The organism is Lutibacter citreus, from assembly GCF_003260195.1.
Classification (GTDB): domain Bacteria; phylum Bacteroidota; class Bacteroidia; order Flavobacteriales; family Flavobacteriaceae; genus Lutibacter; species Lutibacter citreus.
In genome coordinates, this window is the sequence record NZ_QEIH01000003.1 from 1 (window position 1) to 115,343 (window position 115,343).

General features: G+C 29.3%; 75 protein-coding genes (1 of these 75 running past the window's edge). 51 read left to right on the forward strand and 24 right to left on the reverse strand.

Annotated elements, in window-relative coordinates:
- Window positions 1-284: 284 nt before the first annotated feature.
- From DAD81_RS06240 to DAD81_RS06395, 32 genes are all read left to right on the forward strand, one after another.
- Complete coding sequence (locus DAD81_RS06240; protein ID WP_111707396.1) at window positions 285-1,181, forward strand: hypothetical protein; 897 nt, start codon at window positions 285-287, stop codon at window positions 1,179-1,181.
- Window positions 1,182-1,445: 264 nt separating this feature from the next.
- Window positions 1,446-2,144 (forward strand): hypothetical protein, encoded by a 699-nt coding sequence (locus DAD81_RS06245; protein WP_111707397.1) that lies wholly within the window; start codon window positions 1,446-1,448, stop codon window positions 2,142-2,144.
- Between the two features lie 236 nt (window positions 2,145-2,380).
- Window positions 2,381-3,490 carry a TlpA disulfide reductase family protein gene (locus DAD81_RS06250; RefSeq protein WP_111707398.1) on the forward strand — a complete coding sequence of 370 codons (1,110 nt, stop codon included), beginning with the start codon at window positions 2,381-2,383 and terminating at the stop codon, window positions 3,488-3,490.
- Between the two features lie 175 nt (window positions 3,491-3,665).
- Window positions 3,666-4,370: a DUF3667 domain-containing protein gene (locus tag DAD81_RS06255; RefSeq protein ID WP_245949185.1), complete on the forward strand. Its 705-nt coding sequence runs from the start codon at window positions 3,666-3,668 to the stop codon at window positions 4,368-4,370.
- A gap of 176 nt (window positions 4,371-4,546) precedes the next feature.
- Entirely contained in the window at window positions 4,547-5,950 is a 1,404-nt protein-coding gene (locus DAD81_RS06260; RefSeq protein ID WP_111707399.1) for a pyridoxal phosphate-dependent decarboxylase family protein, read from the forward strand.
- Between the two features lie 372 nt (window positions 5,951-6,322).
- Window positions 6,323-7,207, forward strand: a complete 885-nt coding sequence (locus DAD81_RS06265) for a helix-turn-helix domain-containing protein (RefSeq protein ID WP_111707400.1) — start codon at window positions 6,323-6,325, stop codon at window positions 7,205-7,207.
- A gap of 85 nt (window positions 7,208-7,292) precedes the next feature.
- Complete coding sequence (locus DAD81_RS06270) at window positions 7,293-8,504, forward strand: MFS transporter (RefSeq protein WP_111707401.1); 1,212 nt, start codon at window positions 7,293-7,295, stop codon at window positions 8,502-8,504.
- A gap of 72 nt (window positions 8,505-8,576) precedes the next feature.
- Window positions 8,577-9,245, forward strand: a complete 669-nt coding sequence (locus tag DAD81_RS06275) for a peroxiredoxin-like family protein (RefSeq protein ID WP_111707402.1) — start codon at window positions 8,577-8,579, stop codon at window positions 9,243-9,245.
- A gap of 449 nt (window positions 9,246-9,694) precedes the next feature.
- Window positions 9,695-10,999 carry a cytidylate kinase family protein gene (locus tag DAD81_RS06280; RefSeq protein ID WP_218939678.1) on the forward strand — a complete coding sequence of 435 codons (1,305 nt, stop codon included), beginning with the start codon at window positions 9,695-9,697 and terminating at the stop codon, window positions 10,997-10,999.
- Between the two features lie 345 nt (window positions 11,000-11,344).
- On the forward strand, window positions 11,345-12,319 hold the full coding sequence (locus DAD81_RS06285; protein ID WP_111707403.1) for a bile acid:sodium symporter family protein: 975 nt from the start codon (window positions 11,345-11,347) through the stop codon (window positions 12,317-12,319).
- Window positions 12,320-12,446: 127 nt separating this feature from the next.
- Window positions 12,447-13,853, forward strand: coding sequence for an FAD-dependent oxidoreductase (locus DAD81_RS06290; RefSeq protein ID WP_111707404.1), 1,407 nt, complete (start codon window positions 12,447-12,449; stop codon window positions 13,851-13,853).
- A gap of 245 nt (window positions 13,854-14,098) precedes the next feature.
- Window positions 14,099-14,530 carry a hypothetical protein gene (locus tag DAD81_RS06295; RefSeq protein WP_111707405.1) on the forward strand — a complete coding sequence of 144 codons (432 nt, stop codon included), beginning with the start codon at window positions 14,099-14,101 and terminating at the stop codon, window positions 14,528-14,530.
- Window positions 14,531-14,632: 102 nt separating this feature from the next.
- Window positions 14,633-15,559, forward strand: a complete 927-nt coding sequence (locus DAD81_RS06300) for a 5'-nucleotidase (RefSeq protein WP_245949186.1) — start codon at window positions 14,633-14,635, stop codon at window positions 15,557-15,559.
- A 142-nt stretch (window positions 15,560-15,701) separates the two neighbouring features.
- Window positions 15,702-16,292: a DUF3267 domain-containing protein gene (locus DAD81_RS06305; protein ID WP_111707407.1), complete on the forward strand. Its 591-nt coding sequence runs from the start codon at window positions 15,702-15,704 to the stop codon at window positions 16,290-16,292.
- A 91-nt stretch (window positions 16,293-16,383) separates the two neighbouring features.
- Window positions 16,384-17,028 (forward strand): hypothetical protein, encoded by a 645-nt coding sequence (locus tag DAD81_RS06310; RefSeq protein ID WP_111707408.1) that lies wholly within the window; start codon window positions 16,384-16,386, stop codon window positions 17,026-17,028.
- 363 nt (window positions 17,029-17,391) lie between these two features.
- A complete protein-coding gene (gene glgX / locus DAD81_RS06315) occupies window positions 17,392-19,470 on the forward strand; it encodes a glycogen debranching protein GlgX (RefSeq protein WP_111707409.1) in 2,079 nt (692 codons plus the stop codon).
- Window positions 19,471-19,642: 172 nt separating this feature from the next.
- Window positions 19,643-20,857, forward strand: coding sequence for a retropepsin-like aspartic protease (locus tag DAD81_RS06320; protein WP_111707410.1), 1,215 nt, complete (start codon window positions 19,643-19,645; stop codon window positions 20,855-20,857).
- 7 nt (window positions 20,858-20,864) lie between these two features.
- Complete coding sequence (locus DAD81_RS06325) at window positions 20,865-21,326, forward strand: VOC family protein (protein WP_111707411.1); 462 nt, start codon at window positions 20,865-20,867, stop codon at window positions 21,324-21,326.
- Between the two features lie 467 nt (window positions 21,327-21,793).
- Entirely contained in the window at window positions 21,794-24,685 is a 2,892-nt protein-coding gene (locus tag DAD81_RS06330) for a PAS domain-containing hybrid sensor histidine kinase/response regulator (RefSeq protein WP_111707412.1), read from the forward strand.
- Between the two features lie 418 nt (window positions 24,686-25,103).
- On the forward strand, window positions 25,104-25,706 hold the full coding sequence (locus DAD81_RS06335) for an RNA polymerase sigma factor (protein ID WP_111707413.1): 603 nt from the start codon (window positions 25,104-25,106) through the stop codon (window positions 25,704-25,706).
- Window positions 25,707-25,814: 108 nt separating this feature from the next.
- Complete coding sequence (locus DAD81_RS06340; RefSeq protein ID WP_111707414.1) at window positions 25,815-26,903, forward strand: FecR family protein; 1,089 nt, start codon at window positions 25,815-25,817, stop codon at window positions 26,901-26,903.
- 122 nt (window positions 26,904-27,025) lie between these two features.
- Window positions 27,026-30,478 carry a TonB-dependent receptor gene (locus DAD81_RS06345; protein ID WP_111707415.1) on the forward strand — a complete coding sequence of 1,151 codons (3,453 nt, stop codon included), beginning with the start codon at window positions 27,026-27,028 and terminating at the stop codon, window positions 30,476-30,478.
- Window positions 30,479-30,498: 20 nt separating this feature from the next.
- Window positions 30,499-32,037, forward strand: coding sequence for a RagB/SusD family nutrient uptake outer membrane protein (locus DAD81_RS06350; protein ID WP_111707416.1), 1,539 nt, complete (start codon window positions 30,499-30,501; stop codon window positions 32,035-32,037).
- Window positions 32,038-32,853: 816 nt separating this feature from the next.
- The gene (locus tag DAD81_RS06355) at window positions 32,854-36,228 is read left to right on the forward strand and encodes a TonB-dependent receptor (protein ID WP_111707417.1); all 3,375 of its coding nucleotides are present in this window, start codon (window positions 32,854-32,856) and stop codon (window positions 36,226-36,228) included.
- 10 nt (window positions 36,229-36,238) lie between these two features.
- The gene (locus DAD81_RS06360; protein ID WP_111707418.1) at window positions 36,239-37,723 is read left to right on the forward strand and encodes a RagB/SusD family nutrient uptake outer membrane protein; all 1,485 of its coding nucleotides are present in this window, start codon (window positions 36,239-36,241) and stop codon (window positions 37,721-37,723) included.
- Window positions 37,724-38,191: 468 nt separating this feature from the next.
- Window positions 38,192-38,734, forward strand: coding sequence for a heme NO-binding domain-containing protein (locus DAD81_RS06365; protein ID WP_111707419.1), 543 nt, complete (start codon window positions 38,192-38,194; stop codon window positions 38,732-38,734).
- A gap of 1 nt (window position 38,735) precedes the next feature.
- The gene (locus DAD81_RS06370) at window positions 38,736-40,331 is read left to right on the forward strand and encodes a sensor histidine kinase (RefSeq protein WP_179950031.1); all 1,596 of its coding nucleotides are present in this window, start codon (window positions 38,736-38,738) and stop codon (window positions 40,329-40,331) included.
- Window positions 40,332-40,553: 222 nt separating this feature from the next.
- Window positions 40,554-40,967, forward strand: a complete 414-nt coding sequence (locus DAD81_RS06375) for a response regulator (protein WP_111707421.1) — start codon at window positions 40,554-40,556, stop codon at window positions 40,965-40,967.
- A 202-nt stretch (window positions 40,968-41,169) separates the two neighbouring features.
- Window positions 41,170-42,300, forward strand: coding sequence for an FIST signal transduction protein (locus DAD81_RS06380; protein ID WP_111707422.1), 1,131 nt, complete (start codon window positions 41,170-41,172; stop codon window positions 42,298-42,300).
- Window positions 42,300-43,340, forward strand: coding sequence for a sensor histidine kinase (locus DAD81_RS06385; protein WP_111707423.1), 1,041 nt, complete (start codon window positions 42,300-42,302; stop codon window positions 43,338-43,340). Before DAD81_RS06380 ends, DAD81_RS06385 begins: the two co-directional genes overlap by 1 nt.
- Entirely contained in the window at window positions 43,340-43,660 is a 321-nt protein-coding gene (locus tag DAD81_RS06390) for an Hpt domain-containing protein (protein ID WP_111707424.1), read from the forward strand. The genes DAD81_RS06385 and DAD81_RS06390 overlap by 1 nt, the downstream gene beginning before the upstream one ends.
- Window positions 43,661-43,670: 10 nt before the next feature.
- On the forward strand, window positions 43,671-44,375 hold the full coding sequence (locus tag DAD81_RS06395; protein WP_111707922.1) for a LytR/AlgR family response regulator transcription factor: 705 nt from the start codon (window positions 43,671-43,673) through the stop codon (window positions 44,373-44,375).
- Here DAD81_RS06395 and DAD81_RS06400 read toward each other — a convergent pair.
- Entirely contained in the window at window positions 44,362-46,413 is a 2,052-nt protein-coding gene (locus tag DAD81_RS06400) for a tetratricopeptide repeat protein (RefSeq protein ID WP_157961088.1), read from the reverse strand. The two genes, DAD81_RS06395 and DAD81_RS06400, sit on opposite strands and share 14 nt — an antisense overlap.
- Window positions 46,414-46,562: 149 nt before the next feature.
- On the opposite strand from DAD81_RS06400, the gene DAD81_RS06405 reads away from it, so the two are divergent.
- The 3 genes from DAD81_RS06405 to DAD81_RS06415 all read left to right on the forward strand — a co-directional run bounded on the left by DAD81_RS06405 (window position 46,563) and on the right by DAD81_RS06415 (window position 49,407).
- Complete coding sequence (locus DAD81_RS06405) at window positions 46,563-46,847, forward strand: STAS domain-containing protein (protein ID WP_157961089.1); 285 nt, start codon at window positions 46,563-46,565, stop codon at window positions 46,845-46,847.
- A 5-nt stretch (window positions 46,848-46,852) separates the two neighbouring features.
- Complete coding sequence (locus DAD81_RS06410) at window positions 46,853-48,118, forward strand: oligosaccharide flippase family protein (RefSeq protein ID WP_111707427.1); 1,266 nt, start codon at window positions 46,853-46,855, stop codon at window positions 48,116-48,118.
- 80 nt (window positions 48,119-48,198) lie between these two features.
- Window positions 48,199-49,407, forward strand: a complete 1,209-nt coding sequence (locus DAD81_RS06415; protein WP_111707428.1) for a glycosyltransferase — start codon at window positions 48,199-48,201, stop codon at window positions 49,405-49,407.
- On the opposite strand, the gene DAD81_RS06420 is transcribed toward DAD81_RS06415, so the two are convergent.
- The 3 genes from DAD81_RS06420 to DAD81_RS06430 are packed head-to-tail and all read right to left on the reverse strand — an operon-like array spanning window position 49,390 to window position 55,251.
- Entirely contained in the window at window positions 49,390-50,943 is a 1,554-nt protein-coding gene (locus tag DAD81_RS06420) for a glycoside hydrolase family 2 TIM barrel-domain containing protein (RefSeq protein WP_111707429.1), read from the reverse strand. The genes DAD81_RS06415 and DAD81_RS06420 overlap by 18 nt on opposite strands.
- Window positions 50,924-52,159: a hypothetical protein gene (locus tag DAD81_RS06425; protein WP_111707430.1), complete on the reverse strand. Its 1,236-nt coding sequence runs from the start codon at window positions 52,157-52,159 to the stop codon at window positions 50,924-50,926. The genes DAD81_RS06420 and DAD81_RS06425 overlap by 20 nt, the downstream gene beginning before the upstream one ends.
- Window positions 52,159-55,251: a hypothetical protein gene (locus tag DAD81_RS06430; RefSeq protein ID WP_111707431.1), complete on the reverse strand. Its 3,093-nt coding sequence runs from the start codon at window positions 55,249-55,251 to the stop codon at window positions 52,159-52,161. Before DAD81_RS06430 ends, DAD81_RS06425 begins: the two co-directional genes overlap by 1 nt.
- A gap of 170 nt (window positions 55,252-55,421) precedes the next feature.
- On the opposite strand from DAD81_RS06430, the gene DAD81_RS06435 reads away from it, so the two are divergent.
- The 4 genes from DAD81_RS06435 (at window position 55,422) to DAD81_RS06450 (ending at window position 58,791) form a co-directional block, all read left to right on the forward strand.
- Window positions 55,422-56,558: a response regulator gene (locus tag DAD81_RS06435; protein ID WP_111707432.1), complete on the forward strand. Its 1,137-nt coding sequence runs from the start codon at window positions 55,422-55,424 to the stop codon at window positions 56,556-56,558.
- Window positions 56,559-56,863: 305 nt separating this feature from the next.
- The gene (locus DAD81_RS06440) at window positions 56,864-57,349 is read left to right on the forward strand and encodes a CAP domain-containing protein (RefSeq protein ID WP_157961090.1); all 486 of its coding nucleotides are present in this window, start codon (window positions 56,864-56,866) and stop codon (window positions 57,347-57,349) included.
- A gap of 19 nt (window positions 57,350-57,368) precedes the next feature.
- On the forward strand, window positions 57,369-57,716 hold the full coding sequence (locus DAD81_RS06445) for a glycosyltransferase (protein WP_111707434.1): 348 nt from the start codon (window positions 57,369-57,371) through the stop codon (window positions 57,714-57,716).
- A 76-nt stretch (window positions 57,717-57,792) separates the two neighbouring features.
- Window positions 57,793-58,791 carry a mannose-1-phosphate guanylyltransferase gene (locus tag DAD81_RS06450; protein WP_111707435.1) on the forward strand — a complete coding sequence of 333 codons (999 nt, stop codon included), beginning with the start codon at window positions 57,793-57,795 and terminating at the stop codon, window positions 58,789-58,791.
- A gap of 191 nt (window positions 58,792-58,982) precedes the next feature.
- Here DAD81_RS06450 and DAD81_RS06455 read toward each other — a convergent pair whose 3' ends face one another.
- The 3 genes from DAD81_RS06455 to DAD81_RS06465 form a co-directional block, all read right to left on the reverse strand.
- Complete coding sequence (locus tag DAD81_RS06455; protein ID WP_111707436.1) at window positions 58,983-59,996, reverse strand: type IX secretion system membrane protein PorP/SprF; 1,014 nt, start codon at window positions 59,994-59,996, stop codon at window positions 58,983-58,985.
- 39 nt (window positions 59,997-60,035) lie between these two features.
- On the reverse strand, window positions 60,036-87,047 hold the full coding sequence (locus DAD81_RS06460) for a PKD-like domain-containing protein (protein WP_111707437.1): 27,012 nt from the start codon (window positions 87,045-87,047) through the stop codon (window positions 60,036-60,038).
- 304 nt (window positions 87,048-87,351) lie between these two features.
- Complete coding sequence (locus tag DAD81_RS06465; RefSeq protein ID WP_111707438.1) at window positions 87,352-88,779, reverse strand: TlpA family protein disulfide reductase; 1,428 nt, start codon at window positions 88,777-88,779, stop codon at window positions 87,352-87,354.
- Between the two features lie 324 nt (window positions 88,780-89,103).
- On the opposite strand from DAD81_RS06465, the gene DAD81_RS06470 reads away from it, so the two are divergent.
- Window positions 89,104-89,505 carry a MaoC/PaaZ C-terminal domain-containing protein gene (locus tag DAD81_RS06470; protein WP_218939680.1) on the forward strand — a complete coding sequence of 134 codons (402 nt, stop codon included), beginning with the start codon at window positions 89,104-89,106 and terminating at the stop codon, window positions 89,503-89,505.
- Between the two features lie 6 nt (window positions 89,506-89,511).
- Window positions 89,512-89,760 carry a CBU_0592 family membrane protein gene (locus tag DAD81_RS06475; protein WP_111707439.1) on the forward strand — a complete coding sequence of 83 codons (249 nt, stop codon included), beginning with the start codon at window positions 89,512-89,514 and terminating at the stop codon, window positions 89,758-89,760.
- A 26-nt stretch (window positions 89,761-89,786) separates the two neighbouring features.
- Here DAD81_RS06475 and DAD81_RS06480 read toward each other — a convergent pair whose 3' ends face one another.
- Complete coding sequence (locus tag DAD81_RS06480; protein WP_111707440.1) at window positions 89,787-90,152, reverse strand: hypothetical protein; 366 nt, start codon at window positions 90,150-90,152, stop codon at window positions 89,787-89,789.
- 474 nt (window positions 90,153-90,626) lie between these two features.
- Between DAD81_RS06480 and DAD81_RS06485 the strand changes: the two genes are divergently transcribed.
- Both DAD81_RS06485 and DAD81_RS06490 read left to right on the forward strand, forming a co-directional pair.
- Complete coding sequence (locus DAD81_RS06485; RefSeq protein ID WP_111707441.1) at window positions 90,627-90,893, forward strand: hypothetical protein; 267 nt, start codon at window positions 90,627-90,629, stop codon at window positions 90,891-90,893.
- Window positions 90,894-91,036: 143 nt separating this feature from the next.
- Window positions 91,037-91,249 carry a hypothetical protein gene (locus DAD81_RS06490; protein ID WP_111707442.1) on the forward strand — a complete coding sequence of 71 codons (213 nt, stop codon included), beginning with the start codon at window positions 91,037-91,039 and terminating at the stop codon, window positions 91,247-91,249.
- Here DAD81_RS06490 and DAD81_RS06495 read toward each other — a convergent pair.
- Window positions 91,246-92,190, reverse strand: coding sequence for a hydrogen peroxide-inducible genes activator (locus DAD81_RS06495; protein ID WP_111707443.1), 945 nt, complete (start codon window positions 92,188-92,190; stop codon window positions 91,246-91,248). The two genes, DAD81_RS06490 and DAD81_RS06495, sit on opposite strands and share 4 nt — an antisense overlap.
- Before the next feature lie 115 nt (window positions 92,191-92,305).
- Between DAD81_RS06495 and DAD81_RS06500 the strand changes: the two genes are divergently transcribed.
- On the forward strand, window positions 92,306-92,776 hold the full coding sequence (locus DAD81_RS06500; RefSeq protein WP_111707444.1) for a Dps family protein: 471 nt from the start codon (window positions 92,306-92,308) through the stop codon (window positions 92,774-92,776).
- 51 nt (window positions 92,777-92,827) lie between these two features.
- On the opposite strand, the gene DAD81_RS06505 is transcribed toward DAD81_RS06500, so the two are convergent.
- The 4 genes from DAD81_RS06505 to DAD81_RS06520 form a co-directional block, all read right to left on the reverse strand.
- Window positions 92,828-93,634 (reverse strand): lysophospholipid acyltransferase family protein, encoded by an 807-nt coding sequence (locus DAD81_RS06505; protein ID WP_111707445.1) that lies wholly within the window; start codon window positions 93,632-93,634, stop codon window positions 92,828-92,830.
- A gap of 36 nt (window positions 93,635-93,670) precedes the next feature.
- Entirely contained in the window at window positions 93,671-94,306 is a 636-nt protein-coding gene (locus tag DAD81_RS06510; RefSeq protein WP_111707446.1) for an NUDIX hydrolase, read from the reverse strand.
- Window positions 94,306-94,914, reverse strand: a complete 609-nt coding sequence (locus tag DAD81_RS06515; RefSeq protein ID WP_394340159.1) for a trimeric intracellular cation channel family protein — start codon at window positions 94,912-94,914, stop codon at window positions 94,306-94,308. Before DAD81_RS06515 ends, DAD81_RS06510 begins: the two co-directional genes overlap by 1 nt.
- A gap of 114 nt (window positions 94,915-95,028) precedes the next feature.
- Complete coding sequence (locus tag DAD81_RS06520; RefSeq protein ID WP_111707448.1) at window positions 95,029-95,748, reverse strand: RDD family protein; 720 nt, start codon at window positions 95,746-95,748, stop codon at window positions 95,029-95,031.
- Between the two features lie 109 nt (window positions 95,749-95,857).
- Here DAD81_RS06520 and DAD81_RS06525 point away from each other — a divergent pair, with 109 nt between their 5' ends.
- The 6 genes from DAD81_RS06525 to DAD81_RS06550 all read left to right on the forward strand — a co-directional run bounded on the left by DAD81_RS06525 (window position 95,858) and on the right by DAD81_RS06550 (window position 102,138).
- Window positions 95,858-96,823, forward strand: a complete 966-nt coding sequence (locus tag DAD81_RS06525) for a stage II sporulation protein M (RefSeq protein WP_111707449.1) — start codon at window positions 95,858-95,860, stop codon at window positions 96,821-96,823.
- Entirely contained in the window at window positions 96,813-97,703 is an 891-nt protein-coding gene (locus DAD81_RS06530; protein ID WP_111707450.1) for a hypothetical protein, read from the forward strand. The genes DAD81_RS06525 and DAD81_RS06530 overlap by 11 nt, the downstream gene beginning before the upstream one ends.
- Window positions 97,704-97,706: 3 nt before the next feature.
- Window positions 97,707-98,447: a DUF4129 domain-containing protein gene (locus DAD81_RS06535; RefSeq protein ID WP_111707451.1), complete on the forward strand. Its 741-nt coding sequence runs from the start codon at window positions 97,707-97,709 to the stop codon at window positions 98,445-98,447.
- Window position 98,448: 1 nt separating this feature from the next.
- Entirely contained in the window at window positions 98,449-99,654 is a 1,206-nt protein-coding gene (locus DAD81_RS06540) for a DUF4350 domain-containing protein (protein WP_111707452.1), read from the forward strand.
- Window positions 99,644-100,627: an AAA family ATPase gene (locus DAD81_RS06545; protein ID WP_111707924.1), complete on the forward strand. Its 984-nt coding sequence runs from the start codon at window positions 99,644-99,646 to the stop codon at window positions 100,625-100,627. The genes DAD81_RS06540 and DAD81_RS06545 overlap by 11 nt, the downstream gene beginning before the upstream one ends.
- Window positions 100,628-100,806: 179 nt before the next feature.
- A complete protein-coding gene (locus DAD81_RS06550) occupies window positions 100,807-102,138 on the forward strand; it encodes a DUF58 domain-containing protein (protein ID WP_111707453.1) in 1,332 nt (443 codons plus the stop codon).
- A gap of 126 nt (window positions 102,139-102,264) precedes the next feature.
- Here the strand turns inward: DAD81_RS06550 and DAD81_RS06555 are convergent, their stop codons facing one another.
- From DAD81_RS06555 to DAD81_RS06590, 8 genes are all read right to left on the reverse strand, one after another.
- Complete coding sequence (locus tag DAD81_RS06555) at window positions 102,265-103,125, reverse strand: SDR family oxidoreductase (RefSeq protein WP_111707454.1); 861 nt, start codon at window positions 103,123-103,125, stop codon at window positions 102,265-102,267.
- Between the two features lie 334 nt (window positions 103,126-103,459).
- Complete coding sequence (gene ppgK / locus DAD81_RS06560) at window positions 103,460-104,191, reverse strand: polyphosphate--glucose phosphotransferase (protein WP_111707455.1); 732 nt, start codon at window positions 104,189-104,191, stop codon at window positions 103,460-103,462.
- Between the two features lie 445 nt (window positions 104,192-104,636).
- Entirely contained in the window at window positions 104,637-105,290 is a 654-nt protein-coding gene (locus DAD81_RS06565; RefSeq protein ID WP_111707456.1) for an alpha/beta hydrolase, read from the reverse strand.
- 60 nt (window positions 105,291-105,350) lie between these two features.
- Window positions 105,351-105,677 (reverse strand): DUF4870 domain-containing protein, encoded by a 327-nt coding sequence (locus DAD81_RS06570; protein WP_111707457.1) that lies wholly within the window; start codon window positions 105,675-105,677, stop codon window positions 105,351-105,353.
- A gap of 32 nt (window positions 105,678-105,709) precedes the next feature.
- The gene (locus DAD81_RS06575) at window positions 105,710-106,963 is read right to left on the reverse strand and encodes a dihydroorotase (protein WP_111707458.1); all 1,254 of its coding nucleotides are present in this window, start codon (window positions 106,961-106,963) and stop codon (window positions 105,710-105,712) included.
- Window positions 106,960-108,918: a BatA domain-containing protein gene (locus tag DAD81_RS06580; protein WP_111707459.1), complete on the reverse strand. Its 1,959-nt coding sequence runs from the start codon at window positions 108,916-108,918 to the stop codon at window positions 106,960-106,962. Before DAD81_RS06580 ends, DAD81_RS06575 begins: the two co-directional genes overlap by 4 nt.
- 49 nt (window positions 108,919-108,967) lie before the next feature.
- The gene (locus DAD81_RS06585) at window positions 108,968-109,708 is read right to left on the reverse strand and encodes a 5'-methylthioadenosine/adenosylhomocysteine nucleosidase (RefSeq protein WP_111707460.1); all 741 of its coding nucleotides are present in this window, start codon (window positions 109,706-109,708) and stop codon (window positions 108,968-108,970) included.
- 9 nt (window positions 109,709-109,717) lie between these two features.
- Window positions 109,718-110,380, reverse strand: a complete 663-nt coding sequence (locus DAD81_RS06590) for an ABC transporter ATP-binding protein (RefSeq protein WP_111707461.1) — start codon at window positions 110,378-110,380, stop codon at window positions 109,718-109,720.
- A 401-nt stretch (window positions 110,381-110,781) separates the two neighbouring features.
- Here DAD81_RS06590 and sucC point away from each other — a divergent pair, with 401 nt between their 5' ends.
- A complete protein-coding gene (sucC, locus tag DAD81_RS06595) occupies window positions 110,782-111,978 on the forward strand; it encodes an ADP-forming succinate--CoA ligase subunit beta (protein ID WP_111707462.1) in 1,197 nt (398 codons plus the stop codon).
- A gap of 76 nt (window positions 111,979-112,054) precedes the next feature.
- Here sucC and DAD81_RS06600 read toward each other — a convergent pair whose 3' ends face one another.
- From DAD81_RS06600 to DAD81_RS06610, 3 genes are all read right to left on the reverse strand, one after another.
- Entirely contained in the window at window positions 112,055-114,307 is a 2,253-nt protein-coding gene (locus DAD81_RS06600) for a M1 family metallopeptidase (protein WP_111707463.1), read from the reverse strand.
- 64 nt (window positions 114,308-114,371) lie between these two features.
- Window positions 114,372-114,866 (reverse strand): DUF6702 family protein, encoded by a 495-nt coding sequence (locus tag DAD81_RS06605; RefSeq protein WP_111707464.1) that lies wholly within the window; start codon window positions 114,864-114,866, stop codon window positions 114,372-114,374.
- 63 nt (window positions 114,867-114,929) lie between these two features.
- Window positions 114,930-115,343: the 3' portion of a hypothetical protein gene (locus DAD81_RS06610; protein WP_111707465.1), read on the reverse strand. 363 nt of this gene lie beyond the right edge of the window; the window shows 414 of its 777 coding nt (coding positions 364-777); its start codon lies off the right edge, out of view; it ends in the stop codon at window positions 114,930-114,932.

A 115,343-nucleotide genomic window follows, 5' to 3' on the forward strand; every position in this document is an offset into this window, starting at 1 on the left:
ATTATTCTTAGGAATCCGCTCACTTAATTGAAAGTTTGCAAACAATTTTTCTTGATATTCTTTCTTGCCTTGCATACCATGAAAGTACAAAATTTAACCCTTTTTTACAACTTTTTGGCTATATTTACTCGTGTTTGTGCAACAGGCACATTGGGTATAAAAAATTGCTTAATTCAATAAAATAGAATGTTTCTAAAGCAAAAAAACATAAATTTAAACATCGGAAAATTACGGTTTCAAACCCGCAACTTTTCTTACTCTAACCCTTTGGCAACATTAGACGAATGACTGAAAAAGAATTAATAAAATACATTGATTTAATAGTAAAAAATATCGAGGACTTTGATTTTTTTAGTATCAACAATATCTTATTTGAACACATCAAACCGGAAACAAAACAAGAAAAAGATGACTTCCTTGAATTAATTGAATCCATAAAACTTTTTGGAAAAAACAACGAACTATTTATAGTAAGAAATAAAGGTGGCTGGTTTAAATTGACAGAAAGAGGAAAAAGATTAAAACTCTCTAAAAATTCTTTTAAATCCTTTGAAAAATCCATAAACAAAAAAGAATGGTATAATGAAAATTGGATTGGATATGTAATTGCTATTATCGTTTTTTTATTTACCATTTACCAATATGTTGACAACCGTAGTTTAAAGAATGAAATTAGCACTTTAAAAACTCAATATGAGATTTATAAAGATTCGACCTATCAATTGAATAAAAAACTGGTGAAATTTCAAACTGAAAGAGTAACTGAGGGTAATGAGGAAATTGTAGTATCTGATAAAAAACCTGACTGCGAATTAAAAACTCTTGTTACGATTAATTCTCTACTTAAAAATGGTAATGAATTGAATGACCAAAATTTTGAGAAATTCTTTACAAATATGAGCACTGAATGTGCTAACAATGTTGAATATAGTCAATTTAACAATGAACTAATTTTTAAAACGTTAGAATCTAATCCTCAAAAATTTATTATATTTTTAAATAGAGTTTCAAAGAAAAAGGAAATATTGGAGTTTGTACTCACTCAACTACGAAATCCAATACAAGATGGAATTGAATTAAATGAAATATACAGACAATTGAACAAAACGGAAACAGTAGATTATAAAACGAAAGAATTAGTTTTGAAATCCTTAAAAGAATCAATTGAAAAGAATAATTAACGTTGCACAACAATGCACATAAAAATAGCTCCATTTAGTAAAATAGAATGTTTCTAAAACAAAAAAATATTAATTTTAAACATCGGAAAATATCGTTTTCAAAAACGCTACTTTTCATGTACTAAACCGTTGTAGTGTGTAAAAAAACAATATAGAAATACCTAAACGAAATTTTACCATACAATTATCGGTAAAATTTCAATTAAGAGATTTTGAAAACTGGATAATACAACTTTTATTAAATAGTTTAGACTTATACTTATTATGAAAAATATATCTCATACAGAGAATCAAATTCAATGCGTCTCTAATTTTCAAGACTTTGTTTCCGCTTCTTTTCATGGGGTAATTAATACGATTTGTTGGAATCGTAAACTAGAAGGTGATTTTTCTGAGATTGTTAACCAGTTAGAGTTAAACGAAAATATAGCCGAACTTCAACCAAATGAGCTTCTTGAACTTAAGTTGAGTGAACAGGGGCAGCTTGCTCGTGAAATTCTATTAAAGGATTTAGAGACCTTGAAAGCTCTAGGTGCATCTCCAACACTTAATCTAATTAAGTTTTATGATAGAGATGATAGCTACCCGTTTTTTCCAACAGATGTTTATTCTTTTCATGTAGATCGCTCTCCTATACCAATCGACACTTTTTTATGCACTTACTATGGCGAGTGTACTGAAATATTGCCAAATTCACAAGCCAAACAAAAAGTACTTGTTCCCGAAATACGTGAAGAACTTAAAAAAATTTATAGTGGAGCAGAGGAAGATTTTGAATCATTTTTAAGTGAAAATTTCTTTGATTTACACTATCTGGCTAAGCCTAAGGCACTGCCAATAAAATTAGGTTTAGGGCACTTGTACAGATTGGCTATTGAGCATCCTAAAAGTAAAGTCCTCCCTTGCCTTCATCGTGCACCAATGGAAAAAAGTGGACAGAAAAGGTTGTTGTTAATCTGTTAATGGAGATTGAAATATACTCATATTAACTATAAACAAAATTGCTTAATTCAATAAAATGGAATAATTTTTAACTTAAAAAATATTAAATTTAACAAACAAAACTGCGTTTTCAAAAACGCAACTTTCTTTGCGCTAATCCTTTAGGTATTCATTATGAAACGAACGAACTATAATTTAGACAACGGAATTTGAGGAATTAAATGAAAATATTTTTAACATAAAAAAATAATTGCACTATGAAAAATTTTGAAATGAAACGAATTTATAACCTTTTAGTTTTATTTACTTTAATACTTTTTAGTTGTAATTTTACTCAAGACAAAAAATCTAATTCTAACACTGCAAATTCCTTAAAGTTAACCGGAACTATTGAGAATTTAAAAGGCAGCCTAACAGTTGTCTTAACTAAAATGGATAGTAGAAATTTTTATGGTAAAAGTATTGATTCTACTTTATCATTAAATGGCTCATTTGAACTGAAAATTGAGATTAATGAACCAAGTGAATATATGATTATTGATTACAAGAATAAGGTTGCCAAAAGAAATTATCTGTGGCTTGAGAATGGTGATATATCAATAACTGGGAATTTTGACGATTTTGAAAATGCTAAAATCAGTGGGTCAAAACTAACAGAATTATCTGAAAAATACTTTAAGATTGTTGAGAAATATAATAGTCAAATGAAAAAAGGTGAAATTGAGTATAAAGATTTTCAAAAAGGAATGTTTAAAGAGAGATTAGATTTCCTATTTCAACATCCTAATAATATAGTTTCATTAACCAACTTATTAGGTTTCACCAATAATGTATCAAAAGACAGTCTACAATTATTTTATTCTAAACTTGATGACGAACTTCAAAATTCAAAAAATGGGATTGCACTAAAAAATAGTTTTGAAATTCAAAAAATTAAAGAAGGAGAACAATTTATAGATATAAATGCAAAAGATTTAGAAGGGAATATAGTAAAAATTTCAGATTTTAAAGGGAAAGTTATTGTTTTAGATTTCTGGGCTATTTGGTGTCATTATTGTCACGAACAGAATAAAGAAGAATTTCCAAAACTAAAAGAAAAATACAAGGATAAAGACTTTGTAATAATTAGTTATTCTGTTGATGTAGATAAAAAAGATTGGGAAAAATCAACGAAATCTGATAACATTGATTGGATAAATATTCCAAATTTACAAGGTGTTTCAGACAAAGTTGTAACTCAATATGGAGTTCAAGGTTATCCAACTAGTTTTATAATCGGTAAAGATGGGAAAATCCTAAAAAAAATAAAAGGATATCAGTATAATGCTCTTGAAACAGAATTGGATAAAATATTTAATCTAAAGTAGCAAGATAAACTACTTACTATACATCATAAAATTTATGCTTACATTTAAACTAATTAAAACGTCAAACATTCAACAAACAATTTGCTACGCCCGAATAATCTCCGATTTTCAGGTGTCACAAATTTTATATTAGCCCTTTAGCGGCAATTAAAAAACATGCTACATAATTAACCGAATGAAAAAACAAAATGATTTAGAAAATTGTAAAAATAAAATAAGTGAAAATCATTATTCTGGTTTTAGTAATCCCAAAGAGTTAAAAAGGATTGACGGAAAGTATATTATATCTGAAATTGGAAGTGTTTTAAACTTTGAAAAAGGAATTTTATATACCATAAAAAAATTATTAATTAAACCAGGAATTACAATTAGAAAATTTATTACTGAAGATAGAACTCGTCTTGTAAAACCAGTCTTTTTTATCATTATTTGCTCTTTAATTTATACAGTCTTTAGACAATTATTACATTTTAAAGATGATTACCTATATTTTAATAATTCAAATCCATCATTTACAACAACTATTTCTATATGGATTAAAAATAATTATGGTTACGGAAATTTAATCATATCAGTTTTTATTGCATTTTGGACTAAATTATTATTTAAAAAGTATAAATATAATTTTTATGAATTACTAATTCTATTATGTTATGTAATGGGAATTGGGATGTTGATTTTGACTGTTTTTGGTATAATTGAAGGATTAATAAAATTAAAAGTTGTTCAATTTGGAAGTATGATTTTTGTTATATATTATACTTGGGCTATTGGACAATTCTTTGATAAGAAAAAATACATAAATTATTTTAAAGCATTCCTTTATTTTAGGTTTATTAACATTTACAATTGGAATATTATTGACCGGAAATTTAATTGATTTAATCATATAAATAACAACAGCTATCACCTCATTTGAAAAATAGCTAAATTCAATAAATTTGATTGATTCAGAAATAAAAAAATATGAATTTTAAACATTGGAAAATTGAGATTTATACTTGCCATATTTAAATACGTTGGTAGTATGCAAAATAGACAATTGAATTAAATAGGATGAATAAACAATTAAAAACTGACTTATTAAATATTGAAGATTTATTAGAAGTAGTAAAACTTCAAGGAATTGATTTTTTAGTACAACTTTCTAATAGGTCTACTTCTACTAAACAAAATGTTAAAATAGATGAAACCCTTAATGATGTTGGAATTGGCGGATTAAATACCTTAAAATTATTCAATGATAAATTTGAAAAATTAATTAACAGTTCAACAGGACCAAGATATTGGGGATTTGTTACGGGAGGCTCAACACCAGCATCAATTATAGGTGATTGGCTAACAACAATTTATGACCAGAACACAAAAACGGCAAAAGGACAAGGTGATTTATCTGCAACTATAGAATTAGAAACCATCAATTTGCTTTTAGATCTTTTTAATTTGCCGAACGACTTTTTAGGAGGATTTGTTACAGGAGCAACAATGTCTAACTTTACTTGTTTGGCGGTTGCAAGACAATGGTTTGGCAAACAATTAGGGAAAGATTTTGCAAAAGAAGGCATTACGGAGAAAATTAATATTTTTTCTGCAACACCACATTCTTCAACCATAAAATCGTTGTCAATGTTAGGTGTTGGAAGCAATAATATTGAAAACCTAAAAGTAACAAAAGGGAATAGAGAAAGCATTGATATTGAATATCTGAAGCAAAAGATTAGTGCATTAAATGGGCAACCTTTTGTACTTATTACAAGTGGAGGAACGGTTAACACCGTTGATTATGATGATTTTGAAGCTATTGCAAAACTTAAAGAAGAATATAATTTCTGGTGGCATATAGATGCTGCTTTTGGAGCATTTGCAGCCTGTTCGCCTAAATACAGGTACTTATTAAGCGGTTGGGAAACTGCAGATAGCATAACAATTGATTGTCACAAATGGCTAAATGTTCCTTATGAAAATGCCTTTTTCTTAGTGAAAGAAAAGCATAAGATTTTGCAAACAGAAACTTTTCAAAATTCAAATGCTCCTTATTTAGGTGATCCTTTGGGAAATTTTAGTTATCTAAATTTTTTACCCGAAAATTCAAGACGATTAAAAGCATTACCTGTTTGGTTTTCATTAAAAGCGTATGGGAAAAAAGGCTATCAAGATATTGTTGAAAACGCTATTGAAGTTGCCAATTATTTTGGACAGTTTATAGAAAATAATGAATATTTTGAATTGTTAGCTCCAGTAAGGCTAAATACCGTGTGTTTTACATTAAGCGGAGAAGAAAACCAACACAAAGTATTCAACTTTCTAACAAATTTGAATGATACAGGTAAAGTATTTATGTCACCAACGCTTTATAAAGGGCAAAAAGGTATAAGAGCTGCTTTTGTAAATTGGCGAACATCAAATGATGATATTAACATTGTTACAAAAGAAATGATTAAATTAATAATGACTGAATAAAATGTGTGCTGCTAACACCTTATAAAATTAATTGCTGGTAAAAGGCAATTCACGAAAGTTCGTAAGTACTTTCTACCTATAATATATTTGCTAACTTAAGTTGAAAACTCGAAAGAATTAAATCAATTCTCTTCAATCAAAAAATATCTGATTTTCCAATGATACCAATCTTATAAAACGGGTGATCTTTAATTAAATTCAAAAATTTCAGCAATTGAATTATTCCATTTAGCCCTAAAAAGTATTTTTTTACCTTTACAAAAATTGCGAAATACAGCAACAGTTAAGTATGTTAAAATAATATTACTAAATGTAAGTTTAATAATTTTATAATTAGTTGTAAGCAATTTAAAAACATTCCTCAAATAAAATATGAAAATCTACCAGCAGATTGCAGACTTACTAAAAGACTTAAACGTAAAAAGCACGTCTATAGATCCTAATTTTCATATTTTTAAATTTAATGAAACGGCAAACATATCTAAAGATGCTTTAAACCCACATGTTAAAACATTTTTTACCATAGATTTTTATGCTAACAACCAATCTGAAAGACAAATAGGAGCAACAAAAGTAGAAGATTTAACCAATACTATTGCTTTTAATTCCCCTTTACAATTATTTTCGGTACAGACTTTTGAGGGGAAACCAGGAACAGAGGGATATTCGCTACTTTTTAGTTCTGATTTTTTTGAACCAAATAAACATCAATACGAAATTCAACACGAGTACCCTTACTTTAAGCTAAATTCTAGTCCGTCGTATAAATTAATACAAACAGATTTACCTTTAATTAAAAATTTATTTGATACCATTTATGAGGAATTTCATAAAAATGATACTCATAAGGTAGAATTAGTGCGGTCTTACCTTATTGTATTGTTATTACAAATAAAACGTGTTGTTGGTAATGCTAGCGGAATTATAAAATTAAAACGTTATCAAGAAATTACAGCTGATTTTGAAGAGTTAATACTTAAAGAAACTGCCAAATTTAAAACCATTGCAGCCTATGCTGAAAAACTAAATATTACACCTATTTACTTATCTGAATGTGTAAAAAAAACTACCGGTTTAACCTCTAAAAAAGTATTGTCTAATTATATGACTTTACGCGCCAAAGCCTTATTGCAACAAACTACCAAGTCTGTAGCCGAAATAGGATACAATATGGGTTTTGATGAACCTACCAATTTTATAAAATTTTTTAAAAACAACGAAGGTATTACGCCTGCTGCTTTTAGAAAACTACCTTAAAAAGTATCATTTTCTCTAAAATACTCACCTTAAATACCGTTGTGTTCTGAGCTAATTTTGCCCCTTACTAAATTAGAAAATCACAATGAAAAATATACAAACTAAACCTTTAAGCAAAAAGCTACTATTTATTATGGCAACTGCTATAGCTGCAACGGGGGCCAATTTATATTACAATCAACCATTAATACCTTCAATGGGAAAATCGTTAGGGTTAAGGGAAGGAGTATTGGGAGTTATTCCATCTGCTTCACAAATAGGATATGCGGTGGCTATCGTTTTTATTTCACCTTTAGGCGATGTAATGAATAGAAAATTAGTGATAAGAAACTTATCTATAATCCTTGTTATTGCCTTAATGGGTGTGTATTTAGCACCAAACTTAGGCATTTTAGTAGCAGCAACATTTGTTGTGGGGTTAGGGGCAAACATAACTCAACAATTATTACCCCTAGGTACCTCATTAGCTACTCCTGAAAATAAAGGTAAAGTAGTTGCTACTTTAATGACTGGTTTAGCATCTGGTATTTTACTGTCTAGAACACTTAGTGGTTTTATTGCAGAGCATTTTGGTTGGCGTGCTGTTTTTTTAAGTGCAGCAATAATTGCCACTATTATTGGTGTGGTGTTACATATTGTATTACCATCTAACCAACCTGCAGCAAAATTAAAATATACAAAACTGCTTGTTTCTATGTTTACTTTGGTAAAAACAAAACCACTATTACGAGAAGCCGCTTTTGTTGGTGCGTTATGGTTTGCTGCTTTTAATGCCTTGTGGGCTACCATTGCCATTCATGTTATGGGAAAACCGTTTTCTTTTTCAGTACAACAAGTTGGTTTAATAGGATTTGTAGGAGCTGCTGGTATCTTTGGAGCTAAAATAGCCGGTAAATGGGTAGATAAAATTGGAGCAAGAAAAGTAATGGCAATTTCTCTTGCGGTAGTGCTATTAAGTTTTGTTGTAATGGCTCTTGGGCAAAATAATATAGTAGTACTTTGTATTGGTATAATACTATTAGATTTAGGGGTTTTTGGATCTCAAATACCAAACCAAGTTCGTGTTTTTTCTATTGATGTAAATGCACAAAGTAGAACAAACGCAGTGTATATGCTTTTTTATTATATAGGTGCTTCTTTAGGTTCTGCGTTTGGTGTATCCGTAATTAGTAAGTTTGGTTGGCCAGGACTTACAATTTTTGGATTTTCTTTAGCAGCTATTGCATTAATCTTTCATCTTACAAGAAAAACAAAAAAACAGACTAAAGATTTAAAGGTGTCACTTTCTTTCAAATAACATACCATTAAGAAGTTTATTTGGTATTAGTTACAAACCCAAAATTGTAGCAAACATTTAAAACTATAAAAAATGAAAAATTTAGAACATATAAAATTACAAGATGTATTAAACGCTAAGCAAGTGGCTTGGGAAGCCAAAGCAACTGATGCTCAAAAAAAAATGTCATCTGAAAACTTAGAAGCCATAATTGAAACTAATTTCAAGAAAAATGCCATAAAAGTTGGTGACAAGGTTCTAGATTTTACGTTAAAAAATGCTCTTGGTGAATGCACCAATTTACAAACTATTTTAAACGAAGGTCCAGTAGTACTAACTTGGTATAGAGGAGGATGGTGTCCGTACTGTAATTTAACATTACAATATTTACAAAACAGCCTACTTGAATTTAAAAAACAAGGAGCTAATCTTTTGGCTTTAACACCTGAATTACCAGATAAATCACTTTCTACAACAGAAAAACATGATTTAAAATTTGAAGTATTAAGTGATGTTGGAAACAAAGTTGCGAAACAATACGGCCTATCGTACAAACTTACCGATGCTTTAGCAGTAGTGTATAAAAATGGTGTTGGTTTAAAAAATTACAATGGTGATGATAGTAGCGAATTACCTATTACAGCAACTTACGTAATTGATTCCAAAGGTATTGTTCAATATGCATTTTTAGATGCTGATTACCGCAAAAGAGCAAGTATTTCTGTAATTTTAGAAGTATTAAAAACACTTCAATCTAAATAGTAACACTTATAAAAAATTAATAATGAAACCAAGCAGCAGGATTAGTATCTAAATATTTTAGAGAAATTCCTGTTCCTTTCTTAGTAAGTATTGCAATTTTATTTGCGGTTTAACAACTAATTGTTAAGTTCATATAGTGAATTTTATAATCCTAAAAATGAATATTTAGTTTGTAACATTAATTTTGTAATTTCGATTCAATCCTATCTTTATTTCTAAAGAATCTATAATAATGCAATTAATTTATACAACGAAAAAAGATAATACTTATCTTTAAGCTTTAAAACTCCGAATAAGGTATTTAATTAACATCTTAAATTAATTTTAACCTGAAGCCTATTTTAGGACTACACATTTATCCCGAAATTTACTACAGTAGATAAGGTTGTTTTTTGATTTTTTTATACTTTTGAAGGTTGTTTTCAATCTATTTTTTACGATTATATTTTATGAAAAAAAATACTATTATTTTAAAGATTATTATCTTTGGAATTGGTCTATTTGTGATGGCTTTGGGTGTAGCTTTATCTGTTAAAGCTAATTTGGGTGTTTCTCCAATATCTTGTATTCCATATGTTTATTGTTTTAAATTGCCTTTTACGCTAGGAACACTAACCATTTTTTTTAACCTCATTCTTATACTCATTCAGATAGGAATACTTCGGAAAAATTATCGTTTACTTCAATTATTACAACTTCCAGTTGTTTTTGCGTTTGGTGTATTTATTGATTTAGCACTTCATTTAGTATCAGGTTTAAATGTTTCTAATTACTACTGGCAAGCGTTATGGTGTTTAATGAGTTGTGTAGTAATAGCATTTGGTGTTTTTTTAGAAGTGAAAGCGAAACTAACTTATTTACCAGGAGAAGGATTAGCCATGGCTATTTCAGATACGTTTAACAAGGAGTTTGGGAAAGCAAAAATAGGAGTGGATAGCGCAATGGTTTTGGTGGGTTTAATAAGTTCTTTTGTATTTCTCAAGCAACTTGAAGGGATAAGAGAAGGAACAATTGTTGCGGCTATTTCGGTGGGGTTTATTGCTAAATATTTTCATCGAAGAATACACTTTTTTGATTCATGGCTTGAACCAGTTGTTGATATCTCTCCAAATGCAAGCGAGTTAGAAAGTACTTTAAAAAGCAATCTTGTTATTACCATTTCCAGAGAGTATGGTAGTGGTGGGTTTGAAATAGGAAAGCAATTGGCTAAAAAGCTAGGAATCTCATTTTATGATAAGGAAATTATAGAACTTACAACTAAAGAAAGTGGATTTACATTAGATTATATTCAACAGAATGAACAAAAATTAGCACATTCTCTTTTATCTGAACTTTATGAACAAAATTATGCCTATGTGTATGAAAAGCAACCACCTCTCGATGTTTTATTTTTAGTTCAGAGTAAAATAATAAGAGACATCTGCTCAAAGGAATCATGTGTTATTGTTGGGCGTTGCGCCAATTTTATTCTAAAACATAACCCAAATTGCTTTAGTGTATTTATTCATGCTAACAAAAATTATCGCAAAGATAAAATCACCCATGAGTATAAAATTAAATCTGAGGTTACGGATAGCGAGTTAGAAAAAACAGATAGAGAACGAGCCAACTATTGTTTACATTATACAGGTGAAAATTGGAATAATGCAAAGAATTATCATTTGACGATAGATAGGTCTTCGTATGATACAGACGAAGTAGTTGAGATAATTACTAATTTAATTAAAAAACAAGATGTTAAATATATAATTTAGCGAAACGTTTATCAAAATAAAGTTTCATAATATTTTGTATAAGTAATGGCAGGGGATGTGTTAAATATCAAAATTTTTAGGCAGCTAAAACAGCGTTGTAGTTTAACAGGAAAGTATTATGCAATCTTATCTGAAACCGATTTATTAATGAAAGAAATTGATAGAATAGAAATCTAATAATAGTAAATTAGTATATTTTCATAGTCTAAACCGTAAGTTGTTGAGAGAGAACTGTGTGAACCAAATGAATAACATGAAAAACAAATTGAAATCTTCTAAACTTATTAAAAAACATAACAATTTATTTAAAATAGAAGTTAGTAATTTGCAAAAAAAAGTTAATGCATGAAAATAAAGATTGATAAGTTTGTTCTATCTATTATAGCTACCATAGCAATAGCTTATATGTTCCCGCAATTGGGAACACAAGAAAGTAAAATTCCTTTAAATACAATTAGTGCCATAGGAATTTCTCTTATGTTCTTTTTTTATGGACTTAAATTGAGTCCGAGGAAATTAATAGAAGGACTCAAAAACTGGAAATTACACTTATTAATTCAGACGTTTACCTTTTTAATTTTTCCATTATTGGTTTTATTGGCACGTCCATTTATTCAAAATGAAGAACAAGAAACTATTTGGTTGGCATTCTTTTTTTTGGCCGCCTTGCCGTCTACGGTTTCATCTTCAGTTGTTATGGTCTCTATAGCAAAAGGGAATATTCCAGGAGCAATTTTTAATGCGAGTATCTCGGGGATTATTGGTATTGCCCTTACGCCATTATGGATGGGACTATTTGTTCATGATGTACAAACAGACTTTGATTTTACAGACATATATATTAAACTTATTGTCCAAATAATTGTACCTGTTGTAATAGGTCTTTTTTTACAACGTTTCTTTGTTAAATTTGTACAAAAACATAGCAGTAAGCTAACCATTTTCGATAAATCTATAATACTATTAATTATTTTTAAAAGCTTTGCAGAATCTTTTGAAGGAAACATATTTAGTATAGTTTCTTTTTTAGATTTAATTGTTATTTTAATTGGAGTTATTCTTTTATTTTTAACAGCTTTTTATCTCACTAGGTTTTTAGCTAAAAAACTACATCTCAATTATGAAGATCAAATTACTGCGCAGTTTTGTGGTACTAAAAAATCATTAGTACATGGCACCGTTTTTTCAAAAATATTGTTTGGTAATATGGCATCTATTGGGATTATATTATTACCGCTTATGTTGTTTCACGCAATACAAATACTAATAATTAGCATAGTAGCATTTAAAATGGCAGTTATAAAACCAGATAGCGATTAAAATTTCTAAATAATTGTTGGTTTATAGGATGAAATATTTACGAATTTTATATTCAGTTTTAATTTGTTAAATTGGAGCTTAAATACTTAACAATTTATATACAAGAGATTTAGAAAATAAAAGATCTATGGATAAAATTAAATTATACGGAGCAGATTGGTGCCCCGACTGTCGCAGAGCGAAATCATTTTTAAATGATAATAATATTGAGTTCACTTTTATTGATGTTGATTTAAACAAAGAAGCAACATTAAGAGTGGAAAAGATAAACAACGGGAAGAGAATTATACCTACCGTAATTATCAACAAAAAATCATTCACTAACCCTGATAACATAAAATTGTCAAGTGTGTTAGGTGTAAATGAAGTTGGAAGAGTTCAATTATTTGGTGCAGATTGGTGTCCTGATTGTAGAAGAGCTAAAAATTTTTTACAAGATAACTCCATTAATTTTGAATTTATAGATGTTGATGAAAATGATTGGGCAACGGCTAAAGTAGAAGAAATAAATAATGGTAAAAGAATTATTCCAACTTTACTTATTAATGGAAAACCACATACCAACCCTGATAATGTTTCATTAACAAAACTATTATCTATAAATATAGAAAAAGAACATAAAGTTTTTGATACCATAATAATTGGAGGTGGTGCTGCTGGATTAACAACTTCTATTTATGCTCAAAGAGATCGTTTTGATACATTAATTTTAGAGAAAAAGAACATTGGAGGAAATGCTTTTTTAACAGAGAAGATTGAAAATTATCCTGGCTTTACTAACATTTCTGGTCCTAAATTAATGGATAAAATGGAGGAACAAGCCAAGACCTATGGAGCAACGATTAAAACAGGAGAAGAGGTTGTGGATATAACCAAATTGAATGGGGTATTTACGGTAAAAACAAAAGGAGCTAGTTATATTGGAAAATCAATTGTTTTGTCAACAGGTTCAACTTATAGATTGTTAGGAATTCCAAACGAGACAGCTTTAGTAGGTTCGGGAATTCACTTTTGTGCTACCTGTGACGGTGCATTTTACAGAGACAAAGATATTATTGTTATTGGAGGAGGAAACTCTGCACTTGAAGAAGGAATTTTCTTAGCAGGATTTTGTAAATCTGTAAAAATTATAAACCGATCTAAAAAATTTACAGCAACAGATACTTATGTAGAAAAGCTAAAAACCATTGATAATATTACCACTTATATGAATAAAACATCTGTTGAGTTTTTAGCAGGAGAAAATGATTTATTCAAATCATTGAAGGTTAAAGATAATGAAACCAATAAAGAGGAATTAATTTCAGCAGATGGTGTATTTATTTTTATTGGACTTATACCAAACACCTCTCCATTTAAAGATTTAATATCTTTAAACGAAAGAGGTTTTATAACAACATCAGGTTTAGCTCAAACATCAGTAGAAGGTATATTTGCAGCAGGAGATTGTAGAGAAGGCGCTATAGCTCAAGTTGCAGCCGCAACAGGCGAAGGTGTTTTAGCTAGTTATGGAATTAGAAATTATCTTAAATAACGTTCATAAAACCGTTAATAGCTGTGTAAGGTATTAAAAAACATAAAGTACAATTCAAAAGCTCCTTTTTAAGGGGCTTTTGTTGTTTAATGCAAAGCTATAGAGGAATTACTGTTGTTGTTCTTTATAAGTTATAAAGAATGTTTCTAAAACTTAAAAATATTACATTTATAGTGCAAAAAAAGGAACTATTAAAAGCACAATTTAGGAGTATATACATCAATAAAAAATCATAGATTAATTAAATGAAAAATTTTAATAGTATAAAATATGAAATAGATAAAGAAAGGAATGAAAATCCGAAACTAAAAATATTATCTTATTGGAGTTTATTTTCATTTGTAGGAATAATAATTATAAAAACTATTATTAGACCAAAGCAACTTCATATATCTGAATTTTTTATCTTTTTACAAGGAACATTACCTAATTATTTTGCTGGAGCGGGTTTATTTTCGTTGGCTTTTATTTTTTACAGAGCATTTTTTAGTTATGAGAATTCAATAATCAAAAGAATAGTGTTTTCTTTCCTATTTTCATTTGTTGGATTAACAATGTGGGAATTAGTTCAATATTTTATGGGGTATCCTGTTGATTATTATGATATTATAATGACAGCGATTGGAGGTGTTTCTTCAATAATAATTGTTCTTTTAATTAGAATTAAAAATTATTAAAACAAACATACACGAAATGGTTTCCAATGTTTAAAAAATATCTAATTTTATAGATGTGTAATTCTTATATGAAATTGTTGTAACCAATTTTAAAAAATGCCTATGAATTTTTCAGAAATATTAGTAATTGGAGTCTCTTCTAGATCCTTATTTGATTTAGAGAAAGGAAACGAAATATTTGAAAGTAAAGGAATTGAAGAATATAGGAAATTTCAACAGGAAAATGAAGATAAACCTTTAGAACCTGGAACGGCTTTTTACTTAATAAAGAGTCTTTTAGAGTTAAATAACCAAGCAGATAAAAGAATTGTGGAAGTTATAGTAATGTCAAGAAATAGTCCCGAGACTGGAGTTAGAATGCTAAACTCAATAAAAAAACATAAATTAGATATAACAAGAGTTGCTTTATCTGGTGGAGAACCATTATCACCTTATATTGATGCTTTTGATATTGATTTGTTTCTTTCTAAAGACGAAAAAGATGTTCAAATTGTTATTGATTCAAAAGTGTGTGCGGCTGCAACTATTTATGCTCCACCTGAAAAATTTGATTCAAAAGATAGCCGAGTGAAAATTGCTTTTGATGCTGATGCAGTTTTATTCTCTGATGAATCGGAATTGAGATATAAAAAAGAAGGAATGGATGCATTCCATAAATATGAATCTGAACACGAAAACGATCCGTTAAAAAAAGGTCCTTTTGCTAAGTTGTTAATTAAACTTTCTAAAATTCAAGAACATTTTCCAACACGAATAGAACTATCACCTTTAAGAATTTCAATAGTTACGGCGAGAAATGCTCCTTCACATATGAGAGTTATTAGAACTATAAGAAATTGGGGAGTTTATGTTGACGAAGCGTATTTTTTAGGAGGTTTATCAAAAGATAAAGTTTTAAAAGCATTTGGGGCGCATATTTTCTTTGACGATCAAGATACACATTTAAAAAGTTCAAGTAAAGTTGTCCCTTCAGGAAAAGTACCTTACAATACTGGGTCTCAAATGAATAATTTAGATAAGAAAAAATAAAAGGGTTACAATACTTTTTATAATTTGTAGCTTAATTTTAGTTTCCCTAAATAAATTTAATTTTTTTTTAGTAGGTATTTCGTTTATTTAATTGCTTAAAAATTGTTAAAAACCATTATAAAACATTGTATAAAAAAAACTTATGATAAAATTAGATGATTACAAAAAAGAAAAACTAACAATTGATATTGTAAAAGCAAACATATATGGAATTCTGATAATGATTCCTGTTTTTTTAATTTATGGAATCCCTTTTTATCTTCTACATTTTAATGATTCAACGTTATTAAATTTTAAAGAATTGATTAAGGCGGCTGATACTAATTCTATGTTTTTGTTTCCTTTATATTTTTTTCTAATATTTTTAATTGGAATTATCTTACACGAATTAATACACGGAATAACTTGGTCAATTTTTGCCAAGAAAGGATTTAAGTCTATTAAATTTGGAGTGCTTTGGAAAATGCTTACACCTTATTGCCATTGTAAGGAACCTCTTTTAGTGAAACATTACATTTTAGGAGCAATTATGCCTGCAATATTTTTAGGAATTATTCCGGCTCTATATTCATTAATTTTTGGAAATATTGCTGTTTTAATATTTGGAGCTTTATTTACAGTAGCAGCTGTTGGAGACTTTTTAGTTATTAATTTAATAAGAAAAGAAGATCGTAATAGTCTTGTTCAGGATCATCCTTCAGAAGCTGGATGTTTTATTTATAGAAAAGTATAGTAAGAACCAGCACACAACATTTCTTAAAATTTGTGCTTAACCTAAATTAAAAAACAAACTTTGAATAAGCGATTTAAAAATAATTGATTTAATGAAAAGTATTTTAAAAATAGTACCATTTTGCTTTGTGTTATTTTTTGGCTGTAATAAGGAAGTAGAAAATGAGAACATTTCCTATGAGTTACAAGAAATCATAAATAATGGAGTAACCGTTGATTCAGTAGTTTTAGATTATGCAACCATTTTTACAAGTAATGATTTTTTTTCAATAATTGAACCAAATGCAGTTGATAACTTTGTAAGTAAAAATGAGGCATTACTATATTTTAAATTTATTTCTGATAGCCGAGATATGTTGGAAGAATATTTTCATGAAAAATATTTAGAGGAGCTAAAGCAAGGAATTATTGTAGAAAGGATGTTAAAGTATTACGATTATTTGGAAAATATTTCTTTAGAGGTGAAGATAAATGATAATGATTTTCAACAAGTTAATGTTAACTCAGATGTTGTAAAATTTATTCCAACACCAGAAATAAATAGCGGAGATACATTTGCAAAATATGAAATGACAAAAGAAGAATTTATTGATAGAAATAATAGAATATTTCCAGACTCTTTTATCTTGTGTTTTAATAATAAAGACTTAAAACTAAATACATATGTATTTAAAATTACGTTTATACTAAACAACAAAAAGGAGTTTATTTTACAGACTGATAAGATGGAATTTTAACGTTTAACTGAATTGTTTTATAAAAAATAATAACCTAAAGGTTGCAGTTATAAATATCAATTATTGAGTAATTAGGTAGATTAAAATAGGGTATTAGTATTTTTCCTTTTCTAAACTCAAAAAAAATAATTTTACAAAAAAATAATCACATAAAAATGAGAACCTATTTCAAAATAATACACTTTTATTAGATACCTTTGAAATAGTACATAGTTATTAAAAGGAATTAAAAATTGTGAGAATAACAAGATTCCAATTGATGTTTTCACTTCCTTTTTCCAATCTTTTGGTTAAACCTTGTGATTGAAATAATATAATTAAGTATTTCATAAAAGTAATGAGAAAATTGATTAGAAATTAAAAATGAATACTAAACAACATAAAAGTATTAGTAAAGGTCAGGCTTTTCCTATTGGTGCTACCATACAATGGAATGGAGTTAATTTTAGTATTTACTCAAAGAACAGTACCGGTATTGAGTTACTATTATTTGATACACCAGATGACAAAAAACCTAGTGATATAATAGTTTTAGATAAAAAAAAGAATAAAACAGAATTTTATTGGCATATTTTTGTAGCAGGAATTAAGGCTGAGCAAATTTATGCATTTCGGGTACACGGACCGTTTATTCCAGAACAAGGACTTCGTTTTGATCCAAAAAAAGTATTGCTCGATCCTTATAGTAAATTGGTGGTTTTGCCAAAAAAATATAAGAGAGATTTAGCCATAAAACCAGGTAATAATATTGGCAGTGCTATGAGAAGTGTTGTAGTGGATACTAACACTTATAATTGGGAAGGAGATCGCTATCCTCGCCGTCCTTTTTCTAAAACTATCATTTATGAATTACATGTTAAAGGCTTTACTAAAAATCCAAATTCTGGTATAGAAGAAAATAAAAGAGGTACCTATTTAGGCTTAATTGAAAAAATACCCTATTTAAAAGATTTGGGAATTACTGCTGTAGAATTACTTCCTGTTTTTCAGTTTGATGAACAAGATGCTTTTGAAGGAAATATAAATTATTGGGGATATAGTCCCGTATCTTTCTTTGCACCTCATAGGGCTTATAGCTCCTGTAAAGATATTATGGGGCCTATGGATGAATTTCGAGATATGGTGAAAGCTTTGCACAAGGCAGGCATAGAAATTATTCTTGATGTAGTTTACAATCATACTTCTGAAGGCGGTGAAAACGGACCAACATTTGGTCTTAAAGGAGTAGAAAATAGAGCCTATTATTTATTAGAAGGAGATAGCTGTCGCTACGGTAATTATTCAGGATGTGGTAACACCATTAATGCTAATAATTCAGTAGTACGGAGAATGATTATGGATAGTTTGCAGTTTTGGGTATCAGAAATGCATGTTGATGGATTTAGGTTTGATTTGGCTTCTATTTTATCTCGTGATGAGTTTGGAGTTCCTCAGAAAAATCCACCAATACTTTGGGAAATTGAATCAGATCCAATTCTGGCTGGAACAAAATTAATTGCAGAAGCCTGGGATGCTGCAGGTCTTTATCAAGTTGGAAGTTTTATAGGCGGTAAATGGAAAGAATGGAACGGTAAGTTTAGAGATGATGTGCGTAGTTTTATAAAAGGAGATGATGGTTCAATCTCTAATTTCGCTTCTCGAGTTTTGGCTAGTCCAGACTTATATGGGCATAAGAATAGATCGGTAGGAACAAGTATAAATTTTATTACTTGCCATGATGGGTTTACATTAAATGATTTGGTTTCTTATAACGAAAAGCATAATGAAGCTAACAGAGAAAATAATAGAGATGGAAATAATGATAATTTAAGTTGGAACTGTGGGGTTGAAGGATTAACAACAGACCCTTCCATTATAAAATTAAGGGAACAGCAGATAAAAAATTTCATGGTGGTTACACTACTGTCATATGGTACTCCAATGCTAATGATGGGAGATGAAGTTGGGAGAACACAATTAGGAAATAACAATGCATATTGTCAGGACAATGAAATAAGTTGGTTTAATTGGGAACTTTTAGAAAAAAATGCATTTCTATTTAGGTTTTTGAGAATGTTGAATATGTTTAGGATAAATAGAGATTCAAGCAAAGACGATATTGAACCGCCGTTATTAGAATTTCTTCAAAAAAGACGACAAATAGAATGGCATGGTGTTAAATTGGGACAACCAGATTGGAGTTCAACATCACACAGTTTGGCCGGTACCGTAAGAACTAAAAAGAAAGATCCAGCATTATATATTGCATGCAATGCATATTCAAAGGATTTAAATTTTGAAATTCCAGACCCTCTAAATTTTAAAAAAAAGAATTGGTATCGAATAATTGATACTTCTTTGCCTTCTCCAGAAGATATTGTTATTCCTAATAACACCAAAATTGTGAAAGAAAATTTTTATAATGTAAAAGCAAGATCTGTAGTTCTTCTTATAGCTCCTTAAAATTTTTAGATTTCTTATTTTAGCTATGGTATACTTTTTTAAATAGCTGATGATAATTAAAGTAGAGAATTTTAAAGAACTATAAAATGGGTTTTAAAACTGTAAATATAGAATATAACTAATATTGTAAATTAAATCCTTTTTATTAAGGTTAAATCTGAAATAACCATTTATGAAAAACATACTTTTTTTATTCATTTTATTTATTTTTGCTAGTTGTATAACTCAAAAAAAACAATTTATTTTAAATGCAACTTCCAAGACTGTTAGCATAAAAGAAGGTGATAAATTATATAAAGATATTTGGACAATATCACCAGAAGTTGAATTAGATGAATTTGTACCTCACAAATTTAATGGAAATAAAAAAGTGAGTTTTATTTCTAATATTGATACACTTACATTTAATGTAAATCCAAACAATACTTATGATTTTACAATTTTGTATAATGATGTAAAAGCATTTACACGGATAAATACAGATACTTTGAAAGAAGCATCTATACCTTCAAAAAATATATTAGAGTATTATTATAACAACAAAAACAGAATATTTTTAATTGATACAATACCTTTTGAATTAGGAACTGATAATCAAATTCATATAACAGGTAAAATTAATAAATCAGATTCACTAAATGTAATATTTGATACTGGTGCAAATGCAATAGTTATTGTATCTAAATTAATAGGAGATAAAGTAAATTTAAAGTTAGATGGTAACACTTTAAATAATGGTTCAGATGGAACTAAAACAGTAGAAACAAGTTCTTCGAACAAATTAGAAATCGGAAATTTAAACTGGGATAATGTAGAACTTCTTTCAATAGATTTTCAAAATCCAAATTTTGATGGAGTTTTAGGTTGGATAGCTTTTGAAAATAAAATTGTAGAGATTGATTATGAAAATAAATTATTAATAATCCATAAATCAATGCAAACAGTTCCAAAAGGTTTTTCCAAAATAGACACAAAAATGATTGGAGGTATTCCATATATAAAAGGTACTATTACAATTGAAAACAAAATAAGTTCGGGTTGGTTTGAGTATGATACAGGATATGATTCAAGTTTTTCGCTGAGTCAAAAATTTGCTTCAGAAAATGGTTTAAATGGAGTGTTGAAAAAAATAGGGTCTTCTACTTCATTAGGAAGTACGGGGATTAAATGGAAGGCAACCGATTATATTTTACCAAAATTACAAATTGGAGAATTTAAACTTTTTAATGTTCCATTATCTATTGATGAAAAAGACCCAAAAGGAATTGAAAACAATAATATTTTAGGAAATAATTTACTTAAACGATTTAATGCGATTATAGATTTAAAAAATTTTGAAATATATTTAAAACCTAATAATTTATATAATTTAAATTATAAAAAATAAAATACAGATGATAAAAGGACTTTTTGAAACTCATTTATTTGTAGAAAATCTAGAGCGTTCTGTTGATTTTTATTCTAATAAACTAGAATTAGAACAGTGCTATTATGAAGATGAAAGACGTGCTGCTTTTTTTTGGATTGGAAAACCTAAACAGTTTATGTTGGGATTATGGGAGAAACCAAAAGAGCAAATAGATATTAGACATTTTGCTTTTGAATGTGAATCTGAATGGGTTTTAAATAACTCTGTTGAATATTTGAAGAAAAGAAATATAAAGTGTAGAAATTTTCTAAAAGACGGAACTGAAAGACCGATGGTATTTGCTTGGATGCCTGCAATATCTATATATTTTGAAGACCCAGACGGACATTCTCTCGAATTTATTGGAATTTTAAAAGGTAAATCTAAACCTGAAAATGGAATAATTTCTTATGAAAAATGGAAGGAACTTGAGAACGATGAAAAATAAAATAATTACTCAATAAATAACTGAGCTAAAAAAATGATTTTTATAATTAAGACACCTGATGTCACTTTTGTTTATGCTTGTTATGCCCTTTTCTCCAAAATAGCTTTCTAAAAGGCAAATAATCCTTATTTGTCATAGTTTTATTAAGATTAATTTTAGAATAGAACTTTAAATAATAAAACTATATTTCCACCTCTAATTTATCAAGGGGATAAAAGTGTATAATGCTATTGTTTAGCGTTTATTCTTCAAATTCATACAAAAATATAGAAATGTAAACGTTTAAATAATATTGTAAAATCAGATTGTTTAATATTAAATATTGCCTCCTAAAAGCTTAGTTTACAAAACATTTACATTTTTAGTTTATTTAGGAAATTATATTTTTTTAAAAATTTCATGCTTATTTTTAGTATATTAGGAACAAAGATTAAGATTTTTTGTGGAAATAAAAACTAAAAAAAACTATGTTAAAGAGTCAACCTACATATGAGGAATTATTAATAGAAAATGAAAGACTTAGGCAGCTAGTTTTAGCAAAAACAGAAAATGATTTTTCATTAATAAATTCTTCAATAACTTTAGAAAATGAAGTTATTTTAAAAGAACTTAAACTTGAGGAGGTTTTAGAAAATATGAATAAAGCATTTTTTATTACTGACTTAGAGGGTAATTTAATCAATTTTAATGCTGCTTTTTCTGAATTTCATCGTTTTAAGAATAAAAATGAATGTTCTAAAAGCATTCATGATTTTTTTAACCTTTTTGAAGGTTTTTTGCCTAACGGAAAAGCTTTAACTTTAGAAGAATGGCCGGTTATTAGAGCTCTTAGAGGTGAAACAGTGAAAAATGCCGAATACGTTATTAAACGAATTGATACAGGCGAAAGTTGGCCATGTACCTGTAGTTTTGCTCCCATTATAGATAAACAAGATATTATAGTAGGTTCAGTTGTTTCGTGCGATGATATAAGTGAGCAAAAAAGAAGAGAGTTAGAAATACTTTCGGCCAAGGAAAAGGCAGAAGAAAATGAGAAAAACCTTAAACGCGCAGAAGAAATTGCTTGTATGGGGTATTGGAAGCTTGATGTGAAAACAATGAAAGTTTCAGCATCAGATGAACTGCTTAAAATATTTGAGATTGATTTAGAGGAATTAACATTCGATTCTTTTGCAGCCTTTGTACATCCAGAAGATCAGGTCTTTAACCAAAAACATGTTAAAGCGGCTTTAGATCACGGAACAGCTTGGAAGTTTGAAATACGTTTACTTTTAAAAAACGGAAGTATAAAATGGGTTTCATCTATTGGTGAACCTCAATTAAATAAAAAAAATAAAGTGTCTACAATTATTGGTATTGTACAAGATATTACTGAACGAAAACAGGTAGATGAAAAATTAATAATAAGCGAACTTAAATACAGAAATCAAGCCAATTTTCTAAATGTAGTTATAGAAAATAGTCCTTTTGCAATGTGGGTTTCAGATGCAGGAGGTACAATAATAAGAGCAAATCAGGCATTGCGAAATATACTGAATATTAGTAATGAAATCATTATTGGAAAATATAATGTACTTGAAGATCAGAATTTATATACTCAAAATTTTATATCTGATGTTAAAGCTGTATTTAATGATTTGAAAAGAGCTCGTTTCTCTATGTTTTGGGCAGGAACAAAGTCTGGAAAAGTAGATTTCTTTATGGCAAATGAACGTTGGATAGATGTTTCGATGTTTCCAATAATTGATGAAGACGGAAAATTATTGAATGTTGTATGTCAATATTTAGATGTCACAGACCGAAATCAGACTGAAGAATTAGTTCTAAAAAACAAAAACAGGCTAGATTATGCCCTTAAAAGTATTAAAACAGGTGCGTGGGAACTAGATTTAAAAACTATGGGATCATGGCGAACGGTTAAGCACGACCAAATTTTTGGTTATGAAAAACCTCTTAATGAATGGACTTATGATATGTTTCTTGAACATGTAGTGATTGAAGACAAGGAAATGGTAGACAATAAATTTCAATATGCTATCACAACTAAAACAGATTGGAATTTTGAATGCCGTATTATACGAAATAATGATGGTGAAGTTCGCTGGATATTTGCCGGCGGTAATTTAGAATTAAATGAACAGGGTAAACCTATAAAGATGTTTGGTGTTGTTAGAGATGTTACTGAACAAAAAAATATTGAACAGAAGTTAATAAATTCTAAAGAAAAAGCAGAAGAATCCGACCGATTAAAATCAGCATTTCTGGCTAATATGAGTCACGAAATACGCACTCCTATGAATGGTATTTTGGGTTTTATTAACCTTCTGAATGAACCTAACTTAAACAAATATGAAATAGAAGCCTATTCAAAAATTATAAATAAAAGTGGAAATAGGTTACTTAATACCATAAATGATATAATTGATATATCTAAAGTTGAATCAGGAGAAATAGATATAATTACATCTAAAATTTATTTAAATAATGAATTGGAGGAACTTTATTCTTTTCATATACCTGAGGCAAATACCAAGGGAATCTCATTAATTATTGAACCTTCTCTTTTAACTGAGCAATTAGTAGTATTTACTGATGGGCATAAACTACACGGTATATTAACCAACCTAATTAAAAATGCCATTAAATATACAGAAACAGGCTCAATAACTTTTGGTTATTCGCTAAAAAATAATTTTATTGAGTTTTTTGTAAAGGACACAGGAATTGGTATACCTAAAAAGAGAATAGATGCAATTTTTAATCGTTTCGAACAGGCAGATATCGAAGATACACGAGTGTTTGAAGGTTCAGGGCTAGGACTGGCAATATCAAAAGCTTATAGTGAAATGCTGGGAGGTGAGATTTTTGTAGAATCTGAAGAAGGCAAAGGATCAAAATTTTCATTCACCATCCCTTTTATAATAGAGGAAAAAGAAAGAGTTGTAGAAATTACTAAACCTATTGATAATAATTTGTCAAGATTTGAAGATTTAAATTTACTTATTGTAGATGATGACGAAATTAGTTCAAAACTATTAGAGGTTATTCTTGAAGGAATATTTAAAAAAATAATATTTGCAAAGAATGGGGTAGAAGCAGTACAGTTTTGTAAAAACAGCTCCGAGGTTGATCTTGTCTTGATGGATATTAAAATGCCTGAAATGGATGGTTATATGGCTACACAAGAGATTAGAAAATTCAACAAAGATTTAATAATTATAGCACAAACAGCTTATGTACTTCCCGGAGATAAGGAAAAAACTATTGAAGTTGGGTGTAATGATTATATTTCTAAACCTATTAATAAAGAATTGCTCTTGGAGATAATTAGTAGTCACATAAATAAAAAAAGCATTTAATACTTTTTAAAATTGTTCTTACTTATAATTAAAGAATATGTATTTAAAGAAATCGGTTTTTATGTAAATTGCTAAAATAAATTGTATTTACCATTGTTTTAAAAATGACAAATACAATTTATTATATTCTTAAATAAATTGAAAATAAATACGATTAAGAAAATATTTTTAAACAACTCTGTATTACTTTTTTGAGTTTTGCTTTATTTTTATGAACGATATTCATTATTTAAATGTTGATAATGTGTTTTTTTTAGAATTGAAATTATAATTGTTTTATTAAATTATTGTTTTAAATTAGTACCCATAATTAACCGAAAATAGGTCATAATTAACAATGTTATCTATAAATAATATCGAATTATAGATTCTTTATAATTTAAGTTTTCCAAATAATAGTGTAAACATTAAGTAATTAATGAGGGGGAAAAATAAAATAAATAGTGAAGCGCATATTCTGTGGCCCAAAATAAAACAAGGAGATCTTAAAGCTCTTGGAAACCTCTATGATTTATATATTGATTCATTAATATCTTTTGGTATTAAAATTTGTGGTGATAAAAGTTATACCATGGATTGTGTTCACGATCTCTTTCTTGATTTATATAAGTATAAAAGTAAATTAGGAGAACCAGAGAGTATTCAATTTTATTTATGTCTTGCCTTAAAAAGAAAAATTAATAAGAAATATAAAGTTAAAGAAGTTTGTTTAAATGATAATGACTTTAATTCTGCTCTTAATTCAACTATGAATTATGAAAAGTCTTTTGAAGATGAACTGGTTGAAAAAGAACATTATAAAGAAAAGGTGATTAAACTAAATTCTTCTATTAGTCAATTAACTGAAAAACAACAAGAAGGATTAAAACTAAGATTTGTAGAAGAAAGATCTTATGATGATATTGCTTTGGTATTAAATATTTCAGTTTCTTCAGCTAGAACAAGCGTTTACAGAGCCTTGAAGACACTTCGTAAAGGCTCAATTTTATTAATTATTTCCTTCATATCATATTTTTTTTAAAATAAAGAAAAAAAATTGTCTATATATTAATTAATTGGTGCTTTATATAATAAGAAGCATTAACCAAACGTATTTTTATTGTTAAATAATTTAATGTGTAAATAAAAAATGAGTGAAGATTCAAATAGGAAATCTGATACTAGTTCTATAACTAAAATAGAAAAAAAATTATTGAAAGAATCAATTTTTAATTCAATTAGTAAGTTTAATAGAAAAAGACAATTGAAAATCGCAATTATAAGTGCTGCGGCTTCAATAATTGTATTATTAGGAATTGGTGCCTTTTTAAAATTACAGATGAAATCTTCTGAAATCTCTGAATTTGTTAAAACTTCAGATATTAAAGATTTAGAGCATTCTGATAAAGTGAAAATTATTATAGATGAAGGTGAGGATATTAAAATTGATGGTGAGAATACCTCAATTTCATATTCAACTTCAGGTTCAAAAGTAAATGTTGGAAATTCTAAAACTTTAACTCAAAAGACTAAAGTTGATAATAAAGTTAAGTATAATACATTGGTTGTTCCTTATGGAAAAAGATCCTTTTTAACCCTATCTGACGGAAGTAAAGTTTGGTTAAATTCAGGTTCAAAATTTGTATACCCAGTAAACTTTTCTGATGAAGATAAAAGAGTTGTTTATTTAGTTGAAGGAGAAGCTGTTTTTGATGTTGCTCATAACGCTAAAAAACCTTTTGTTATGATGACAGATAATCAAGAAATTGAGGTGTTAGGAACCGTATTTAATGTAAGTAATTATTCAGACGATACAACTAATTTTGTTGTATTAAAAAGTGGAAGCGTTCAAGTTTCATATCCAGAAAAAGGTACAAATCTTTTAAAGAAAAAGAAAAAGCTAGTTATTTCTCCTGGCCGAATTGCTAGTATTAATAAAGAAACAAGAATTGTTACTTCTAAAAAAGTTAATATAGATCATTATTTTTCTTGGAAAGATGGGATTTTAATTTTAGAAAATAATGAGCTTAGTGATATTGTAAGAAAACTTTCAAGATATTACAATATTCCTATTCATATTGAAGATGAAGAACTGAAGCACCAAACATTTTCAGGCTCATTAGATTTAAAAGATAGTGTAGAAAAAGTAATTGAAATAATTATTGAGGCAGGAACCACAACAAAATTGAATTATAAAATAACTAATGATAACTTAATTTTAATTAACAAAACAAGCTAAACTATATGATGAAACTTTTTTTTTAAAAAGAAACCAGAAGATGCGCCAACATCTTCCGGTGGATAGATTGCAAAATTATTGCAAAAAACAATAAAATTACAAACCAAATAAAAAACCAAATTATGAATAAAATCTTTATTCGCCTTCAAAAAGGGCGAGAAAAGCCGTTAATTAACGTCGTTTTAACTATTATGAGAGTTTTTATATTTTTTATAATATTCGGATTAGGCTCAGTTTATGCCAATTCCTCATATTCTCAAGTGAAAATTAATATTAATGTTCAAAATGTTAGTATTGAAGATCTTTTTAAAGAAATTCAGAATAAAAGTGAATATATCTTTTTCTATGAAGATAATGTTATAAATAAAGATATTAGGGTGTCATTAAAATTAAATGATGCCATGCTAACTGAAATTTTGAATGCATCTTTTAATAATATTGGATTAGATTATACAATATCAGACAGACAGGTTGTAATTAAAACAAAAAAAACAGTAGTTAATCTTCAATCAACATCAGTTGTAGAACAACAAAAAATTGCAATTTCAGGTGTTATTAAAGATTTTGGTGGAATTCCATTACCTGGAGCATCAGTATTAGAAAAAGGAACTACAAATGGAACACAAACAGATTTTGATGGGAATTTTAATTTTGAGGTTAGTTCTTCAAATGCAACATTAGTAGTATCATATATAGGGTTTTTAACACAAGAGGTTGCCTTAAATGGAAAAACTAATATTACTATTAAATTAGATGAAGATGCTGCTAAATTAGATGAAATTGTTGTGATAGGTTATGGGGCACAGAAAAAGGAAAACTTAACTGGTGCCGTATCAGTAGTTTCCAATGAAACCATTGAAAACCGACCTGTACAGAATGCAACACAAGCTTTACAAGGGCAAATTCCAGGTTTGGTAATTTCACAATCAAACGGTATTCCGGGTTCTGAAAGTCTTAACATGACAATTCGTGGTCTTAACTCGTTTGGTAGTAATAATTCTCCACTTGTTTTAATTGATGGAGTTCAAGGAAATATTGGAGATTTAGATCCAAGTGTAATTAAATCGGTGAACGTTTTAAAAGATGCATCATCTGCAGCTATCTATGGTTTAAAAGCAGCAAATGGAGTTATTTTAATTCAGACAAAAGCAGGAGGGAAAGAAGGAATGAATATTACATATAATGGTAGTTACCAAATGAGTAATCCAACCATGCTTCCTAAAATGATCACCAATTCAGTTGATTTCATGAATTTGTATAATCAATCACTAATTAACTCAGCTGGTTCACCTTCTGGCGGATATCCACAAAATGTAATAGATGCTTATGGCAATGCGAATAATGATCCTTTATTTCCAAATACTGATTGGACTGATCTTGTTTTGAGAACTGGTGCTGTAAAGAAAAACACAATAGGAATTAACGGAACATCTGGAAAAACTTCATACAATCTGTCACTTAGTAGTTGGAATCAGGATGGTATGATTGAAAATTCAAATTATAATAAATATAACTTCTTCTTAAATTTTAAAACTGAAGTAACTGATAATGTTGAAATTGGTGGAACTTTTACAGGTTTAACATCTGATAGAAAAGGACCTAATGATGACTATGGTAGTGCATTGCTTCAAACATGGTGGGTACGCCCAACTTGGGGGCCTTACACTGTTGATGGAACAGGGCATTTTGCAGGGAAAGCATTTTCAGGATCAGTAAATGATCCGAGTGGACTTATTTTTGATGAAGGATTTACCCGTGAAAATCCAATGGTTAAATTGTATGGTCAAAATGGAACTAGTGATGAAAAATACAATTTTAATGGTAATATGTTTACCCGTATTAAGCTGCTAGAAGGTCTTGTTTTTAATGCTAAAGGAGCATATAAATTTGATTATTTAAGGTCAAAAAACCAAATCTTGATGCAAGACGAGTACAACTACAGAACAGGGGAATATAACCGTTCAACTCGTGAAGAATCAAAAATTGAAGTTGGTAATGTTTTTTCAAAGGTAACTACCTTCTTTTCAACATTAACTTATGATAAAAATATAGAAGAACATGGCTTTAAGTTAATGGTTGGTTATAGTCAGGAAGCTAAAAAAAGAGAATGGACCAATTCTACAAGATTTGGCATTACAAGTAGAGCTCTTACTGAATTAGATGGAGCTGGAACTGCAAACCAACTTACATCTGGGTCAACTACTGAAAGTAGTGTGCGAAGTGGATTCTCTCGTTTTAATTATTCATTTAATGATAAGTACCTTTTTGAGGCAAATGTTCGTACAGATGAAAGTAGTAGGTTTGCTGATGGTAACCGTGTTGGAGTTTTCCCTTCCTTTTCAGCAGGATGGAGATTAGATCAGGAACCTTTTTTAAAGGATGTTGATTTTGTTAGACAATTAAAGTTACGTGCTTCCTGGGGTAAACTAGGGAATGATGGAAGTAATGATTACCCATACCAATCGCGTTATGCATTTGGAGACTATAATGCTGGTAACTTTGTAACAACACATACTTCTGGTTCACATGCTTATCCATTTGGTGCAGCTATTTCACCGGGTGTTGTTCTAGAAAATTTCACCAATGCTGATATTACTTGGGAAACGACTACTATTTCTGATTTAGGGCTTGATTTTACTTCAAAAGATGGTTTATTTTTCGCTAATGTAGATTATTACCAAAAAGTTACTTCTGATATTTTACGTCAGTTGCAGGTTTCAATTGAGTCAGGAGCTGGTGGTCCACAAGTGAACCAAGGTGAAATGAAAAATACTGGTTGGGATATTGTAATTGGACATCGTAAAAGAATAGAAGATTTTAGCTACAAGGTAAGTACTAATTTCTCGTGGTATAAAAATGAGTTAGTGAAATATGGAGCAACTGAAATTAGTGAAAGAACTATTAATGAGGAAGGTTATGCTTTAAATGATTTTTATATGTGGGAATCTGATGGATTATTTAATACAACTGAAGAAATAACTAATGCACCTGAACAACCTTTAACTCCATATTTAGGAGGAATCAGATTAAAAGATCAGAATAATGATAATGTAGTTGATCAGAATGATCGTGTACATATTGACGGACAACATCCTGACTTATTGTATGGAGCTAATATTACAGCAAAATATAAAAATATTGAAGTTAGTACATTCTGGCAAGGTGTTGCAGGTCAGAAATCATATCGTTCAGCTCATGGTGTTGAACCTTTTAATCAGGATGGGAATGCTTCTAAAGTTTGGTTAACTGATTCTTGGACATCTGAAAATACCAATGCAAAATTGCCAGCAGTTTATAATCAGTCATTTAGTGATTATGGTGCAGGGAAATACACTAACTCATTTTGGTTAATGAATACTTCTTATTTTAGGATGAAAAACATAACTGTAAGTTATACAATTCCAAGTCAATTTACAGATAGATTGAAACTTAAAAATGCTAAGATTTATTTCTCAGGTGACAATATTTTAACATTCTCTGGAGAAAACTTGTTTGATATTGATCCTGAAATTATTACGTCATATACGTATCCAATTTCTAAGTCATATACTTTTGGTATTAACATTACTTTATAATCCATTTAAATTTTAAAAAAATGAATACAAAATATATTTATAAAGTCCTATTCTTTACTTTTTTAATAGCATTAACAGGCTGCAGTGAAGAATTTTTAGATAAACAACCCGGAGATGCCATATCTAGTGAAACTTTCTGGAAAACTGAAGGTGATGCGCAAATGGCTCTTACTGGAGTATATAGTAATTTACAAACAAATTTTTATTCTACACTAACACTTAGTAAATGGAACAAAGGACCAAGTATACAACAAGGTTGGGAAGAATTAACAGACAATGCATATGGTGCTCGTGATAATGGTTATCGTGATATTTTAACGGGTGTTTGTAATCCTAATGGGCAAGATCAACGCGCCATAAAAGGATTGTATGCAGTTAGTTATGTTGGAATAAATGGTTGTAATGAATTTTTGGATAAGGTTGGTAATGTAACTGTTAGTGAGAGTTTATTAAACCAATGGAAAGGTGAGGCACTCTTTATACGTTCTTACTTTTACTATTATCTTGCAGCTACTTACGGAGATGTTCCATTACGTTTAGAAGCAAGTACTGTAGAGAACCAGTATACAGCTAAAAGCACTCAAAGTGAGGTTTTTGCTCAAATTTTAAAAGATTTGGATGTTGCTATAGACTATCTTCCTTCAGCAGGATATGATGGACATGTTAAAAAAGAAGCAGCTCTTGCTTTAAAAGCTAAGGTTTTACTTTACACTAAAGATTACACTAATGCAGCCATTGCAGCAAAAGCTGTAATAGATGGAGGTAATTATAGCTTATCAGCTAAATATGACGATTTATTTTTAGATGAAGGTCAAAATAATAATCCAGAAATCATATTTTCAATAAAAATGGAAGGAACTCCAGGAGAAAGTGCATTATGGTCATCTCAGATAATGATTGGGTTTTGGGGTAACATGCATCCAACTATTGATTTAGTAAATGCTTTTGAATGTACTGATGGACTTCCTATCACATCATCAACCCTATATGATGCTGCTCATCCAATGGAAAATAGAGATCCACGTTTAAGTGCAACCGTATATGAGGGTAGTTGGAATCCATTAGTTGAAGTAAAATCAAAGACCGGTTATACTTTTGTTAAAGGTATAAGTCCAAGTGTTATAAGTACATTAACGCAACCGTTAAATGACGGAACTGACTTTGTTCATCTTAGATATGCAGATGTTTTGTTAATGTATGCAGAAGCTAAAATTGAGGCCAACCAAATTGATCAGACTGTTTTAGATGCAATGAACAAGGTAAGAGCAAGAGCTTATGGTGTAGATTATTCCGATGTAGCAAATTATCCTGCAGTAACATCTATGGATGTGACAACCTTGCGAGCAAAAGTACGTAATGAGCGCCGAGTAGAATTTACTTTGGAAAACTCTCGTTATTTTGATTTAAAACGCTGGGAAACCGCTGAAGATGTATTAAATGGTTTTACTGGTGATCCAGTTTCTCAACGTGTATTTCTTCCAGAACATTATAAATGGCCACTACCACAAGATGCTTTAGATAAAAATCCGGAATTGGTTCAAAACCCAGATTATAAATAATTAGCATATTAAAATTTTAAGTTTGGTTAGTTTTTAAAACCCATCTAATAATAATTAGGTGGGTTTTTTGTTGTCTTAATTTTAAACATAAATTCAATCAATAAAAATATAAGTCTTCTAAAAAGTTAGTAAAACCATAAGTAATATAACAAGAAGGATTAAAACTAAGATTTAAAGAAGAAAGATCTTATTACTATATTTCTTTGGTATAAAAAGTTTCAGTTTCTTCAGCAAGAACTGGTTTAACAGAATCTAAAAGATACTTGGTAAATGCCCAATTTTATTGGTTTTTTCCTTCAAATAATATTTTATTCAAAAAAAAAGTAAAAAAAATTGTCTATATATTAATTAATTGGTGCTTTCTATAATAAGAAGCATAATTTTTTGTGTAAATAAAAAATAAATCAAGATTTAAATAAAAAGTCTGATAATGGTTCTAACACTTAATTGGAAAGAAAAGCTATTAAAATTAGAAAAGAATAAGCTTAGTAATATTGTAAGAAGACTTTCTTGATATTGCAATTTTCCAATTTGTATTGAAAAAGAACAACTTAAATGTCAAATGTTTTCGGTGTCTTTGAACTTGAAAGATAATATCGAAAAAGTGAATGAAAAACAATATAGAAGTTGGAACTATAACAAAATTGTATTATAAAATTGCGAACGATAACTTAATTTTAATTAACAAAAAAACGAAATATGAGGACAAAATATCTTTAAAAAGAAACCAGAAGATGCGCCAACATCTTTCGGTGGTTAGCTTACAAAATTATTGCAAAAAACAATAAAATTTCAAACCAAATAAAAAATCAAATTATGAATAAAATCTTTATTCGCCTTCAAAAAGGGCGTGAAAAGGCGTTAATTAACGTTGTTTTAACTATTATGAGAGTTTTTATATTTTTTATAATATTCGGATTAGGCTCAGTTTATGCCAATTCCTCATATTCTCAAGTGAAAATTAATATTAATGTTCAAAATGTTAGTATTGAAGAGCTTTTTAAAGAAATTCAGAATAAAAGTGAATATATCTTTTTCTATGAAGACAATGTTATAGATAAAGATGTTAGGGTATCAATAAAATTAAATGATGCCATGCTATCTGAAATTTTGAATGCGTCTTTTAATAATATTGGATTAGATTATACAATATCAGACAGACAGGTTGTAGTTAAAACAAAGAAAACGGTTGCCATTCTTCAACCGGCTTCAGTTGCAGAACAACAAAAATTTTCGATTTCAGGTGTTATAAATGATAATAATGGATTTCCATTACCTGGAGCTTCTGTATTGGAAAAAGGAACTACAAATGGAACACAAACGGATTTTAATGGGAATTTTAAATTTGAAGTTAGTTCTTCAAAGGCAACTTTAGAAATATCATATATGGGATTTAAAACTAAAGATATTCCTTTAAATGGTAAATCTACTATAACTATTAATTTAGAGGAAGATGCTGCTAGTTTAGATGAGGTAGTTGTAATTGGTTATGGAACCGTTAAAAAATCAGATCTAACGGGGTCTGTTTCATCTGTAGATACAAAAGGATTAACTAAAACTCAGAATACCTCAATAGCGCAAGCAATACAAGGTAGAGCTGCGGGTGTTGTTGTAACAAAATCTTCAGGAAGACCAGGAGCAACACCAACTGTTAGAATTAGAGGAACAGGAACGGTTAATAATGCGGATCCGCTATATATTGTTGATGGAATTCCCATAAATGATATTTCTAGTATTAATATGGAAGATGCTAAATCTATTGAAGTATTAAAGGATGCTTCTGCAACAGCAATTTATGGTTCGAGAGCTGCAAATGGTGTTGTGTTAATTACAACTAAAACAGGTAATAAAGGAGAGACTGTTATTTCGTATAAAACATTTATAGGCTCACAAAGTAGAGTAGACAACTTAAATGTCTTAAATGCGGAACAGTGGGCAACTTTACATAATGAGGCAAATATGAATGATGGAACTCCAGGCGATCCTTACCTTAGTAATCCTTCTGATTTACAATCTTATAATTGGAAAGATTTGATTTATCAAAGTGCCATTATGCAAAATCACCAACTATCTATTTCTGGTGGGTCAGATTTGTCTACGTTCTATATCTCTGCTGGTTTTGTTAAGCAAGATGGGATAATAAAGAGTTCTTCATACGAACGAACTAACTTTAGAGTGAATAACACATACCAAATAAAACCTAAAATTAAAGTAGGACATAATATACAATATGCCAAATCTAAAGATAACAGCTTACCTGAGTATGGAAACTCAGAATCAAGAACATCTTTTATAGGATATGTAGCGGATCCAGTTTCTCCTATATACAATAGTGATGGATCATTTAGTCCTTCAAAATATAACTCTTTTATAGGTAATCCTTTAGGTGTTGTAAAGTACCGAACTCAAGAAACTATTAAAGAGAGTTTTTTAGCAAACTTATTTTTAGAGGCAGACCTTATGAAAGGGTTAAAATTTAGATCTAGTTATGGTTTAGAAATAAATAATTCAAAATCGGATAACTTTACTCCAATACATAATGTGTCTCCTGCTTTTAGTTCAGATGTTACTACTTATTCTTTAGGAAGAAGTGAAAATAGGGTAATGATTTTATCAAATACTTTAAATTACAATACAATTATTGCTGAAAAACATAGTGTAAATGCTATGCTAGGACAAGAAATACAGGATTTAAATTCAAATAATGTAAGTGCTAGTAGAAATGAAATTCCTGAAAGCGTAGAAAGTCCTACTTTAGGCGCTGGAGCAATATATACAGCTTCAAACGATGGAACTATTTCAAACTCAAAGTTATCTTCATTTTTTGGGCGTTTAAATTACAATTTTGATGAAAGGTATTTGATTACTGGTACTTATAGAGTAGATGGTTCATCTCGTTTTGGGGATAATAATAGATGGGCAAAGTTTCCTTCGCTAGCATTAGGTTGGAATATTCATAATGAAAGTTTTTATAATTTAAAAGAGATTAATCAAGTGAAATTTCGTTTAGGTTGGGGAGAAACTGGTAATCAGAATATACCAGGTACTGCAACATATAACATATTAAATATTGGAACTAATGCTGTATTTGCAAACGATGAAACTTCATTAGGAGTTGCTCCTTTACGATTTGGTAACCCAGATTTAAAGTGGGAAACGACTATAACAAAAAATATAGGTGCCGACTTTGCTTTATTAAGTAATGCTTTAACATTTTCTGTTGATTATTTTATAAAGAGCACTAAAGATATGCTTCTAGAAACTCCTGTAGCTACAAGTTCAGGTTACGAACAGAATCCATATACTAATGTAGGAGACATTGAAAACAAAGGATTTGAGCTAACAGCAAATTATAAGAAACAAATTAAGGACTTCTATTTTAATATTGGAGGAAATATAGCTACTCTAAAAAATAAAGTAATTAAATTGGCTTCAGGAGATGGTGTTATTCAAGCCGGTCAGGCTTCTGGTGGATTATCAAATATGAGCCGCACACAAGCAGGACATCCTTTAGCTTCTTTTTATGGGTATGAAATGATTGGAATTTTTCAGAATCAAGAAGAAATTGATAACTACCCACATATTGCAGGTACTAAACCTGGAGATGTAAAGTATAAAGACATCAATGGGGCAGAAGGAGATCCTGATGGTATAATTGATAATAAAGATATGACTTACATAGGTTCTCCATTTCCGGATTTTACCTACGGTCTTAATATTGATATGAAATATAAGCAATTTGATTTTACAGCTTTTTTCCAAGGCAGCCAAGGGAATGATATTTTTGATGCAACAGATGCAAATTTAATGACGAGTACAATTACTAATTTTCGTGACAAGATGCTAAATAGATGGACTGGAGATGGAACTTCTAATAGTATACCACGTGTTACACATAAAAATCAGACAATTAATAGTCTTCAATCAAGCAGATATATAAAAGATGGTTCTTATTTGAGGTTGAAGAATGTTCAGTTAGGTTATACTTTTCCAGAAGGGATTGTTAAGAATGTTAATGATATTCATATTTATATAGCTGCTCAAAATTTATTCACAATTACGAATTACGATGGATTAGATCCTGAACTTGGGATTGATGCAAGTAGAAACCAATTATTAGCTATAGGTATTGATGAAGGAAGATATCCGTCTGTGAGAACTTTCTCTCTAGGGTTAAATATTAATTTTTAAATTAAAAACAATGAAGTCACATAAAATATTTAAAATAAATAGTAAATACTGTATTTTAATTCTTTTAGTATCCTTTCTTTCTTGTGAGGATTATTTAGAAGTTGAAACCTATGGGTTTCCTGTAGTGGAAGGTTTTTATAAAACAGCTGAAGATGGAGAACAAGCTTTAACAGCTGCATATGCACCAATGAGAGAAGCTTATACAAAATATATTGAGATTTGGTCTACAGATATGTTTATTGGAGATACTGGAACAGATGATATTTTAAAAGGTGGTTTAGGTCTGTTTGATCAAGAACCGTTGGTTCAAAAAGAATCATACAATTTAACATCATCAAATAAATATTGGGATAAAAGATGGCTGTTAAATTATAAAGGAATCTTGTATGCAAATTTGGTTTTAGAGAAAATTCCGTCTATTACTTTTGAGAATGAAGATAGAAAAAAGGAAATTTTAGGAGAGGCTCATTTTCTTAGAGGCTACTATTATCTTTATTTAGTTAATATGTTTGGAGGAGTGCCATTATATGATAAACCCGTTAATCCTTCAGATGCTAATATACCAAGAGCTACGAAAGAGGAAACTTATGCTTTTATTGAAAACGACTTAAAAGAAGCTATAAATATCTTGCCTTCAAGATTTGAAAAAAACAGTATACTTGGGCATGCAGATAAGGGAGCTGCATTAGGTTTAATGATGCGAGTTATGTTGTACCAAAATAAAATGGAAGAGGTTAAAACATATGGAGAAGAATTATTTAAACTTCCTTATACGTTACCAAAATTAGAAAATGTTTTTCAGCCTGAAGGTGAATGGGGTACAGGATCTATTTTTGAAATTAATTACTCAACTAACACGAGTAAATTAGGTACTAGCGCTCCAAGGATGATGATGCCAAGAACGTCGAAAATAGATAATGGATTTGGGTTCTCACAAATAAAAATGGATGTAATAGATGCTTATGAAGCTAACGATCCTCGCTTAAATGCATATTTCTATACAGCAATAAAAGGTCCTGATGATAATTTATATGAAACAGGATTCTACAATAGAAAATATGTTTGGTACCCATATAGTAATTATAATAAGCCAACTGTTGGAGGTTTAATGAATAGTGATATAAATATTCGTATAGTAAGACTTGCAGATGCTTATTTAATGTATGCTGAATCTATATATTTAACGAATCCAGCAAGTGCCATAGAGTATGTAAATAAAGTTAGACAACGAGCAAGAGGAATGGAAGCGGATACAGTTGTACCTGATTTATCTTTATCTCTTAGTGGTGATGCTTTGCGCGATGCAATTTATCTAGAACGCCGTTTAGAAATGATTGGTGAAGGTCTTAGATATCAAGATTTAATTAGAACTGGAAGAGCAGCAGAAGTATTAGGACCTCTAGGTTTCAAATCTGGTGTGCATGAAGTAATGCCACTACCAAAAACTCAGGTTGACATCTCAAATGGTGTATTGGAACAGAATTCGGGTTACTAGATTATAAATAATTAAAATATTGAGTTTGGTTAGTTTTTAAAACCCATCTAATAATTATTAGGTGGGTTTTTTTATTATGTGGTTTTTTAAAGTTGGATAATGAGTTAGTTTCTGTAGTTAAATTAGGCTCTTAAACTTATAATTTATAGATTTCTATAAAATGTTTAAGGGTAGTTTGAGGAATTAAGCTTTGGATTTATAACATTAAAATTAGGTTAACTTAATATTATTTTATTAAATTTAAACTTAACTAAAATGGAAGATATTTAATTGCTATAATTAATAAAAAAAACTTAAGATTATCTTGTATGCCTATATTGGTTTTACATTATTAAATAAATTTTAAAGGTGATTTATAATTATATAAATTAGATGTAATATCAAATATTATGAAATCTATATTTTAGGGGATTTTGGTTGGAAAAAATATTTTAGTTGTGGCTAAATAGCTAAAAAATAAAAAAAAATATGAAAGGAATAGTTTTTACTGAGTTTTTAGAAATGGTTGAAGAAAGTTTTGGACTAGAAACTTTAGATTATATTATTTATAAATCGGATTTAAAGTCTAAAGGAGTTTATACATCTGTTGGAACTTATGACTTTATTGAAATGTTAACTTTAATAAATAATTTAAGTGAAAAAGTAAAAATTCCTGTGCAGGATTTAGTTTACACTTATGGGGTATACTTTTTTAAAGTTTTAAGTGATAATCATGGAAATATTATGGATTTGTATAAATCTCCTATAGATATGCTTTCATCTGTTGAAAGCCATATACACGTTGAGGTTAGGAAAATATATCCAGGGGCAGAATTACCAACGTTTAAAATAGTTAAAAAAGAGGATGATTTTATTGAAATGATTTACTATTCATCAAGAAGCTTATATATGTTTGCAAAGGCATTAATTGAAGGAACTTTTGCGCATTACAATAAAAAAGCAAAAATTAATTATGAATTGTTAAAAGCAGATGGTTCAGAAGTACGATTTTTAATAACTGAAATAAATTAATGTGCATAATAAAATAGAAATCTTAGAAAGAGCACTCCAAAGACAAAAGGCAGCAAGGAAGGAGGCTGAAAAAATCCTTGAAAGTAAATCGTATGAATTATTTAATGTTTCTGAAGAATTAAAAAAATCCTATAAAAAATTAGAGGACCTTTTACAAGAAAAAACATCTGAATTAGAAGGGGTATTTTTAAACATAATTGATGCTTATGTTGTTATGGATTTACAGGGTAATGTTCTTAGAATGAATGACTCTGCTGAAGATATGTTAGGGTATGATTTAAAGAAAGATGAACTTAATTTAATGTCCATTGTTCACGAAGATTATTTTGAATACACCAAACAATCTTTCAAAGAACTTTATGAAAAAGGATCCTATACAGATTTTCAGGTTATTATTAGAACTAAAAATAACACAGAAAAATTAGTTCAGGTAAATTCTAGTATTATTTATAATAAAGAAGGCGCACCAATAGCTGCGCAAGGTATTTTAAGAGATATAACTTTAGAAAATTCAATAAAAGAACTTGTAGAGCAACAAAAAAAACAACTTAATATAGTAGTTGATCACTCTCCTATAGGAATTGCATTGTCAAATAAAGATGATAAAGGTTTAATTATGGCAAATAATGCTTTATGCAAATTGCTAGGGTATTCAATGGAAGAATTTAAGAATATAAAATTACAAGAAGTTACGCATAAAGAAGATAAAGAAGACTCAAATAAATTAAGAGACAAATTATACAATAACAAGGTTGATTCTTATTTTTTAGAAAAAAGATATTTAAAAAAAGACAATGATATTGTTTGGGCAAGAACATCTGTGACAGCTGTAAAAGATTCAAATAATAGAGTTAAGTACCACGTAACAACAATTGAAGATATAACTACGCAAAAAAAACTTGAAAAACAAAAGGAAGAATTACTAAATAGTTTAGAAAAACAAAATGAGCAATTAAATGATTATGCTCATATAGTATCACATGATTTAAAATCTCCATTAAGGGCTATTTCAGCATTATTATCTTGGACCAAAGAAGATTTTGAAGATAAATTAGGGACAGAAAGTTTGTTTAATCTAAACCTAATGGAAGATAAAGTTTACAAAATGGATAAGTTAATAGGAGATATATTAAGTTATTCAAGTATTGGACAAGAAGGAGATACATCTGATACCGTAAATGTAAATAATGTTGTAAAAGATATAATAGATATTATATATATACCTAGCCATATAAAAGTTATAATTAAAAATGAACTTCCTACAATAGTAGCTGATGCTACTAGATTACAGCAACTTTTTCAAAATATAATGAGTAATGCAATAAATTATATTGATAAAGAAGAAGGTTTAGTTGAAGTTGGTTATAAGGATTCTAAAGATTTTTATGTATTCTCAGTAAAAGATAATGGTTGTGGAATACCAAAAGAAAATCATGAGAAAATTTTTAAAATGTTTAAAACTTATGGGGATTATGAAAAATCTACAGGAATAGGGTTAAGTATTGTAAAAAAAGTAGTGGAACTTTATGAAGGCGAAATTTGGCTAGAAAGTGAAGAAGGAAAAGGGACTACTTTCTTTTTTAGCATAAAAAAATAATAATTAATAAAAGGGTTTATTTTCTTAATAAGTTTTTGCCTACCTTTTATTTACTTCAATTTTATGTTTAATTTATTTTCAAGATAGTTAAATGTAAAATTACCATTCAACGACATTAAATTACCATTCAACGTTATTCAACTTTTAATTATCGAAATATTTATAAAACATTGATTTATATAATGACATTTACAATGTAAATAGTTTAAAATATTAAAATTAATGAATAAAAATTTGAAAATTCTTCTTATAGAAGACGATATGATTGAGGTAATGAAGTTTAACAGAACAGTTACTAAACTTAATTTATCACATGAAATTATAGAAGCTAACAATGGAGAAGATGCCTTACAATTTTTATCAAAAAAAGTAGGACTACCTGATATTATTTTGTTGGATTTAAATATGCCAAAATTAAATGGTATTGAATTTTTAAATATTTTAAAAAATGATGAAACTTTAAAATATATTCCTACAATTATTTTAACAACATCAAATAACAGAAGAGATATTTTAGAATGTTACAAAGCAGGAATAGCAGGATACATTATTAAACCCTTGAAATTTAAGGATTATGTTGATTTAATAGGGAGTTTACTAGATTACTGGAGTAAAAATGAACTAATAAAAGGGTAAATAATATAAAGTTAAAGGAACTATTATATGTTCTTAAAAACTTCATGTTTATATTTAATATTTGAACTTATAAAAACTAAAAAAATAGCTTTCTGTTTAAAACTAATTTAAACTTTATTTAGCTTAACGAGCTTACATATTTAATAATTCTATTTTATTTATTGAGTAAAGTATTAATTTTAAATCACTAACAAAATATACTATGAAAGTTGTACAAGCAAAAAAAGTAAATAATAAAAAATGGGAATATGTATCTGAAAATATTCAGTTAAGTAACCCATTAGTATTAGTTTTTGGGAGTCGATTTTTACTTGAGAAATCAGAAGTTATAGATGATTTAAGAGTTCAATTTCCATATGAACATATAGTTTTTGGATCAACTGCAGGAGAAATTCTAGGAGAGTCTGTTTATGAGGACTCTATTGTTGTTACTGCAATTGAATTTGAAAAAAGTAATTTTGAAGTTAGAACGGCTAGTGTTTTTGATTATGATAAAGACGCTAAATTGTTAGGAGAGAGTTTAATAAAACAAATGCCTTCAAAAAACTTAAAACATTTATTTACGTTGTCAGAAGGTAGTTTTGTTAACGGAAGTGCTTTAATAGAAGGGATAGAATCTTCAATAAATAATATATCTTTAACTGGAGGTATGTGTGGAGATGGAATTTTATTTAATAAAACATTAGCTTCTTACAAAACAAATCCAAAAGAAGGAGAAGTTGTTTTAATTGGTTTTTATGGAGATACATTAGAATTTTCATTTGCAAGTATTGGTGGTTGGAATAACTTTGGGCCAGAAAGAATAATAACAAAATCAGAAGGTAATATTTTGTATGAAATTGATAATTTACCCGCTCTAGATTTATATTCAAAATATTTAGGAGATAAAGCTTCTGAATTGCCACAAGCATCATTATTTTATCCTTTAAATGTTACTCACCCGGGGAAAAAAAAGCCTGTGGTTAGAACTATTTTATCTATAAATAAAGAAGATAATTCTATGGTTTTGGCAGGAGATGCACCTGAAAATTCTAAAGTACAATTAATGATGTCTTCGGTAGATGATATTGTAAGTGGTGCTTATGAAGCCGCTGAATTAGCAATGAAAAACAGAAAAAATAAACCGGAGTTAGCATTGTTAGTAAGTTGTGTTGGAAGAAAATTAGTAATGGATCAAAGGGTAGAAGAAGAAATTGAAGAGGTAATGAGTATTGTTGGCGACCAAACTAATATTATAGGTTTTTATTCCTATGGGGAAATGGCTCCTTTTTATGGTCAAAAACAATGTGAATTGCATAACCAAACTATGACGTTAACTTTAATAAGTGAATAGTGAAAAGATTATTAGAAAGACAAATTAAAAAATACCTTTCAGAAGACATTCTGAAATCTAAAGATGTGCAAAATTTTATCAATGCCATAGATATGTCTTATAGTAATTTTGATGATAAATTAGAGATGTCTCAGCGTGCAATGAAAATTAGTTCAGATGAACTTTCACAAGCCAATGCAAAGTTAAGAGAAGACGCTGATAGTCAAAAAATAATAATAAATAAGTTAAAGTATGTTGTAAAGGTACTTAAACTAGAATCTGTTGATAATAAAGATGATATTAAAGAATCTGTAGATCTTGTAAAATACATAGAAAAACAATCCAATGAAATTATAGCAGCAAATAAATTAAAGGAAGATTTACTTAAAAATTTAGAGCTTAAAAATGAAGACTTAAATAATTATGCACATATTGTTTCACATGATTTAAAAACACCGCTTAGAAGTATTGATACATTGATTAATTGGATTTTAGAAGAAGAAAATCAATTAAGTAAAGATAGTGCAAAGTATTTTGATCTTATTTTAAAAAATTTAGAGAAAATGGATGCGTTGATCAGTGGAATTCTAAATTATTCTGCCATTGATCAAATGGATTTGTTTGGAGATGAAGTTAAAATTTTAGATTTGGTAAAAGGAATTAAACAATCACTATTAATTCCAGACAATATAACTTTAAAAATTAATAATAATCTGCCTTCTTTAAAAGGAGATAAAATTAGATTAGAGCAAGTTTTTAGAAATTTAATTGAAAATGCAATTGATAGTTTTAATGGTGAAAAGGGTTTTATTGAAGTAGGAGTGAGTTGTAAAAGTAAAAACTGGGAATTTTATATTAAAGATACCGGTAAAGGAATTGAAAAAATTTATCATGATAGGATATTTAAAATTTTTGAAAGTTTAGAAAATAATATTAGCAACCCAGGAATAGGGCTTTCAATTGTAAAAAAAATAATAAATTTTTATGGAGGTGAAATTTGGGTAGAAAGTCAAGTTTCAAAAGGGAGTACATTTTATTTTACCATACCAAAAACACAGTAATGACAGAAAAACCAAATTTAGAATATTTAAAAGAATTATCAGGAGGAGATATTGAATTTGAGCAAAAAATGCTTGAAGTAGTAAAAAAAGAATTACCTGTAGAAATAGAAAATTATAAAAAACATTTAGTTAATAAGCAATTTAATGAAGCCGCAGAATTAGTTCATAAAATTAAACATAAAATAAGTGTTTTAGGTTTAGAAGAAAGCTATCAAGTTGCAATTGATTATGAAGAGGAATTAAAAAAAGGACAAATAAAACAACAAAAAAGTTTTGAAGATATTTTAGATTCAATGACTATATTTGTAGAAAATGTTTAATAAAAGAACTATGAATTGTATTATTATTGACGATGATGAGATGGCTAGAGTCATTATCGAAAAATTAAGTAACAATAATGAAAAAATAAATATAATAGGAAATTTCGCAAATGCAATTGACGGGATTAAATACCTAAATCAAAATGAAGTAGATCTAATATTTTTAGACATTCATATGCCAGCTTTTACGGGGTTTGACCTTCTACAAACTATTGCAACTCCCCCAAAAGTAATACTTATTACCTCTGATAATGGATTGGCTATTGAAGCTTTTGAATATGATTGTATTGTAGATTATTTGTTAAAACCAATAACTCAAGAACGGTTTGATAAGGCTGTTAATAAAGCACTAATGTTTTCAAAACCATTAGCTGCTAATGTTAAAACAGAAGAGGTTGATAATGTTAAAGACCTATATGTAAATATAGATAGACGTTTAGTGAAAATTAATTTTGAAACAATTAATTTTATTGAAGCTAGAGGCGATTATATTTTAATAAAAACCGAAAATAAAAATTATACAGTACATTCAACATTAAAAAAAATAGTTGAAAAATTACCTGATGATTTGTTTTTAAAAGTACACAGATCATTTGTAATTAACACTAAAAAAATTATTGATATAGAAGATAATAGTGTTCTAATTGGCAAAGACGTTATTCCGGTTAGTAGGTCTAATAAACCCGAATTAATAAAACGCCTTAATTTACTTTAAACACAGGCTTTTTAGTTAAATACCATTTTAAAACAAAACCAACTTCAGTAAAAGTAAACCCAGAGGCGGTTGCAGAAGCTATATTACTTCTGTTTCCATAAATATTAGCCAACAGTCTTTCAGAAATATTATAACCTAATTTAGCTTGTATTCTATAAGTTGATTGTTTAGGTTGTTCTTCAATATATTGATATCCTGTGGCAGCATTTAATCCGTAAAATAATTTTTTATCATTTTTTGAAATATCAATAAATACTTCTACAGCATTAAATTTTTCGGGACTAAAATAAACAGTTGGAACTTGGTTTTTAAAAGTTATATGTTGAAAGTTTAAACCACCTTTAAAAGCTGGTTTTGATAAAAAATTATAATACAATGAAGTAAATAATAAATTTCTTTCATTTTTATCAGTTTGAGTTGTATATAAATATTGAGTAAACCAACCAAGCTTAAAATTTGTACTTAAATTATAATTAAGAATATAATTATTTGAAGCAATTTCCTTATCAACTAAATCAGCGTTAAAATTTTGAACTTCTCTTTTATATCCAATTTCTAAATCTTGAAGTTTAATAGGTTTTGTTTTAAAAAATATTTCAGCTAATAGTTGAGAATAATCATTATTAAAAGAATTAGCTTTAGAAATTCCTGTTTTTGCATTTAAAGTTATTTTTGGATGTAGTTGATATTGTAAATCCAAACTAATATTATTAGATTTTGCTTTATGTTTTGAAATTGTATTTTCAGTTTTTCTATATTCATAATTTGCAGAAAAACTTAAATTTGTACTAACAGGAAAAGTAATTTTTGTGTTACTTGAATAGGCTACGTTATCACCATTATCAAAAGTATAGCTAACTTTTTCTTCAATATAAGGAGTGTAATTTGTATTTAGTTTTTTTAAAAAACTTGTAGCATCTTTTTGATTTTTGAATATTGATAGCGTTTTAAATACTCCTTTATAGGCTTTTTTAATTTCTCCATTTGCAAAATAAGCGTTGGTACTTCCTAAATTTCCATCAAAAGAAAGAGAATCTTTTTCTAAAATTTGTTTGTAATCTGCAATTGTTTTTTTAAAATCACTTCGGTATATTCCTAAAGTTGCACGTAAAGAAAGGATCCAGTTTTCTTCACCGTATTCAGTTATTAAGTTTTTTATTTTAAATTCAGCATCCTTAAATTTTCTATTCCAAATTAATGCTTGCGTATAACGTTCTAATGTTTTTTTTGTTAAAGTTGAATCTTTAACTATTTTCGATTTAGCTAATGCTGCTTTTGAAATTTCTAATGCTGTTTTATCTTTTTCTGAAATATGAGAAACTAAAGCTAAACCATTTAAAGCTAGTAAACTATCTTTAGGGTTAGTTGCTATTTGTTTATATAATTTAGTAGCGTTTTCGGTTTCTTTAGTCTGTAAATATATATTTATCTTATTTAGTAAAGTCTCTTTATCATTAGGGAAATCAACTAAATTTTCATCTAATAAAGAAATAGCAACCTTATAATTTTGGTTTTGCACATATTCATTGGCATATCCTAAACGAATGTATTTTTTTGAAATCATAGCGTTTGGGTTTTTTGGAGATACTTCTAGAGTTTTATTTACATAAGTAAGAGCATCTTTATATTCTTTTAAATTTGAAAAAGTATTTGCAAAACCTAAAAGCGCTGCAAAATTAGTAGGATTTTTAGCTACTAAAGTTGTATAATATATTTTAGCTTTTTTAAATTGCTTTGCCCATAAAAGTGATTCCGAATAATTTAATTCAATTTCAAGATCATTAGGATATTCTTTTAATAATTTTGTAAAAATTACTATTGCTTTAGGAGCATTACCATTTAAACCTACCGCTCTTCCATAACATAAATTTGCAGTTTTATTGTTGGGGTAATCTTTTAAAGTATTTTTAAAAAAGATTTCAGCTTTATCAAACTTTCCAGTTTCAAGCAATTGAAATCCATCCTTCATATTTTGACTTATTATAAAATTACTATATATAAAAAGTATAAAAAAGGATGTGTTTTTAAGTAAATTCATTTTATTTTTTTGTTGTTATTTACAATTGCAATTTAAGTATAAAGCAGCAATAATTCATCTACAGAAAGCTGCACTTTATCGAAAAAACCTAACCTTTCAACTTGTTATTTATAATATTTGCATCACAATTAATGATTAAAAAAAATATTATGGCTCTAAAAATAGTGAAGCAATTTGGTGTTTATGAATTAGAAGGAGTTTTAAATACTCAAAATAAAGAAGCTTTTAAAAACTATTTTAGTTTAGTTTTAGAAAATTCAACATTTATTAAAATGTCTATTAATAAAATTAAAGATATTGATGTTTCTGTAATTAAATTTATTTCATCATTTCATAAAGAAGTTAAAAATAAAAAGAAAGTATTATTTATTGTAGGTTTAAAAAACAAGCAATTAGTTCAACTTTTTAAAAAAGAAATGATAACAACATATTAATATTTATGAATATAGGAGCGCTTAAAACATTAATTTTTTCAAGAAAATTAACTTCAGAACAATTTTTCATGTTATCCATATTGTTGGTTAATGGAGGTAATTACATCTATAATTTATTGTTGGGTAGAATATTAGGACCAGCAGAGTTTTCGGATGCTGCAATTTTAATTACTTTTTTATTAGTATTATCATTTGTTGGGATGACATTTCAAATTGTAGCTGCAAAATATGCGGTTTTATATGAAAATGAAAAACTACAGGCTTTTTTGAAATTTATTACAAAGTACGCAACGTATTTTGGAATTGGGTTTGCTGTTTTAATTGTAATTTTTAATAAACAATTACAAAATGTATTTCATACTGAAACATCATCAATGTTTTGGATATTTGCAATAGGATTGCCATTATATTTTTTAATGAGTGTTAATAGAGGTCTATACCAAGGTAAAAACTCCTTAAAAATGCTTGCATATACATATAAGACCGAAATGGCAAGTAGGCTTATAATTACAGTTGCAGCTATTTTATTATTTCCTCTTTTTCCTTCATCAATAATAATTGCTATAGGTATTGTTATTTCTTTTGTTTTTGGGTTGTTTCCTTTTCAAAAAACAATTGTTAAAGCGATAAAAACTACGCATGTAAAGTTACCAGAATCTAAAAGTATTATGATATTTTTTGGTTTAACGGCTTTTTATGAGCTAACTCAAATAATAATAAATAATAGCGATATTATTTTAGTAAAACATTATTTTGATAACGAACAAGCTGGTTTATATGCATCTTTAGCTTTAATAGGTAGAGTTGTATATTTTGTAGCCTGGATGTTTGTAATGTTGTTATTGCCTAAAGTAATTCAACTAAAAAAGGATGGTGAAAACACATTGCCAATACTAATGAAATATGTTGGTTATATATTTATTCTATCTACTGTAATTGTAATATTTACTTGGTTGTTTCCTGAGTTTGTAGTTAGGTTAATGTTCGGATCACAGTATTTGTCAATTTCATTTTTATTATGGAAATATGCTTTGGCAACATCTATATTTGCTATAGCTAATATATTTTCATATTACTTTTTGTCTATAGATAGATATATACCAGTAATAGTATCTGCAATATTAGGCTCAACACAAATAGTGTTGATTGTATTTTTTCATGAAACATTAGAACAAGTTGTTTTAATGCAAATATGTGCAATGGTAGCATTGTTGTTTTTTCAATTATGTTATTTCTTTTATTACCATTTTCAAACCACTCGTCGAAACTAAATTGTTTTTTATCGAAGATTATTTAAAACGTATTTATTCATTATTAAATTTGAAATATAAGTAATCAAAAAAAAATAAAAATGAAAATAGCAATTGTAACAGCATTTCCACCTAGCAAAGTAACATTAACAGAATATGGTTACCATTTAGTAAAGCATTTTGCAATAAAAGAAGAAGTAACTGAAATTGTTTTAATTACGGACCATACTTTGGAAGAAAAGCAATTAGATTTCCCTACAAACAATTGTAAAATAACTGTAAAAGACTGCTGGGAATTTAATAGTTATAAAAATGTGTTTAGTATTTATAAAACCATTAATAAAGAAAAGCCTGATGCTGTTTTATTTAATCTTCAATTTATGAAATTTGGAGATAAAAAAATACCAGCTGCTTTAGGGTTATTGTTACCAATGTTATTAAAATTAAAAGGAATACCTAATATAGTTTTATTACATAATATACTAGAGCAGGTAGATTTGGATAGTGCTGGATTTACTAGTAGTAAATTAATGCAAAAAATATATAATTTTATTGGTACTACACTAACAAAATTTGTTCTTCAGGCAGATTATGTTGCGGTAACTATTAGTAAATATGTTGATATTTTAAAGAGTAAATATAATCATGATAATGTTGTGCTTATTCCTCACGGAGCTTTTGAAACTCCGCCAGAACCTAGTTATGTTTTGCCTAAAGGACCAAAACAAATTATGACATTTGGGAAGTTTGGTACTTATAAAAAGGTTGAAATTATGATTGAAGCTGTTAAAGAAATTAGAAAAAGAACAAATGAAGATTTAGAAATTGTAATTGCAGGTACCGATAGTCCAAATACGCCAGGTTATTTAAATGCTGTTAAAGAAAAATATAAAGATGTTCCAAATATTAGATTTACGGGTTATGTAGAAGAAGAAGATGTGCCAGTAATATTTAACGATAGTGCGGTTGTAGTATTTCCATACACATCAACAACGGGAAGTTCTGGAGTCTTACACCAAGCAGGTAGTTACGGTAAAGCTGTTGTTTTACCAAATTTAGGAGATTTAGCTATTCTAGTGAAAGAAGAAGGTTACAGAGGTGAATTTTTTGAACCAACAGATCATATGTCATTAGCTAATGCAATAGAAAGTATTGTTGTAAATGAAGAGCATAGAATTAATTTAGGTAAACTAAATTATAAGGCAGCTTGTTCATTACCTATGGGGAAAATTGTAGATATGTATTTATCTCATTTTAATACAATTATTGATTGTAAAAAATCTAAAAAACAATTAATAGGTAATATATGAAAACGAAGGTTTTTCATCCCCATTTTCATTAATAAAGCCAAAATATTTTTGTTTGGTTTTTCTCCAAGGTAGAATCCCAGCAACTGATGTAGGAATAGATTTAAAATCATACAAACTCCAAGACATAAATGCAAGGGAATCTTTTTTTAAGTTTTCTTGCATTTTTTTATGGTAATTGGCTTGCTGCGTTTCACCGCCTCTAAAAGCATTCCAAACTCCATTGTATGATGAAAGTCCAAATTCTTGTAAAACAAGAGGTTTACCAAATGTGTTTTGCTTTAGTAGTTTTATATCAGAGCTAAAGTTTTCAATTTGTTTATAGTAATGATACGATACAAAATCTACTTTGGTTGCTAAATTTACCGCAACTTCAGGAGAAGACCATCCAATGGTAATTAAATGGTTAGGATCAAACTTTTTTACTTCAACAATCATTTGATTTAACCAACTACATACAACTTCCTTATTTCTACTTTCAAAATCTAAATCTGGTTCATTTTTAATATCCCATGCTAAAATTGCTTTATGGTTTTTAAAGAATGATACAATTTGCTCAGCATGTCTATGGGTTAAAGTCCAATTCATTAATGAGTAATCACCATAAAAATCAAATAAAGTTACAACTACTTTTAGATCTAGTTTTTCAGCAGTGTCTAATACCATTTTTAATTTTTCAATTTTGTTGTACGGTACATGGGCTTTTCCAAAATCTTCATATTGAAGAAAAATTCGAATGCTATTTAATTTTGAATCTTTAATGATCTTTAAATCCTTTTCAATAACATGAATATCAAAATTTTCACCAAACATATTCCAGGGTGTATTTTGTGGATAGTAATTAATACCTTTTGTAATAAAAGGTATGTTATTAACTATAATGTTTGAACCTTGGATATAAGCAAAAGGAGTCGTTTTTTCTGAAGCTATATTTGATGGATTTGGTTTTTTTATTTTGTGTCTAATTCTCCAAAAACCATCTTCTAGTAATAGTAATAATTGGTAAGAGCTTGTATCTGTCTCCGTAAATATTAACTCTTTATTTTTATATGTTTTTTGATGCTCTATAACATTATCATCGCTTATTACGGCTAAGGTTCCATCTTCACTATAAAAATCTAATTTAGGCTCATGATTTAATGTTGTAGATTCAATAGTTATATGTTCTTTTTTATTAAGTTTTATAGTTTCATAAATATGAACTCGAGCACTATCTGTATAAAAATCTTCAATACCATAAGGATCATTGGTGGCATAGGCTATGTTTGTTATATACCAAGATTTTAAATAATTATCTTCAATTGAATTTAATGCTTCATCAGATATTGGTCTACCCGGATTATCTAAACTAGACCAAGTAGTTTTAGGTAAATAAATATCAACACTTTTAATCTCAGTATGCAACATGGTACTTCTATCAGCACCAGTTTTTAAATAACCTAAAACTGAGCTAGCTCCATATAATATAAATGCATTAACAGCTACAAAGGTTAATATTAAAATACCTCTGTATATATTTTTATTTATTGAGTTTCGCATAATTTATTTGATCAATATTTTTTGAAACACCTAAAGCTTTTATTTTAAAAGAATAACTATCTTCTTTATAAAACTCTGATGAAATATAGAATTTTACAAAGCCTTTAAAAGATGTTGACGATTTTGTTTCTACGAGTTTATTTTTTGAATAAATATGCAGTTTTACCAAGGCGCCATCCGGTATTAGTTGATCCATAAAACTTAGTAATGGACCAACGGTGATTTTTCTGTTTTCTTCTGAAAACGTGACATCAAAATCATCAATAATTGCTTTAAATGCTAATTGTATGGTATTACTTTCTGCCAAACCATTAACATATCCTTTTATTCTCCATAAATCTTTATGATCTGGGTGTAGAATTTTTGCTTTTGCGATACCATTTAAAGTGCTAGATCTAGTTTTTAAAACTATATTTTTGCTGTTTCTTATATTGAATTCAACCAAAGTACCATCACTTATAATATTGCCAAATTCATCTTTTATTTCAGAAGTAATTAATTCGGTTAATTCATTTCCATCAGCAAAGTTATGGCTGCTATTTGCATGAATTAAAAAATTGATAGGGTTAGAAGGGAAAATAACGGTTGTTAATTCGTTAGTTGTTGTGTTGTTTGAAGAGGAGGAAATATGTAAAGCTCCCGATTTTTCTCGACTCGTAATATTTTGCCAAGCAATTAAATTATTAGTTTTAAGTTCTGTGTATTCAATATTATCTAAAAATTGGACATGACTTTTAACTGCTGAATTTTGTGGTAAAGGATTGTCAAATTTATCAGTAGGTATAATTACAAGCATTGTATAATCTCTATTTCCTGCCTGAATACTTCTTGGACCTAAATAAGTTTCAACTAAGTTTTTTGTTGGTACATTTGGAATAATTTCAATATAGTTTTTTGCAATTATTTCTCCATTCAATATTAAACTCCAATTAATTATTCCTGCTTTCTTTGAAAATACGTCAGGAATGTTAAAAGTTATATTGTTTTTAATAATAGGGGATAAAAGAGTTCTGCTATAAGCACTTTTAATATATAATGAAGGGCTATTTAAAGTATTGTTACTTGTAAATGAAATTGAAACATTAGTGCCAGCAATAAAATTTTTAGTGGTTGTAATTAACTTATAATTGTTTTCAGCCTGCGCAATTTGAGCGTAGCTAGAGGTAAGCACTAAAAAAAGTACTACAATAAATAATATGTTTTTAGTTTTTTTCATTAATTAGGATTACCAACATAACTATTAAGTTCAATTTTAATAAATTGAAATTCATTTGAACTTTTAAGCTCCTGTAATTGTTCTTTTAAATGATTTAGATTTCTATTTGGTACAACTTTTTCTGAAATAGATTTATTAGGTAAGCCATTTACAAAACAATTTTTTAGACTACTATTTATAACCTCAATACTATCATTTTTTTGCAACGGATAATCAAAATATTGTTTACGTTGCACTCTAACACCTTCTCGTAAAAATTGATGTTCTACCCAAATAATTTCTTTATCTTTATTGTAATATGAAACTATTAATTGCGGAATTGTAACTTCTTGTATTCCATAATTAAACAAAGTTCCTTCAATATGTTCATCATCAATCTCTAAATTGGTAATGGCTATTTTTTTGTATAAATCTGTGATGGCTACATTACCTGCGCATTGCAAGTTGAATTTTGTTGGTTGATGCTCTAAAGTAATTGGGGAAAACTCGTGAGGGTTAAAAGTTTCGGGAACTTTCTCATTAGGATTCAACCAGGCAATACCTTCAAAATCTAATCTAAAACTAGTTACTTCCTTAGGTAAAAGCTTATGTTTTATAACGTATTTGGCATTAAAAGTTGAAACTTCAATATTTTCATCGGTATATAATGTTCCTTTTAAAACAACATCAGCAGGAACATTATCAATATTTTGTATTTCACCAACTATTGAGTATTGATCTTTGTATTTTATTAAAGAAGCATTCAATATTTCTAAAACAGGTTGTTTTAAAATATCTTCGTGATGAGTTTGTTGCGTTGTAATTCGCCTTCTACCATGATTATAATATTCAGGTATATTGTCTGAAAATAATTGATCAGGTGGTATATCTAAATCATACGAACTAGGTTTTACATACCATTTGTTTTTTACTTTTATAAGTTCATGTTTATAGGTTTTATCTATAACCTCTAATGGAGTAACCCATTGAGTATTCGCAATAATTTTAGCAGTGTTTTCTGTTTGTTCAACAATATTTACATTTATAGAATCTAGTTTTGCATATGAGCTTAAAATTCCATCGGTTACTGAAACTTCCAGCATATACTGTGAAATAGTAATATCACTATCAGGATCTAAATAAGAATGTGCTCTTTCAAATTCTTTAAAATCTAATGCATCATAATACGCATTAACAACATTTTCGGGACTTAATTGAGTTGTATTTTTAACATAGAATAAATACATTCCAAAAAAGAAAATAGCTATTAAAAATAAGGCCCAAACATGTAATATGATAATTAGGTATTTAGAAAAATTACTATAATCGGTTTTAAATCTTAAAAAAGGAGGTGATTCTTTAATTTTTATTTTTAAAGTTTGATACCAAACCATTTGAATATTTAAAATAAACGCAATTACAACAGTAAGCAGAGGTATTATTCCCCACATTAATTTTAAAAATTTAGGTACATCATCTTTCGGTAAAATTTTGGAGAGTGGCGGTACATTTAATTTTTCCCATACCATAATTCCATTTTCAAGTTGCCGCAATCTTTGCCAACCACAGAAGTAGAGTATGGGGTCGTAAAATTTATCGTTTGAAAAGACATACTTTAAATTGTATTTTTCTGGAACAGTTAAAAATTGTTGTAAACTTCCAATTCCTTCAATTCCTCTAAACTTAGAATTTTCTAGTCTTTCAACAGCTCTAGTTGTTAATTCAGGAAGTCTTCTTGCCGAGTGGTAATTTCCATCTACGGTCATAGCATTTGTTTGTGCAGATAGCCAAGCAATTTGATCTCCAAACCCCAAAGGTAAAAAACGCCAATGGTCATGTTGATCTTGACTTAGGAAATTTAAAATGGGTAGCATTTTAATTTCTTGCGGTTGAGAAGGTCTAAAATATCCTAAAGTAATTGTAAATGCAGTAATAATTATAAATAAACCGGCAAGTGAAGCTCCTAATATACGATGATATACAGCGCCAAATTTTGATTGAAGTTTATCTTTTAAATCACCTTCAATAAATCTATAGGTAAACTCACCAAACATTGGTATTGCCATTATTGAGGCCCACAATGTAAACCTATCTAATGTTAAAATATTAAAAGCGGTTTCACCTAACATTTTTAAAGGAATAGGAGTTGTACCTCCAGTACCTAAAACAGAAAGTAATGTAAATGATAAACCAAAAAACAAGTATCTTTTTGAATAATATCTATAGTAAATATAAGGAAGTATAAAAAGTAAAATTCCCCAAGGAATTATAAAAAATACTAACCCTGATGAGGTTACTTCTAAAAAATTATCTCTACTTCCGTGCGGAATAGGAACTTGTGTAATTGGGTTTGCTTTGGAATTTACCCAGTAGGGTAGAATACAAAAAATTATAACTAATAATGAAAGTCCTCCAAAACCAATAATTCGTTTAAATAGTTGAAAAAAGGACCTTAAAAATATTTTAAAGGTAACTTCTTTCATTGAGTTTACTTGATCTCTTGAATGGTCCATAATTACCATACCAATTAATGGGAAAATAAAAAAGATCATTCCAAAAATAGGAGTAACATGATGAGATGTAACGGTTACCGCTAATAATGAAATAGAAGTAAACAGGTATTTGTATTTACCTGTTTTTATCCATAAATAAATTTCGGGTAAACAGTGCATTAGTATTGAAACTCCAATAATACTGGGAAGTTGACCAAAAATATGTAAGGTTTCAACAAAGGAAGAGGATAATGTAGCTAATATGGCAGCATAACCAGCTGCTTTTCTATTTGCAGTAATAAGTAATGAAAATCTATAGGAGCCAGTTATAAACAGTATAATAGCTATTAAGGCAACCGTAAACATTCCAAATTTTAATCCTCCAATGTATGACAGAATTGCAATTGATTGGTGTACCAAAGGTGGGTATCCCATAACAGTAAAACCGGTATACCATTTATAACTCCAAGGTTCAAACCAACTATTTGAGTAATGTTCAGCAAAAAATAAATGTATTAGCGCATCATAAGTACCTTCTAACGTAAAAAAAATTGTTGTACCATGAAAAATAACACCAATAAGAAGCGCTACTATTAAGTATTTATTTGTTTTTTCCTGCATTTAAAAAGTAAATATTTTTTAATTGTAAATATAAATAAATTGTATAGTTGTTCAATTTTATTTATCGTTATAAAACAACCATTCATCTGAATAAAAGCTTTTTTCAACTAAAAAATAATTTAATTAAAGCTTTAGTGAATACTTTTATAACAGAAATTAAAATAATAATTATGAAGATATTAGCTATTGATGACCAGCAATTAATTTTATTACCACTTCAAAAGAGATTAGAAGAACTAGGATATGAAGTTAAGACAGAAATAAATGTAAAAGATGGTATTGCAACATTTAATTCATTTAAACCTGATTTGGTAATAGTTGATATGAATATGCCTGATGAATCTGGATTGGAAGTTGTTAAATTTATTAGAATTGAAAAAGAATTAACAACTCCTATTATGGTACTTTCAGGAAATACCAATGATGACTTAATTACTGAAAATTATGAGCTTGGTATAGATGATTATATGAAAAAGCCACTAAGCTTAAATGAAATTTGTGCTCGTATTAAGCGAATGATAGGTGTTCCTAAAAATAGTAATAAAATTAATAAACCCGATAATGTAATTATACAACAAAGATGTGTTGGTGTTGTTATTCCTTGTTATAATGAAGAAGAAAGATTATTAAGTGATGATTTTTTAAGTTTTGTAGATAAACATTCTGGATATCACTTATGTTTTGTAAATGATGGAAGTAAAGATAAAACATTAGATGTTTTAAATAAATTGAAAAAAGGACGTGAAAGTTATATTACTGTTTATGATTGTGAACAGAATGGAGGTAAAGCTGAGGCGGTAAGACTTGGGATGTTGCATATGGCAGAAAAAGAAGATTTAGATTATATTGGCTTTTTAGATGCTGATTTATCAACTGATTTGTCTGATTTTGATGATTTAGTTTCAACTATTGAAAAATCTAAATTTAAAATAGTAAGTGGATCTAGAATGAGTAGGATGGGGGCAAACATTACTAAAGAGTCTGCTAGAAAAATAATTAGTTTAACTATAAACTTTATAATCAGAAAAATTTTAAAAATGGATTTTAACGATACGCAATGTGGCGCTAAAATATTCCATAAAGATGTTATTAAAATAGCTTTCGATAAAAAATTTTTAACGAAATGGTTATTTGATGTTGAAATTTTTATAAGAATTAGAAAACATTTTGGATTGGATAAAGCAAAAGAAATATTATGTGAACAACCTCTTAAAAGATGGATTCACGCAGATGGATCTAAACTATCTATGAAAGATTCTATTAAAATTATTGGGCAATTGGGGCAAATAGCTTGGGTGCTTAGATAGTGATTTTATAATTTACATTTATGATATAAAAAAACAGCTATTTAGCTGTTTTTTTTTGTTTTAACTGAATAACTAAGCTCATTCTAATTAAATAATTTTGAAGAAAAGTATAATCTTTTTTGTTGTTTAATTACTTTATATACATTAATTAAGTCGTGTTTTTAGAGTTATAAAATTTATCATTTTTTATTTATCTAAACAAATTTACCATTCATCGACATAGAAGATCTTACCAACTAAAATAATATAATTGAGTCATTTGTAATCATATTTTTGAGGTGTAATTAACTAAATATATGAAAAAAATGAATTTTTATAAACAATTATTAATTGTAGGTTTTTTAGCTTTAATGTTGTCATGTTCTCAAGAGGGTGAAGAGATATTTAAACCTATATTAGAATCAAAAGTATCTTATACTAAACTTGAGAATGAAATTCTTAAACGAGTAAATATTCATAGAGATAGTATTGGTTTAAACAAATTGGAAAAATTAGATTTAGTATCAGCGATAGCTTTATCTCATTCAAAATATATGGTTGAAAAAGGAAAAGTAAGTCACGATAATTTTTCAAATCGATATGAGAATTTAATTGTTAATGCAGATGCTAAATTTGTAGGTGAGAATGTTGCTTTTGGTTTTGATTCTGCTAAAGGTGTTGTTTATTCTTGGTTGAAAAGTAATGTTCACAGAGCCGTAATTGAAAATCCTAATTTTACGCATTTTGGGATATCCACAGAAAAAAATATTAAAGAGAGAAATTATTTTACTCAAATTTTCATTGAAAAATAATTAAATAAACAAAAAAATAATGAGTATAGGAATTGTAATAGCTTTGAGTAATATAGAAAAATCTGTAGACATTGATCTAATTGAAGAGTTTTTTAAGACAAATAAAAATATTTATATTTGTTTTGTAAATAATGGTAGTACAGACAATACTTTAGATGTTTTAAAATTATGCGAAAAAAAATTTGCAGGTAGATTAAGCATTGTTTCAATTAAAAATAATAAAGGAAATGAAGCTGCTTTAAAAATAGGTTTTAGATTTTTATCTAATAAATTGAAATTTTCAAGTATAAGTTTTTCTACCCAGTTCAATTTTAATGAATTAAATTCTACCGCTCAGTTTCAAAGAGATATCTTAGCCTTAAATTAGTTAAAATAATTGTTTTTGTTATACTCATTGTTTTAAGTAAAATTATATATAAAAATAATAAATTATAAAAATAAATATGAATTTAGTTACACATGTTGTTTTAACAGGAGGAGTTGGAAGCAGGTTATGGCCACTGTCTAGAAAAAGTAGGCCAAAGCAGTATTTAGAAATGTTTAATGAAACATCTTTGTTTGAAATGGTTATTGAAAGAAATGCTACCATAGCAGATAAATTAATGGTTGTTGGTAATAATGCCAATTGCCATTTAAGCAGAGAGGTTATAGAAAAGACTAATACAAAATATATTGATATTATAGAATCAGTACCCAGAAATACAGCTGCGGCTATTGCTTTTGCCTCTTTTGCTTCAAACCCAGATGACATTCTTTTAGTTACTCCTTCAGATCATGTAATAAAAGGCTCTATAACTTATAAAGATGCGGTTTTAGATGCTATTGTAAAAGCTCAACAAGGTTTTATAGTAACTTTTGGAATTGTGCCTACAAAGCCAGAAACAGGTTATGGTTACATAGAACATAAAGATGATAATGTACTTTCTTTTAGAGAAAAACCAACTCAAAATGTGGCACAAGATTTTATTGAAAAGGGAAATTTTTTATGGAATAGTGGTATGTTTTGTTTTAAGGCAAGTGTTATGCTTGAAGAAATTAAACGTTTTACACCAGAAATATATGAAAGTGCTAAAATAGCTTGGGAGAAAAATAAAAATGGATTATTAGATTTAGATTTATCAATGGCTATTCCTTCCATTAGTATTGATTATGCTGTGATGGAAAAAAGCACTAAAATGAAAGTGGTAGCGGCTAATTTTGATTGGTCAGATTTGGGTTCATTTGAAGCTGTGTACGATTATTTAATATCGCAAAATCATCCTGTAGATGAGAATGGAAACATGGTAATTGGTTCTGATTTATATACTGCATTTGTAGGAGTTAAAGATTCTATATTTGTTCATACACCAACGGCAAATTTAATTTTACAAAAAGAAGCATCGCAAAATATTAAACAATTATATAATAGGTTAGAAGAAGAAGGTTCGGATTTGTTAAATTAAAATATGATAAAAAGGATAATTGAAAGTAACAACTTTATATATTAATGAAAGAATATTAAAAACTTTTTTGTTTGTAATGAAGTTATTAAATATTTGATATTCCAAAAACTGTTGTTTAAAAAAATTGCCTCACTTTAATTTACTAATAAAATGAGGCAATTTTTATATATTGATTTTATATTTTTTTTTGATTAATAAAAACTATAAAATCTACTATTATTTCTTCTTCTTGAAAATCTTAAATCATAAAAATCAAATAGTATAAATATTTCAAAATAATTATAACTTACACCTGTGAGTTGTTTACTAGCAACTTCAAACGAGTAATTAGCACCTATTTCTAATTGGTTTAAAAATATACTAGCGGATGTACCTAATGTTGTAAGACTAGCACTTTCATAATTATTAACATGTTGATTAAAACCAATTGAAAAATCATCTAAAATAGCTTCTTGGTATAAATCTACTCTAGATTTATTGCCTTGCTTGTTTACAGAACCGTATAAAAACAGAAAAGAGTCTGTTGGTAAAAAACCTCTTCTAAAAGGATTTAAATCTATTTCGTAACCAGCTTGTAAGCCAATTAGGATATCTGTATTTTCATCGTAGTCATCATTTAAAGAAGTGTTGGGTTTATTTAAATGTTTTAAGTTAAATCCAAAAAACATATTACGGCTATTGTGTATATGAGCACCAACACCCAAATCAAAATAACTTATTCCACTATTAGCATTTACAGGATCAATTGATAAACCAGAAATATTTCCTGTTAACACATTAATTTGATCTTCAAATACAAGAGCTGAAAAGTCTAATCTATTATTTCCATACCCTGCAGAAATTGAAGAATTTAATACCCAATCATATGATAAATTAGTTTTATAGATGTAATGTAAATTAGCTTGAGTTGATGTATATCCTAAAGTTGAAATTTTAAAAAGATTAACATCAAAGGCAAGGGAGAAACCATAGTCTTCCAAATATGTTGAACCAAAGGCTAAACTATTTTCAATATTACTATCACTATTAAAAACTTTTTGAGTTGCATAAGCAACACCAGTGTGAGATATCTCATCAAAACCATAAAAACTAGGGTTTACAGTTCCAAATAATTTATTTTGATTTGAGTATATATATTCTTGTCCGTACACTGTAATGCTCAGGAAACAGATAGTTAAAATACTGATTATATGTTTTTTTACCATTATATTCTTTATTTTTTAATGACTAAATTGAATTGATAATTATTGTATGATTAAGAATCTAACATTTTTTTCAATCACTTTATTATTCAAAGTTTTTGCAACAATATAACACCTATAATTACCATTTCTAGGTTCTGAGTTTAGAGGCTCAATACCATTCCAACCCCATTCTTTATCATTCTCTAGTGTTTGTGCATCATTAGAGGTATAGTCATAAACTAAGTTACCCCAATTATCATAGATATACATTGATATCTCAGTAACACCTCTAAATAAAGGTCTAAAGACATCATTTATACCATCACTATTTGGTGAGAATACTGTAGGTAATAATACCGAAGCTCCTTTACCTATTATAATAGTTTTAGTTATTGATGTTGAACAACCAGCAGAATTATATAGTGTTAGTGTTACATCATATATTCCATCATTAGTATACTTATGGAAAACAGTTTTAATGTTTTCACTATTATCATCAGGAACTAAATCATCTGGATAATTGAAAGTTTTAAACGGTGTTTTATCACCAAAGTCCCATTCTATATAAGAATATACATTAGGGTCATAGATATTAGAACCTGTAAAGTTTAAGTTTGTAAATTCAATATCTGATTTTACTTCATAGAAACCATAAGTTATAAATTCGAAAGATGTAAATTCAAAATCAGGATCTAAAGTTTTTAGGATAATATCTCTTGTAAGAGTACACCCTTCAATATTTGTTACTGATAAAACTCCATTTGTTACAGCACTTGCATCAATTTGAACTTCATAAAAATTATTTCCTAAAGAAGTTGAAGTTACCGGTTTCCCGTTGTATTGGAAAATAAGATTTGTATCAATTGAATTTACTTCAACCATAATTATTCCTGTTTCTCCATTACATAAACTTTCTTCTAAAACTAAATTTTCAATTGCAAAGTCACTTCCATTTTCAACAGTAAATAAGAAAGGATCAGTTATACAACCTTCGCTATCTTCAACTGTTATTCTATATAAACCTGGTTCTAAATCACAAATATTATAATAGTTGTTATTTAAAGGTGTTGTTACTTCCCAAGTTTTACTTTGTGGGTTAGAATACTCTAATAAGAAAGAAGTATATATACCAGAACCTCCAATGTAATCAAAGTTTGCACAACCTAAAGATCCATCACAACCAGTGGCAACAGTAGTATCTATTAAATCGATATATAAAGGACTTAATGGTTCAATTGTGTAAGTAGCTGAAGGTATACTACAACCTATTGCATCTGTTCCACTAATTGTATAATCACCAGGAAGCAACCCTTTAATAGTGCTTTGATTTTGTCTAAATCCATTTGGTCCTTCCCATTTAATTGCATATAAAGGGTTACCATTCTTATCTATAAATGGAACACCACCAAATATTTCAACGGAAATTTCTGCATCACCTCCATTACAAGATATTTGAGTTACATTACTATTTATAGACATTGGAGATGAAATCTCAATAACACCTTTTTTAAGTGTTCCACAAGTATCATAGATTAATTCATATTCAAAAACACCTGATTCTGTAGACTGTCCACTAATAGTAAGTAACATACCAGTAGCAGTAGTAGTTGTAGCAAAAGATACGCCATTAGGCAAACCAGTTACATTTACAATACTTGGATCTGGAATATTTCCTGTTATGTTGTAAACAATATCTCCAATAGGAGTGTTAAATGAACAAAGAGTTTGATTATCAGATCCAGAATTTAATACAACACTAACTGCTGCGTATAAATTTTGAATTTCAATAGGCAAGCTAGCAGAACAATTAGAGTTTCCTAATGTTTGAATTTCAAAACTAAAAGTACCAGTACTTTTTGGTTTTCCTGTTAATTCCCATAATCCAGTAGTAGGATTAATTTCTGTGGCAGTAATAAAGCTAGGTAATAAGCTTGTATCAATTGATGTACCTGCTGGACTTACAGTAAACTGAATAGGAGTTATATCACCATTCTGACAAACAGACTGTGTTGTTGTACCTGAACTAGTTTCTAAAGTAATTACAGGGATATCTTCAACATTCAATGTAAAATCAGTTGAAGCACTTCCGCATGTTCCAACAACATTTATATTAAAAGTAGTTTTAGGTAAAATTGCTGTTGGTGTTCCAGTAATAATCAATTCATCATCTACAACCACATAATTAATTCCTGCAGGTAATGTAGGTGTAATTGATAAGTTTGAAACACTTAATGGAATTCTATATTTTAAAGTTTCAATTGCAGTGCCAATACAAGCAACTTGATTGATACTTTCACTATCTGTATTTAAATCAATAAATGCATCCGGTTCTACAATAATACTTCCTTCAAGAACATCACTACATCCAGTTTCAGATGTAATACTATAATTATAGGTTCCTGTAAGATAAGGAGTACCACTTATAATACCACTACCTGTTGCTTGATCTGTAGTAAATAAAACACCTGGAGGTAAAACACCATATAGTTTTAATAATTGACCAGCAGTACCTTGGTATTGAATGTTGTTTGGTAAGTTGTTACTTATACAAACAATTTCATTAGCATTACCATTTATTAATGATAAACCAGCCGGAGTTGTTATTTCAATTTCACCAGTTGTGGTTGTACTATCACAAGTACCTACAGTAGTTATTGTGTAAGTGTATTTATTAGCTGTATCACAACTATTTCCAGAAATTGTTAAAATATCATCTTCAATATTCCAAATAATTCCTGAAGGTAAACCAGTTACTTTAGCACCAGTTGCACTACCACCTAATCTATATAGTATAGGAGATATATCATTACATTGACAAATTAGCTGTGATGATAATTTTGTGTCAATAGGTGTTATAGTATCATTTTCATTAATTGTTAAATTACCACTAAATGAAGAATTACAAGTTGGTAAAGGTCCTGATGTAACTACTGTATAATCAAAACTACCTACTACTGTTGGTACACCTGATATAGTAAGTACATTTCCGGCTAAACTAGCTGTAACTCCTGAAGGTAAACCTTCAGCCGTTGCATCTGTAGCATCTCCTGTAATATCAAAATTAATATTTACTATAGGATTGTTTTCACAAACTGTTTGATAAATTTCAGAATCAGCTTGCGGACTTATACCCGAATCAAATACTACTACGTTAGCAGTTTTAGGTTCTAAAAGGGTAGGAGTATTACAATAAGAACTATAAGTACTTGAGTCTTCAACATTAATTAGTTCAATCTTATAATCTCCAGCAAAAGTTGTAGGTATATTTATTATTGCACTTTCACTAGTTCCTATACTTGAGTTTGTATATTCTATACCATTTATTGTATAAGTAAACGTGTAAGGAGCAATACCATTTGAACCAGTAAATGTAATTGTTGGTTCTGTATCATTTTTACAAACTTCATATGTATTAAGTCCTGTTATAGAGGCATTAATAGTTGGTTTAAGAATTACATTTATTTGAGCTGTATTATCACATCCATCAGCTAAAGAACCAGTTACAAAATATGTTTGGTTTGTTGTAGGAGTGAAAGTATAGGCATCTGTATTTATTAGTAGAACTGGAATACCAGAAGCATCTAGTTTATACCATTCGTAAGTATCAGCTCCTGTCGCTGTTAATGTAATTTCATTTCCTTCACATACTTCAATTTCACTTAAACCATTTTCTATAAGAACTGTAGCTATATTGGTATTTACATTTATTTCACCAGTAATTGGTGCAGCGCAACCGGTTGAAGATTCTATACTATATGTAAAAGTACCACCTTGAGTTGGCGATCCTGCAATGATACCTGTAATAGGGTCAAAAGTTACACCTTCAGGTAATGTTCCAGAAAGCGTTAATGCTGCTGCTGGAGCTGTTGAAGGAGTTGTTGAGATACTATAAACAATGTTTTCTATAGCATTATTAATACAGGTTGATTGAACTGAAGTTCCAGAGGCTAAAAGAATTTCACTTTCAGTTATGTTTATTGTTCCAGTTTCTGTTGTTTGATTACAATCATTTTCAGTTGAAAATGTTTCTACAGTATAACTAAAGACTCCAGTCTCAGTTGGAGTACCTGAAATTTTAACGGTTGTACCGCTAACTGTATATGAAATACCGGCAGGAGCATTAGGAGAAAACTCTACAGTTGCACCTGTAGCACCACCTTCTAAATCATAAGTTATATCAGTAATAGAATTATTATTACAAACATTCTGAATATCTGAACCAGGGATTTGTAATGATAATTTTCCAGTTTCATTAACTGTTAATGTTCCAACGAAATCAGTATTACATCCTAATAATGAACTAGAAGTTTTTACTGTATACTCAAATTCACCAGTTTCATTTGGACTACCTGTTATGGTTAAAATACCTGGGTTACCAGGAGTAGTGCTAGGCACATATTCACTAGTTACACCACCTGGTAAGTCATCTACATAAGCATTTGTAGGTGAACCATTAATTTCAAATATAATATCTATAATTGGTTCATTTTCACAAACTATTTGACTTACTTCAATTAAGTTTAATGGATTAACACCAGCATCTAACACGTTAATAAAGGCTTGCGTTGGTGCAATTAAATCACCATTATTACAGCTAGCATTATCTTTAATACTTAATAAAGTAACAGTATATAAACCTGTTAATGTTGTAGGTATTTCAGTATCTAAATCAACTTCGTTACCAGATGAAGTAACACTACCTGTTATTGGCGTTGCTAATAAATCTGAACTTATTTCATAAGTGAAAGTATAAGGTGCAGTTCCTTTATCACCAACAAAAGTGATTGTTGGAGAAGGAGCATCTTTACAAACTTCAAAATCATATGGTGATTTAATAGTTCCTGTAATTGCAGGTATAATTGTTATTTTTATATCATCTGTATTTTCACATCCAAAATTATCAGTACCTGTTAAAGTATATGTTGAAGACAACACAGGTTTAAAAGGTACACCATCTACCACACCATTATTCCAAGTATAAGACGTTGCTGTACCAGAAGCTGTTAATGTTACTTCCTCACCAGCACAAACCTGAATTTCATCATCTACACCAGCATCTACTGCAGGTATATCTCTAACGTTAATAGATACTGTTTCAGTTAATGATTGAGTACAAGTATCAGAACTTCCGTCTGTAATACTTGTTAAATTAACATCATATGCACCAGCAACACTTGTGTTAAGCGAAATTGTTGCAGAATTACCAATAGAAGTAACAGACTGAGTTGCACCACCATTTATATTATACTCAAATTTGTATGGAGCCATACCAACTGCTCCTGTAAATGTAACAGTTGCAGGTGTGTTTAAACAAACTTCACTATTAGAAGAAGTGATTGTAGCTGTTGATAATGGATTAACAGTTACAGAAGTTTTAACTTCTGAACTTTCACAATATGGAGCATTTTGATTTATTATTGTTACATAATAATCACCAGGAATAGTTGTATCAAAAGTAGAAACATTTCCAGGATTAGGAACTCCAGCAGGTAAGTTTCTCCAAACATAGTTATATGAGCCAGCAGGAGTAGGGATAACCTGAATAGTTGCTATGTTACCTTCACATATTACTGGATTATTAACAGTAAGTGTTGGTAATGGATTAGCTTTTACTACAATTTCTTTAATATTAAAAGAGCACCCTGTAGTAATATCTTCAGCTTTAATATAATAAGCTCCTTGAGTCACAGCCATTGGATTGGCAACAGGTTCTGAAGCTGCAATGTTTGTCCAATAAGTAAACGTTAATCCAGGATCTGAACCAACAGTAATTGCAGGATCAGTTAAATCGGCAGTTTCACCTTCACAAATTGTGTCTGGATCTGTTACGACTAAACTTGGCGGAGGCAATACTTTTAATGTAGCCGTTTGATCCGTTATTGCTTGTGTACAAGGATTAAAACTTGAATCAGTGATACTTATTAAATTAACAGTATATGTACCAGGAGTGCTTGTATTAAGTTCAATGGTACTCTCAGTTAAAGTTGATGTTACGGTTTGTGTAGCACCATATTGATCAATATATTCAAATGTATATGGAGCAGTTCCATTTGCACCTGTTAATGTAATTATTAAAGGAGAATCTATACAAACCTCAGTATTATCATGATTGATAGTAGCTGTTGGTAAAGTATTTACAGTTACTACTCCTGTTCCAGTAGTGCTTTCACAATATGGAGCATCTTTATCTGTAATGAAAACAGAGTAGGAACCTGCTACAGTTGTATCAAATGTAGAAATATTACCAGGTGTTGTTGCCCCAACAGGTACTGTCCAGTTATAATTATAATTACCAGGAGTACTTGGTGTTGCAATAATAGTAGCATTATCACCTTCACAAATAGTTTCGCTATTTACAGTAACAGATGTTAAAGGCATTGCAGTTACATTAACTTCAGCAATATTAGTACATCCAGTACTATTTTCAGCTTTAATATAATACGATCCAGCACCAACAGCAGCTGGATTTGAAAGTGATGTTGTTGCAGTAATATTAGTCCAATAAGTATATATTAAACCATTATCAAATGGAGTAATAGTATTCTTTAAATCAACAGTATCACCTTCACAAATAGGATTTGGATTTGTAATAGTTAAACTTGGAGGATCAGATACTTCTATTGTTTGAGTTTGTCCAGTTAAAGTTTGTTTACAAGAATTTGGACTTCCACTAGTAACGCTTAATAAGTTTACATTATAAAAACCAGCAACACTAGTATCAATTGAAACGGTAATAGTATTTCCTGAAGATATTATAGGTGTTAATGGTCCACCATTAATATTGTATTCAAAGGTATAAGGAACTGTACCTGAACTAGCAGTAAAGGTTACTGCTGCAGAACCATCAACACAAACTTGAGATGTTAAAGTACTAATTATAGCTGTTGGTAAAGGTATTGTAGTAACAACTCCTGTAGCAGTAGTACTTTCACAATATGGAGCATCTTTATCTGTAATAAATACAGTATAAGAACCTGCTACAGATGTGTCAAATGTAGGAACATTACCAGGTGTTGTTGCCCCAGCAGGTACTGTCCAGTTATAATTATAATTACCAGGAGTACTTGGTGATGCTGTAATAGTAGCGTTATCACCTTCACAAATAGTTTCACTATTTAGAGTTACAGTTGTTAAAGGAGATGCTGTTACATTAACTTCAGAAATATTAGTACATCCAGTACTGTTTTCAGCTTTAATATAATAAGATCCGGCACCAACAGCAGCTGGATTTGAAAGTGATGTTGTTGCAGTAATATTAGTCCAATAAGTATATATTAAACCATTATCAAATGGAGTAATAGTAGTTTTTAAATCTACTGTTTCTCCTTCACAAATAGGACCCGGATTTGTAATAGTTAAACTTGGAGGATCAGATACTTCTATTGTTTGAGTTTGCCCAGTTAATGTTTGTTTACAAGAATTTGGACTTGCGCTAGCAACACTTAATAAATTAACATTATATGTGCCTGCAACATCAGTATCAATTGAAACGGTAATAGTATTTCCTGCAGATTCTATAGATTCTGTTGTACCACCATTAATATCGTACTCAAAAGTATAAGGAGCAGTTCCTAAACTTGCAGTAAAGGTTACTGCTGCAGAACCACCAATACAAACTGGTGAAGCTGAGCTACTAATTACAGCCGTTGGTAAAGCTATTACAGTAACTACGCCTGTACCAGTAGAACTTTCACAATATGGAGCATCTTTATCTGAAATAAATACAGAGTAAGATCCCGCAACAGATGTATTAAATGTAGAAACATTGCCTGGGGCCATAGCACCTGTTGGTACTGTCCAATTATAATTATAGCTTCCAGTAATGTTCGGAGTTGCTGTAATAGTAGTTGTATCACCATCACAAATAGTTTCACTATTTACAGAAACAGTTGTTAAAGGAATTCCAATTACATTAACTTCAGCAATACTAGAACATCCAATACTATTTTCAGCTTTAATATAATAAGTTCCGGCACTAACGGCATTTGAATTTGTAATTGCTGTTGTAGCAGTAATATTAGCCCAATAACTATATGTTAAGCCATTGTCATAAGAAGTTATAGTAGTACTTAAATCTACAGTTTCTCCATCACAAATAGGAGCAGGGTCGGCAATAGTTAAACTAGGAGCGGGTAGTACATTTAATGTATGAGTTTGTCCTGTAATATTTTGTTTACAAGATGATGGACTTCCGCTAGTAACACTTAATAAGTTTACATTGTAAGTACCAGCTATACTACTAGCAACTGGAATGGTAATTACATTTCCAGTAGATGTTATAGATTTTGTTGGAGCTCCATTAATATTATACTCAAAAGTATAAGGAGATATTCCTGAATTAGCAGTAAATGTTACTGATGCAGTTTCATCAACACATACTGATGAAGTTAACGGACTAATTACAGCCGTTGGTAAAGCATTTACAGTTAATGTACCAAATACTGTTGCACTAACACAAGTAGGTCTTAAAACACTAGCAATATCTACACTATAATTATAAGTTCCTGGCGCAAGAGTTGTAGCGGTATTAAAAGCTTCAACATTTCCAGGAGTCATACCTAAACTAGTAAGGTTCCAAGCATATGTATAAGTGTCTCCAGTTGTTCCAGCCGGATATGTTTGTGTAACATTTTTTGGGCTAGCATAAATTGAAGCAATTTCACCTTCACAAATAGTTGGACTATTAACTACAATTTCAGGTAATGGAACATCCGTAACGTTTACTGTTTCTATAGCAGAGCAACCAGTTGTAGTTGATGTAGCTTTAATAAAATATGTTCCTGCAACTGCATTATCGGGTGTGTAATATGGGTTGGTAACAGTTGCATCAGTCCAATATGTAAAGTCTAATCCAGAATCTGAACCAGCTGTAATTGATGGGTCAGTTAAATCAGTAGTTCCATTTTCACAAATAGGTTGTGGATCTGTAACTATTAATGTCGGTGCTCCATTTACATTTATTGTAATAGCAAGAGGTGAAGCTGTTAAATCGGTTTCACATCCATTTGCATCTATTATTCTTTGTAATTCGTAGTTAAATGTTCCTACAGCACTAGAAGACGATCCAACTTGAACGCTATTATTAGTTCCAATAGTTGATATGGTATTTAAAGCCCCTGAATTAATAGTATATTCAAAAGTATAAGGTGCAGAGCTATTAGAACCAGTAAAGGTTATTAAATCATCTGTACTATTTAAACAAGTATCTCCACCACCACCTACAGCAGCAATTGGAGTAGGATTAACATTTACAACTATAGTTTCTGTAGCTGAACATCCTTGAGGACTAGTAGCAGGTAGTTGTAAAGTGTAAGTTACCGCTATAATATTACTTGTTGAATTTGTTAACGTTTCTGAAATAATTCCAGTTCCATTATTAACACCAGATGAAGTAATTCCAGTTTCATCATTTCTAGTCCAAGAAACAGAACCAGTTGTAACCGGGTTTGCACTTAAATTAGCATCAAGATCATATTCAAATAAATCTCCAGAACAAATTTCAGTTGCCGGTGAGTTTATTGTAAAGTCTAAAGTAGGAGATGGGTGTACAGTAACTGTTAATGTTTCTGTATTTGTACATCCAATATCTGTAGTTAGTGTATAAACATAATCTACAAGTACATCACTATTAGAAGTATTAATAAGTGTTTCATTAATATCATTTGTTCCAGAAGTACTAGTATTTAAAATATTAGTGTTTAAAGCTCTAGACCAAGAGTAAGTTACATTACTTGAAGTACTATTAGGAGGGTAATTAAATATAGTGTTTGAACAAACTGCATCAGTTAATGAAGTAGATAACGTTGGTGGCGCAATTACGTCTATAGCAAATGGAGGTGAAACAGCTCCAAAACCACAATCATTTTTACCTTGTACTGTTAGGTTACCTGAAGGTGAGCCTAAAGCATAATTTATAGTTATGGTATTATTTGTAGTTGTATTTGTACTTCCATCAGGTAATGTCCATAAATAAGATGTTGCGTTAGTTATAGGGCTAACGGTATAAACGTTTCCTGTAGAACCAGCACAAATCATTTGATCAGAACTTGTAATTGCTGTAGCAGCATCTGGAACAGGATCAATAACAATTTCTATAGTAGTTACTGTATTAGCACAACCATCAGCAGTAGAAGGAAGAGTTAATTTATAAGTAACAGTAACTGGTACTGATTGATTGTTAGTTAAAGTTTCAGAAATAACTCCAGAACCTGAATTATTAATTTCATCTATTTCTGCGATTGCATTTCTACTCCATAAAATAGGTCCTGATGTTATAGGTAAGCTATTCATTGTTGGTGTAAAAGTGAATGACGTTCCAGAGCAAACATTTGATGGAGCATTTGTAGCAACCAAATCTAATGAAGGAAGTGGATTAACAATAACACTAACTGTTTCCGTGTTAGAACAACCTTCAGGAGAAGTAAGCGTATAAATATAATCAACTGCAATACTAGAATCTGTATTGTTAATTAACGTTTCATTAATGTCTCCATTTCCAAAACTTTCAGGATTAGATATTCCTACTTTCTCAGCTCTTGTCCAAGAGAATGTAAGAGAAGTATTTGTACTAGTTGATGTATAGTTAAATAATTCATTTGAACATATTGGACTTGGTGTTAATGAGCTAGATAAAGTTGGAACAGCAATAACATTAATTGGTAGTGGAGCAGAAACAGCCCCAACACCACAATCATTTTTACCTTGTACTGTTAAATTTCCAGATGTATCTGTAGTAGCATAATTAATAGTAATACTGTTGCTTGTTGTAGTTTGTGTACTACCATTAGGTAAATTCCAAATATATTCTTTTGCGTTAGCAATATTTGGTGTTGTGTAAACCATACCAGTTTCTCCTGCACATAATGTAGTAGTACCTGAAATGTTTTGAGCATCACTTGGTATTGGTGTTACATCAACATTTAAAGTTGTATTGGTAATACAAGTTCCATCATTTATTTCAATATCGTAAGTAACTGTAATAACATTAGTAGTTAAGTTTGTTAAACTAGTTTCTGTAATATCACCAATACCAGAACTAAAACCTTCTGAAATATCTGAAATAGCAGCTCTTTGCCAAGTAAAGGTTGCTCCAGGTATATTGCTGGTAAGTGGATATATAAAACTTGAACCAGAACAAACAGGTGCTGGTGTAATAGATGTTAATTCTGGAGAAGGGTTTACAGTAACCTGAACTTCTTGAGGTGCATTATTACTACAACCATCGGCAGTTTCTATAGTATAAGTATAAATAACAGTGATTGCTGAATTTGTATCATTTGTTAGTATCTCATTAATTGAATTAGAACCTGCTCCTGTTGCTGGGCTAATTCCTGGCACAAAACTTCTTGTCCAATTATATGTAATTGCAGAATTACTATCTGCAGTATAGTTAAATTGTTTATTTGAACAAATTTCTGCACTAACTGGTATGTTTGAAAGTGTAGGAGGGGTAATAATGTTAATATAATACGGTGCAGATAATGCTCCAACACCACAATCATTTTTACCTTGTACTGTTAAGTTCCCAGAAGTATCTGTTACAGCAAAATCAAGAGTAATACTATTACTTGATGTAGTTTGTGTACTACCATTAGGTAAGTTCCATAAATATTCTGTTGCATTAGGAATAGTTGGTGTTGTATAAACTACACTCGTTTCTCCAACGCACAATGTATTAGTACCTGAAATGTTTTGAGCATCACTTGGTGTAGGTGTTACATCAACACTTAAAGTTGTATATGAAAAACAAGTTCCATCATTAATTTCAATATTGTAAGAAACTGAAACAACGTTTGTTGTTAAGTTTGTTAAACTGGTCTCTGAAATATCACCAGTACCAGAACTGAAACCTTCTGAAATATCTGAAATTGCAGCTCTTTCCCAAGTAAAGGTTGCACCAGGTATATTGCTGGTAAGCGGATATATAAAATTTGAACCTGAACAAACAGGAGCTGGTGAAATAGAGGTTAATTCTGGAGATGGGTTCACAATAACTTGTACTTCTTGAGGTACAGTATTACTACAACCTTCAGCTGTTTCTAAAGTATATGTATAAGTAACTGTGATTGCTGAGTTTGTTGTATTTGTAAGTATTTCGTTAATTAATTTAGAATTACCTAAGGATGTTGCAGGGCTAATTCCTGGTACAAAACTTCTTGTCCAATTATATGTAATTGCAGAATTACTATCTGCAGTATAATTAAATTGTTCATTAGAACAAACTTCTGCACTTACAGGAATATTTGAAAGTGTAGGAGGGGCAATAATGTTTATATAATAAGGATCCGATACTGTTCCAACTCCACAAGAATTTATTCCTTGTACAGTTAAATTTCCAGGAGTAGCTAAAGAACTAAAAGATGTTACAAGTGTATTTCCTGAAGTTGGTACTGTAGAACCATCAGGTAAAGTCCATAAATAACTTGTAGCATTTGTAATTAAAGGTACTGTATAGCTATTTCCAGCGCTACCAGCACACACATTACTAATACCTGTAATTAATCCTGCAGGGTCTGGTAGTGGTGTAATATCTACACTAATACTTGTATTGGTTGTACAACCGTTAGCAATAATCTCTAGGTCATAAATTACAGTTACTACACTATTAGTTAAATTTGTTAAAGTCTGATTTATAGTTCCAGTACCAGTACTTGATCCTGAAGCAATAAAATCACTTGAATTTACAATTGACCAGTTTATTATACTTGCAGCTGGCTCGCTTGTAGGATTATAAATAAAGTTAGTTCCTGAGCAAATTGGGCTAGGTGCAGCTGAATTTAAAATTGGTAAAGGTTGAACAATTACATCTATATCTTCAGAATTAATACAACCCTCATTAGTTGTTATTAAATAAGTATATTTTACTGTTATTGGTGCTGTGGTTGTGTTAATTAATGTTTCATTAATAGCTCCTGTTCCAGAACTTGGGCTATTTGAAATTCCCGAAACAATTACTCTTTCCCAATCATATTGATTTATATTGGAAGTACTTTCAGGAGTGTAACTAAATAGGTCATTTGAACAAACTTCAGCAGCAATCGGTGCATTTGAAAGTACAGGAGGTGTAATTACAGTAATATTAAAGTCTGATGATATTGTTCCTGTTCCACAAGCATTCCCACCTTGTACTGTTAAATTTCCAGAACTTGTAATTGGACCAAAATTTAAAGTATTTGTAGTAGTTGTAAAAGAAGAACTTGTAGTTCCATCATTAAATACCCAATTATAAGATGTTGCGGCATCAATGGTTGGTATGCTATAGTCTCCATTAAATCCTTCACAAACAATCGCATCACCAGAAATTGTACCTGGTGTATCTGGTAATGGTGAAACATCAACACTTATTGAAGTATTATTAGAACAACCATTAGCAATAATTTCAAGGTTATAAACTACGGTAATTGTGTTAGTAGTTAAGTTTGTTAAAGTTTGATTTATGGCTCCAGAACCAGCACTTGATCCCGATGCATTAAAATCAGTTGAATTTACAATTGCCCAGTTTATAGTACTTGCTGCAGGATCACTTGTAGGAGTATATACGAAATTACTACCCGAACAAATAGGCATTGGTGCAGCTGAATTTAATGCAGGTGTTGGATTTACTTGTACTTGTATATCTTCAGTATTAGAACAACCATCAACAGTTGTAAGCGTATATGTGTATGTAACAGTAACCGGAGTTAAAGTAGTATTTGTTAAAATTTCATTAATATCATCAGTTCCAGTATTTGGCGCGTTTGATATTCCACTAATTGTATTTCTTTCCCAATCAAATGAAGTTGCAATAGCACTTGTAGGAGTAAAAGTAAATGAATCTCCAGAACAAATTTCAGCAGCAACAGGTGCATTTGATAGAGTTGGAGGAGCAACAACGTTTATTGTAAGTGGAGGAGAAAGAGCACCAACACCACAACTGTTTTTACCCTGAACTGTAAGATCTCCAGTAGTATCTGTTGCAGCAAAATTAATTACTAAAGTATTACTAGTAGTAGTTACAGGACTACCATTAGGTAACGTCCACAAGTATTCAGTTGCATTAGGAATATTATTTACTGTATAAACATTTCCAGTAGATCCTGTACAAACAGAAGTTAAACCGTTTATAATAGGAGCAGCACTTGGTATTGGATTAACATCAACAGTTAATGTTGTATTATTAATACAATTACCATCATCTATAGTAAGGTTATATACAACAGTTACAACAGATTCTGTAAGATTAGTTAATGACGTATCATTTATTGTCCCAGTTCCAGAAGTTGTACCTTCTAATATTTCAGCAGTAGTATTTCTAGTCCAAGAAATTGTGGAAGCAGGTGTTGCTGAAGGCGTAAAGCTATACGCATCCCCAGAACAAATTTCTACAGGAGCAGAAGCTAAATTGTTTAATACAGGAGTTGGATTTACTTGTACCTGTATATCTTCAGTATTAGAACAACCATCAGCAGTTGTAAGTGTAAATGTGTATGTAACAGTAACTGGGGTTAAAGTAGTATTTGTTAAAATTTCATTAATATCATCAGTACCAGTATTTGGAACCGTTGATATTCCACTAATTGTATTTCTTTCCCATTCAAATGAAGTTGCAGTAGCACTTTTAGGAGTGAAAGTAAATGAATCTCCAGAACAAATTTCAGCGGCAACAGGTGCATTTGATAGAGTTGGAGGAGCAATTACATTAATAGGGAAAAGATCAGGAGTTCCACTTCCACATAAGTTGGTTCCATAAACTTCAATATTTCCAGAAACAGCACTTGCACTAAAATCTACAGTAATTGTATTAGTAGTAGTTCCAGAAACAATAGTCGCTCCTGTTGGTACTGACCAAACATATGATGTTGCGTTTGCTATAGCAGGCACTGTATATGTGTATCCTGTTGTATTTGCACATACTGTTGCATTACCAGCAATTACATTTGCAGGCGATGGAGAAGGAGTTATATCTAATGAAACAATAACAGTATCTGTACAACCACCAGCTGTTGTAGGTAGTGTGATTTCATAATCAACGGTAATAACCGCATCAGTAGTATTGGTTAATGTTTCGTTAATAGGAGTTGTAATATTACTAGATCCAGGTTCTGTTATTCCTGGGGTAGTTGCTCTAGACCAAGATATAGTTCCAGAAGTATCACTTGTTGGAGCATAATTAAATATATCTCCAGAACATATTTCAGTAACTGAAGGAGCATTTGTTAACTGTGGATATGGATCAACATTTACAGAAATAGTATCAGTTGAAGTACAACCTTCAGAAGAAGTTAATGTAATGTTGTAAACTACTGTTTGAGTACTATTTGTTGTATTTAATAGTATATCATTTACTATGTCACCTGAACCAGAAGCAGCACCGTCAATACCACTTTGTATTGGTCTATCCCAGGTAAAGGTAACTCCACTAGTACTAGTTAAAGTTTGGTTAAACGGTTCACCAGAACATATTGCAGATGTTGTAATTGGTGTTAGAGTAGGTTCTGAAATTACTGTTATTGGAAGCACAGATTGTGCACCTGATCCACAAGAATTATTAGCTTGTACTATAATGTCTCCATTAACAGCTGTTGTTGTGAAATCAACAGTAATTGTATTTGTTGTAGCACCTGAAATCAGATTAACGCCAGCAGGTAGTGTCCAAGTATAACTTGTAGCTCCAGGGATTAATGCAGCGGTATAAGAAACACCTGTTTCGCCTGCACAAACTGTAGTATTTCCTGTTATTGAAGAAGCAACTGGAACAGGGTTTACTGTAATTGGTAATGTTGAAATTGATCCATTTCCGCAAGAATTAGATGCGTATACAGCAACATTTCCATTCATTGCTCCAAAACCATAATCTACTGTAATTGTATTTACAGATTGATTTACAATTGTTGCTCCGGTTGGAACTGACCAGTTATAATTAGTAACGCTTAAGTTGTTTGCTACTTGATAAACAACGCCTGTTGTTCCAGCACAAAGAATAGTTGGAGAACTTGATGTTATTGTACCTAAATCTGGGGCTTCACAACTAATACTTAAAGTTACTACATCAGAAACATTTTTAGAACTACAAGCTCCAATACCATCAGCAGTTAATGTTAAGTCTTCTGTTCCCGGGCAATTATTTGCTAAGGATTGATAATTAGTAGGTGTTCCCGCAGTAAATGTTCCTATAGCAGAAGTTGACCAACTTTGAGAACTTGCATTAATTACATTTGTATTATTTATTGGAAATAATGCTATTGGTTGTCCAGAAACGTAACATACTTCTCCATTATCTCCGGCTTGAACAGTTGGTAATGGTTGAATGGTAATAATTAAATCTTGAATTACTGTTTCTAATGAAGAACATCCATCATTTGGCTCTAATACCGCTCTTGCAATAGTAGTTTGTAATGATGTTATTGATGATGTTAATCCAGAAGTAAAAGTTGGTGTTTCTGTATTTGTGCCAGATAAACTTCCAGGGCCACTATAAATACTCCAACTAATTGTTTTATAATTATCAGCAATACTATTCAATGTAATGCTTGGAGAATCAACACATAAAGCAACATCTGTTACAGTAATTGTAGGTTTTTTTGTAATGTCAATTCGCATAAAGCTATCATCAACACTACATGTTCCAGCTCCCGTACCTGTTAAAATAAGGAATACATAGCCTTGATTAATATCATCAACACTTGGTGTATATGTAGGATTGGTATTAGTTGTGCTACTAAAAGTACCACCTACATAACTAGAAATAGATGTTCCATTACTATTTTGAGCACTTGTCCATTCAACACCTCCAGCTGCACTTGTTGCAATAGCATCAAATAAGGTATAAGATTCTCCTTCACAAAGTAAAGTATTATTACCTGCAAATACCCCAACACCTGGATCAATAGTTAATTTCATATAATCTGAAGATGTACCACAAGCATTAGTTGCTTTTACAGTAAGAAATACATATCCTCTAGAAATATCATCAAGACTTGGTGTAAAAGTAGGAGTATCTATATCTGCACTTATTGGATTAAAAGTTCCTGTAGAAAGAGGAGTTCCAGATTCATGAGTAGAAGCTATCCACTCTATAGAAGTTTCAAATTGTATATCAGCATCTGTAACATTAAAAGATGATCCTTCACAAATTGTAGCATCTGAACCTGCATCAGCTATTGGTAAAGGTGTAATGTTTGCAGTTACAGTGTCCGTTGTTTCACCTACACAAGGTGAAGGATTAGATGCGTGTAATGTAAATGTAACGGCACCTGTTTCATTTATCCCAGGTGTATATTGTGGCACTAAACTATTTACGGTACTTGCTAAAATTGTTCCTGTACCATCTGTTGTCCAATTATATGTAGTACTACTTGGCGATACACTAGCTCCAAAGTTTAATAATATTGGATTTGTATCTGAACATATTGAAATAAGAGTTCCTGCATCAATTGTTGGTGCAGCATTTAAGTTAACCTTAATTGTTTTTTCAGCAGTTCCAACACATGGAGACGTTGGTTGTGCAATTAAAGTTAATAATATAAAACCATTATTAATTTCATCAACAGTTGGTGTTATTGATGGTGTTTCTGTTGTTTCATATACTGGAACAGATTTATTTGAAACTACTGTTGTATTTGTCCAAGTATAATTTGTACTGTTTGTAATTGTTACAAGATCTGGCAACGTAAATGTTTCTGCACATAAAGTAATTTCATTTGTAGTAGCAGTAATTGTTGGTAATTGTGTAATATTAAGAACTACTTCATCAGTAATATCACCTGCTGTACAGGCAATATTTGGTGTTGCAGACATTGTTAAAGTAACATCACTAGTATCTGAAGATCCAAGTGTGTAAATTGGATTTATAACACCACCTATAGTTGAATAATCAAATGTTCCATTTCCACTAGTTGACCAAGTGATGGCACTATAATTAGTTGCGGTTGCTCCACTTAAAGTAACTGATGTTCCTTCACAAGTTGGTATATCTGATCCTGCAAAAACTGTTGGATTTGAATATAAAGTAATTGTAGTACTTGCTATTGGATTTCCACAGCTACCTATACCAGTTGCTTCTAAGAAAACAGTAATTATTGTTTCTCCAGAAGGGTTTGAAAAATCAGCTGCAGCTGGAATGTATTTTGGTTTAAGCGGGTCTGTTGTTGTTTGTATTGTTCCTGCACCAGTATGAGTCCAAATATAACTAGAAGCGTTGCTACCAGTTCCGTCTAATTGAATTTCTGTAATACCTTCACACGCTTCAATTGGCGTTCCGGCAATAACTATTGGTAATGGATTAATAGTAATAGATACTGTATCAGTTTTAGGAGATGGGCAAGTAGCAGGACCTGCAGCTTCTAAAGTTACAGTTACTATTCCTGAAGCTCCAATATTAGGAACTATTTCAGGAGTTAATGTTGTTTCAGTACCAGCGGTAATTGTTGCAGGTCCTGAAATAGACCAATTGAATACACCACTTCCGTTTGATACAGAAGCACCTGATATTGTATAAGTTTCATCCTCACAAATAGTAGTGCCTGTTCCAGCTTCAACAATAACAGAAGGTGCAATTGTAAGATTTAAATCGCTTGAAACATCAGTACAAGATCCATTTAAGGCAATTGCTTTTAATGTTAATGTTACCAAACCTGTTTGTGCAGGGGTAGGAGTATAGACAGTAGCAGCTGTATTTGATGGAGAAAAAGTTCCCAATCCATTAGATGATGTCCAAACTAATGTGCTATAATTTGTAGATGTTGCTTCTGCAGCAGTAATTGTTAAACTTTCACCCTGACAAATAGTGCTATTTGCTGGTATATTTACAGTTGGGCTAGCGGTTATATTTATAGTTTTAGTAGCTACAGAATCAAAAGCACTTCCACAAGCTGGATCAGCAAAGGCAGTTAATGTTAATGTAACGATTCCTGATTGTCCTGCATTAGGAACATATTCAGGTGTTAAGGTTGTTTCAGTACCCGCAGTAATACTTCCACCGCCAGATACCGTCCATAATAAAGAAGTTTCATTGGTAGCAGTTGCTTCTCCAGCAAGTAAGGTATACGTTTCACCTTCACAAATAGTTATAGAAGGTCCGGCATTGGCTATTGGTTGTTTAACAATGGTTACAACAACATCATCTGTAACTTCAGCACAATTGGTATCACTTACAGCATGTAACGTAAGTGTTACAGTACCATTATTTTTATCTAAAGTACTTGGCGTATAACTAGTATTTTCAGTAGTTGCAAAAGTAGTTCCTGTTGAACTTGTAGTCCAATAAACACTTGAAGAGTTTGTAGCCGAACCATTTAAAATAACATCTTCTCCTTCACAAATAGTAACATTTGCTCCGGCATTTACAACTTGCTCAGGAGATAAGTTTAATATTATTTCATCAAAAACTGAAGATGAACAAGGAGTTGTTGGTTGAGCTGTAATTCTTAATACAATTGGCAATCCGGAAGCTATTTCAATAGCGCTAGGAGTATAGGTAGGGTTTAAAATAGCAGTATTACTAAATGTACCAGGAGTACTGCTCATTGAAGCCCATGATAAAGTATCATAATTTTGTCCTGTAACACCAGTAATGTCAAAAGGTTCTGAAGCACAAGTTATTCCATTTCCTGAACCTGTATTTACAACAGGTTGCTTAATAATGTTTACTATGGTAGTTTCAATTGCAGGAGAACAAGTAGTTGTTCCTGATGCAGTTAATTGAATGGTGAAAGAACCATTTAAAATATCATTAGCTCCAGGTGTATATTCTGCTAATGTTAAATTATTAGCATTGGTAAATGTTCCGTCAGAAGTTCCATTAGTTTCCCATAAATATGAACTTGCGTTGGTAGTTGTTGCTATAGAATTTACAGCAAAAATGTCACCTTCACATATTTCAGTAGTAGGGTTATTAATAGTAATTGTTGGAGTGTCTAATATTGTAATTACAATTTCATCATAATCTTCTAAAGCGCATGTTGCATCACTAGTTGCAGTTAAACGTAAGGTTACAGAACCATTGGTAATATCTGCACTTGTAAAAGTATATGTTGAAACTGGATTTGTTGAATTGCTAAACGTAGCTCCACTAGATGAACTTGTCCATAAATAAGTAGTGCTAGCAGTTGTGTTATCTATTGTTGCTCCACTTAAATTTATAGAAGGTACAGAATTACAAAGTGTTGTTGTATTTTCTGCTAATGTTACAATTGGAGTTTCAATTTTATTTAAAGTAATTATTTCAGAAACCGGAGTTGTATCACAAGGAGCAATTCCTTGAACAGTTACTAAAATGTCTACAACATTGCTATCAATTGCTGGGAAATATTGTGGTGTTGGTGAAGTAGATGAAATAGCACCTGTAGAACTAAAACTCCCTGTACCATTAAGTATTGTCCATTCATAGCTAGCCGCGTTTGTATATGTTGCTTCTAATTGTTTAGGAACAAGATCACAAAAAGTATATGTTGTCTGTGTAGCATCAATAGTTGCTTTTTCTAAGATGTTAACAGTTATGGTTTCTGTTAAAGTATTTGTATTACAAGCTCCTTTTGGGGTTGCTGTAATTGTTAAAGTTGAAAAGCCATTAGAAATATCTGTAGCACTTGGTGTAAAAATAGGTTCTAAATCTAAAGGATTTCCTTGAGTAATAGTACCTGGAGATGTAGCACTCCAAGTTACAAAATCTACATTGCTAAAATCAGTAAAAGTAACTTGTCCGGGTTGCACTTGATAAGTAGTACCTTCACATATTTCTACAATAGTAGGGCTTACTGAAAGGGTAGGGTTTTTAATAATAGTATGAACTACACTGGCAACAGCATTGGTAGCACAAGGTGCATTAGCTGTTCCTGTTAAAGTTAAATTTACTTGGCCATTACCTATTTCAATAGGTCCAGGTTGGTAAGTAGTAGTTTTTGCATTAGCTGATGTTATAAAAATACCATCACCTCCATTATTAGTCCATAATAAATTTCCTCCTGCAATATCTACAAAAGAAACACTAGCATCAGTAGTAGTAATGTTTGTCCCTTCACAAATATTTTGTGTTAGACCTGCATTAACAATTGGATTTCTTTCAATAGGAATAGTAACGATTTCAGTTACTAGAGTTGTTCCACAATCTGCCTTTGGTGTAGCTTCAATAGTTAATTCTATATAACCAAGATTAATATCCGTAACACTTGGTGTTACTAATGGATTTAATGTGGTTTCATTATTAATTGTAGTTCCAGTACTTGAAGTATAAATAAAACTTGTTGCATCAGTTACGGTAGTTCCTAATACTTGCACATTTGTTTCATTTTCACAAATAGGAGCTTGGCTTGTTACTGAAATAACAGGCAATGCCTCTATATTTACAGTTATAGTTGTAACTGAAGAAGCTGCACAAGGACTTATTGGGTTTGCTGTTAACTCTAAATCTATTGTTCCTGCTAAAATATCAGCAGTTGAAGGATTATAAGTTGGGTTTATTATATTGGTTATTCCTCCAGTAAAAGTTCCTGTTCCAGAAGCACTCCAAGCTAAACTACTATAAGTTCCTGATGTTGCAGTAGCCGTTGTAATTTGAAAGGGTGTTTCACATTGAGTTAAATCTACTCCTGCGCTTGCAATAGGTTCTGGTATAAAGTTTAATACAATGTTTTCACTTTGAGGTGAAGTACAATGAGGACCAATTGGATCTACTGTTAAAGTAAGGGTAACAGAACCATTACTAATATCTGCAGCAGTTGGTGTATAAATAGGATTTAAAGGATCTCCTGTTGAAGAAAAACCTAATGAACCTTGGCTAGAACTTGACCAATTCGCTAAAGTTACAGGTTCATAGCTATTTATAATAGAAGTTCCTCCAATATTATAAGTGGTACTATTTGCACAAATATCATCCGTGCCAATTGTAGAAATAATTGGCAATGCTTCTAAATCTATTACTATTTGATCTTGAACTACTTCAAAACAAGGAGCTAAACCAGTAGCTGTTAAGGTAAGCGTAACACTTCCTGCAGTTAATTCTGCAGGGGTAGGTGTATATGTAGCATTAATAATATCTGTTGGGTTTGTCCAACTACCATTTCCTCCAACCCAAGCAGTACTTGAATAATTAGAAGCAGTTGCGCTTGAAGTTGTATAAGTGTCAGTTTCACAGATAGTTGCGTCAGGACCTGCATTTACAATAGGTGTATCTACAAAATTAAGTGTTACTGTATTGGTAGTACTTGTATTACAATTTGCTGGTGTTCTGGCTGCTTCTAATGTTAATATTACAGAGCCAGAAGTTACATCGGCAACTGTTGGGTTATAATAAATTGCTGCAGTAGTGTTTAATGGGGTGTCGGTTGGACTAAAAGTTCCTGAGCCAGTAGTTGTCCATTTTAAAGAGTCGTAATCTAAAGCTGTAACTCCCATAATTTCAAAAGGAGCTGCACCTGAACAAACATCTAATGTTGAGTTTATAACGTTAACTGTTGGTATTTTATTAATAGTTAAGGTCATATCATCTATTGCATCAGAATAACAAGGATCATCTTTAGTTGATGTTAAACTAAGTGTAACAAAACCATTACTTATATCTGTTGTTCCAGGATGATATGTTGGCGTTAGGGTTGTTTCTCCTGTAAAAGTACCATCACCACCATTATTAGACCAAGCTATTGTTCCGGTACCGTTTGTTGCACTAGCATCTGAAACTGTAAAAGATTCTCCTTCACATATTTGTCCATCGCTACCTGCATCCGCAGTAGGATTGGCAATTATAATTACTGTTGTAGAAGTACCTAATGTTGGTGAAGAACAAGGGCCAATTGCTTGTCCAACTAGGGTAAAAGTAATTGTTCCTGTTTCTCCTATTGCAGAATCGTATATAGGTGACAATGTATTTTCATTAGTAAATGTTCCTGTTCCTCCACTTTTAGTCCAAGCTACTGTACTAGTGTTGGCTGAAGAACCCAATAAAGTAGCGCTTTGTCCTTGGCAAATAGTTATTGCGGGACCAGCATTTACTGTTGGATTACTTTGTATAGTAATTGTTACCGAATCATCAATTGTTGTACAACTAGTTTGATTGGCAGTTAAAGTAAATGTAACAGAACCAGCAATTATGTCAGCCGGAGAAAACTCATATGTAGGATTTACAGTTTTTGGATTTTTTAGCGTACCAGTACCTGGAGTTGTCCATTGTATAGCTGTTGCATTGGTTACAGTAGCATTTAATGTATAGTTTGGTTGACTTTCACAAACGGTGTCATCGCCACCAGCATCTACTGTAGGTTCAGCATTAATTGTATATATAAATGTTTCTACAGCTGGAGTTATACACGCACTAATTGGTTGAACAGTAAGAGTAAAAGTTACGTCTGTATTTAAATCTGAAAGATTAGGAGTGTATATTGGTGTTACAGAAGTTTCTGTACCATTAAAACTTCCATTTCCACTTGTTGTCCATAAAATAGTACCAGCATTTTGTATTGTAGCACTTAAATTTAATGGGTTTATAGGGCTTGCACATACTATTGCATCTGCAATAGGATCAATAGTAGGTAGTTTTTCAATAGAAAGTATGGTGTCACTTGTTTCAGAAGCACAAGGTGAGTTACCAACGGCTGTTAATGTAATTGTAACAGTACCATTAAATTTATCTGTTGTTCCAGGTATGTATGTTGGTGTTAAGCTGTTTGAATTTGTAAAATGTCCATCTCCATTATGTGACCAAACATATGATGAAGCATTTGTAATTACAACATTTGACGGATCGGGCGTGAAAGTTTCGTTTTCACAAATAGTAGTTGCAGCGATAGTACTTGCTGTTGGCGTATCAACTGCTGTAACAATTACTGTTGAAGTGTTAGAAGTACAGGCATTAGCTGTATTGGTTGTTAAAGTAATAGGAATACCTGCAGAGAATGAGGCATTATTTACATCTGCAAGGCTTGGAGTATAAACTGTGTTTACACTGTTTGTTGGAGTTAATGTTCCGGTAGCCCCAGTCGGTAATGCCCAAGAATAACTAGTTGCAAATTGTGAGGCTCCTCCACTTAAAGTAATTGGTGTTGTTCCGCAAGTTTCTACATCTGTACCTGCATTTGAAATAGATTGTCTGTCTATATTAATTAAAATATCTTCGTAAGTGGTTGTTCCACAGTTATCAGTTACATTTAAACGTACTGTAGCAAAACCATTGTTAATTCCCGTAGTTGAAGGTGTAAATTCTACACCTGTTGGCTGTTTATCGGTTAAATTTCCCGAGGTAGTAGGGAGTAGTTCCCAATTATAAGATGCATACGGATTTGTTATTGTTGCAGGAATAAAGTAGTTAGTTGCAGTTTCGCAAATAGCAATACTAGGACTGCCAGTAATGTTAATTATTGGAGTTGGTTCTACAGTTATAGTAACATTGTTAGTTTCAGTACAAGTACCAGAACCAGAAGTTTCTACCAATGTATAAGTAGTTGTAACTGTTGGAGTAACATTAGGATTTGAAACATTTGAACTAAACCCAGCCGGGCTGCTTGTCCATAAATAGTTTGAGCCTGCAACGTTTGCAGCACCAATGCTTATAGAGTTACCTTCACATATTGTGGCGTCACCGGCAACTGTTGCTATAGGATTAGGTAATAATGTGATGGTAAAATCTTCTGAAACTGTACAACCTGTTGCAGTATTGGTAATAGTTAGCGTATAATCTTCCGTTTTGGTAACTGTAATGTTTAATTCTGAGGTAGTATTTATTACCCCTGCACTTGAAGTCCATTCATAATCTTGATTTGGAGGCGTTGTTCCTATAGCATATCCAAATGTTAGATTTTCACCAGCACAATGATCTTCATTTACAATATTTAAAATAGAAGGAAGAGGATTTACTGTAATAGTACTAATAGGTGAATTAGCTGTAGAACAAACACCATTTTGTACTACAGCTCTATAATATGTAGTTTGTGTTAACCCTGTATAATTTAGTGAATTTGTTGTATTGGCTATGTTAGACCAATTTACAATATCGGTTGAAGATTCCCAACGAATAATATTTCCAACATAACCACTTAAAGTAATTGTACCAATTGATACATCATTCTCACAAATATCAAAATTAGCAGGATTAATTATACCACCAACACTTGGTGGGTCTACTTGAATATACCCAGGGTTAGAATAACTTGTTGAAGCACCACTAGATAAAACAGCTCTGTAATATAAAGATGCAGTATTGTTAGTAATGGTATATGAAGTAGATGTACTAGCTATAGTTACAATACCGCTTGAAAAATCAGATACAGGAGAAGACTCCCAATTTTGAACTGTTCCAGTATGTCCGGTAAGAACTAGTGAAGCACTTGAATTTCGACAAACAGTTGTACCTCCAGTTACAGAACCACCAACAGCATTAGGATATACATTAACGGTAACAGGAGTGCGTGCACTTTCACAACCACTTAAACTTTGTGAAACATAATACGTACCAGTAGTTAAACCAGTTGATGAAGGTAAGGCAGAACCCCCTGAAGGATTGTTGTACCAGTTTACAGTTGCTCCAGCCATAGGAGTACTAGTAACTAAATCGCTTATGGTATAACCAGTACCTGTAAAATCTTGTGCACTTGCTGTTAAAGAGGCAGGTGTTGCAGGCTGTGTATCAATAATAACAGTTGTACTAGGAGAAACACAACCATTGGTATCTGTTACTATATAGGTATATGTACCTGATGAAATATTATTATTAGTGTAAGTACTACCACTTCCAGTATATATAACTCCTCCAGGATTTCTAGTGATCTCGTAATTTCCAGAAGGTAAATTGTTAAATATAACACTACCAAACGGAGTTGAACAAGTAGGTTGTGTTAATGATTGTATTCCAAGTGCAGAAATAGTAGGTTGGTTATTAATTGTGCCAGTACTTGAAAGAGACGAGGTACACCCATCACTATTGGTTACTGAAAATCTATAAGTATCTGGTGATAAGTTAGGTACGTTATAACTAAAACCACTACCTGAATGAGTATAAGTAGGAGTTACATCTCCAGTAATATTTAAAGTCCAACTTCCAGCAGGTAAACCCGTAAGAGGTATGCTACCTGTTGCTACGGAACATGTAGTTTGTGTTGGTACCCCAATAGTAGGTACGCTTGGTACAGTTGGTGCAGGGGTTATGGTAATGTTTGGTAAGGTAATAGTACACCCGCTGCCGTTACTTACTGTAAAATTATAATTTCCAGCTGCAAGACCTGTATAGTTATAATCAGGTGTATTTCCATTATGATCTAATGAAGATCCATCGCCATTATTAATAGCCCAATTACCACCAGTGGTTGGTAAACCCGAAAAATGAACTGTTCCAGTAGATGTTGTACAGTTAGGTTGTGTAACTATAGTTGTTGGTGCATTTGGTAATGCATTTGCTGTAATTGTAACTGTATCTGTATTTGTACAACCGTTAGCATTTGTCCCCGTTACAGTGTAAGTTGTAATTCCTGCAGTTGCTACTATAAAAGAAGTATTATCTGTAACTCCGTTATCCCAAGTATAAGAAACTGCTCCGCTGCCAGATAAGGTAACAGTATCTCCTTGACATACTGTTAAATCGCTCCCAGCTTCAACTGTTGTTTTCGGATTAACAAATACAAGAGACTCAGTAGAGGTAGTCATTCCAGTTGCATCCGTTACTTCACAATAATATTTAGCTTGATTTGATGGATTAAGTGGGTTTATAGACAAACTGTTAGTTGTACTCCCTGAAATATTACCACCATTTACAACTAGGGTTCCTGAACCTCTATACCATTGATAAGTTACAGCACCTGTTGCAGAGAGATTATTAATTGTAAGTACTAGATCGTCACCCTCACAAAAAGTTTGACTTCCAGGTAGAGCGTCAAATGTTGGATTTCCTCCATCGAACAAATTAAAAACAGAAAGGTCACGATACATAATATCTTTATAAGATATTACGTTATTGTAATTAGTAGTTAAAGATGTTGAGTTTGAGACATTCTTCTTTTTATCAATTGGGACACTGTGTCCATTTGTGTAAGTACTTGAAAAAGAAGTTAATACGATAAACAGTGATGCTAATAAAAGGGCATGTCCTTTTATAGAATGAGAGTCGGGGTTAATCATAAATTTAATTTTTGAGGCAATTATTGCTCCAAATATATATAAAGTTATTTGAAGAATAGATGATTTTTATCAATTTAAATTTAGGATTTATTTAAATTATGTGAAAATTATGTGAAAAACACTAAAAATTAAAAAATATTTTTATACAAAATATTTATAGAATAATAGGTTTTTTTTAATTTATTTTTAGGTGTTTTTTTTAATCAAAAAAGAGATGTAAATACTTGTATCGTATAGTGTAACGGTTTTATTTTATGTTAAATAAATCTTAAAAAAAATTAACAATAATGTTAAAGTAAAATTGCTATTTATTCTCCAATTTATTTATTATAAATTTAAATTTTTCTACACTAATTTTTTTTGCTCTAAATATTTTATTTTTATCTAATAAATAAATTACTGGAGTTTGATTTACATTGTATAATGTTTGAAAATCGGTATCTTCTTTTGAATAGTTTCCATAAACAACAGAAGATGGGTAAACATGAATCCAATCATTTAGTTTTTCTTTGAATATGAACTCTTTCCATTCCTTTTTTAATTCAGGATTTATATTAACAGCATAAATTTTTACTCCCTTATTTTTTAAATTTGAAGTATACAATTTATTAATTTTCGGCAATTCTTTTACACAATGTCCGCAAGAAGGATCCCAAAATATAACAATAGTGTAAGGAGCATTAACATTGTATAAATTAAGTTTTTGCTCATTTATGGAAGTCATAAATAAATTTTTAGCTTTATTACCTATCAGATTATCTTTAATTTGTAAATTACTTGTGTTTAAAAATATTTGTTGTTTGGTAGTAAGCCAGTTGTAGGTTTTGTTTTTAAAAAAAGTATTGTAAATATTTATAAAAACACGATCGTTACCCATTATTTTTGCATTTACATAATTGTTTACAAAGAATATGCTTAAATACGAGAACATTTCTCCATTTTTATCCCCTGTACGATTTAAAATATCAGTTATTTCAAAAGTTAAATCTTTTGGTGTTTTTGGAACAAATAAGTCAAAATAAGTATTTATTTTTTTTTCTAAGAATGGATTTCTTAATAAGCGATTATCTGATAAGTTAATCTCTTTAAAATACGCATCTTTTAAAAAAGTTAAAGAGTCTTTCTTTGATGTGAATTTTTCATTATTAAAATAATTTTCTACAGGTTTTGAAAGGTTAAAAAGTAAAGATAATATATTGTTAGGATGCTCTTTAGTAAAGTTGTTTTTATAGTTGTTTAAGGTATTATTTAGATTGCTTATTTTATGTTTAATAACTATGCTGTCATTTTTTGTAGGAGCATTTTCTAATTGTTCAACCAATTTTTTAATTTCAATATTGTTTTGTTTTAGCAAAGCATTAAATTCAAAAAAGCGTGTATTTACCTCTGAATTTACAATAGTACTTTTCTCAGGATTAGTTATGTTTAATGCAATTGAATATTGTTGTTTTTCATCTATAATAAATTCAGTTACAATATTTTTATCAGAATTAACTAACATGTAAATACCTTGGGTATATTTTTTAGTATTTTTAAACAATAGCTCTCCATTATTTGATGCTTTAGCAGAATCTAATAATACGGTGTACTTGCCATAATAGCCAGCCAAATAATGCATTTTATTTTTAAATGATGGTGAATTAATTTTAATTGAAACAATATCTTCTTTTTGTTGGGCAACTAAAGATAATTGTAAACAACAAAAAAGCAACACGATTTTGTAAACATCCATAATTTGGGGGTAAAACTTAAATTGATGGTTGTGAAATTATAATTTTTAGGCAACCATTTGATACAAATATAAAAAAAAGGAATGATATAAAATTATTCAAAATATAAGTAAAATTATTATTTATAACGAAAGCTTTATATCAAGGTTTTTTAACCATAAAATTTCATATGTTTTTTGTGTTTAAACATAAGTTGAAATGAGTAATTTTATTTATTAAAATATAAATGAAATAATAGAATTAACTTCATTAAATTTATGCCTTTTTAAAATGTAATGTTCTAATTAAATTAGAGATGTTAAATATGAATTAATAGGTTATAAACAATGAATAAAATAAAACAAAATACACATTTATTAGCTTCAGAAAAGTTAATTGGTTCTGTTGTTTCAATAGAAAAGAATAAGGCTACGGTTTCATTAAGAATAACTAAAGAAATGTCTGTAGATAAATTTAGTTTAGCACATGGTAGTTTTACATTTGGGCTAGCGGATTATGCTGCTATGGTTGCAATTAATGAGCCTACTGTTGTTTTAGGAAAGGCTGAAGTAAAATTTACAAAACCAGTAATTGTTAACGATAAATTAACTGCAATTGCACAAATATCTGAAGGGGTAAAAGGATCCAAAATTCCGGTTTCAGTTAAAGTTAATAATGCAAAAAATGAATTAGTTTTTGAAGGTGTATTCACCTGTTTTGTGCTAGAAAAACATATACTTGAAAAGTAATTAACTATGAGTTTAAGTGATTGGTTAGGTTTTATTGGTGTTTTTTTAATTCTTATTGCTTATATATTAAATGTGTACAATAAAATTTCAAATAATAGTTACACTTTTATATTGTTAAATTTAATTGGAGCAGGAATTGCATGTTTAGCTTCAACACTAATAAATTATATTCCATTTATTCTATTAGAAGGTATATGGACTTTAATTTCTTTAACGTCCTTAATTAATAAATTTAGAAAAAAGAAGGTCTCTTAATATTTAAGAGGCCTTCTTTTTTAATTTTACGAGGCTTCTTGGATTTTATTTTTAAGGGGAAACTTAAAAATAGCCTTACAAATAATATTGTCTTTTATATTATTCTCAATTTCAACGGCTACTAAAAGTTGTAATTCGGTCTCATTATATTTTTTAATTTTCGATTTTAAATGTAGCGTATCATTTAAGTACGCATTCTTTAAAAGTTCAAGTTTATATAAGCGAGGGTTAGGGAAATCGATATTAGATTTATTTAAAACAATATCTTTTGAAAATCCTTCCATTTTATTATATAAAATGTTAGATAACAGAGCATTGTTATTATTAATATCATTTGTTGTTACAGTGAAGCTTTTTCTTGGAATAGCAATTATATTTTCTATAGTATTCATGTCTTTCTTTTTTATGGGTTTATTCTAATAGGTATGGGTATTCTTATTGTATTTGTTGTTGAAAAATGCTGACAAAGCATAGTAATGACGGCTTTAAACTGTTGGTAAATGTTGGATTGTTTCATAATATTCTAATTTTAATTAATAATTATTTGCATAAAAAAAAGGTGCTTTTTGTAAAAAGCACCTTTTTGAAAATTTATATTTAAATTTATATTCAACGTTTGTTGAAAGTGCTTTTGGTAACAGGAATATGTTGTAGCTTAAAATTACGCATAACATAAACATTGCAAATCGAGGTTAAAATCGACTGGGCTGACATCACTAATGATGTTAAAAACGAATATGTGTTGGTAATTACTTTCATAATAAGTTCAAATTTAAAGTTTTTTTTTTAATAGAAAAGAAAAAAGACAATAATTATAGGATAATAAACATATTGTGTATTTTTGTAAAATATTAAATATAAATATTATGCCAAGTATAAAAAATTTAAAAAAAGATATTAATTACGTTTTAGGAGACATTATTGAAGAATGTTACTCTTGGGAAATGTTAAATCCAAAAGCAGATAAAAAAAATTCTGAAGCAATTATTGATGAAGCAATTCTTGTTTTTGATTCCTTAGTTGTTAAAATTAATGATAAAAATGTTGAAAATTATAAATCTCATTTTAAAACTATTAATAAAGAGCTAGAAGAAAAAGCGAGTGCTTTAATTGAAAAAGTTAATAAGTTATAATTTTATGGATCTTTGAATTAACATTTTTTTTAGTTCAAATTAACAATAATTTAAGTTGAAGTTAACTTATATATTTTGTAAATTAGTACAATAATTAGAAACAAGAATACGTTTTTATTTTAACAACTAAAATTTTGTAATTTATGGCGAGAGCAATGTTTGAGTATACTAAAACAGTACTTGAAAAAGTAAGCTTTAGTTTAGATTTATTTAAAAAAGAATTAGAAAAAGCATTTGAAAGGTTATTACCTTATGAAGTAAAAGAGTTATATTTTTGGTTGCAAGAATTTACTCAATCAAAACCAGAACTTCAAAAATGTTTACCCCTAATTGAAAATAGTAAAAGGAGCCTTTAGGCTCCTTTTTTTTGTAGTGGACTAATTATTTTTACATTATTAAAAGCAATTACACCTCTTATTAATCCATCAATAGAATCTTTTAAAGCATCAATTAAATGGATTTTTAAATGTGATTTATGATAAATAAGACTTACCTCTCTTGCCGGAGCCGGTTTTTTAAATTCTTTTAAATATTTTTTATCATTATCATTTAAATCTAAAGTTTGTAAATAAGGTAAAAGAGTCATACCAAGTCCTTCTTTAGACAGTTTTATTAAAGTATCAAAACTTCCACTTTGTAATTGAAAATTTTGATTTTTTGACCCTAAAGTACTGCATAAATTAATTACGTTTTCTTTAAAACAATGACCATCTTCTAATAAAAGAATATCATCAATATTTAAGTTTTCTACATCTAATTCTTTAATGTTAGATAAACGGTGTTCACTAGGTATAAACCCAACAAAAGGTTCGTAATAAAGTACTCGCTCTTTAATACTTTCATTTTCAAGTGGGGTAGCAGCAATAGCAACATCAATATGCCCATCACTTAATTTCTTTATAATTTCCTCAGTTGTAAGTTCTTCAATTTTTAAATTAATTTTTGGATATTTTTTTATAAAAGATTTTAAAAAGATAGGAAGTAATGTTGGCATAATAGTAGGTATTATTCCTAATTTAAAATCTCCACCAATAAATCCTTTTTGCTGATCAACTATATCATTAATTCGGTTACTTTCATCAACAATAATTTTAGCTTGTTCAACAATTTTTTCACCTATTTCAGTTAACTGAATCGGCTTTTTATTTCTATTAAAAATCTTAGTTTCTAATTGATCTTCAAGTTTTTGAATTTGCATGCTTAAAGTAGGTTGAGTAACAAAACAATGCTCAGAGGCAACTGTGAAATTTTGATATTCAGCAACAGCTAAAACATACTTCAATTGGGTAATGGTCATGGTTATAAATATTTGTGATAAAGATATTGAAACTATCGATAACAGTTATACATTGACGCGTCTTTTTTTCATAAATTTGTTATAGAAATAAAAATAATAATAAAACATATATATTATGAATACAACAATGATTGGATTAGATAAAAAGGAAACAGAAAATTTAGGAATTAATTTGAATGAATTATTATCAAATTTTCAAGTTTATTATCAAAATTTAAGAGGGTTACATTGGAATATTAAAGGAAAGAATTTTTTCGAATTACATGTTAAATTTGAAGAGTTTTATACAGATTCTCAAGAAAAAATTGACTTAATAGCAGAGCGTATTTTAACATTAGGAGGGACACCATTACATACTTTTAATGACTATATGGAAACAGCAAAAGTTCCAGTAGGAAAAAACATTTCAAATGATGTAAAAGCAGTTGAATTAGTAGTTAATTCTTTGTCTGAATTATTGAAAATTGAAAGAGAAATATTAGAAGCTTCAGATAAAGCTAATGATGAGGGGACAAATTCTATGATGAGTGATTTTATTGCGGAGCAAGAAAAAACAATTTGGATGTTAAGTGCATGGTTAAATTAATAATAATTGAACCAAAAAAAGGCCATTTTTAATTAAAAATGGCCTTTTTTTTTAGCTCCAGAATTTTCGTTTAGCATTTAGTGCATCTTCCTGTTTTTTGTATTCATCAACAGAAATAACTTTTAAGAAAGACGGATGTTGCTCAATTTCCATTTCAATTTTAGCAACAATTTCATCAAAAGATTCATTTTCATAATCTATATCCATAGGTTCTTTTATTACTATAGATTGTAACACATTTCTCTTCTTAATATTCAATCCTTTTTTATCATAAGCTCTTCTAAAACCATCTATTACAATAGGTACTACAACAGGTTTAAAAGTTTTAATTATATGAGCTGTTCCTCGTCTTAAAGGTTTAAATGGAGTGGTTGTTCCTTGCGGAAAAGTAATTACCCAACCATCTTTTAATGCAATACCAATATTACTAATGTCAGACATTTTAACTTGTCTATTAATATCCTTACCAGCACTTCTCCAAGTTCGTTGAATTGAGATAGAACCAGCATAAGCAAATATTTTTGGTAACAAGCCAGACTTCATAGTTTCACTAGCAGCTATATAATATATGTTTAATTTAGGATTCCATATATAACCAATGTTTTTTATAGAATCGTCTCTACCTTTTAGCGAAGCATAAAAAACATGTAACATAGCAGCTACATCAGCAAAATAAGTTTGATGATTTGAAACAAAAAGTACATTAGTTTCTGGTAAGTTTCTGATAATTTCAGAACCTTCGATTTTTAGATCATTAAATCTTCTATATCTACCGTGTGATACTACTCCGAAAAAGCGAATAAGCCATTTTTTTATGAATAAAATATGACCAAACGGATTACGTTTAAATAAAGGCATGTAGTTAATTTTGTTTAACTACAAACTTACTAAAAATTAATTATATTTTTTTAGAAGTTCTTTTATTTCACTAAGCATCATGGCTGTTGCACCCCAAACAATGTAACTGTTTAATTTATAGCAAGGTACTTCCATTTTTTTTGCATAGGAGGTAGAGAGCGTTGTAGAACTCATCGCGTTGTCATTTAAAAAATCTGATAATTTTACTTCAATTAAATCGTTTACTTCACGGTTTTTAGTAAAAATAGGAGTGTAATTAATATAGCTTAAAAAAGGTGTTACAAGAAAATTACTTGGAGGTATGTATAAATTTGTCATTTCTTTAAAAACAAAAACATCTTTTTCTTTAAGGCCAACTTCTTCATTAGATTCTCTTAAAGCAGTTTTCATTAGTGAAGTATCTGTTTCTTCTACTTTGCCTCCTGGAAAACTAATTTGAGCTGAATGTGTTCCTTTATAACTAGCTCTTTGGGTAAGTAAAAAATTTACTGTTCCATTTTTATTTGGATAGAAAACTACTAAAACAGCGGCTATTTTAGGTTTTTTAGAATTTACTTGGTTGTTAGAATATGATTTTCTAATTTTTGGAGCTAACTTAACTTGGGCATCAAAACCTGCTAATTTAGCAGTTTCAATTTCAGAAATAATATGTTTAAATTTTAAAAAGTCCATTATATTTTAGCTGTTGTATAAAATGTTGGGAGCTTTAAATTAAACCTTACAGCAATTAACCTTATTGTAATTACAATAAAAGAAGTAAATATATAACAAATTCTTTGGTCTAATTTATAATGGGATAAAATTAAAAAAACAATTGCACCTATAATACTTGCGGTTGCATAAATTTCTTTTTTGAATATAAGTGGAATTTTATTACATAAAATATCTCTAATTACACCACCAAATGAAGCCGATATTGTTCCAAGTGTTATGCAAATAATAGGGTGTAAATTATAGTTAATCCCAATTTCAGTTCCAACTATTGTATACAAACCCAAACCAATTGTATCAAATAAAAAAAGAGATCTACTTAAATATCTTAATTTTTTTCGAAAAATAATTGCGAGTAAAACTCCAAGTAAAATAGGATAGAAGTAATGTACATTTTCAATCCAAAAAACTGGTTTGTCTATTAATATATCCCTTAGGGTTCCTCCACCAACTGATGTAGCGAAAGCAATAATAAATACACCAAATGTATCTAATTTTTTTCTAAGAGCAACAAGGGCTCCTGATATAGCAAAAGCTACAACTCCAGTAATATCAAGAATATCAAAAATCGACATTTTATTTTTATTAAATTTTCGGCAAATATATTAAATTTTTCGAATTAGGATTAACAGAATATTACCATAATTTGAAAATATATATGCCATAAATTTTTGTAAAAAAAATTACATTTGCTGCGTAAAATAATTATAATCTTTAATTACAAGATCAATCAATTCAATTGGTTTCAAATCAGATTTAATCCCTGTAATTTCAATAACTTTTTCGTTTAGTTTTGCAATGGTTTTGTGGTTGCCATTTTGTTTCGCTTTTATAAAAAGTTCTTTAATTGTTTGAACATCATTGTCTGAAAGCAAGGTAACTTGAGGAAATGTTGGTATATATTCTTCAGGAATATCAACTTCTAAAGTGTTATCTATAGAAATTGTTTTGCGTTCAGAAATTACTGTTGTGCCTGCTGCTAAATCACCTAATCGTTGACCTTTTCCGTTTAATAAAATAGTTAAAAGTGCAATTGAACCCGATGCTAATGAAATATCAATAGTTCTTAAAATCCATCTTATTAAAAAGCTTCCAAAAGTAGGTTTAGAGCCATCAATTTTAGTAACTCTAATTTTATTCAAATATTTCCCTGGTGATTGCCCATTCATAAGTGTTTCAAAAATTAAACTATAAAAGAAAACAGGTAAGCTAACTATAGCATAAAATACATATATATTTTCTGTAGGCATAAAACCCAAAGCATTTAAAATAAGTATAATAAGCATATAATAAGACCCAATAATTAGCATATCAATTAAAAAGGCACCAATTCTTGTGCTTAAAGGAGCAACATTTTGTTGAATTGTAATATTTTGAGCAGTTTCTATTTTAAAATTATCCATTAATAGTGTTTAAACTTTTTGGCTGAAACAATTTGATTTTCTACATTCGTTAACTTAAATTTCTCAATATAATTTATTGCTATATTGAAAAGAAACAAAAATATAAAAAATGCGTGAAGCATCATTTGTAAAAAGGAATAAAAATAAATGGTTGTTATTTGAAAATGTTCTAGATAAAAAAGAACAGGTTTCACCTGATAAACTTTCAGATTTATATATTGAAATTACAGACGATTTAAGTTATGCAAAAACATTTTATCCTAAAAGTAATACGGTTTTATATTTAAATTCAGTTGCTTCAAAAGCGCATCAAAAAATTTATACAACTAAAAAGGAAAGTAAAAATAGAATTGTATGTTTCTTTAAAACAGAATTTCCACTAGAATTTTATAAGTATCATAAGCAATTATTAATCGCATTTTCAACATTTTTATTTTTTGCAATAGTTGGGGCTTATTCGGCTTCAAAAGATGGTGATTTTGTACGATTAATTTTAGGTGACAGTTATGTAAATATGACACTAGAAAACATTGAAAGCGGGGATCCAATGGCTGTTTATAAAAAAATGGATGAGGGAAATATGTTTATTCAAATAACATTAAACAATATTAAAGTTGCTATGATGGCTTTTGTTTTTGGAATGTTATTTTCAGTTGGAACTTTATATGTTATGATGCAAAACGGAATTATGTTGGGGTCATTTTTATATTTCTTTCATGATAAAGGGTTGCTTTGGGAATCTTCAAGAACAATATGGATTCACGGTACCATTGAAATTTCAGTAATAATTATTGCTGGTTGCGCAGGTTTGGTATTAGGAAACGGATTGCTATTTCCAAAAACATATACACGTCTGGTATCATTTAAACATAGTTTTAAAGCTGGGTTAAAAATAATGGTGAGTACAATTCCTTTTTTTATTGTTGCAGGTTTTTTAGAAGGTTTTGTAACACGGCATACAGAAATGCCAGATTGGTTAGCGCTCATTATAATTATAACATCATTAGCATTAATAATTTATTATTACATAATATATCCAATCAAATTAAAAAGAATAAATAACAATGGAGAGTAACAATTTTATAGAGTTTAAAAAGGAGCGTGATTTAGGAGCAATAATTTCCGATACGTTTAAATTTATTCGCGAAAACTGGAAAGCATATTTTTTAACGGTATTAAAAATAGTTGGTCCTGTATTGTTTTTTGGATTGGTTGTTTTAATATTTTATATGTTCACAATGTCCAACTTATTTGAAGATATGGAATCGGTTGAAACAAACCCTTTTGGTTTTATTTCTAAAATGCTTTCTTGGGTATTTGGTTTAATATTTGTTTATGTCTTACTGTATACGTTGTTATCAATGTCTTCCTTATTTTTTATAAAATCATATATTGAAAATAATGGAAAACCACTTTTTTCAGAAGTAAAAGAGAATTTATTACAAAATGTTTGGAAGTTTTTAGGGCTAGGAGTTTTAATTACAATTGTTACAGTATTTGGAATGGTTTTCTGTTATATTCCAGGAATATATTTAGGGACCGTTTTATCATTAGCAACATCAATAATGGTTTTTGAAAACAAAACTATTGGTGATACTTTTTCGCATTCGTTTACATTAATAAAAGGAGAATGGTGGAATACTTTTGGAGTTTTAATCGTGGTATGGATGCTATTAATGATTTTAGGACAAGCATTTTCTATTCCAGCTATGATTTACCAATTTGTTAAAATGGGAACAGTAATGGGAGGCGATGATCCAACTGAAATATTTACAATTTTTAAAGATCCAATTTATTTATTATTAAATATTCTTTCATATGTTTTTCAATTTATCTTATACTCAATTCCTTTAATTTCAACTGTGTTTATTTATTTTGATTTAAATGAACAAAAGAATGCAACGGGAACTTATGAGAAAATTGAAAGTTTAGGTCAAAATAATTCAGAAGAATAATTTATGTATAAAACAATCATTTTTATGCTTTTTATTTTGTTTTCGGTTGGGATAAATTCTCAATCGGATTCATTAGTAGTTAAAAATGATAAAAGTATAATTGCTCAAAAAAAGTTTAATTCTAAAAAGTTAAATGAATATAAAAAAGATAAGGATTTTATTTATACTGAAGAAGTTGAAAAGAGAGAACCAACCATTTTAGAACGTTTATTTAATTGGCTTGGTAGGCAATTTTCAAGATTTATTGAATGGATTTTTGGAGTTAAATATGCCAAAGGAATTTTAGCAACTATTTTAAATGCATTTCCTTATATAATAGTTGGTTTATTAATTTACTTTTTACTAAAATTCTTTTTAAAAGTAAATTCTAATTCAATTATTTCAAATGCCTCGAACAGATCATCAGTTTCTATAACCAATGAGGAAGCTTTAATTAAAAATGCAGATTTAAAACAATTAATTAAGCAAGCTATTGAGAAAAAGAACTTTAGATTGGCTATTAGGTTTTATTACTTAAATATATTGAAAAATTTAGAAGAAAAAGAGCTGATTTTATGGGAGCAACAAAAAACCAATGAAGATTATATTAAAGAAATTTCAAAAGAAAGTATTGGAGATTCTTTTAAAAATCTAACAAGGTTATATGATTTTGTTTGGTATGGTAATTTTAATATTACAGAAATTGAATTTGCAAGAGTTGAAGCTGATTTTTTAAACGCAGAAAACTTAATAAAAAAGAGGTAATTTGGATAGGAAAACAAAAATATATATTATTGGTTTTGTAATATTACTTATAGGGTTTTTATATCTTGAAAGTGAAAAAAAACAACCTATAAATTGGTTTCCTAGTTATACAGCAAAACATAAAATACCTTATGGTACTTATGTTTTAAAAAACCAACTAAACAGTTTGTTTCCCAGCACTGAAGTTAAAACGGTGGACATTCCACCATATATTTATCTAAAGGATAGTACAAGAATAGGAACATATTTTTTTGTTGATGATGCTCTAAATTTTGGAGATGCTGAGTTTTCACGTTTAATGAAATTTGTTAAAAGAGGAAATGATGTTTTTATATCAACACATGGAATAAATATTGATACACTCAATTTTAAAACTGAACGTTTAATAAGTGAAAACTTAGATGAAAAGCTTTTCTTTAAATTGTTAAATAAATCATTTAAAGGAAAAGAATATTCATTTGATAGACCTTTTGTAAATCAAGTTTTTAAAAAAATTGACACTTTAAATTCTACCATATTAGGAATTTCGGGCTATGTAAATGATAATGAGAAAAGAACAGAAGAAGGTGTAAATTACGTTAAATTTAATTATGGAAAAGGTAATTTTTATTTGCATACTTTCCCTGAGGTTTTTACAAATTATTCACTTTTAAAGGGAACAAACCATCAACATGCGGCCAATATACTGTCATACTTAAGAGATGATATTCCTATTTTATGGGATAGTTATTACAAAACAGGAAAAAGTAAAATTACATCTCCAATGCAATATTTGTTAAGTTCTAAACATTTAAAATGGGCGTATTATATGGCTTTAATTGGAGTGTTACTATTTATAATTTTTGATGGTAAAAGAAAACAACGAAGCATTCCTGTGATAACACCATTAAAAAATCAAACTTTAGCATTTACCAGTACAATTGCAAATATGTATTTTGAAAAACAAGAACATAAAAGTATTGCAGAACATAAAATAAGTTATTTACTAGAATATATTCGAGTAAAATTACATATTCCAACTACAAAAATTGACGAGACTTTTTATGAGTATGTTGCTTCACGTAGTGGAAATAAAAAAGAAGAAATTGAGATGCTTTTTAAACTTTGTGATGAGATTCATTTAAAAAATGAAATTTCAAGTGAAGAGCTTATAAAGTTAAATAAAATGATTGAAAAATTTAAAAAAACAATTCAATATGGAAACTAACGATTTGAATTTTGATAATAGAATTAATTTAGAAAAATTAAAGGAAGCTGTAGTTCAAATTAAAGCCGAATTAGGTAAAATAATAGTTGGGCAAGAGAATTTTATAGATCTTTTAATTGTTGCACTTTTAGCTGATGGACATGTGTTAATTGAAGGAGTTCCAGGAGTAGCTAAAACAATTACCGCAAAACTACTTTCAAAAACTATAGACACCGGTTTTAGTAGACTTCAATTTACACCAGATTTAATGCCAAGTGATGTTTTAGGAACTTCAATTTTAAATATGAAATCTTCAGAATTTGAATTTAGAAAAGGACCTATTTTTTCTAATCTTGTTTTAATAGATGAGATAAATAGAGCACCAGCCAAAACACAAGCTGCATTGTTTGAAGTAATGGAGGAACGCCAAATTTCAATTGATGGAAATACATATAAAATGAAACCTCCTTTTATGGTTTTAGCAACACAAAACCCAATTGAGCAGGAGGGAACTTACGCGTTACCCGAAGCTCAGTTAGATAGGTTTTTATTCAAAATAGATGTTGGTTATCCTAATTTAGAAGAGGAAATTTTAATATTACAAACTCATCAAGATAGAAAAGGTGCTTCCCCACAATCATTGATTGAATCTTTAATTTCTGAAGATGATTTGATGGAGTATAAAAATAAGATTTTTGATATTTTAGTTGAAGGAAAAATTATAAATTATATTGCTCAGTTGATTACCAAAACAAGAAATCATCCCCATTTATATTTGGGAGGTTCGCCAAGAGCTAGTTTGGCTGTTTTAAATTCATCTAAAGCATATGCAGCTATAAACGGAAGGGATTTTGTGATTCCAGAAGATATTAAAAAAGTTATTTATCCAGTTTTAAGACACAGAATAATTTTAACTCCAGAACGTGAGATGGAAGGAATGACAACGGATAAAGTTATTGAAATGATTGTACAATCAATTGAAGTTCCAAGGTAAGTTGAAAATTAAAAAAGAAAAAGAACAAGATATGAAAATGTCATTAGGAGGCGTTCAACAGCAAAGTAATTTCAGCATTAAAAAGATTACATTACTTGAGTTTTTTTTAAAACCTCACAATGACTGGGAGACGTTATTCTTAACTTGTTTTATAAACTTATGCTAATTGTAACTAAAAAATGAATTTTATTAAAAGCCTTTATTTTCATCAACAATTTTACTTATATATAAGTATCATCTCGGCAATATTTTTAGTGTCGTTTTGGTTTCCAATATTGTATATGTTGGCTTGGTTTTTAGTAATGATTTTAGGTGCGTTATTGTTAACCGATATCTATATTTTATTTAAAGATTCAAAAGGAATAAAAGCGAGAAGAATTGTCTCTGAAAAATTTTCAAATTCAGATGAAAATCCTGTTCCAATTTCAATTGAAAATAACTATAGTTTTAAAATATTCTTAAAGATAATTGATGAATTACCGAAGCAATTTCAAAAAAGAGATTTTGAACATTATACAAGTTTAAACTCTTCTGATAAGTACAATTTTGAATATTCAGTTAAACCCGTTGAAAGAGGTGAATATCATTTTGGTAAATTAAATGTATTTGTTTCTTCACCTTTAAGAATAATTGCAAGACGTTTAAAATTTCAGGAAAATGAAATGGTTTCAGTATATCCTTCATATGTTCAAATGAAAAAATATGAATTCTTAGCTATGAGTAATAGGCTAACAGAATTTGGATTAAAAAAAATAAGAAAAATTGGACATACACTAGAATTTGAGCAAATAAAAAATTACATACCAGGAGATGATGTTAGAACAATTAATTGGAAAGCTACAGCGAAACAATCCAAATTAATGGTAAATCAATATCAAGATGAAAAATCACAACCAATTTATTCTATTATAGATTTGGGACGAGTAATGAAAATGCCTTTTGAAGAATTAAAATTATTGGATTATGCCATAAATTCAACTTTAGCATTTTCAAATATTGCTTTAAGAAAAAATGACAAAGCAGGGTTGATTACATTTTCAAAAAAAGTTGACACCATAATTTCTGCGAGTAATAAAAAAACTCATTTAAATACTATAAATGAAGCTTTGTATAATATTTCTACAAAATTTACTGATGCAGATTTTGGTTATTTATATGCTTTTGTAAAACGAAAAATAACTCAGCGTAGCTTATTTACGTTGTATACTAATTTTGAACATATTTCTAGTTTAAAAAGACAATTACCATATTTAAAAGCTATTTCTAAAAATCATTTATTGGTAGTGGTATTTTTTGAAAACACAGAGCTAGATGATTTATTAACAGAAAATGCAGAAGACGTTCAAAGTATTTATCATAAAACAATTGCAGAAAAATTTGCTTTTGAAAAACGATTAATTGTTAAAGAATTAGAGCGTAATGGTATTTATGCGATACTTACAAAACCTAAAAATTTAACAGTGAATGTAATTAATAAATATCTAGAGTTTAAAGCTAAGGGATTTATTTAATTTCCTTAAAATTTACTTTTTAATAAAGAATTATTAAAGCTAAGTAATAAATTGAAAAAAGCCCAATTCCTTTATTATAAAAGAATTGGACTTATGTTATAATTTATAAAAAATTAAAAATTAGGATTATAAAAAACTACTTTTTAATTGATTTACAAGTTTAGTTCCGTCTGGATCTGATTTTGTTTTTAGTTCACAAAAATCTTCTGCCCACTTAGATGTACGGATTCTTAATGGAGGGTTTTCGTTTTGTGCTACACTTAAAACTACATTCGCAACTTCAATACCGGTTTGATAAACTTGTTCTTTACTTTCAGTAGCTCGTTTTTGATTACCAGCCATATATTTTTCGAAAATTGGTAAATATTCACCTGTAGCAAATTTACCTTCAACAGCTGTTTTACCAATTGCAGAAGTCATAAATTCAGTAGAAATACCACCAGGTTCTACATTAGAAATTTTAATGTTAAAAGCGTCACAAACATAAGTTGCAAGGGCTTCCATATAGCCTTCAACTGCAAATTTAGCACCGCAATATAATTCATTAAAAGGCTGTCCTACAAGTCCACCAACAGAAGTTACATTAATAATTTGACCCGATTTTTGTTTTCTCATAAAAGGTAAAACTGCTTGTGTACAAAATACAACACCATGATAATTTACATCTGTTACCCATTTTATTTCTTCTTCAGTTGCTTGTTCTGTAGTTTTAGCAAAACCTGCTCCGGCATTGTTAAGTAGTATATCTATTTTTCCATCTTTTTCAATAATTGTATTAACAGCTAGTGCTATTGAACTAGTATTTGTTACATCTAATGAAAGTATTTCTATATCTAAATTATCTTCTTTAATTTTATCTTTTAATGCTTCAGCTTTATCTAAATTTCGCATTGTGGCATATACTTTAAAGCCATTTTTAGCAAATAAAATTGAACTTTCCAATCCTACACCTGTTGAAGTTCCTGTTATTAAAATATTTCTTTTCATTCTAAATTATTTATTCATTTTTAATGATATAAAATTAGTTGTTTTCAACTTAAATACTATCAGTTTTTCAGTTGAAATACTCTTAAAAAATGTTAAACTTATTTTAAAATTATGCTAATAATTACATTAGAATTTTAAAGCTGATTATCGTCAAAAAAAGCAAATGTAAATACCTTTTTAATAAAAGTAGTAGAGAAATATTAAGGTTGAAAAATCACATCCATTAATACAATAAAAAAACAACTATAAAACAAAACACCTTATAAGTTGCTTTTTAATATTAAAAAAACATACATATTGTTTCTTATTGTTTTATCGTTGTTTGGTTATATTGTTATTTAGCAGCTAAAGCAGCACCAATAATTCCTGCATCATTTTCTGCTTTTGCAGGAATAATTTCAGTATCTATATTAATTTGTGCTTCAAATTTATTGAATTTTTTACTAGATCCACCACCTATAATTATTAAGTCTGGAGATAAAATTAAGTTAATATGTTTAAAATATTTGTGCAATCTTTTTCCCCATTGTTTTCTAGATAAATTTTCTTCAACTCTAACAGAGTCTGCTGCATATTTTTCAAAAATTGCACCATTTTTATGTAAAACATGACCAAATTCAGTATTGGGTAAAAGTTTACCGTCTAAAAATAAGGCAGATCCTATTCCGGTACCTAATGTTATTAAAATAACAGTACCTTTTACTCCTTTACCTGCACCAAAAGTAACTTCCGCAAGGCCAGCTGCATCAGCATCATTTACAATAGTATATTTGTTTCCTGTTTTTTGTTGAAAGAATTCATCTACTTTTAAATCTTTCCAATCTTCATGCAAGTTTCCACCGGTTAAACACTTACCGTGTTTTAGAGGTGTTGGAAAACCACAGCCAACAGTTCCTTCCCATTTAAAATGTTGTTTAAGTTTTTGAATAGTTTCGGCTACTGCCTCAGGAGTTGCAGGTGAAGGAGTTGGAATTCTTCGTCTGTTTGAGGTTAAAATTCCAGTTTCTACATCAACCAAAGCGCCTTTAATTCCTGTACCGCCAACGTCAATTCCTAATATAATCATGATTTTATCTTTTAATAAGGTACAATCTATTAAAAAAAATGCAATGTGAAATTAAATAAACTGGAAATATTATAAAAGAAATTAATTTAAATATTAAAAATAAATATACTAGTTAATAACAGGATGGTATTTATTAGTTCTACTAACAAATAGTTCGCCTAATATGGCAAAAATGTTGATATGTTTTGAGCCTTTAATATTCACTATATGATATAAATTAAATTTGTTTTAATTTTTTATTCACCACATTTTATAATTATTACCTCAAAATTAAAAGATTTAAAGAGTGTTGTTATTTGTAATTATATTAAAAAAGATTTCATTTATGTATACGTTCAAATAATCGGACTGATGCTTGCCACCAATCAGATTTGTAAATTCACTATTAGAAATTGTTTTGATATGAAGTTTAATCAATTATTAAAACTATTTATATCTGTTTAATTTACATTCTGTCTTCAATCCATTTTTTAAAAGCGAAGAAATTTTGAGGAGCAACACCATGACCTACAGGATACTCTTGATATGAATTTTTAATATTTAATTTGTTAAAGAATTCGGGTGCTTTATTAGCCCAGTCTAAAGGGATTACTTGATCTACTGTTCCATGTGAAATAAAGAAATCTAACTTTGAATAATCTTTTGAAGTTAAGTCTTTAGGAAGTAATTCAGTATTAACATAACCACTTAAAGCTATTACTTTTTGTATTTTTTCTGGATAGTTTAAAGCTACTGAATAACTTAAAATTGTTCCTTGACTAAATCCTAACAGAAATGTTTTCTGAGGAGTAATGGAATAACGTTCTTGTATTTCAGAAATAAAAGTGGCAATAGTTTCTCTTGCTTCTATTGCTTCAGGGATATCGGAGAATTTTCCAGCATCGCCAGTAAAATTAATAGTGTACCAAGAATAACTTCCAAAACTTAAAGTTAGTGGTGCGCGTGCACTCACAATTATTAAATTTTCGGGTAACTCGCTTGCAAATGAAAACAAATCTTCTTCATTGCTTCCGTAGCCATGTAAAAGTATTAATAATCTTGTTTTTTCATTTATTTCATTTGGTTCTTGTACCAAATATTTTAGTGATAAATTTTCCATATTTTATAAAAAAAAGTCGCACTTTTCTGTGCGACTTCAAAAGTATAATTTTAAATAAGATTATCCAATTGATTTAAACCAATCTTGAAATAGATCTCCTACTAGTGGTACTCTTTTTTCTTCTCCTTGAAATGCTCCAATTAATCCGAAAACCCATAAAACAAAGGTTCCTAAACCTAAAATCATTCCTACAGAAGCACCTACGTATTTATAAAGTAAACTTACTACAACATTTAAAAGTAGTAAACCTAGCATTTGTCTAATATGAAAGGAAGCAAATCTATTTTTTTTAGAATTGTTCATAATAAAAGCAATTATTAATCCAACCCACCATAAATATGATATTATAGCGATTGTTTTTCCTTCATTAACTGTTTGATTTTCCATTTAATTTGATTTTTTTATTATAAATATATTAATTATAGTTCTATTTTATTATTTGAAATAATTCCATATACTTCTCCGTTCATTTTTTTATCTAAAAAAATAGAGTTTTTTGAAGTTGAAAGAATTAAATTTTTTGAAAATTGATATTCAATTTCAGGGTTGAATAAAGTAAGATTAGCTTTTTCTCCAATATTAATTATGTTATTATCTATTTTAAATCTATTTCTTGGCTTAGTGGTTAAACAAGAAATTAAACTTTCTAATGAAATAACTTTGTTTAAAGCTCCAAATAAACTTTCAAGGCCAATGGTTCCAAATTTAGCATTGTTGTATTCAACCTTCTTATGTTCTATGTCTATTGGGTTATGATCACTTGTAATCATATCTATAGTTCCATTTTCAACTCCTTTTATTAAAGCGTTTACATCTTTTTTTGTTCTTAAAGGAGGTAAAACTTTAGTATTTGTATCAAAACCAGCAAGTTCATCATCTGTAAGTGCTAAATGATGAGCAGAAACACTACAAGTAACATCCAATCCATTTTTTTTAGCTTCTTTTATAAGCTTAACGGAAGTTGCTGTTGAAATTGTAGGAATGTGTAATTTTCCACCAGTATATTCTAAAAGGAATAAATCTCTTGCAATTTGCATTTCTTCAGCCATACTAGGCATTCCTTTTAAACCTAGTCTGGTACTATTTACGTGTTCGTTAACCAATCCAATTCCTGCTATTGAATTATCTTGTGGATAGCTATAAACTAAAGCATCGATATTTTGAGCATATTGTAAGGCTATTTTTAAAAGGTTGGCATTTGCAATTGGTTTGTTGTAATCTCCAAAAGCAATAGCGCCAGAATTTTGCATATCAAATAATTCAGCTAAATCTTTACTTTCTGCATTTTTAGTTAAACATCCAATTGGATATAACGATGTAGCTGTATTGTTTCCTTTATTTTTAACAAACTCAATTGCCGTTTTGTTATCTAAAACAGGTTGTGAATTTGGGTTTACGGCAACAGCTGTAAAACCGCTTTTGGCCGCTGTTTTTAATCCATTATCAATAGTTTCACGTTCTTCAAAACCTGGCTCTCCAAAGCTAACGCTTGTGTCAAACCATCCTTGTGATACGTGTAAATTATCTAATTTAATCACTTCAATGTTTTTAGTGTTTTCAATAGAATTTTCTATTTCTTTTATCACACCATTTTCAATTAAAATGTCTTTAACTTGACCATTAAAAGAGCTTGAAGGGTCAATTATTGTTGCAGCTTTTATGAGTACGTTCATATATTAAAATATTTCAATATCAGTATTTCAAGAAACAAAAATAGAACAGAAAATGCTAAAAACCACTTAAAAAGCCAATTGATTTTTTGTTCATTGTGTATTTCATCAAATAATTCATCAAAACTTGATGAAATCGTTAAGTTTTTATTGTTCTTTATAATTTCTTTTAAATTTAAATAAGATAAATCACTTTCTTCTCGGTTATAATTAAAAGCGATTGTTTGTATTGTTGCGTCTCCTTTAAGAACCTCATAAAATCCACTTTTTAAAATATTATCTTGAAAAGATAATCGTACTTTATTTTGAAATACTTGCTGAAGTGGAATAAAATTTTTATTGTTATGAGAGATTTTTAAAACTTCGTCCTTATTTAATTTTGTATTAATATCAATATTTATATTGTGTTTTATAGTATAATATAATTCTGAAAATTTAGAACTGTGTTTGGCGAAATTATAAAACACAGGAACAATTAAAGGGGATTGTGTAAAGTTAGAAACAGATTTATTAAGTGGTGCAGAAACAACATAAATAATACTTTTTTCCCTGTTTACCGATGAAATAAAAGGACTATTATTATCAAAAGATATTATGGTGGAACTACCTTTAAAGTTTCCAATATAATGAGAATTTGTTTTTGGGTATTGAAAATTTTTAACTTGTTTTTCAAACACATCAGTAATTAATGGATGCTCAAAATTGATACTTGTAATTTTATGTTCAGTATTATTTAAGGTTGAAATACTACCAATATTTAGTTTATTTAAAAAACTATTATAAGAAGCTATATTAGCATTTAATGATGGAATTAGTACTAAATTACCTCCATTAACTATAAACTCATTTAAGACGTTTGTTAACTCTATTGGAAAAATTTCTATTTCATTTAAAACTATTAAATCTTGTTTTTGAATTGTATTGTAGTTTAAATTTTTGATAGAAGATGACAAGAAATTAAATTCACTTTGGGTGTAAATTTTAGATAAAAAAGAGGAGGGAAGTCCTAAATTTAAAACATTTATTTTTTGAGGTTTTGACATTGAAAAAAAGAAATCATTGTCAAATTTTAATCCATTGTCTATTAATGAAATTTTACCATTAAAATTATTTTCAACTGGAATAGAAAATTGAACATTGGTTTGATTTTTATTATTGAATCTAGCAGATGTTTTTCCAATTAACTTCTCATTATTATATAATGAAATGGGAATATTTAAATTGTTATTTTTTGTGCTTTTTATCTCTATATTTAAAAGTATTTCATTAGTGTTTTGCTCTTTTATATAAACGCTGTCAATATATATATTATCAGATTTTTCGGGACTTACTTTTAATAAATTAATACTAGAGTTTACATTTGTAACAAAATTTTTATTTATATGATTAATATTTTGGAAGTCAGATATTAATATGTTTTTATTTAAAGTGTTAATTGATTTCTTATTTTGATTGTTTAATTTAAGTAATGCTGTGTTTAAATTTAATTTAAAAGGGCTGTAATCAATGTTTAATAAGCTGTTTTTTAGGTTTTTTGAATCAATATTTGTTAAAATGTCATTATTTGTAATTATAGATATTTGTTCATTTTTATTAGAATAATTGTCAATAATAGTTTGAACGTTTCTTTTAAATAATTCTCCGCTTTTTCCTTTAGCTTGCATGCTATAGGAATTATCTAAATATAGTGTTGTGTTAAATTTATAATCTTTAGTATAGTTAGAGAAATACGGTTGGCAAAAAGCAATAATTAAACAAGCAAAAGCAAGAAGCCTGCAAAACAAAATTAACCATTTTTTTAAACGAGCACTTTTACGAGTTTGCTGCTCTATGTTTTTTAAAAACTTTACATTGGTGAAAGGAATTTTAACAAAACGTTGTAATTGAAATAAATGAATAACAATCGGAATTATTAACGCAAAGAGTGCAAATAAGAGTTCTGGATGTTTAAATTGCATTGTTTAATTATTAATTATTCAGTTTAATTATTTTGATAATATAGTATTGCTATTGTGCTTTAAAATAATATTTTAATATTCCCAAAGCATAGTTACTTGCAATGGATTTTGAGAATTTTGAAAAATCAATTCCTGCATTGTCATTTGCTTTATCTGAAATAATTCGAATTATAGAAAAAGGAATTTCATACTCAAAGCAAACTTGTGCAACTGCAGCTCCTTCCATTTCAACACAAATAGTTGTAGGTAAAACTTTATTAAGTCTTTTTATTTTTTTTAAGCTAGAAATAAATTGATCTCCACTAGCAATATCTCCAACTATTAATTTTGGTTTAGTAATATCAAAGCATAAAGCTTCTGAACTATTAACAAAGTTATTATAATTTTTAAAAAATTGTTTCGTTGCCTTTTTAAGCTTTTTTGAGTTTTGAGTTTTTAATGACTTTTTCTTAATTATTGGGATTTCAAATTTTTTGTAAAATGGTTTAGCATTTAAATCATGTTGAAATAATCTTTTTCCTATTACCACATCTCCAATATTTAATTCATCAAATATAGCGCCTGCAACACCAGTAAAAATAATTTCACTAGGGTTAAAATCGTTGATAAGTTGTGTAGTAGTTGCAGATGAAGCAACTTTTCCCCATCTAGAAAAAACTAGTACTACATCTGTATTAAACAGCTTTCCTTTGTAATAAGTTCGTTTTCCCTTTTCGGTGGTTGTTACTTCTTTAAGTTCATTTAGCAATGCGTTTATTTCCTCTGGCATTGCGCTAATAATTCCAATCATGAATTAACTTTAATTAATTATTTTACCATCTTTCATTTCTAATTTTCGATCGGCCATATCTGCTAATTCCTGGTTATGTGTTACAATAACAAAGGTTTGATTGAATTTTTCTCTCAATTCAAAAAATAATTTATGTAAATTTTCAGCAGAAGTAGAATCTAAATTTCCACTTGGTTCATCAGCAAAAATTACATCAGGATTGTTAACTAATGCTCTGGCAACAGCAACTCTTTGTTGTTCACCTCCAGATAATTCATTTGGTTTATGATGTAACCGGTGAGATAAACCTAAAAATTGTAATAATTCAATGGCTCTTTTTTCAGCTTCTTTTTTAGATTTATTTGCAATAAATGCAGGTATACAAACATTTTCAATTGCATTAAATTCAGGTAGTAATTGATGAAATTGAAATATAAAACCAATATGTTTATTTCTAAATTTAGAAAGCGTCTTATCTTTTAATTTTAAAAGGTCTATACTATTAATTTGAAGTTCTGAGTTTTCACTTTTAGAAGGTTGGTCTAATGTTCCTAAAATTTGAAGTAACGTTGTTTTTCCTGCTCCTGAAGGCCCTACAATAGCTATAACTTCTCCTTTTTTTATTGATAAATCAACTCCTTTTAAAACTTCTAATTCTCCGTAAAATTTATGTATGTTTTTTGCTTCGATCATTATATTTAATAACAGCTGTGAAAATACAATTAAAATTTAATTACAACCAATTTTTCCTTTATTATAATATTATAAGCAAACGAATTTTAAAAATAAAATAAAAATAGCAAACCTTTAAATCTTATATCTAAGTTTTTGTAGAAATTGGTTGTAAAAATTTATTTTAAAATATAGAGCTCGCATTTTAATTCTTTATAAATAGAGACGGAACCATATTTTTTTCAAAATAAAAATTACATTTTAGTAAATAATTCTTCTTAATGTATAATATTACATATACTGTAAATTACAAATGGAATTTTTAGATATCTTTTATAATTGAAAAATATTTAAATATTCCTCATGAAAATTAAGTTTTGATTTATTACATTTGTTGAAACCATAATAAAAATTAAATACTAATGAATTTACACGAATACCAAGGAAAAGAGTTATTGAATAGTTTTGGTGTAAGAATTCAACGTGGAATTGTTGCAGATAATCATAAAAAAGCAGTTGAAGCTGCAAAACAATTGGCTACCGAAACAGGTACCGGTTGGTGGGTTGTTAAGGCTCAAATTCATGCCGGTGGTAGAGGTAAAGGTGGTGGAGTTAAATTAGCAAAAAGTTTAGCAGAAGTAGAAAGTATTTCGGAAAGTATAATAGGTATGATGCTAAAGACGCCTCAAACTCCGCCTCAAGGAAAAAAGGTTAGTCAGGTATTAATTGCTGAAGACGTTTATTATCCTGGAAAAAATGAGCCTGAAGAATATTACATGTCTGTACTTTTAAATAGAGGTACTGGAAAAAATATGATAATGTATTCAACCGAGGGAGGTATGGATATTGAAACTGTGGCAGAAAAAACACCTCATTTAATTTTCACAGAAGATATTGATCCTTTATTAGGATTGTTACCATTTCAAGCTCGTAAAATTGCATTTAATTTAGGTTTATCTGGAGTTGCATTAAAAGAAATGATAAAATTTGTTACTTCATTATATACTGCATTTGTAGAATCTGATTCTTCATTATTTGAAATTAACCCAGTGTTAAAAACATCAGATGATAAAATTTTAGCTGTAGATTCTAAAGTAACTATAGATGATAATGCTTTATTCCGTCATAAAGATTTGGCTGAATTAAGAGATTTAAGAGAAGAAAACGATATAGAAGTTGAAGCAAATGCTGCTGGTTTAAATTATGTAGATTTAGACGGGAATGTTGGTTGTATGGTGAATGGAGCAGGATTGGCGATGAGTACAATGGATTTAATTAAACAATCAGGTGGTGAGCCAGCTAACTTTTTAGATGTTGGTGGTACTGCAGATGCAAAACGTGTTGAAACTGCTTTTAGAATTATCTTAAAAGATGAGAATGTAAAAGCAATATTAGTAAATATTTTTGGAGGTATTGTTCGCTGTGATAGAGTTGCTCAAGGAGTTATTGATGCTTATAAAAATATGGGCGATGCTATAAAAGTTCCTATTATTGTTCGTTTACAAGGTACTAATGCTGTTGAAGCAAAACAATTAATTGATGATAGTGGTTTGGACGTGATTTCGGCAACAGAATTTCAAGAAGCTGCTGATAAAGTTCAAGAAGTACTTGATAAATAGGAAATTAAAATATAAAATAAATAAGCCTGTTGAATTTTAAATTCAACAGGCTTATTTATTTTATAATAAGTTCCTATTAGCTTTTTAAATGATTCTTTTTAAATCTTTCAAATTTGTTTTCAGTATTTTTAGGCCAACTATTGTTACTTAAATTAACATCAGCAGTTTGTTCATTTGGATCTAAAGTAATCTTTTTAATTGCCTTTGCCGAAGGAAATAATTTAGTTACTTCCTTGTCATTTTTTCTCCAGATTTCAGCAGGATATTTTTTAATTTCTTCAGAGCCATCTTCGTATTCAAACTTCACTATAATTGGCATTACTAAATCACCAGGTTTTTCAAATTTTAATTCATAAAAATATTTTGGAGTAGTTAGCTCATTTTGTTCTTTTGAATTGAAATTTTGTTGTATATAGTCTTTTAAAATTTGATAATCTTCAGGTGATTTTTTCTCTAAACTTTTTGAAAAATCATCGCTTTCTTCTGAAACTAAAAATAAAGAAGGAGGTATTTGACTTTCAGGAATTCCATATCTTTTAAAAATTTCTATCGCATTTTTTGTAGGTTTATCTGAAATATAATATTTCTTAACATCTTTAATTCCAATATCATTATTTCCTGTAGTGTAAAACCAACCTCTCCAAAACCAATCTAAATCCATTGCAGAAGCATCTTCCATAGTTCTAAAAAAATCAGCAGGTGTAGGATGTTTAAATTTCCATCGTTTAGCATACGTTTTAAATGCATAATCAAATAATTCAGGCCCCATAATACTTTGTCTAAGTATAAATAAACCTGCTGCTGGTTTTCCATATGCATTAGAACCAAAATTAAAAACATTATCTCCTTGAGACATTATTGGAGCCAATCTACTTTGATCACCTTTCATATAGCCAACAATATTTTTAGGATATTTAGACATTGGGAAAATTTCAGAATCGTATTCATATTCTGCTAAAATTTCTAAAAATGAATTTATTCCTTCATCCATCCATGTCCATTGTCTTTCATCAGAATTCACAATCATAGGAAAGAAATTATGACCAACCTCATGGGTAATAACACCTATCATTCCTTTTTTAGTTCGTTCACTAAATTTTCCATTTTCATTTACTCTACCAAAATTAAAGCATATCATTGGGTATTCCATTCCCATTTCTACATTTATAGATGATGCTTGTGGATAAGGATAATCAAATGTGTGTTTTGAATAAACTTTAAGTGTATTAGCAACAACTCTTGTAGAATGTTTTTCCCATAATTCTTTACCTTCTTTAGGAAATAGGGAATATGCCATTACAGTTTTTGTTTTCAGTTTTACAGCCATGGCATCCCACATATAATTTGCCGATGTTGCAAATGCAAAATCTCTCACGTTATTAGCTTGTAGTTTCCAAGTTTTAGTTTTATTGCTTTTAGTTTTTGAAGCAATTAAGGCATCTTCTGGAGTAACAATATAAATGGGGTTATTATAGGTTTTTTGAGAATCTAAATAAGCTTTGTACTGTGTTTTAGATAAAACTTCTTTAGGGTTTTGAATAGTACCTGTGCCGTTTAAAACAAAATTATCTGGAATTGTAATAGATACATTGAAATCTCCAAATTCTAAAGCAAATTCACTAGAGCCCCAAAATTGTTTATTTTGCCAACCTTCAATGTTATTATAAACAGCCAATCTTGGGTAAAATTGGGCAATTGCATAGGCTGAATTTCCATCTTCAAAAATCTCATATCCAGATCGGCCTCTATCTACAACATAGTTATTGATGTTATACCACCATTTAATTTTAAAAATAAATTCTTCTCCAGAAGCTAATGGCTCATTTAAATCAATACGCATCATTGTTTGATTTATCATATAGTTCAAACTGTTTCCATTTTCATCTTTTACCTGTTCAATTTTAAAGCCTCCATCAAAAGGCTTTCCCATAAAACTTTTAGTGAATTTTGAAGGAGAGTATAAAGTTTTTGGACCATTTCCATTTCTATCGTTTCCTTTAGAATTTGCAGCTCTTACATTTTGATCTAATTGAACCCATAAATAATCTAAATTATCTTTAGAATTATTATGATAAGTAATTGTTTCATTACCCTTAATTAGATGATTTACATCATCTAATTCAATATTTATATTGTAATCTACTTTTTGTTGTGTGTATTCGTAGCCAGGAGCACCAGAAGCTGTATGTTGTTTATTGGGAGTTGGTAATTCCTGATTAAGCTGTTTAAATTTACTAGTGTTGTAATGACTTTTTTGGTTTGTTTCTTGGGAAAAAACGGAAGTTGATACTATTACTATTGAAAGTAATGTAAAGAAAAATCTATTCATCAAATTTCATGATTGAGTTTAACCTCAAAATTAAAAAAAAATTAACAAAAAAGATTCAAAAAACTTACAATTTTAACAAACCTTTATATGTTTTATTGTCTAAATAAAAGGTCTTCTGTTTTTTGTTCGCATTTATTTTAATTATGTTTTGTTGATCTTGAAAATCTCTTATTAAACAATTATTAAAAACTTCAATTGAATTGAGTTTTGGAACATTCGCTATTTCTAAATAAAACCGAATTATATCATCGTCATATTCCTTACCTATATAATCAAATGGAATTTCAACATTGTTAACAATAACCTTAAAATGCTCATTTAAATACGCTTTAAAATATTTATTAGAAGAAGGTGATTCTTCTTTTGTATTCAGATTTATTTTTACGTTAAAATCTTTCATGAGAGTATATTCCAAATCGTTAACAAACAAACCCATTGTAATTTCAATTGATTGTTTTTCGGGTATATAATCTATTTCACACAAACTAATGTAGTATTTATGAAGCGAGAAAGCTAATAGTGGAACAAGTAATAATAAATAGAGGCTTTTAAGCTTCATAAAGAATAAGTATTTAAATTATAAAATAACAAAAAGCATTCCAATAAAAGGTGTTTTTTATAGTTATGGTTTTAGAGCTTTAAATTTTGAAGCGTGTTCAACTAAAAAGTTTTTTATAAGAAATTCGTTAGAATCGTAATATTCGGTAATTCCCTGGTCTTCGCAAAAATCTATAAATTGAAATATTTTATCTTTTTGAATATTTAAATCATTGGTGAAAAAGTTTTCACCATAATTAGTTACTAAATTTTTAATAAATATATCCTGATCGTCAGTACGTTTTTTTAATTGCTTTTTTTCTTTTTTTCTTTTGAGCCTTCCTTTTTTTAAGAAAAGCTCATCAGCAATTTTAAAAGCTAAGCCAAGTATACTAACTCCATTAGAACTATTTCCTATAGGATCTACATGTTTTCTCATATCTGGAGGTCGGTTGGTAACTACATCATTTTCATAATCAACCACCATGTTTTTATGAAT

Excerpts from the sequence above, each read along its gene's own strand:
- DAD81_RS06475 (WP_111707439.1), top strand. The coding sequence starts at position 89,512 with ATGAGTTTAAGTGATTGGTTAGGTTTTATTGGTGTTTTTTTAATTCTT.
- DAD81_RS06285 (WP_111707403.1), top strand. The coding sequence starts at position 11,345 with ATGAAAATAAAGATTGATAAGTTTGTTCTATCTATTATAGCTACCATA.
- DAD81_RS06280 (WP_218939678.1), top strand. The coding sequence starts at position 9,695 with ATGAAAAAAAATACTATTATTTTAAAGATTATTATCTTTGGAATTGGT.
- DAD81_RS06245 (WP_111707397.1), top strand. The coding sequence starts at position 1,446 with ATGAAAAATATATCTCATACAGAGAATCAAATTCAATGCGTCTCTAAT.
- DAD81_RS06420 (WP_111707429.1), bottom strand. The coding sequence starts at position 50,943 with ATGCGAAACTCAATAAATAAAAATATATACAGAGGTATTTTAATATTA.
- DAD81_RS06355 (WP_111707417.1), top strand. The coding sequence starts at position 32,854 with ATGAATAAAATCTTTATTCGCCTTCAAAAAGGGCGTGAAAAGGCGTTA.
- DAD81_RS06565 (WP_111707456.1), bottom strand. The coding sequence starts at position 105,290 with ATGGAAAATTTATCACTAAAATATTTGGTACAAGAACCAAATGAAATA.
- glgX (WP_111707409.1), top strand. The coding sequence starts at position 17,392 with ATGAATACTAAACAACATAAAAGTATTAGTAAAGGTCAGGCTTTTCCT.
- DAD81_RS06320 (WP_111707410.1), top strand. The coding sequence starts at position 19,643 with ATGAAAAACATACTTTTTTTATTCATTTTATTTATTTTTGCTAGTTGT.
- DAD81_RS06295 (WP_111707405.1), top strand. The coding sequence starts at position 14,099 with ATGAAAAATTTTAATAGTATAAAATATGAAATAGATAAAGAAAGGAAT.
- DAD81_RS06310 (WP_111707408.1), top strand. The coding sequence starts at position 16,384 with ATGAAAAGTATTTTAAAAATAGTACCATTTTGCTTTGTGTTATTTTTT.
- DAD81_RS06410 (WP_111707427.1), top strand. The coding sequence starts at position 46,853 with ATGAATATAGGAGCGCTTAAAACATTAATTTTTTCAAGAAAATTAACT.
- sucC (WP_111707462.1), top strand. The coding sequence starts at position 110,782 with ATGAATTTACACGAATACCAAGGAAAAGAGTTATTGAATAGTTTTGGT.
- DAD81_RS06395 (WP_111707922.1), top strand. The coding sequence starts at position 43,671 with ATGAATTGTATTATTATTGACGATGATGAGATGGCTAGAGTCATTATC.
- DAD81_RS06590 (WP_111707461.1), bottom strand. The coding sequence starts at position 110,380 with ATGATCGAAGCAAAAAACATACATAAATTTTACGGAGAATTAGAAGTT.
- DAD81_RS06325 (WP_111707411.1), top strand. The coding sequence starts at position 20,865 with ATGATAAAAGGACTTTTTGAAACTCATTTATTTGTAGAAAATCTAGAG.
- DAD81_RS06260 (WP_111707399.1), top strand. The coding sequence starts at position 4,547 with ATGAATAAACAATTAAAAACTGACTTATTAAATATTGAAGATTTATTA.
- DAD81_RS06600 (WP_111707463.1), bottom strand. The coding sequence starts at position 114,307 with ATGAATAGATTTTTCTTTACATTACTTTCAATAGTAATAGTATCAACT.
- DAD81_RS06490 (WP_111707442.1), top strand. The coding sequence starts at position 91,037 with ATGGCGAGAGCAATGTTTGAGTATACTAAAACAGTACTTGAAAAAGTA.
- DAD81_RS06525 (WP_111707449.1), top strand. The coding sequence starts at position 95,858 with ATGCGTGAAGCATCATTTGTAAAAAGGAATAAAAATAAATGGTTGTTA.
- DAD81_RS06545 (WP_111707924.1), top strand. The coding sequence starts at position 99,644 with ATGGAAACTAACGATTTGAATTTTGATAATAGAATTAATTTAGAAAAA.
- DAD81_RS06365 (WP_111707419.1), top strand. The coding sequence starts at position 38,192 with ATGAAAGGAATAGTTTTTACTGAGTTTTTAGAAATGGTTGAAGAAAGT.
- DAD81_RS06535 (WP_111707451.1), top strand. The coding sequence starts at position 97,707 with ATGTATAAAACAATCATTTTTATGCTTTTTATTTTGTTTTCGGTTGGG.
- DAD81_RS06470 (WP_218939680.1), top strand. The coding sequence starts at position 89,104 with ATGAATAAAATAAAACAAAATACACATTTATTAGCTTCAGAAAAGTTA.
- DAD81_RS06380 (WP_111707422.1), top strand. The coding sequence starts at position 41,170 with ATGAAAGTTGTACAAGCAAAAAAAGTAAATAATAAAAAATGGGAATAT.
- DAD81_RS06510 (WP_111707446.1), bottom strand. The coding sequence starts at position 94,306 with ATGGACTTTTTAAAATTTAAACATATTATTTCTGAAATTGAAACTGCT.
- DAD81_RS06415 (WP_111707428.1), top strand. The coding sequence starts at position 48,199 with ATGAAAATAGCAATTGTAACAGCATTTCCACCTAGCAAAGTAACATTA.
- DAD81_RS06520 (WP_111707448.1), bottom strand. The coding sequence starts at position 95,748 with ATGGATAATTTTAAAATAGAAACTGCTCAAAATATTACAATTCAACAA.
- DAD81_RS06300 (WP_245949186.1), top strand. The coding sequence starts at position 14,633 with ATGAATTTTTCAGAAATATTAGTAATTGGAGTCTCTTCTAGATCCTTA.
- DAD81_RS06400 (WP_157961088.1), bottom strand. The coding sequence starts at position 46,413 with ATGAATTTACTTAAAAACACATCCTTTTTTATACTTTTTATATATAGT.
- DAD81_RS06605 (WP_111707464.1), bottom strand. The coding sequence starts at position 114,866 with ATGAAGCTTAAAAGCCTCTATTTATTATTACTTGTTCCACTATTAGCT.
- DAD81_RS06435 (WP_111707432.1), top strand. The coding sequence starts at position 55,422 with ATGAAGATATTAGCTATTGATGACCAGCAATTAATTTTATTACCACTT.
- DAD81_RS06375 (WP_111707421.1), top strand. The coding sequence starts at position 40,554 with ATGAATAAAAATTTGAAAATTCTTCTTATAGAAGACGATATGATTGAG.
- DAD81_RS06585 (WP_111707460.1), bottom strand. The coding sequence starts at position 109,708 with ATGATTGGAATTATTAGCGCAATGCCAGAGGAAATAAACGCATTGCTA.
- DAD81_RS06265 (WP_111707400.1), top strand. The coding sequence starts at position 6,323 with ATGAAAATCTACCAGCAGATTGCAGACTTACTAAAAGACTTAAACGTA.
- DAD81_RS06460 (WP_111707437.1), bottom strand. The coding sequence starts at position 87,047 with ATGATTAACCCCGACTCTCATTCTATAAAAGGACATGCCCTTTTATTA.
- DAD81_RS06550 (WP_111707453.1), top strand. The coding sequence starts at position 100,807 with ATGAATTTTATTAAAAGCCTTTATTTTCATCAACAATTTTACTTATAT.
- DAD81_RS06440 (WP_157961090.1), top strand. The coding sequence starts at position 56,864 with ATGAATTTTTATAAACAATTATTAATTGTAGGTTTTTTAGCTTTAATG.
- DAD81_RS06425 (WP_111707430.1), bottom strand. The coding sequence starts at position 52,159 with ATGAAAAAAACTAAAAACATATTATTTATTGTAGTACTTTTTTTAGTG.
- DAD81_RS06270 (WP_111707401.1), top strand. The coding sequence starts at position 7,293 with ATGAAAAATATACAAACTAAACCTTTAAGCAAAAAGCTACTATTTATT.
- DAD81_RS06445 (WP_111707434.1), top strand. The coding sequence starts at position 57,369 with ATGAGTATAGGAATTGTAATAGCTTTGAGTAATATAGAAAAATCTGTA.
- DAD81_RS06575 (WP_111707458.1), bottom strand. The coding sequence starts at position 106,963 with ATGAACGTACTCATAAAAGCTGCAACAATAATTGACCCTTCAAGCTCT.
- DAD81_RS06390 (WP_111707424.1), top strand. The coding sequence starts at position 43,340 with ATGACAGAAAAACCAAATTTAGAATATTTAAAAGAATTATCAGGAGGA.
- DAD81_RS06330 (WP_111707412.1), top strand. The coding sequence starts at position 21,794 with ATGTTAAAGAGTCAACCTACATATGAGGAATTATTAATAGAAAATGAA.
- DAD81_RS06275 (WP_111707402.1), top strand. The coding sequence starts at position 8,577 with ATGAAAAATTTAGAACATATAAAATTACAAGATGTATTAAACGCTAAG.
- DAD81_RS06430 (WP_111707431.1), bottom strand. The coding sequence starts at position 55,251 with ATGCAGGAAAAAACAAATAAATACTTAATAGTAGCGCTTCTTATTGGT.
- DAD81_RS06345 (WP_111707415.1), top strand. The coding sequence starts at position 27,026 with ATGAATAAAATCTTTATTCGCCTTCAAAAAGGGCGAGAAAAGCCGTTA.
- DAD81_RS06335 (WP_111707413.1), top strand. The coding sequence starts at position 25,104 with ATGAGGGGGAAAAATAAAATAAATAGTGAAGCGCATATTCTGTGGCCC.
- DAD81_RS06250 (WP_111707398.1), top strand. The coding sequence starts at position 2,381 with ATGAAAAATTTTGAAATGAAACGAATTTATAACCTTTTAGTTTTATTT.
- DAD81_RS06255 (WP_245949185.1), top strand. The coding sequence starts at position 3,666 with ATGAAAAAACAAAATGATTTAGAAAATTGTAAAAATAAAATAAGTGAA.
- DAD81_RS06555 (WP_111707454.1), bottom strand. The coding sequence starts at position 103,125 with ATGAAAAGAAATATTTTAATAACAGGAACTTCAACAGGTGTAGGATTG.
- DAD81_RS06580 (WP_111707459.1), bottom strand. The coding sequence starts at position 108,918 with ATGCAATTTAAACATCCAGAACTCTTATTTGCACTCTTTGCGTTAATA.
- DAD81_RS06450 (WP_111707435.1), top strand. The coding sequence starts at position 57,793 with ATGAATTTAGTTACACATGTTGTTTTAACAGGAGGAGTTGGAAGCAGG.
- DAD81_RS06495 (WP_111707443.1), bottom strand. The coding sequence starts at position 92,190 with ATGACCATTACCCAATTGAAGTATGTTTTAGCTGTTGCTGAATATCAA.
- DAD81_RS06340 (WP_111707414.1), top strand. The coding sequence starts at position 25,815 with ATGAGTGAAGATTCAAATAGGAAATCTGATACTAGTTCTATAACTAAA.
- DAD81_RS06485 (WP_111707441.1), top strand. The coding sequence starts at position 90,627 with ATGCCAAGTATAAAAAATTTAAAAAAAGATATTAATTACGTTTTAGGA.
- DAD81_RS06500 (WP_111707444.1), top strand. The coding sequence starts at position 92,306 with ATGAATACAACAATGATTGGATTAGATAAAAAGGAAACAGAAAATTTA.
- DAD81_RS06305 (WP_111707407.1), top strand. The coding sequence starts at position 15,702 with ATGATAAAATTAGATGATTACAAAAAAGAAAAACTAACAATTGATATT.
- DAD81_RS06350 (WP_111707416.1), top strand. The coding sequence starts at position 30,499 with ATGAATACAAAATATATTTATAAAGTCCTATTCTTTACTTTTTTAATA.
- DAD81_RS06570 (WP_111707457.1), bottom strand. The coding sequence starts at position 105,677 with ATGGAAAATCAAACAGTTAATGAAGGAAAAACAATCGCTATAATATCA.
- DAD81_RS06480 (WP_111707440.1), bottom strand. The coding sequence starts at position 90,152 with ATGAATACTATAGAAAATATAATTGCTATTCCAAGAAAAAGCTTCACT.
- DAD81_RS06290 (WP_111707404.1), top strand. The coding sequence starts at position 12,447 with ATGGATAAAATTAAATTATACGGAGCAGATTGGTGCCCCGACTGTCGC.
- ppgK (WP_111707455.1), bottom strand. The coding sequence starts at position 104,191 with ATGATTATATTAGGAATTGACGTTGGCGGTACAGGAATTAAAGGCGCT.
- DAD81_RS06405 (WP_157961089.1), top strand. The coding sequence starts at position 46,563 with ATGGCTCTAAAAATAGTGAAGCAATTTGGTGTTTATGAATTAGAAGGA.
- DAD81_RS06360 (WP_111707418.1), top strand. The coding sequence starts at position 36,239 with ATGAAGTCACATAAAATATTTAAAATAAATAGTAAATACTGTATTTTA.
- DAD81_RS06240 (WP_111707396.1), top strand. The coding sequence starts at position 285 with ATGACTGAAAAAGAATTAATAAAATACATTGATTTAATAGTAAAAAAT.
- DAD81_RS06505 (WP_111707445.1), bottom strand. The coding sequence starts at position 93,634 with ATGCCTTTATTTAAACGTAATCCGTTTGGTCATATTTTATTCATAAAA.
- DAD81_RS06530 (WP_111707450.1), top strand. The coding sequence starts at position 96,813 with ATGGAGAGTAACAATTTTATAGAGTTTAAAAAGGAGCGTGATTTAGGA.
- DAD81_RS06465 (WP_111707438.1), bottom strand. The coding sequence starts at position 88,779 with ATGGATGTTTACAAAATCGTGTTGCTTTTTTGTTGTTTACAATTATCT.
- DAD81_RS06455 (WP_111707436.1), bottom strand. The coding sequence starts at position 59,996 with ATGGTAAAAAAACATATAATCAGTATTTTAACTATCTGTTTCCTGAGC.